Origin of the sequence: Mycobacterium sp. NBC_00419 (assembly GCF_036023875.1) — a bacterium.
GTDB lineage: Bacteria > Actinomycetota > Actinomycetes > Mycobacteriales > Mycobacteriaceae > Mycobacterium.
The window spans coordinates 915,613-1,030,955 of the sequence record NZ_CP107931.1 but is presented as its reverse complement, the minus strand read 5'-3'; the positions used below and the strand labels follow the sequence as shown (position 1 = coordinate 1,030,955).

The 115,343-nt window shown below is 66.9% G+C and carries 87 protein-coding genes and 2 tRNA genes (1 of these 89 running past the window's edge); 56 read left to right on the top strand and 33 right to left on the bottom strand.

The window, feature by feature from the left end; translation table 11 throughout:
• The first annotated feature begins 33 nt into the window (after positions 1 to 33).
• Positions 34 to 459, top strand: coding sequence for a hypothetical protein (locus tag OG976_RS04825; RefSeq protein WP_328358623.1), 426 nt, complete (start codon positions 34 to 36; stop codon positions 457 to 459).
• 42 nt (positions 460 to 501) lie between these two features.
• Positions 502 to 918 carry a hypothetical protein gene (locus OG976_RS04820; RefSeq protein ID WP_328358620.1) on the top strand — a complete coding sequence of 139 codons (417 nt, stop codon included), beginning with the start codon at positions 502 to 504 and terminating at the stop codon, positions 916 to 918.
• A gap of 20 nt (positions 919 to 938) precedes the next feature.
• Here the strand turns inward: OG976_RS04820 and OG976_RS04815 are convergent, their stop codons facing one another.
• Positions 939 to 1,547: a class I SAM-dependent methyltransferase gene (locus OG976_RS04815; protein ID WP_328358617.1), complete on the bottom strand. Its 609-nt coding sequence runs from the start codon at positions 1,545 to 1,547 to the stop codon at positions 939 to 941.
• 417 nt (positions 1,548 to 1,964) lie between these two features.
• On the opposite strand from OG976_RS04815, the gene OG976_RS04810 reads away from it, so the two are divergent.
• The gene (locus OG976_RS04810) at positions 1,965 to 3,104 is read left to right on the top strand and encodes a site-specific integrase (protein WP_328358614.1); all 1,140 of its coding nucleotides are present in this window, start codon (positions 1,965 to 1,967) and stop codon (positions 3,102 to 3,104) included.
• Here the strand turns inward: OG976_RS04810 and OG976_RS04805 are convergent.
• A complete protein-coding gene (locus tag OG976_RS04805; RefSeq protein WP_328358611.1) occupies positions 3,101 to 3,784 on the bottom strand; it encodes a DUF4352 domain-containing protein in 684 nt (227 codons plus the stop codon). The genes OG976_RS04810 and OG976_RS04805 overlap by 4 nt on opposite strands.
• 219 nt (positions 3,785 to 4,003) lie before the next feature.
• Between OG976_RS04805 and OG976_RS04800 the strand changes: the two genes are divergently transcribed.
• Positions 4,004 to 5,182, top strand: coding sequence for a type I restriction endonuclease (locus OG976_RS04800; protein WP_328358608.1), 1,179 nt, complete (start codon positions 4,004 to 4,006; stop codon positions 5,180 to 5,182).
• 16 nt (positions 5,183 to 5,198) lie between these two features.
• Here the strand turns inward: OG976_RS04800 and OG976_RS04795 are convergent, their stop codons facing one another.
• Positions 5,199 to 5,702 carry a hypothetical protein gene (locus tag OG976_RS04795; protein WP_328358605.1) on the bottom strand — a complete coding sequence of 168 codons (504 nt, stop codon included), beginning with the start codon at positions 5,700 to 5,702 and terminating at the stop codon, positions 5,199 to 5,201.
• Positions 5,703 to 6,013: 311 nt separating this feature from the next.
• Here OG976_RS04795 and OG976_RS04790 point away from each other — a divergent pair, with 311 nt between their 5' ends.
• The 7 genes from OG976_RS04790 (at position 6,014) to OG976_RS04760 (ending at position 10,838) form a co-directional block, all read left to right on the top strand.
• Complete coding sequence (locus OG976_RS04790) at positions 6,014 to 6,337, top strand: hypothetical protein (protein WP_328358602.1); 324 nt, start codon at positions 6,014 to 6,016, stop codon at positions 6,335 to 6,337.
• 372 nt (positions 6,338 to 6,709) lie between these two features.
• A complete protein-coding gene (locus OG976_RS04785) occupies positions 6,710 to 6,928 on the top strand; it encodes a hypothetical protein (protein WP_328358599.1) in 219 nt (72 codons plus the stop codon).
• The gene (locus tag OG976_RS04780; RefSeq protein ID WP_328358596.1) at positions 6,925 to 8,061 is read left to right on the top strand and encodes a hypothetical protein; all 1,137 of its coding nucleotides are present in this window, start codon (positions 6,925 to 6,927) and stop codon (positions 8,059 to 8,061) included. Before OG976_RS04785 ends, OG976_RS04780 begins: the two co-directional genes overlap by 4 nt.
• Positions 8,054 to 9,007 (top strand): hypothetical protein, encoded by a 954-nt coding sequence (locus tag OG976_RS04775; protein ID WP_328358593.1) that lies wholly within the window; start codon positions 8,054 to 8,056, stop codon positions 9,005 to 9,007. The genes OG976_RS04780 and OG976_RS04775 overlap by 8 nt, the downstream gene beginning before the upstream one ends.
• Before the next feature lie 212 nt (positions 9,008 to 9,219).
• Positions 9,220 to 9,468 carry a hypothetical protein gene (locus tag OG976_RS04770; RefSeq protein WP_328358588.1) on the top strand — a complete coding sequence of 83 codons (249 nt, stop codon included), beginning with the start codon at positions 9,220 to 9,222 and terminating at the stop codon, positions 9,466 to 9,468.
• A gap of 107 nt (positions 9,469 to 9,575) precedes the next feature.
• The gene (locus OG976_RS04765) at positions 9,576 to 10,340 is read left to right on the top strand and encodes a hypothetical protein (RefSeq protein ID WP_328358585.1); all 765 of its coding nucleotides are present in this window, start codon (positions 9,576 to 9,578) and stop codon (positions 10,338 to 10,340) included.
• 72 nt (positions 10,341 to 10,412) lie between these two features.
• The gene (locus OG976_RS04760; protein WP_328358582.1) at positions 10,413 to 10,838 is read left to right on the top strand and encodes a hypothetical protein; all 426 of its coding nucleotides are present in this window, start codon (positions 10,413 to 10,415) and stop codon (positions 10,836 to 10,838) included.
• A gap of 141 nt (positions 10,839 to 10,979) precedes the next feature.
• Here OG976_RS04760 and OG976_RS04755 read toward each other — a convergent pair whose 3' ends face one another.
• Both OG976_RS04755 and OG976_RS04750 read right to left on the bottom strand, forming a co-directional pair.
• Positions 10,980 to 11,477 carry a hypothetical protein gene (locus OG976_RS04755; protein ID WP_328358579.1) on the bottom strand — a complete coding sequence of 166 codons (498 nt, stop codon included), beginning with the start codon at positions 11,475 to 11,477 and terminating at the stop codon, positions 10,980 to 10,982.
• Positions 11,478 to 11,614: 137 nt separating this feature from the next.
• Complete coding sequence (locus OG976_RS04750) at positions 11,615 to 12,088, bottom strand: hypothetical protein (RefSeq protein ID WP_328358576.1); 474 nt, start codon at positions 12,086 to 12,088, stop codon at positions 11,615 to 11,617.
• A gap of 813 nt (positions 12,089 to 12,901) precedes the next feature.
• Between OG976_RS04750 and OG976_RS04745 the strand changes: the two genes are divergently transcribed.
• Both OG976_RS04745 and OG976_RS04740 read left to right on the top strand, forming a co-directional pair.
• Positions 12,902 to 13,381, top strand: coding sequence for a hypothetical protein (locus OG976_RS04745; protein WP_328358573.1), 480 nt, complete (start codon positions 12,902 to 12,904; stop codon positions 13,379 to 13,381).
• 209 nt (positions 13,382 to 13,590) lie between these two features.
• A complete protein-coding gene (locus OG976_RS04740; protein WP_328358570.1) occupies positions 13,591 to 14,406 on the top strand; it encodes a ParB/RepB/Spo0J family partition protein in 816 nt (271 codons plus the stop codon).
• Between the two features lie 242 nt (positions 14,407 to 14,648).
• Here OG976_RS04740 and OG976_RS04735 read toward each other — a convergent pair.
• Positions 14,649 to 14,721, bottom strand: a tRNA-His gene (locus OG976_RS04735).
• A 28-nt stretch (positions 14,722 to 14,749) separates the two neighbouring features.
• Positions 14,750 to 15,385: an oligoribonuclease gene (orn, locus tag OG976_RS04730; RefSeq protein ID WP_328358567.1), complete on the bottom strand. Its 636-nt coding sequence runs from the start codon at positions 15,383 to 15,385 to the stop codon at positions 14,750 to 14,752.
• A gap of 114 nt (positions 15,386 to 15,499) precedes the next feature.
• On the opposite strand from orn, the gene OG976_RS04725 reads away from it, so the two are divergent.
• The gene (locus tag OG976_RS04725; protein ID WP_328358564.1) at positions 15,500 to 17,080 is read left to right on the top strand and encodes a helicase HerA-like domain-containing protein; all 1,581 of its coding nucleotides are present in this window, start codon (positions 15,500 to 15,502) and stop codon (positions 17,078 to 17,080) included.
• Positions 17,081 to 17,157: 77 nt separating this feature from the next.
• Here OG976_RS04725 and cmrA read toward each other — a convergent pair whose 3' ends face one another.
• Positions 17,158 to 17,964: a mycolate reductase gene (gene cmrA / locus OG976_RS04720; protein ID WP_328358561.1), complete on the bottom strand. Its 807-nt coding sequence runs from the start codon at positions 17,962 to 17,964 to the stop codon at positions 17,158 to 17,160.
• A 35-nt stretch (positions 17,965 to 17,999) separates the two neighbouring features.
• Here cmrA and OG976_RS04715 point away from each other — a divergent pair, with 35 nt between their 5' ends.
• Entirely contained in the window at positions 18,000 to 19,304 is a 1,305-nt protein-coding gene (locus OG976_RS04715; RefSeq protein ID WP_328358558.1) for an MFS transporter, read from the top strand.
• Here OG976_RS04715 and OG976_RS04710 read toward each other — a convergent pair.
• A complete protein-coding gene (locus OG976_RS04710; RefSeq protein ID WP_328358553.1) occupies positions 19,301 to 20,044 on the bottom strand; it encodes an MmpS family transport accessory protein in 744 nt (247 codons plus the stop codon). The two genes, OG976_RS04715 and OG976_RS04710, sit on opposite strands and share 4 nt — an antisense overlap.
• Positions 20,045 to 20,181: 137 nt before the next feature.
• Between OG976_RS04710 and OG976_RS04705 the strand changes: the two genes are divergently transcribed.
• The 3 genes from OG976_RS04705 (at position 20,182) to OG976_RS04695 (ending at position 22,479) form a co-directional block, all read left to right on the top strand.
• Positions 20,182 to 22,008 (top strand): alpha/beta hydrolase family protein, encoded by a 1,827-nt coding sequence (locus OG976_RS04705; RefSeq protein WP_328358550.1) that lies wholly within the window; start codon positions 20,182 to 20,184, stop codon positions 22,006 to 22,008.
• Positions 22,009 to 22,071: 63 nt separating this feature from the next.
• Entirely contained in the window at positions 22,072 to 22,281 is a 210-nt protein-coding gene (locus tag OG976_RS04700) for a hypothetical protein (protein WP_328358547.1), read from the top strand.
• A 42-nt stretch (positions 22,282 to 22,323) separates the two neighbouring features.
• Positions 22,324 to 22,479: a hypothetical protein gene (locus OG976_RS04695; protein WP_328358544.1), complete on the top strand. Its 156-nt coding sequence runs from the start codon at positions 22,324 to 22,326 to the stop codon at positions 22,477 to 22,479.
• Here the strand turns inward: OG976_RS04695 and OG976_RS04690 are convergent.
• Positions 22,467 to 23,105, bottom strand: coding sequence for an SACE_7040 family transcriptional regulator (locus tag OG976_RS04690; RefSeq protein ID WP_328358542.1), 639 nt, complete (start codon positions 23,103 to 23,105; stop codon positions 22,467 to 22,469). The genes OG976_RS04695 and OG976_RS04690 overlap by 13 nt on opposite strands.
• Before the next feature lie 94 nt (positions 23,106 to 23,199).
• On the opposite strand from OG976_RS04690, the gene OG976_RS04685 reads away from it, so the two are divergent.
• From OG976_RS04685 to OG976_RS04650, 8 genes are all read left to right on the top strand, one after another.
• Positions 23,200 to 24,750, top strand: coding sequence for a carboxyl transferase domain-containing protein (locus OG976_RS04685; RefSeq protein WP_328358540.1), 1,551 nt, complete (start codon positions 23,200 to 23,202; stop codon positions 24,748 to 24,750).
• 2 nt (positions 24,751 to 24,752) lie between these two features.
• Positions 24,753 to 26,741, top strand: coding sequence for an acetyl/propionyl/methylcrotonyl-CoA carboxylase subunit alpha (locus tag OG976_RS04680; RefSeq protein ID WP_328358538.1), 1,989 nt, complete (start codon positions 24,753 to 24,755; stop codon positions 26,739 to 26,741).
• The gene (locus tag OG976_RS04675) at positions 26,734 to 27,897 is read left to right on the top strand and encodes an acyl-CoA dehydrogenase family protein (protein ID WP_328358536.1); all 1,164 of its coding nucleotides are present in this window, start codon (positions 26,734 to 26,736) and stop codon (positions 27,895 to 27,897) included. The genes OG976_RS04680 and OG976_RS04675 overlap by 8 nt, the downstream gene beginning before the upstream one ends.
• Positions 27,894 to 28,373: a MaoC family dehydratase gene (locus OG976_RS04670; protein ID WP_328358533.1), complete on the top strand. Its 480-nt coding sequence runs from the start codon at positions 27,894 to 27,896 to the stop codon at positions 28,371 to 28,373. Before OG976_RS04675 ends, OG976_RS04670 begins: the two co-directional genes overlap by 4 nt.
• Entirely contained in the window at positions 28,373 to 29,191 is an 819-nt protein-coding gene (locus OG976_RS04665; protein ID WP_328358530.1) for an HpcH/HpaI aldolase/citrate lyase family protein, read from the top strand. The genes OG976_RS04670 and OG976_RS04665 overlap by 1 nt, the downstream gene beginning before the upstream one ends.
• Before the next feature lie 104 nt (positions 29,192 to 29,295).
• Complete coding sequence (pdhA, locus tag OG976_RS04660) at positions 29,296 to 30,348, top strand: pyruvate dehydrogenase (acetyl-transferring) E1 component subunit alpha (protein ID WP_328358527.1); 1,053 nt, start codon at positions 29,296 to 29,298, stop codon at positions 30,346 to 30,348.
• A gap of 1 nt (position 30,349) precedes the next feature.
• A complete protein-coding gene (locus OG976_RS04655; protein WP_328358524.1) occupies positions 30,350 to 31,366 on the top strand; it encodes an alpha-ketoacid dehydrogenase subunit beta in 1,017 nt (338 codons plus the stop codon).
• Positions 31,363 to 32,463, top strand: a complete 1,101-nt coding sequence (locus OG976_RS04650) for a dihydrolipoamide acetyltransferase family protein (RefSeq protein ID WP_328358521.1) — start codon at positions 31,363 to 31,365, stop codon at positions 32,461 to 32,463. Before OG976_RS04655 ends, OG976_RS04650 begins: the two co-directional genes overlap by 4 nt.
• Here OG976_RS04650 and OG976_RS04645 read toward each other — a convergent pair.
• Complete coding sequence (locus OG976_RS04645) at positions 32,460 to 34,535, bottom strand: Ig-like domain-containing protein (protein ID WP_328358518.1); 2,076 nt, start codon at positions 34,533 to 34,535, stop codon at positions 32,460 to 32,462. The genes OG976_RS04650 and OG976_RS04645 overlap by 4 nt on opposite strands.
• A 44-nt stretch (positions 34,536 to 34,579) precedes the next feature.
• Between OG976_RS04645 and OG976_RS04640 the strand changes: the two genes are divergently transcribed.
• On the top strand, positions 34,580 to 35,863 hold the full coding sequence (locus OG976_RS04640) for an HNH endonuclease (RefSeq protein ID WP_328358515.1): 1,284 nt from the start codon (positions 34,580 to 34,582) through the stop codon (positions 35,861 to 35,863).
• A 3-nt stretch (positions 35,864 to 35,866) separates the two neighbouring features.
• Here the strand turns inward: OG976_RS04640 and OG976_RS04635 are convergent, their stop codons facing one another.
• Positions 35,867 to 36,613 (bottom strand): enoyl-CoA hydratase, encoded by a 747-nt coding sequence (locus OG976_RS04635; RefSeq protein ID WP_328358512.1) that lies wholly within the window; start codon positions 36,611 to 36,613, stop codon positions 35,867 to 35,869.
• 46 nt (positions 36,614 to 36,659) lie between these two features.
• Between OG976_RS04635 and OG976_RS04630 the strand changes: the two genes are divergently transcribed.
• A complete protein-coding gene (locus OG976_RS04630) occupies positions 36,660 to 39,998 on the top strand; it encodes a BTAD domain-containing putative transcriptional regulator (protein ID WP_328358509.1) in 3,339 nt (1,112 codons plus the stop codon).
• Here the strand turns inward: OG976_RS04630 and OG976_RS04625 are convergent.
• Together OG976_RS04625 and OG976_RS04620 are read right to left on the bottom strand one after the other, a co-directional pair.
• Positions 39,923 to 40,639, bottom strand: a complete 717-nt coding sequence (locus OG976_RS04625; protein WP_328358506.1) for a hemerythrin domain-containing protein — start codon at positions 40,637 to 40,639, stop codon at positions 39,923 to 39,925. The two genes, OG976_RS04630 and OG976_RS04625, sit on opposite strands and share 76 nt — an antisense overlap.
• A gap of 66 nt (positions 40,640 to 40,705) precedes the next feature.
• Positions 40,706 to 42,844: an acyltransferase family protein gene (locus OG976_RS04620; RefSeq protein ID WP_442930429.1), complete on the bottom strand. Its 2,139-nt coding sequence runs from the start codon at positions 42,842 to 42,844 to the stop codon at positions 40,706 to 40,708.
• Between the two features lie 109 nt (positions 42,845 to 42,953).
• On the opposite strand from OG976_RS04620, the gene OG976_RS04615 reads away from it, so the two are divergent.
• Genes OG976_RS04615 through OG976_RS04600 form a run of 4 tightly spaced genes read left to right on the top strand, consistent with a single transcriptional unit; the run spans position 42,954 to position 47,958 of the window.
• Positions 42,954 to 43,613 (top strand): cysteine hydrolase family protein, encoded by a 660-nt coding sequence (locus tag OG976_RS04615; RefSeq protein WP_328358503.1) that lies wholly within the window; start codon positions 42,954 to 42,956, stop codon positions 43,611 to 43,613.
• A 3-nt stretch (positions 43,614 to 43,616) separates the two neighbouring features.
• Positions 43,617 to 45,179 carry an acyl-CoA synthetase FdrA gene (gene fdrA, locus OG976_RS04610; RefSeq protein WP_328358500.1) on the top strand — a complete coding sequence of 521 codons (1,563 nt, stop codon included), beginning with the start codon at positions 43,617 to 43,619 and terminating at the stop codon, positions 45,177 to 45,179.
• Positions 45,176 to 46,585, top strand: coding sequence for a DUF1116 domain-containing protein (locus tag OG976_RS04605; protein WP_328358497.1), 1,410 nt, complete (start codon positions 45,176 to 45,178; stop codon positions 46,583 to 46,585). The genes fdrA and OG976_RS04605 overlap by 4 nt, the downstream gene beginning before the upstream one ends.
• A complete protein-coding gene (locus OG976_RS04600) occupies positions 46,582 to 47,958 on the top strand; it encodes a carbamate kinase (RefSeq protein ID WP_328358494.1) in 1,377 nt (458 codons plus the stop codon). Before OG976_RS04605 ends, OG976_RS04600 begins: the two co-directional genes overlap by 4 nt.
• A 22-nt stretch (positions 47,959 to 47,980) precedes the next feature.
• Here OG976_RS04600 and OG976_RS04595 read toward each other — a convergent pair whose 3' ends face one another.
• Entirely contained in the window at positions 47,981 to 48,334 is a 354-nt protein-coding gene (locus tag OG976_RS04595) for a VOC family protein (protein ID WP_167099913.1), read from the bottom strand.
• Positions 48,335 to 48,469: 135 nt separating this feature from the next.
• Between OG976_RS04595 and OG976_RS04590 the strand changes: the two genes are divergently transcribed.
• Positions 48,470 to 49,561: a GGDEF domain-containing protein gene (locus OG976_RS04590; protein WP_328358489.1), complete on the top strand. Its 1,092-nt coding sequence runs from the start codon at positions 48,470 to 48,472 to the stop codon at positions 49,559 to 49,561.
• 28 nt (positions 49,562 to 49,589) lie between these two features.
• Here the strand turns inward: OG976_RS04590 and OG976_RS04585 are convergent, their stop codons facing one another.
• The gene (locus OG976_RS04585; RefSeq protein WP_328358486.1) at positions 49,590 to 50,027 is read right to left on the bottom strand and encodes a nitroreductase/quinone reductase family protein; all 438 of its coding nucleotides are present in this window, start codon (positions 50,025 to 50,027) and stop codon (positions 49,590 to 49,592) included.
• A gap of 56 nt (positions 50,028 to 50,083) precedes the next feature.
• On the opposite strand from OG976_RS04585, the gene OG976_RS04580 reads away from it, so the two are divergent.
• Positions 50,084 to 51,502 carry an SDR family NAD(P)-dependent oxidoreductase gene (locus OG976_RS04580; RefSeq protein ID WP_328358483.1) on the top strand — a complete coding sequence of 473 codons (1,419 nt, stop codon included), beginning with the start codon at positions 50,084 to 50,086 and terminating at the stop codon, positions 51,500 to 51,502.
• Between the two features lie 55 nt (positions 51,503 to 51,557).
• Here the strand turns inward: OG976_RS04580 and OG976_RS04575 are convergent, their stop codons facing one another.
• The 4 genes from OG976_RS04575 to OG976_RS04560 all read right to left on the bottom strand — a co-directional run bounded on the left by OG976_RS04575 (position 51,558) and on the right by OG976_RS04560 (position 52,974).
• Complete coding sequence (locus tag OG976_RS04575; RefSeq protein ID WP_328358480.1) at positions 51,558 to 51,836, bottom strand: type II toxin-antitoxin system RelE family toxin; 279 nt, start codon at positions 51,834 to 51,836, stop codon at positions 51,558 to 51,560.
• Complete coding sequence (locus tag OG976_RS04570; protein ID WP_328358477.1) at positions 51,833 to 52,117, bottom strand: type II toxin-antitoxin system Phd/YefM family antitoxin; 285 nt, start codon at positions 52,115 to 52,117, stop codon at positions 51,833 to 51,835. Before OG976_RS04570 ends, OG976_RS04575 begins: the two co-directional genes overlap by 4 nt.
• 380 nt (positions 52,118 to 52,497) lie before the next feature.
• Positions 52,498 to 52,571 (bottom strand) — tRNA-Arg (locus OG976_RS04565).
• An 85-nt stretch (positions 52,572 to 52,656) separates the two neighbouring features.
• Entirely contained in the window at positions 52,657 to 52,974 is a 318-nt protein-coding gene (locus OG976_RS04560; RefSeq protein ID WP_328358474.1) for a hypothetical protein, read from the bottom strand.
• Between the two features lie 294 nt (positions 52,975 to 53,268).
• Here OG976_RS04560 and OG976_RS04555 point away from each other — a divergent pair, with 294 nt between their 5' ends.
• Positions 53,269 to 54,468 carry an alpha/beta hydrolase gene (locus OG976_RS04555; RefSeq protein WP_328358471.1) on the top strand — a complete coding sequence of 400 codons (1,200 nt, stop codon included), beginning with the start codon at positions 53,269 to 53,271 and terminating at the stop codon, positions 54,466 to 54,468.
• Here the strand turns inward: OG976_RS04555 and OG976_RS04550 are convergent.
• Entirely contained in the window at positions 54,465 to 56,051 is a 1,587-nt protein-coding gene (locus tag OG976_RS04550; protein WP_328358469.1) for a phospholipase C, read from the bottom strand. The two genes, OG976_RS04555 and OG976_RS04550, sit on opposite strands and share 4 nt — an antisense overlap.
• A gap of 196 nt (positions 56,052 to 56,247) precedes the next feature.
• Between OG976_RS04550 and OG976_RS04545 the strand changes: the two genes are divergently transcribed.
• From OG976_RS04545 to OG976_RS04500, 10 genes are all read left to right on the top strand, one after another.
• Positions 56,248 to 57,729: a wax ester/triacylglycerol synthase family O-acyltransferase gene (locus OG976_RS04545; protein ID WP_328358467.1), complete on the top strand. Its 1,482-nt coding sequence runs from the start codon at positions 56,248 to 56,250 to the stop codon at positions 57,727 to 57,729.
• Positions 57,729 to 59,369: an HAD-IB family hydrolase/lysophospholipid acyltransferase family protein gene (locus OG976_RS04540; protein WP_328358465.1), complete on the top strand. Its 1,641-nt coding sequence runs from the start codon at positions 57,729 to 57,731 to the stop codon at positions 59,367 to 59,369. The genes OG976_RS04545 and OG976_RS04540 overlap by 1 nt, the downstream gene beginning before the upstream one ends.
• Positions 59,366 to 61,702: a glycerol-3-phosphate 1-O-acyltransferase gene (locus OG976_RS04535; RefSeq protein ID WP_328358463.1), complete on the top strand. Its 2,337-nt coding sequence runs from the start codon at positions 59,366 to 59,368 to the stop codon at positions 61,700 to 61,702. The genes OG976_RS04540 and OG976_RS04535 overlap by 4 nt, the downstream gene beginning before the upstream one ends.
• A complete protein-coding gene (locus OG976_RS04530) occupies positions 61,665 to 63,689 on the top strand; it encodes a cytochrome c oxidase assembly protein (RefSeq protein WP_442930428.1) in 2,025 nt (674 codons plus the stop codon). The genes OG976_RS04535 and OG976_RS04530 overlap by 38 nt, the downstream gene beginning before the upstream one ends.
• 122 nt (positions 63,690 to 63,811) lie before the next feature.
• Positions 63,812 to 64,264 (top strand): single-stranded DNA-binding protein, encoded by a 453-nt coding sequence (locus OG976_RS04525; protein ID WP_328358457.1) that lies wholly within the window; start codon positions 63,812 to 63,814, stop codon positions 64,262 to 64,264.
• A 103-nt stretch (positions 64,265 to 64,367) separates the two neighbouring features.
• Entirely contained in the window at positions 64,368 to 66,041 is a 1,674-nt protein-coding gene (ettA, locus tag OG976_RS04520; RefSeq protein ID WP_328358454.1) for an energy-dependent translational throttle protein EttA, read from the top strand.
• 53 nt (positions 66,042 to 66,094) lie between these two features.
• Positions 66,095 to 70,966 (top strand): NAD-glutamate dehydrogenase, encoded by a 4,872-nt coding sequence (locus OG976_RS04515; protein WP_328358451.1) that lies wholly within the window; start codon positions 66,095 to 66,097, stop codon positions 70,964 to 70,966.
• Positions 70,959 to 71,372 (top strand): acyl-CoA thioesterase, encoded by a 414-nt coding sequence (locus tag OG976_RS04510; RefSeq protein WP_328358448.1) that lies wholly within the window; start codon positions 70,959 to 70,961, stop codon positions 71,370 to 71,372. Before OG976_RS04515 ends, OG976_RS04510 begins: the two co-directional genes overlap by 8 nt.
• Complete coding sequence (locus tag OG976_RS04505) at positions 71,369 to 72,004, top strand: hypothetical protein (protein ID WP_328358445.1); 636 nt, start codon at positions 71,369 to 71,371, stop codon at positions 72,002 to 72,004. Before OG976_RS04510 ends, OG976_RS04505 begins: the two co-directional genes overlap by 4 nt.
• The gene (locus tag OG976_RS04500) at positions 72,001 to 72,645 is read left to right on the top strand and encodes a DUF1345 domain-containing protein (RefSeq protein ID WP_328358442.1); all 645 of its coding nucleotides are present in this window, start codon (positions 72,001 to 72,003) and stop codon (positions 72,643 to 72,645) included. Before OG976_RS04505 ends, OG976_RS04500 begins: the two co-directional genes overlap by 4 nt.
• Here OG976_RS04500 and OG976_RS04495 read toward each other — a convergent pair.
• From OG976_RS04495 to OG976_RS04485, 3 genes are read right to left on the bottom strand one after another with little or no spacing between them, the layout of a single operon-like run.
• Positions 72,642 to 74,192 carry a glycoside hydrolase family 13 protein gene (locus OG976_RS04495; RefSeq protein ID WP_328358439.1) on the bottom strand — a complete coding sequence of 517 codons (1,551 nt, stop codon included), beginning with the start codon at positions 74,190 to 74,192 and terminating at the stop codon, positions 72,642 to 72,644. The genes OG976_RS04500 and OG976_RS04495 overlap by 4 nt on opposite strands.
• Before the next feature lie 6 nt (positions 74,193 to 74,198).
• Positions 74,199 to 74,855 carry a TetR/AcrR family transcriptional regulator gene (locus OG976_RS04490; RefSeq protein ID WP_328358436.1) on the bottom strand — a complete coding sequence of 219 codons (657 nt, stop codon included), beginning with the start codon at positions 74,853 to 74,855 and terminating at the stop codon, positions 74,199 to 74,201.
• 53 nt (positions 74,856 to 74,908) lie between these two features.
• Positions 74,909 to 75,304, bottom strand: coding sequence for a globin (locus tag OG976_RS04485; protein ID WP_328358433.1), 396 nt, complete (start codon positions 75,302 to 75,304; stop codon positions 74,909 to 74,911).
• Positions 75,305 to 75,433: 129 nt separating this feature from the next.
• On the opposite strand from OG976_RS04485, the gene OG976_RS04480 reads away from it, so the two are divergent.
• Genes OG976_RS04480 through OG976_RS04470 form a run of 3 tightly spaced genes read left to right on the top strand, consistent with a single transcriptional unit; the run spans position 75,434 to position 76,791 of the window.
• Positions 75,434 to 76,066 (top strand): HNH endonuclease, encoded by a 633-nt coding sequence (locus OG976_RS04480; RefSeq protein WP_328358430.1) that lies wholly within the window; start codon positions 75,434 to 75,436, stop codon positions 76,064 to 76,066.
• 46 nt (positions 76,067 to 76,112) lie between these two features.
• Positions 76,113 to 76,325, top strand: a complete 213-nt coding sequence (gene ctaJ / locus OG976_RS04475) for an aa3-type cytochrome oxidase subunit CtaJ (RefSeq protein ID WP_328363161.1) — start codon at positions 76,113 to 76,115, stop codon at positions 76,323 to 76,325.
• Complete coding sequence (locus OG976_RS04470) at positions 76,312 to 76,791, top strand: DUF5130 domain-containing protein (protein WP_328358427.1); 480 nt, start codon at positions 76,312 to 76,314, stop codon at positions 76,789 to 76,791. The genes ctaJ and OG976_RS04470 overlap by 14 nt, the downstream gene beginning before the upstream one ends.
• Here OG976_RS04470 and OG976_RS04465 read toward each other — a convergent pair.
• Positions 76,748 to 77,131, bottom strand: a complete 384-nt coding sequence (locus OG976_RS04465; RefSeq protein ID WP_328358423.1) for an HNH endonuclease — start codon at positions 77,129 to 77,131, stop codon at positions 76,748 to 76,750. The genes OG976_RS04470 and OG976_RS04465 overlap by 44 nt on opposite strands.
• A 23-nt stretch (positions 77,132 to 77,154) precedes the next feature.
• Positions 77,155 to 79,734, bottom strand: coding sequence for an aminopeptidase N (gene pepN / locus OG976_RS04460; protein ID WP_328358420.1), 2,580 nt, complete (start codon positions 79,732 to 79,734; stop codon positions 77,155 to 77,157).
• A gap of 85 nt (positions 79,735 to 79,819) precedes the next feature.
• Between pepN and OG976_RS04455 the strand changes: the two genes are divergently transcribed.
• From OG976_RS04455 to OG976_RS04440, 4 genes are read left to right on the top strand one after another with little or no spacing between them, the layout of a single operon-like run.
• Complete coding sequence (locus OG976_RS04455) at positions 79,820 to 80,428, top strand: mycothiol-dependent nitroreductase Rv2466c family protein (protein WP_328358417.1); 609 nt, start codon at positions 79,820 to 79,822, stop codon at positions 80,426 to 80,428.
• A 46-nt stretch (positions 80,429 to 80,474) separates the two neighbouring features.
• A complete protein-coding gene (locus OG976_RS04450; protein WP_328358414.1) occupies positions 80,475 to 81,875 on the top strand; it encodes a purine-cytosine permease family protein in 1,401 nt (466 codons plus the stop codon).
• Complete coding sequence (locus OG976_RS04445; RefSeq protein WP_328358411.1) at positions 81,872 to 82,318, top strand: nucleoside deaminase; 447 nt, start codon at positions 81,872 to 81,874, stop codon at positions 82,316 to 82,318. The genes OG976_RS04450 and OG976_RS04445 overlap by 4 nt, the downstream gene beginning before the upstream one ends.
• Positions 82,315 to 83,268, top strand: a complete 954-nt coding sequence (locus tag OG976_RS04440; RefSeq protein WP_328358408.1) for an isopenicillin N synthase family dioxygenase — start codon at positions 82,315 to 82,317, stop codon at positions 83,266 to 83,268. The genes OG976_RS04445 and OG976_RS04440 overlap by 4 nt, the downstream gene beginning before the upstream one ends.
• Here the strand turns inward: OG976_RS04440 and OG976_RS04435 are convergent.
• From OG976_RS04435 to OG976_RS04425, 3 genes are read right to left on the bottom strand one after another with little or no spacing between them, the layout of a single operon-like run.
• Positions 83,255 to 85,486, bottom strand: a complete 2,232-nt coding sequence (locus tag OG976_RS04435) for an MMPL family transporter (RefSeq protein WP_328358405.1) — start codon at positions 85,484 to 85,486, stop codon at positions 83,255 to 83,257. The genes OG976_RS04440 and OG976_RS04435 overlap by 14 nt on opposite strands.
• A complete protein-coding gene (locus tag OG976_RS04430) occupies positions 85,480 to 87,213 on the bottom strand; it encodes an ABC transporter ATP-binding protein (RefSeq protein WP_328358402.1) in 1,734 nt (577 codons plus the stop codon). Before OG976_RS04430 ends, OG976_RS04435 begins: the two co-directional genes overlap by 7 nt.
• Positions 87,213 to 107,234, bottom strand: a complete 20,022-nt coding sequence (locus OG976_RS04425; RefSeq protein WP_442930427.1) for an amino acid adenylation domain-containing protein — start codon at positions 107,232 to 107,234, stop codon at positions 87,213 to 87,215. Before OG976_RS04425 ends, OG976_RS04430 begins: the two co-directional genes overlap by 1 nt.
• A gap of 403 nt (positions 107,235 to 107,637) precedes the next feature.
• On the opposite strand from OG976_RS04425, the gene OG976_RS04420 reads away from it, so the two are divergent.
• On the top strand, positions 107,638 to 108,111 hold the full coding sequence (locus OG976_RS04420; RefSeq protein ID WP_328358399.1) for a ribose-5-phosphate isomerase: 474 nt from the start codon (positions 107,638 to 107,640) through the stop codon (positions 108,109 to 108,111).
• A gap of 33 nt (positions 108,112 to 108,144) precedes the next feature.
• Here OG976_RS04420 and OG976_RS04415 read toward each other — a convergent pair whose 3' ends face one another.
• Both OG976_RS04415 and OG976_RS04410 read right to left on the bottom strand, forming a co-directional pair.
• Positions 108,145 to 109,608, bottom strand: coding sequence for an ABC transporter substrate-binding protein (locus OG976_RS04415; protein ID WP_328358396.1), 1,464 nt, complete (start codon positions 109,606 to 109,608; stop codon positions 108,145 to 108,147).
• 113 nt (positions 109,609 to 109,721) lie between these two features.
• Positions 109,722 to 110,366, bottom strand: coding sequence for a cysteine hydrolase family protein (locus OG976_RS04410; RefSeq protein ID WP_328358393.1), 645 nt, complete (start codon positions 110,364 to 110,366; stop codon positions 109,722 to 109,724).
• A gap of 107 nt (positions 110,367 to 110,473) precedes the next feature.
• On the opposite strand from OG976_RS04410, the gene OG976_RS04405 reads away from it, so the two are divergent.
• From OG976_RS04405 to OG976_RS04395, 3 genes are read left to right on the top strand one after another with little or no spacing between them, the layout of a single operon-like run.
• Positions 110,474 to 111,283: a helix-turn-helix domain-containing protein gene (locus OG976_RS04405; RefSeq protein WP_328358390.1), complete on the top strand. Its 810-nt coding sequence runs from the start codon at positions 110,474 to 110,476 to the stop codon at positions 111,281 to 111,283.
• A gap of 32 nt (positions 111,284 to 111,315) precedes the next feature.
• The gene (locus OG976_RS04400; protein ID WP_328358387.1) at positions 111,316 to 112,107 is read left to right on the top strand and encodes an Fpg/Nei family DNA glycosylase; all 792 of its coding nucleotides are present in this window, start codon (positions 111,316 to 111,318) and stop codon (positions 112,105 to 112,107) included.
• Between the two features lie 22 nt (positions 112,108 to 112,129).
• Positions 112,130 to 113,821: a cation:proton antiporter gene (locus OG976_RS04395; protein ID WP_328358384.1), complete on the top strand. Its 1,692-nt coding sequence runs from the start codon at positions 112,130 to 112,132 to the stop codon at positions 113,819 to 113,821.
• Between the two features lie 34 nt (positions 113,822 to 113,855).
• Here OG976_RS04395 and OG976_RS04390 read toward each other — a convergent pair whose 3' ends face one another.
• Together OG976_RS04390 and OG976_RS04385 are read right to left on the bottom strand one after the other, a co-directional pair.
• Entirely contained in the window at positions 113,856 to 114,710 is an 855-nt protein-coding gene (locus OG976_RS04390) for a DUF1542 domain-containing protein (protein WP_328358381.1), read from the bottom strand.
• Positions 114,711 to 114,764: 54 nt separating this feature from the next.
• A protein-coding gene (locus OG976_RS04385; RefSeq protein WP_328363155.1) for a serine hydrolase domain-containing protein crosses the window boundary here: on the bottom strand, positions 114,765 to 115,343 show its 3' end. The gene runs 591 nt beyond the window's last position; the window shows 579 of its 1,170 coding nt (coding positions 592-1,170); its start codon lies off the right edge, out of view; it ends in the stop codon at positions 114,765 to 114,767.

Below are 115,343 nucleotides of genomic sequence, written 5' to 3'. Positions count from 1 at the left end.
CCCGTCGTGCACATCGGATGGAGAGGTTGACGATTGCCGTCTCACTTCTCTGAAGACGTTCAGACGATCGTCGGTCCATTGTTGGCTGACCTCGGCTTCACCTTGGATGAGATTGATGACAGTCCCGATGAAGGCGGACGGCCTCAGCACGTTGCGTACTACCGGTCAAGCGACTGCAAGATTCAGATTTACAACTCATGGCGGGAGGGCGAGGTGAACTGCATGATCGCCCCGGCGAGCGTTCCGAACGGATTCGGTCTGCGGGCAAAGAAGTGGCATTTCTTGGGGACGTTTTCCGAACGGCCCAACCTTCCTCTGGAGCAGTTGGTCGACCTCGCGCGGGCAGAGCTCGACGCGTACCCGAATCGTCTGGAATGGGTGAGAGATCGCATCGTCAAGTACTACGACGATGCCCATCGGGGCATTCTTGCCAAATATCCAGAGGACCATTCGTCGTGAGAGGTGCGACCCGTCGTGCACATCGGATGGAGAGGTTGTCGATTGACGTCTCACTTCTCTGAAGACGTTCAGGCGATCGTCGGTCCGGTGTTGGCTGACCTCGGCTTTGCCGTCGACGAGATCGACGACAGTCTCGATGAAGGCGGAAGACCTCAGCACGTCGTGTACTTCCGGTCGGATGACTGCAAGATTCAGGTCTATGACTCGCGGAGGGAGGGCGAGGTGAACTGCATGATCGCACCGGTTAGCGCGCCGAACGGGTTTGGCCTGCGGACAAAGACGTGGCACGTCTTCACCCGGTTTACCGAACTACCCGACCTTCCATTCGACGATTTGTTTAGGCTGGCGCGAGCGGAGTACGCGTCCTTCGCCAATCCTCTGGAATGGGTGACAGACCGCATCATCAAGTACTACGGCGCTGCGCACCAGGGCATCGTGCGGATGTACGGCGAGGGCTAATCACCCTCACACGCCGCCGCTCAGGGCAGGTAGTTGCCCAGGGCCCAGCTTCGCTTGCCGGGCGGCTCCATTGCGTCGACGCGCACGCCGTCCTTGAACATCTCCTCCTGGCGGATCATGCCCGCCGCAATGGCTTCGCTCCACGCCCGGTAGGGACCCTCACCCCAGCTGAGCCACGGAGTGAGGTCGTCTATGACCACTGCGGTCTTCTCGCCGCAGAACAGTCGCATGTTCGCGACATCGGCCTTGGCGACCTCGTAGTCGTGGCCGCCGTCGATGAACACCAGGTCGAATTTCAGACCGGGATGCTTGCGGTGGTAGTCGGGGACCGTCTTCGTCGAATCGCCATTGATCAACGTGTGGCGGCCCGGGAACTTCTTGTCGATCAGCTTCTTGGCGGTGCGGCTGTAGGCGTGCTCACCCAGATCGAAGGACACCACTGTGGTGTCCGGGTGCGCGCTGAGGAACGCGAAGCTCGAGAAGCCGGCGTTGAAGCCGATTTCTCCGATGAGCCGCGCGCCGGTGCGCTCCACGAGGTTGGCCAGATACAGCAGTTCCTCGGTGGACGTCGAGCCCTCGGTCGGGGGACGTCCCCGCAACCACAGGTGGCGCAGGATCTCGCGCCTCATTCTCGTGATGTCCGCGCTGGACAGCTGTGTACACGGTGCGCTTGTCATAAACAATCCCCCAAAAGACGAACTCAGCGGACAACTCTCGCTGCAGTCGGCGTCGAAACCCCCCCGAACGCAAGCTGACACCACATTACCGCCGGCCATCCATGGGGAGCTGATTTGTCGGGCGCGTCACAAAAATTTGCCGTGCGAGTCACAAAAAAAGTCAGGGGCCCTCGAAAGGACCCCTGACCTGCTGGGTGGCTGACGGGACTCGAACCCGCGACAGCCAGGATCACAACCTGACGGTATATATGCCATATATTGCCAGCTAGAGTGTCATTTACTGATGCTGTGAACGTGACCCTTGTGTGGACAGAAATGCCTGCTCGTAGACACAAAATTACTCCTGAGGGTCATGATAGGGTCACGGCCATGCCCCCAAAGAAGACTGCCAGTAGACGCAGTTGGGGAAAACTGCGTGTCATCGGCTCAGGCCGAATTCATGCCTCCTATGTGTGCCCGTTGGATGGGCAGCGATACAACGCGCCGCACACCTATGACAACCGGATGGACGCCGAAGCCTGGCTGGCCGGCGAGCGCCGGCTCATCGAGATGGGGGAGTGGACGACGCCTGGGAGCCGCACCAAGCTCCAGGCGCTCGCGGGCGTGACCATTCGGGAGTACGCCGAACAATGGATGGAACAGCGAGACCTGACCCCGAAGACCCGCGCGCTTTACACGCGGCTCCTGGCCAGCCGGATACTGCCCGACCTGGGCAATGAAATCCTGCGAGCAGTTACACCTGCAAGGGTGCGTTCATGGTGGGTTGAGTTGGGAAAGAAGCTCAAGACTCCGACGAGCAACACGCAGGCGTACCAGTTGCTCAATGCCATCTACAACACGGCACTAGAGGACAAGGCTGCGACGGAGAACCCTTGTCAGATCAAAGCGGCCGGCAAGCCGCCCAAGCCCCGCGACGTGAAGCCGCTGACACCGGCGGAATTGGTCACGGTGGCTGAGTCGGCACCGGAGCAATACAGGGTGGCGGTGCCCGTCGCGGCCTGGTGCGGGCTGCGGTTTGGTGAGCTTATCGAGCTTCGCCGCAAGGACGTGCATGACGATGGTGAGCGCATCACGCTCAGAATCCGCAGGGCTGCAACGAGAGTCGACAACAAATTGGTTGTCGGACCGCCGAAGACGGATGCCGGCATTCGTGATGTCACCGTCCCGCCCCACGTCGCGGAGCAGCTCCGCGAGCACATGCGGAAGCGCACAGGCCATGGGCCTGAGTCGTTTGTCTTCACGACGACACGCGGGCAGCGGCTGTCCACAACAGCCTTCACCAAGTCGGTTAAGGCAGGATTCGCCGCAGTTGGCAAGGGCGACATGCGAGTTCACGACCTCAGGCACGTCGGGGCGACTCTCGCGGCGCAGGCTGGTGCGACCACCAAAGAGCTGATGAGCCGGCTAGGGCATACGACGCCAGGAATGGCGATGCGGTATCAGATCGCCGCAGCCGATCGTGACGCCGCGATCGCGGCCGCTATGTCGCAGATGGTGGGGAAAGGTTAGAGGGCGAGCAACGCCCCGCCCGAGAACATCGAGTCATGGACCTCGATCTCGGTAGGAACCGCTCCCTTCGGGATGTCGAATACGACCCTGCCAGTCGTTCCCAGACCGGGGTTGATGTCATCGCTCCAGGAGCTGTCGTTCAGGAAACTGGTGGCCTTGTACTCGTTGCCGTTGATGATCAGCTTCTGGTTGGTGGCCGAGAAGCTCCGGGCGTCATCACCGATGTTGGTCACCTGGAGTTGGACTACGAAGAACTCGCCCTTGGCGTGTTCGGTGCCGAAGGTGTCCTCCATCGAGGTACCGCCCCTCGATGTGCCGATCACCCTGAACTCGAACTTGCCGTCACGGACTGAGCTGCCAGCCGGCGCTACCGAGGGGCCGGATGAGTCGGCAGCCTGGGTGCTGTACGCCCTGGCGGTGGAAGACGTGCTCGAGCCCGTCGCGGTGGACTTCTTGTCGTTGTCCCCGATGGCGCTGCCAACCGCCAGCAGTACTAACAGTCCGCCGCCAACAGCGACGGCCGTCTTTCCAGCGTTGGATTTGGGCTTGGCCACTGGGGCGGGGAGTGGTGCTGGTGGCCCGAACGGGGCGTAATTCTGCGTCCAAGCTGTGCCGTCGAAGTAGCGCTGGCGGCTCGGATCAGCGGGATCGGGAAACCAACCCGGTGCTGGCTGCGTCATGAAACCCCCAATCTCTGTTAGCTGTGCCGCTCACAGCTCGTCGACAGCATAACTACAGGGTCTCGAAAGGCGCGATGATGGCGAGGGGTTACCGGGGCGTTCTCGCTTCGGTCGACATTTTTCCGCTCCATCATCAAGTGGAATGTCACCCCGTTCATCTAGGGTTCTTTGCAACATGGATTAGCTGGTTCGTACGACATCGCGTTGGAGGCTTCGGGGATGGCTTTTTCAGACGGGCTCGCGGCACTAGCTAGGAAGATCCGTGACGCCAAGGATTCGGTGCAGACCGAAGAGGCGACCAAGAATGCGTTCATCATGCCGTTTATCTCGAACGTGCTCGGTTACGACGTGTTCGATCCCTCGGAGGTTGTGCCCGAGTTCATCGCGGATGTCGGCGTCAAGAGGGGCGAGAAGGTCGACTACGCGATCTTTAAGGACGGCAAGGTCCAGATTCTGATTGAGTGCAAGAGAATCGGCGACACACTCGATCTCCGCTACGCATCGCAGCTATTCCGCTACTTCGCGGTCACCTCAGCCCGGATCGCGATATTGACCAACGGACAGCAGTACCACGTCTATACGGATGGCGACCTACCGAATCGTATGGATGAAAAGCCATTCCTGATCTTCGATCTACTCGACATCGACAGGACGCTCGTCCCCGAGATTCAGAAGTTCTCGAAAGAATCTTTCGACATCGACTCCGTGGTCAGCGCCGCGGAGGAACTCAAGTACATCGGCGGTATCCGCCGAATCATCGCCGCGGAGGTTAAAGAACCCTCCGAGGAGTGGGTGCGGTTCTTTGTGAACCGCATCTACGAGGGGCGCACTACACAACGCATCCTTGACCAGTTCCGACCGCTGGTTGCAAAGGCGCTCAACCAGTATGTGGGGGACCAGGTCAACAGCAGGTTGAAGACGGCTTTGGGTGACGATGCGCCAGACCCCAATCGCTCGACTGAGCTCGTACCCTCTGCGCCGGCCCAGCCACCTACGGGGCAAGCGTCAATCGCGGAGCCCGTTGGCGTAGCCGAAGTGACAGACCCCGACGTGGTGACCACCGATGAGGAACTGGAAGGCTTCAACATCGTTCGCGCGATAGCGGTGTCAGAGGTAGGACCGGAACGTATCCATCACCGCGATGGGAAGACGTACTTCGCCGTTCTGTTGGACAACAACAACCGCAAGCCAATCATCCGTTTGCACCTGAACGGCAAGAGCGTCAAGTTCGTGACCACCTTCGAGGGCGGAAAAGACGGAACGCGCCGTGACATCGCTTCTGTAGTGGACATCTACACCGTGGCCGCTGAGCAGATCAGGCAAGTGATCCGCCAGTACGAAAGCGGAGGTGCTTTAGCTGCCCCCCCGCAGGAGGACGAAGTGGGCGAGTCGGTCTAGCCCCACTCGGTGGGTGTCAAGTCTCGGTGTTGCCTGCGGCCAGCTTCTCCAGCAGTGCTCGCGCCTGGTCAGTGGCCTGGCCACCGCCTTTGCCTTGCGTCGTCTGCGTCAGGAATCCCGCGTCTCTAGCGCGCTTGACGTGCGTGCGGACTGTTGGCCGAGGAAGCGTATTAGCCCCGCCAATTGCACTGGCCAGTATGGTCGTGGCACGGTTGTATCCGTTAGCCGACAGCTCCTCGTAGGCGACAGCTAGCCGCGCCAAGTATTCATCCGTAACACCAGCTTGGTACGCCTCGGCTAGTGAATCCAGCATGGCCGAACGCTCGTGCCGGGCATCTTTCACCGCGCTCAGTTGATCCCGCTTGAGGTGATCAAGAAGCGATCTAGTCGCCTCCCTGACCATGTCGTGATCCAGCTCCGCGCCGTCGCCGGCCCTGATGTTGACGCCGATAAGCCGGTCGTCCGCATCGTGCACGAGCTGGACACGAAATGGCTTCACGATGTCGGTAACTCTCTCCATGTCATCAAGTTTAGCCCGCCGAGGCGACTAATCATGATGCATAGCATCATCATGTTTATCTTGATGAACATGATGACATGATGCATACTTCATCAAGTCGGGCAGATGACGACGGAGGCGAGGAACCGCTGGGGCCACAAGTCTCAGCAGGCCGGACCACGAGGGACAGCAGCGGCCACACGCAACTACGGCGGATGTGCGACGGCGATAGCCCGCAGGAGCAACGGCATCTACGTAGTGCGCGACGAACGGTCAACAGGCCACCCCACGGCAGCGGGAGAGCTGCCACGAGTTACGCAGGAGGCAATGCAATGAGTGGACATAGGACAGTTCAGGTCGTCGGCGACGGCGGTCAGCTGATGGGTGAGATCAATCTCGATGACCTCGAGTCGAATGCCACATTGCTGATGTACGCGTTCGCGCAGTCGGCGGGTGACGACAACCGGACCGACGCAGTGGCAGCGCAGTGGTTGGACCTGATCGGCCCCGACAGCTTCGGGTACGTCGCGGCCAGCGCCTTGTCCATGATGACGCGCCACGTCCTGGCCCCAGTGCTCGATGTCGCAGAGCGGCAAGGGATCGATCTACGGGCAGGGCTGCGGGACGCCTACGAGAACGCGCTGGCGACGTTGTGACGGCGCGGCGACTAGGGGCAGCGCCACCCAAGAGTTCAACTGCCAAGGAAGGCAACAACATATGAGCAGGACGGTCATCAGTGTTCGGCATGTCGATGGTGAGCTAATGCTGGACACCGCAGCCTTGTCGCTGCTGCTTGGTGTAGCACCGGAGAGGATCAGCTACCACGCGCAAGGGCGTGGAACCGGCGTTGCTGCGCTTCCAGAAGCCTGGGTTCGCCAGGGGCGCAGGCGCGCCCGCGAAGCAGCTGCCCACACAGGTTCCGCCGCAATGCTCGATGGCCTCCGGTACTGGGCGCGGATGGACCACGGAGCCGACCTCGAAGTGGCGTACCAGTGACGGGGATCGGGGAGGCGGGTAACACCGCCTGCTTGCCCTTGGAGGTCGTGCAGCCGTGCTTCCTGATTGCCATCGGTGGTTCTGAGCGAGTCGAGGTGCTGCGGAGCCCGCTGGTGCGCGATGGGGACGACTGGATGTTCGGGCGGGTCGAGATGTCGGTGTACGTCCCGCCTGCGGTTCGAAACGGCGTGCTGGCCGGCACGGCGATCTCATCGCCCTGGCACGGTGCCCGGTTGGCAGCGGCCCAGTGACAGCACTGGCACTTGAATTCGAACCCGACGCGGCCACGCTGCGGCTGCTGGGGTCTGAACACCAGAACGGCACATGGGTGGGCAGGGAGTTGTTGCCGATCGCCAACCGGATTCGCAACCAGGGCGGCGACGAAGACGACTACTACCGTTGGGTGCAGGCGTCCACGCTGTGGACCTCGTACATCTGCTCCACGAGCGATTCGGCGACCGAGCAAGGCAAGCACTTGGAGAGTGCGTGGGATAAGTCAGCACAGTCCAAGCCGTTCGAGTTGGACGATGCCCTGGCTGATCTTGAGGATCGGATCAGTTCGGCCGCCTGGCCGGGCAGGGCGGGGCGGCGTAACCAGACGGTGGCGCTGGCGTTCGTCGGCTACTGCCGGGATCGCAACTGCTTCACCCGGACGCTGTCGCGGTACGAACTGGCGAAGCACACGCCGGGCCTTTCGCCCGACGTGGTCGGCAAGGGGCTGACCGCCCTCGTCCAGCTCGGGCTTCTCGACAAAGAAGACCGAACGGACCGGCGTCCTTCGAGCCGGTCCACGAGCAGGTACCGGATCAACCTGTACTGGCATGCCGGGAGTCCTGGGGACTCCCACCTGGGACAACCAAATGGCATAAACAAGTCAAGGAGTACCAGCAAATACTCATTGACGTCTTTCTGCCAATTGGCAGACAACGTCAGCGTGATCGACCTGTCTGTCCACGATCTCTGGTCGCGAAACGGGCTGGGCCAGAGCGCACGACAGGTCTGGTCGGCGCTTCCAGAGTATCCCGGCTGCGCCGTGTTCGCGGTGGACGATCCGGCCTCGGTGTTCGAGGACGACGCCGTCGACCGCATCGGCAAGTATGCCGACGAGCTGGCAGCGGAAACCGGATGGTCACGCCGCACAGTCGATAACGCCCTGACGAAGCTGTTCGACAACTGCATGGCCGTGGCCATCGCAGGCCGGCCACGGCGATGGTTTCGAGCAGCCCAGCCGCCTGTCGAACCGTTGGCGCAGGAGTTGGGTTGTGCCGGCGCATTGGCCGACCAGATCGACCGCATCGAACAACGACAGCAGGCGAACCGAGTCGCCTACCCGTCGAGCTATACCAATCACCAATCACAGGAAGGCATCACAGGACATGGATAAGGAGAGTCACGAACCGTGGCGCGAAGTCCTGGTGGACGAACTCAGCGATGAGAGCGAGGACGAACGGCGGGATTTCCAGGATGCTGACCGCAATCCGTTCGAATCTGAGCACGGCCCTGCGATGGGCACGGACGGCGATGACGATCCGGTATACGCGCGGCCGAAGGATACGCGCGTCGGTACCAGCGGCAGAACCGCCAGGGTGAAGCTCACGAACGGCAAGACCGCGACGTTCGAGATCTTCGAGCAGGGGGACATCGTTGACACGGTCAGGGTGAAGCCGAAGACGAATCCGGCGGGCGAGATTGTCGACGGTGGGCACGGATTCATCGTCAGCGATCCGCGCAGCCGGCCGTGGAAGACGGCGCGGCGGACGCATTGCGCGTATTGCGGCGACGAGCTGCCGACGCCGAAGGTCACCGCAACGAAGTACCGGTGCGAGTTCGATGTCGAGTTTGTCGATTGCCAATGTTCAGGGTGCACGCTGCGCCACCTGGTGGTGAGCGGATACGAGCGCAACAAGGGTCAGCCGAGAATGTGTTGCACTGCTGAATGCACTCGGTTGCGCGACAACGAGCGTGGCCGTTGGCAGCGTGCGGTCGCCCGTGCGATCAGAAGCGGTCACCAGCCGCCACCGGAACCAGCCGACCGAGGGGCTTCGGTCACTGCTGCCAAACGCCCCCACAGGCTTGCCAGCACTCAAGAGCGTTTCCCTGCGCGGCATGACATGCGGGAAGCCAAGAGCGCGGTGGTGCCGTGGACGGTGCCGTTCTGGGCAGCTGATCCCTGGCTGAAGTTCTTCCGTGCGGGTGCGGTACCGATAGGTGCAGGATCGACCACCAGTTACCCCGATCCGGTGGGCAGCATCGCCAGCGTGAACGCCGACGGCGGGCCGCTACCGGAATCGACCCACGACGGCAAGAAGGTGTTGTCCAACGCGGCCTAGGAGCCTGCCGCCGAAGTATTCCGTAATCAGTAGAGGGCGCAAGACCGCCTTCATCCGGTTGATTGCTGCACTCCGAGTCAGGCCCCGACCCTTGCGCCTCCTGGCAGGTCGGGGTCTGTCTTGTGCACGTCGACCAGTCGCCCGCCCCAGCCTCAATGTGCTGGGGCGGTTTCATTTTGCCCGATTCCCTGTTCGAACAGACCTGAGAGGAGGTGAACAACACGAACCCCGCACTCTGCCCAGCCGGCCACGAAATCCGCACGGCGCATGATCGCGACGCCGATGGTTGGTGCAAGCGATGCCGCCAGGCCAAGAACCTCGGCTACCGCAGTCGCCAGCGTGCCGCGCTGGAACTTGCGTTGGCGCTCGAAGCACACGGCGTCGTCGTGACCCGCTCCGAACCACCGGTGGATCTGCAGCAGCTCGCTGCCGATCTCGCCAGTAGTTACTCACCGGGGTAGCCCAACTACCCACGAGTGCAACGAAGTTCCGTCAGCGGCCCGTACAGGCCGCGTCACCATGCCCTGATTGGCAAGGCGCAATCAACCACGAAGGAAACCACCACCAAATGTTCGATCTGAGTTCTATCGCCGACACCGTCACCCGCTGGACCAGCCTGGGCGTCACGCTGCCCAACGACCTAGCGAAGGCAATCGATGTGTACGAGGCGTTGCGCTACACCGAAGTTGGCTACCAGCCGGTGTTCGACATCACCGCAGTCACACCAGCCAACGCCGAGGACAAGATCCGCCAGCTCGCCGAGGAGCTGGCACTCGCCCAGGCGCCAGCCGGCGGCTTGTCTGTGCTCGAAAGAGCCAAGACCTACGCCGTCGATACCGCAGCCCGCAGCGTCATCAGCCTCGGTCGCCAAGCGGTCGCCGATGTCATCGACCAGCTGACCCCCGAGTTCAACCGCCACGCCGAGGCCTACGCCGAAGCCGTCGCCGCCCTGCCTGAGGACATCAGCTCAGACACCCTCCTGTCCGCTGGCCCAGAGGCCGTGGGCAGCTACCAGGTGGCCCAGCGTGAGGCCCAGTACCTCAACGGCATCAGCGTGTGGGTCGCCGGCACCGGACCGCTGTCAGGTTCCTCCGCCGCTGAGAGGTATCCGGCGATCCGGATTCTTCGGCCCCAGACTCTGCTCGACCTCATCAAACTCGAAGAGGCCCAACAGAAACCGGCGAACCCGACACTGGCAGCGATTGATCCCGTCCTATTCACCGCTGCCCGACGCGGTATCGAGTTCGGCATCAACACCCTGGCCGAATGCGCCGAAACCAAGGCGCGCTTGGAAGTTCACCTCGCGCGCCAGGACACCGCAGTCTTTCGCTGACCCACCAACCCCGTAGAGCGGCCCTCAGCATCGCGCTGGGGGCCGTTCTCGTGCACTACCTAAGGAATACCAATGACGAACAACATCAACCGCAAGTCGAGCGCAGCCGAGCTGCTGAGCCGTCGCCTCGCAGCGACGGTGGGCGAGAAGCCCCAAGCGATCGCGGACAGCTTCAGCCAGGCCGTGGGACGCCGCCTCGAAAGCCGGCGCATCACACGAGTCCCAGGACTTCCAGAAGAACGACAGTCCGAGTGGTACGACCTCGCCATCGAGCACCTCCGCCGGAATCACGCGGTCGAAGCTGAACGCGAAGCCCACCGGCAGGCCGACGAGGAGGCTCGAAATGCACCGCAGACCGCTGCCGGCGTCGCAAGCGCCGCCATCGCAGGGCAACGAGATCCCAATACCCCGATCCCGCTCAACGGTGCGGCAGTGCTTCGCGCCGCACTCAGCGGCCTTGGCGACAACGGAACGATCAACGCGGACGGTGGGATGTAGCGGGAGCAGTGGAATGGTGTCGTGACAGGTGAAGTCAGGACTCATACGCCTGGCCCAGAGGTAGGGACCTAATGATCTGTGCGGTAGGCCCTTTCCTGGCGAGTGCCCACGGGACTCGGCGGCCCCGGCTACCAACTGTCCTTAGTTCCAACCCCGCTTCTCTTCACTTGCTGTTTGAGTCAGACGAATGTCTGACCCCGGTTCAATCTGGTAGAAGATCGCTCCGCTGCCGTCCGCATAGGCGGTTACCTCGACGGGTACGTCTGTCCCCTTCTGCGTCTTCGCTGTAACCAGACCCTTGTACTCGCTACCGCCCTTGACCAACTGGAAGAGCGCAAGGTCACCCTGAATTGTGATGTGGAAGTCCTTGGTTGATTCGTCCTTATCCACAATGCCCTGTAGGCCATTCGTTACTTGGGCGACCAATTGAGCCTTGTCTACCTCGGTCCGTTTCGCCTCGGCTGCCGCCTGATCGGCCTTGATGTGATCGGTCACTGTGTAGTAGGTAAGTACGCCGAGCAAGCCAACGGCACCGACGGCCGACACAGCGAGGATCGTCAATAACACTGTGCGATAGCGGCCAGTTGGTGCTTTGGAAAGCTTGGGCAGCTGCCCGTCGTCGGCACCGTCGGCGTTCATCGAACCCCCTGTTGATCGGAAACTTGAAATCAACACGATATGCGGTCGTTCCGACAATTCTTGTGACAATGGGCATCGTCAACTGTGCCGACAGAGGCCGTGTTTTGCAGAGCTAGCCAGCAGAGGCAGTCAACCGGCTACTCAGCGTTGCCCTTCGCGAGCAGTTGGTTGGCGACAGATTCGAGTCTGTACTCGGCCATCTGACTCTCGACCAGCGCACCGCTCGTCACGGTTTCGTCGACATACCAGTACAGCAGTCGGCTGTCATCGGTTCGGTGCTGTTGCGCCTTTTGGCGCGCTTCATCAATGCGTAGAAGCCAAACCAGGTCGCGAGACAGGTCAACGCATGCCAGCCATTGGGCAGGGCACTTGTGTGGGAAGGGAAACCCGACGCTGAGCTTGCCCTTTCCACCGGACGGCGCTGGCCCGAATCTTGCTTTAACTTGGACCGTTGCGGCTTCTTGGCTACCCGGGACGTACATCACGAGGTCGATACCGGAGTCAGTAGTCAGGCGGGCGCTGTCGATCCCGCGCTTAAGCAACTGGTACTGAACTAACAGCTCACCGGCTGCCCCTATCGCCTGGGTGCCGAGTTCGGCAGGTGTCGTCACCTGGTCTCCTATCTAAAGCTCACACTCGCGGCGAGACCCTACCGCTCGTGTGCGACAGAGCTGGATGCTTCGTGGCAATAGACCACCGACGGCAGATGACTGGGTGCGGGGGCGGCCCAGGCCGCGATGGGCACCGTCGGGTAGCGCGTGGCCTGGCCTGTGGCGCGTGCCTGCCCGCTGGCCTGGCCTGCTGCCCTGTCCCTGTCCCTGTCCCTGTCCCTGTCGGGTGGGTGTGGGTGCGGGCGTGGGTGGGTGGCCTGTGCCCTGTGCTGCGCCCCAGCCTGCCTGCCGCGTGCCCTGCCCCTGCCTGCTGGCAGGGCCTGCCCCTGGGCGTCGCTGGCGTCGCCTGCCCTCGGGTACCCCAGGGGGGTACCCCTCCAGGGGGGACTTTGACCGGTCGTTAATGCGGCCGCGCCATCGTGTACGGGTTTTCAAGTTTTAAGACTGACAGTCTCGAAAGTAAGAGGAATCTGGCGATGAGATGCCAATTCAGGAAGCGCGGCTGCACCGGCACCGCGACGGTCAACGCTATCGACACCGGCACCGGACGTGAATACGTCGTATGCCGGCCGTGCATGGCGCGGGCGCTGGTAGATCAGCAGCCCCTCGCCGATCGACCCGCACTGCCACGCCACCCCGGTGTGCGCTGATCTTTCACGAATCCACTAATCAAAAGGAGTCTGACCAATGGGGATGATCACCCGCGATGAACAACAACGCCGCATGGCGCTGTATGGGCACGGCCTAAAGCACTGCTCAGCATGTGAAGGCGTGCTGCCTATCGACCGGTTTAAGCCGAATCGGCGTGGCTGGATGGGAATACGCAGCCGGTGCCGCGACTGCGACAACGCCGGCACCCGCGACTACCAACGCCGCACGCCGGAGCGCCAGGCGTGCCGCCAGAAGCATTGGCGGGCCGCCAATCCCGATCGATGGCACGCCATCGCCAAGACCCACCGCGACACACACCCGTTAGAGGAGCGGCTGCGGCGAGGCCGGCTCCGCGCAGAGAGAGCCGGCGTGGTCGCCAAGCACATCACCGCTGACGAGCTAATCGCAGACTGGGAACGCCGAGGCATCGATCCGGCTCGGTGTGTCTACACCTGGGAGCCGCTGCAGGACGGCTGGCACATCGACCACGCCGTGCCGCTGAGCCAACCGAACACCCCCGGCCACGTTGTGAACAACCTCGTTCCGTGCAACCAGAGGGCGAACGTGGCCAAGTGGCGACGGCACTGGATCGACTACCTGGCTGACCGATCGGAGGCTGCCACCAGGTCGAGTCAAGGTTAGTGTTCGACCTCCTCAGCGCCGCTGCTGTCCACGATTGGCATGGCGAGTTCCAACTGCGGCATGAGTTGAGCACTAAGGCGCGCATCAACTACGACATCAGGTAACGCATTAAAGTTGCAGTCAACTCTGCGCATCAGCTACACTGAAAATGCGCCGCTTCCCCCGCCGATAGGCATTCCCCCAGGCGCACTGAAAAAATAGGAGTCGTCATGGCGACGAAGTACGAGTACAAGCTGCCGGAGCACAAAGTTGACTACGGCGAAGAAGTGAAGGTCGCGGACCTCAAGATCGATCCTCAGGCCCAGCGCACGCTTAACGAGAAGCGGGCGCAGAAACTGGCCGACGAGTTCATCGCCGAAGCTATCGGGACGATCATCGTTTCCGAGCGCGCCAACGGCGAGATGTACATCGTGGACGGGCAGCATCGCTGGCGCGCGAGCCAGCTTCTGGGCCGGGAATTGGTCATGTGCGAGATTCACCGCGGATTGACTCAGACCGAGGAAGCGATTCTGTTCCTCATCAAGAACCGTGAGAGCTCACGGCCCGCTGCGATTGATGAGTATGTCATTGGGCTCACCGGAGGTATCCCGCTCTTCGTCGACACCGAGAAGACGCTGAAGGCGCACGACCTCAAGATGGGCACCACCAGCGCCAATTCCATCGGCGCGGTAAACGGAGTGCTTCGTATCACCGACAAGTATGGGGCCGACACCCTCGGCCGCACGCTGAAGGTCGCTGAAAAGGCTTGGGGTCGCACGGCGGAAACGTGGGACGGAATGTTGCTCGGCGGCATCGGCGAGTTCCTGGGTCGCCACGGTGGCCTGGTTGAGAGCGACGACGAACTGGCCAAGAAGATCGCCAAGGCGGGGCACGCCGCTGGGTGGCGCGGGAAGGTCCACGCTCTCAGCTCGGCTGGCGGCACCCAGCACTCAGGTACCGGTGGCCGTGTTATGACGTGCTACAACCTGCTCGTACAGCAGTGGAATAAGGGTCGCCGGTCTGAGGCCACCAAGATCGTGCTCTAAAACGCCCCGCTCAATGAAGAGGGCCCCCGCTCCGGCGGGGGCCTTCTTCGTATGTTTCCCCGGCTGGAGGCTGAATCGGCTCGGCAGCGCCGCGAGTTTGAGCACGCTTGGCTGCCTGAGCCTTCATCCGCCCCAGCTCGGTGTCGAGGTTGGCCTCGCCGGGGCGTGAGAGTCACGCTAGGGTCACGCGAGCTGTGGCAAGAAAAAAGTCAGGCCCCCTCGAAAGGGGGCCTGACCTGCAGGGTGGCTGACGGGACTCGAACCCGCGACAGCCAGGATCACAACCTGGTGCTCTACCAACTGAACTACAGCCACCATTGCCGGAAAACCGGCGTCGTCGATACTAGCCGCTTTCGGGCCCGACAGCCGAATCGGTATTGCCGGACTTGTCGATCTCGGCCGCCGCTGCGGCGATCTCGCTGGTAGTCGGCCCCGGCAACGGCACGAAGGCGGTCCGGCGGTAGTACTTGAGCTCACGGATCGACTCGCGGATATCGGCCAGCGCGCGATGCGCGAGCCCCTTCTCCGGCTGGCCGTAGTAGATCCGCGGATACCAGCGCCGGCACAGCTCTTTGATGGAGCTGACGTCGATCATCCGGTAGTGCAGGTACTCGTCCAGCGCGGGCATGTCCCGGGCGATGAAGCCGCGGTCGGTGGCGATCGAATTCCCTGCCAGCGGCGCGGTTTTGGCCGTCTTCACGTGCGTGCGGATGTAGTCGAGCACCAGCTGTTCGGCGGCGGGCACGTCGATGGTCGAGGCGCGCACCTCTTCGGTGAGCCCGGAGCGGTGGTGCATCTTGGCGACGACTTCCACCATCCCGTTGAGCGCCTCGTCGCCCGCATGGATGACGACGTCGACGCCCTCGCCTAAGACGTTGAGCTCGGCGTCGGTCACCAGAGCAGCGATCTCGATGAGACGGTCCGTTCGCAGGTCCAGGCCCGTCATCTCACAGTCGATCCACACCAATTCTTCACGCACAGCGATCCACAGTAAGCCCATGGGGCATCCCGGCGCGGTTCCACCCGTCTCGGAGCGCTGTCGGCAAGTAGTGTCTTACCGGCCAACACGCAAGAAATGACGGAGGTTCGGGCCATGACGAGCGAATCGACAGCGACACCTGCCGAGCAGATCGCCGCCGGCTACGCCAGCACCGGGCAGACGCTCGACCTGGGATCCATCGTCGTCGACGGCGTCGTCGATCCCGCCGCCCAGGTCCGCATCCCGCTGTCGATGATGAACCGTCACGGCCTGGTCGCCGGGGCCACCGGCACCGGCAAGACCAAGACGCTGCAAGTGATCGCCGAGCAGCTTTCCGCCGCCGGGGTGCCGGTGGTGATGGCCGACATCAAGGGTGACCTCTCCGGGTTGTCCCGGCCTGGCGAAGCCAGCGAGCGCACCCTGCAGCGCGCCAAGGACACCGGCGACGACACCTGGGCCGGCACACCGTTCCCGGTGGAGTTCCTGTCGCTGGGCACCGAAGGCATCGGAGTTCCGGTGCGTGCGACGATCTCCGCGTTCGGTCCGATCTTGCTCTCAAAGGTGTTGGGGCTCAACGCAACCCAGGAGTCGACGCTCGGGCTGATCTTCCATTGGGCCGACCAGCAGGGCCTGCCCCTGCTGGACCTGAAGGACCTGCGTTCGGTGATCACCTATCTCACCAGCGACGAGGGCAAAGAACAGCTCAAGACCATCGGCGGGGTGTCCGCGCAGACCGCGGGTGTCATCCTGCGGGCACTGGTGAACCTGCAAGCCGACGGCGGCGACACCTTCTTCGGTGAGCCCGCCATCGATCCCGCCGACCTGTTGCGGGTCGACGGGCAGGGCCGCGGCGTGATCACGCTCTTCGAACTGGGCGACCAGGCGGCCCGGCCGGTGATGTTCTCCACCTTCCTGATGTGGGTGCTGGCCGACCTGTTCACCTACCTGCCCGAGGTCGGCGACGTCGACAAGCCCAAGCTGGTGTTCTTCTTCGACGAGGCCCACCTGCTGTTCAACGACGCCTCCAAGGCCTTCTTGCAGCAGATCGAACAGACCGTCAAGCTGATCCGCTCCAAGGGCGTCGGCGTCTTCTTCTGCACGCAGCTGCCGACCGACGTCCCCAACAACGTCCTCTCCCAGCTGGGTGCCCGCATCCAGCACGCGCTGCGGGCCTTCACCCCCGACGACCAGGCCGCGCTGACCAAGACCGTGCGCACCTACCCCAAGACCCAGTTCTACGATCTGGCGACCGACCTGACCGCGCTGGGCATCGGCGAGGCGATCGTCACCGTGCTCTCCGAGCGGGGTGCACCGACGCCGGTGGCGTGGACCCGGTTGCGCCCGCCCCAGTCGCTGATGGACACCATCGGCCCGGACTACATCAAGGCTGTCGCCCAGGCCAGCCCGCTGTTCCTCAAGTACGGCCAGACCATCGACCGCGAGTCGGCCTACGAGATGCTGGCGGCCAAGATGGCGCCGCCGCCCGAGGAGACCGTGGGCACCGACCTGCCGCCGATCCTGCCGACCGGCATCGACCTGCCGCCGATGCCCACGCCGGTCCAGAAGGCCGAGCCCGGTGTGCTCGACCAGGTGATGAACAGCCCGGCGTTCAAGAGCGCGATGCGTTCGGCGGGCACCGTCATCGGCCGCGAGATCACCCGAAGCATCTTCGGAACGGGCCGCCGGAGGCGCTAGTCGCCCGCCGAGTGGCCAGATGTGTCACGCAATCGCGGCGGAACCGTGGCGTAAGTGGCCACTCGCGCCAACGACCCTTAGTCGCCGCCCAGCTTCCTGTAGACCGCGCCGACGATCGGCGTAACGATCGACCGCGGCGCATAGCCCGACGCCACCGACATCGCCTTCGACGTCACTCCCGGTACCACGCGCATCTTGTTGCGCTCCAAGCCATCCAGTGAGATCCGCGCCGTGTACTCGGTGTCGATCCACAGGAAGTCGGGGATCAACCGCTCCACCAAGGACTGTTCGGCCGGGTCGGGCAGCTCGGTGCGCACCGGGCCCGGCGCCAGCACCGTGACGTGCACCCCGGCGCTCTTGACCTCCCCGCGCAACGACTCGCTGAACGTGTTGGCGAACGCCTTGGTCGCCGCGTAGGTCGCGTTGTTCGGGATGGGGGAGTTACCCGCCGCCGACCCGGAGATCAGGATGCCGCCGGACTTGCGGGCGACCATCCGCGGCAGCACCGCCAGCACCAGGTCGTGCACACCCAGCACGTTGAGCTGAACCTGGGCCTTCTCGCCCTCGGGGTCGAGGTTGGCGACCGGACCGAACGTCGCCGTACCCGCATTGGCGCACAGGATCGAGATGTCGCGGCCGGCCAGCTCGTCGGCCAGCGCGCCCCGTGCCGCCGGGTCGGCGAGGTCCACGGCGCGAACCTCGACCGTGACGCCGTAGCGATCCGTCAGCCGCGCGGCCAGCTCGGTGAGCACCTCGCCGCGGCGGGCCGTGACGATCAGGCTGTGGCCGCGGGCGGCGAGTTCGGTGGCCAGCGCCTCACCGATGCCCTGGGAGGCTCCGGTGACGACGGCGCGACTGTCCGGTGAGGGTGCGGGGACTGGCATGCGGCCATCGTAGGGGGCTGGCTACTCTGGCCCGCATGAGCAGCCCCGCGCTGGGTACACCGATCGCCGGGCGGTCCAAGATCGTGGCGTGGGCGCTGTGGGACTTCGGCGCCGTCGGCTTGATCGCCATCGTGGCCACGTTCGTCTTCCCGGTTTACCTGACCAGCACGGTCGGCGCGGACCTGCCGGGGGACACCTCGGCGGCCAGCTGGCTGGGCCGCTCACTGACCATCGCCGGCATCACCGTGGCGCTGCTGGCACCGCTGACCGGGGTACTGGTTCAGGCCCCACATCGACGACGCGCCGCCCTGACCCTGCTGACCACGCTGGTCGTGCTGTCGACCGCTGCGTTGAGTCTGATCCGGGCGCAGCCCGCGTACTTCGCCGCCGGCCTGCTGCTGCTGGCGTTCACCAGCGCCTGCGGGGACATCGCCAGCGTCCCCTACAACTCCATGCTCAAGCAGCTGACCACCCCGCAGAACGCCGGGCGCATCTCCGGCTTCGGCGCCGGGGCCGCCTATCTGGGCAGCGTGGCGCTGCTGGTGATCGTCTACATCGGTTTCGTCGGCGGCACCGGGCCCACCCGTGGACTGTTCGGCATCCCGGTCGCCGACGGCCAGAACATCCGCGCGGCCATGCTCGTGACGGCCGGCTGCTACGCGATCATGGCTCTGCCGCTACTGCGGACCGCGCACACACTCAACCCGGTCGGCGAGCCCGAGACCGCCCCCGTGAGCCTGCTGGGCGGCTACCGCCAGCTCTGGCGCGACCTCAATTCGGAGTGGCGCCGGGATCGCAACCTGGTCTACTACCTCGGCGTCAGCGCGATCTTTCGGGACGGGCTGGCCGGCGTCTTCGCCTTCGGCGCGGTGCTCGGTGTCGGCGTCTACGGAGTCTCGCAGTCCGACGTCCTGATCTTCGGCGTGGTGGCCTCGACGGTCGCGGCCACCGGCGCGGTGATCGGCGGCCTGCTCGACGACCGGATCGGCGGCAAGCGGGTGATCGTGGGCTCGCTGGCGGCCATGATCGTCGTCGGGCTGACTCTGCTGAGCCTGTCCGGTCCGGTGGCCTTCTGGGCGTGCGGGCTACTGCTGTGCCTGTTCATCGGGCCCATCCAGTCGGCGTCGCGCACCCTGCTGCTGCGGATGGCCAGTCACGGCAAGGAGGCGGTCGCCTTCGGCCTGTTCACCATGGCCGGGCGGGCGGCGGCCTTCCTGGCCCCGTGGCTGTTCTTCGTCTTCGTCGACGCCTTCAACGCCGACCGCGCCGGGCTGGGCGGTATCTGCGTGGTGCTGGCCGCCGGCCTGATCGGGATGCTGGCGGTGAAGGTTCCCCGTTAGGCCGCACCGGTGCAGATGGTCAGCCCCCGCCCGGAGCGCTGGCGCACCTGAACCCCGTTGACCGACACGCTGCACGTCACGTCACGACCGACGTTGACCACCGCGACGCTGGCCGACCCGCGCGCGGGTGAGGACAAGCTGACCTCTTTGCTCCACGGCAGCATCACGTTGAACTCGGTCTGCATGACGCCGCCGGTGTCGACGTAGGTGATGTTGATCGCCCGGCCGTCACCGTCGACGTTGTAGACGACGGTGTCGGTGCCGGTCGGGCTGGTGGTCTCGCCGGGCAGCGGTGCCGTCGGCGCGACACTCGGTGTCGGCAGCGTCGACTGCGACGTGGTGGGCAGCGGTATGCGGGGCGTGCTGGTCGCGTTCGGCGCGGTGCTCGTCCCGGTCACCGGGGGCACCGGCACCGCAACCGTGGACTCCCTCGACGAACTGGTGACGATCACCAGCGCGATGACCAATCCGACCACCAGCAGCACGGCCACCCCGGCAAGGATCCACAACCAGCGTGGCGAATTGGGCGGTGGCGGGGGAGGCGGCGGGTCCGCCGGCGGGTAGCCGGTACCCGGCTGCCAATAGGTTGGCAGCTGCTCGGTGGGTTGCGTGGCCGGCGGGACATATCCCGACCCGTAGCCGTAGTACTGACCCGCGTAGGCGGGGTCGCCGCTCGGCGGATATCCGTTACCCGCTTGCTGCGTCGGGTCGGACCACTCTGTTCGGCGCGGATCGTTCATTGCCACCTCATGATTGCAGGCTACCGAGTCTCGGCAGCCCCTCGTTTCCCCCGAAAGTCCAGCACCGTGTTTACCACTGGTGGGCTGCGTGGAACGTGGTACCGGGTAACTGCGTGGTCAGCGACGAGTGAGGTGGCGTGGAGCGAGACGTTCGGGCGACATACGGCGCGTCCGTGTCACCCGATGCCACCGCCTTCGCGCATCTGGTCGACGACGGCGGCTACCCGCGCGCGGTCCAGCGGTTCCTGCGCGGCAGGCATGCCAGTGCCTCGCGGGACGTCGATCTGCCCGTCGACGGGCCGGTGACCAAGGTGATCCATTCCGCCGACGGCCATTGGCTGGCCTGCCAGGTGGCCCCCGACGGGGGCACCCGTACTCAGATCTGGGTGGTCACCACCGACCCCGACGACCGGATGGCCCGCCGCATCGATCGGATGGATACCGGTACCGCCGAGTTGATCGCCTGGGACGGTACCCGGGTCTGCGCGATCCTCACCGGGGAGGACGGCGTGGGCCAGTCCACGCTGATCGACCCGGCGGACGGTGCGGTGACCGTCCTGGATCGCCGCTCGGGTGGCAGGTTGATCGACGCATGGGCCGGCTCGGCGCTGATCAGAGTCGGTCCACGCGGCTACCGTGAGTTCATCATGCTGCGCGGGACGACCGAAATTGCCTTACTCCCTTCAGATCCCGGATCCAGCACCGAGTCGGGTGTCATTCTCGACGACCATGTGCCGCGTCGCCTCCGCTCGGGTCCCGACGGGGAACTGACCACCCTGTACCAGCCGGGCGAGTACGTGCGTGCGCTGATCCGCAGCGACAACGGAGCCCGGCACGCCCGCCTCCTCGAGGTCACCGTCACCCCAGACGGCGTCGCCTACCACGTGGTGGCCGAACGGGCCGGGCACGATCTCGACGAGTTCGTCGTCAGCGACGACCTGTCCACGGTGGCGCTGTTGTGGAACATCAACGGCTGCAGCGAGTTACAGGTCCTCGAGTACGCCGACAACACGCTGACCGAACCGATCCCGTTACCCAATATGGTGGCCGGCGAACTGTCGATCAGCGCGGGCGGGTCGCTGGTCGCGATGACGGTCCAAGGGCCCGATCTGCCGCGCACCGTGGAAGTCGTCGACCCCCGGTCGCGCCAGTGGGAGCGCATCGACCGCAAACCCAGCAGCGGTCCGGTCTCGGCCACACCGACACTGCACACACTGACTGCTCGCGACGGCCGGCGGCTGTCCGGCTGGCTGTATTGTCCGGCGCCGCAAGTCAACCGGATCGGGGCGCTCGTCTACCTGCACGGTGGACCGGAGGGGCAGGCGCGGCCGGGCTACAGCGAGATCTTCCCGCATCTGCTCGACGAGGGCGTGACGGTGTTCGCTGTGAACGTGCGGGGCTCCGGTGGCTTCGGCCGGGAGTTCTGCCACGCCGACGACCGGGAGAAGCGCTTCGCCGCGATCGACGATGTCGCCGACTGCGCCCAGTACCTTGTCTCGCAACAACATGCCGAAGCCGTCGCCTGTGCCGGTTGGTCCTACGGCGGCTATCTGACGATGGCGGCATTGGCGTTTCATCCCGCGCTGTTCGTTGCGGGAGTCAGCATCTGCGGCATGAGTGACCTCAGCACGTTCTATCGCAATACCGAACCGTGGATCGCGGCGGCGTCCTACGCGGAATACGGGCACCCGGTCGCCGATCGCGCGCTTCTGGAAGCCCTGTCCCCGCTGCGCAGAGTGCAGTCATTGACGGCACCGTTGCTGGTCGTACACGGGGCCAATGACACCAACGTTCCGGTCACCGAGTCCGAGCAGATCGTCGAGGCGCTGCGCGGACTCGGCCGAAAGGTGCGGTATCTGCTGTTCGCCGACGACGGACACGAGATCACCCGGCGGGAAAACCACACCGTCCTGGCAGGTGCGGTGGCCGACTGGCTCAAGAGCGCTTTTCACTCAAATGTTTAGGGAACTGTCGGACGGGTAAACCCCTGTCCGCCAAGTGGTGCGGACTATCGAGGGAGGCTCACCATGCCAGGCCGCGGAATCCTGGGAGTGATCGTGATCGTGTGGCTGTTGATCGGAGTATTCGCTACCTGGCAGCGCGGCTACTTTTCGAACAGCGAAGCCAACTGCGCTACGGCAGGGTCCATCGCTTTGACTGTCGTCGCCGGACCGTTGAACTACGGCGGCGTCAATCCCAAAGTGTCGGACTGCAACCTGCCGCAACCCAGCCAGTAGTAGGGCGAAAGAAGTTCAGCAAGCAACGTTTTGGAGGAAACAATGATTGTGTTCGGAGCGATTCTGCTCATCCTGGGCTTCGTGCTGAAGATCCAGATTCTGTGGACCATCGGCATCATCCTGCTCGTCGTCGGAGCGGTGCTGTGGGTGTTGGGTGCCGTCGGCCGGCCGGTTGCGGGTCGCCGCTACTGGTATTGACCTACTGCGCGGCGCTGACGGTCGCCGGTCGTCGACAACGCGGCGACCGTCATCGCCCGCAGGACATCGCGTGAACGCCCCGGGTCGGCCGCCTTGGCCGCCAGGGGCTTCATGCTGTGTGGGGTCGAGTTGAGCAGGCCGAACACCGCATGCGCCATCAGGCGCGCCTCGGATTCGTCGAGCGCCGGGTCGAGTTCGTGCAGCACCGACACCCAGACTTCGACGTAGCTGCGCTGGGCCCGGCGCACCTGTCGCTGCGCCGCCGCAGGCAGGTTGGCCATATCGCGGTCCTGGATTCGGATCAGATCCGACTCGCCCAACGCGAAGTCGAGATGGAATTCGATCAGACCCTCCAACGCCCCCGCCGCGGTATCGGCGGCGGCCACCACGGCTTGCGCACCGGCCAGCAGCCGGGTGCTGATGCCCACCAGCAACTCGACCAGAAGCGCCTCCTTGTTGGGGAAGTGCCGGTAGATCGCGGGGCCACTGACCCCGGCGGCCGAGCCGATGTCCTCGAGCCGCACGGCCAGGAAGCCCTTCTCGGCCATCAGCCGTTCCGCGGCCGCCAGCAGGGCCGAGCGTCGATCCGACTTCTGCCTGCTGCGGCGGGTTGGCGCCTCGGGCATGGACCCTCCGGGACACGTCTGGACGTTTCGGTTAATCTTCACTAACCTAACACGAGTTAGTCGTCATTAACTCAATTGCGACGGGACTTCGACGATGACTTCACCGGCCGCCAACCGCGAGGCGCACACGCAACTCGTCGGGCAGCTGCGCGCCAAGCTGGCCGCTGCCGCGCTCGGTGGATCTGAGCGGGCTCGCGAACGCCATGTGTCCCGCGGAAAGCTGCTCCCGCGCGACCGGGTCGACGGCCTGCTCGACGCAGGTAGCTCGCTGCTGGAGATTGCGCCGCTGGCCGCCGACGGCATGTACGACGACGAATGTCCGGGCGCCGGGATCATCACCGGCATCGGCCGGGTCGCCGGGCGCGAATGCATGATCGTCGCCAACGACGCGACGGTCAAAGGCGGCACCTACTACCCGGTGACGGTCAAGAAGCACCTGCGCGCCCAGGAAATCGCATGGCAGAACCGGCTTCCCTGCATCTACCTGGTGGACTCCGGCGGAGCGTTCCTGCCGCGGCAGGACGAGGTGTTCCCCGACCGCGACCACTTCGGGCGCATCTTCTTCAACCAGGCCACCATGAGCGCCGCGGGCATCGCCCAGATCGCCGCGGTGCTGGGATCGTGCACGGCCGGCGGCGCCTACGTTCCGGCGATGAGCGACGAGGCCGTCATCGTGCGCAACCAAGGCACGATCTTCCTCGGCGGCCCACCGCTGGTGAAGGCCGCGACCGGCGAGGTGGTGACGGCCGAAGAGCTCGGCGGCGGCGACCTGCACTCCAAGACCTCCGGCGTCACCGACCATCTCGCCAACGATGACCGCGACGCACTGCGCATCGTGCGTCGCATCGTCGACACATTGGGCCCACGCGAGCAGCGACCGTGGGAGGTCCGTCCGACCGTTGAGCCCATCACCGACCAACACGAGCTCTACGACGTCGTGCCGGTCGATGCCCGGGTGCCCTACGACGTGCGTGAGGTCATCACTCGCATTGTCGACGGCGGCGAGTTCAGCGAGTTCAAGGCCGAGTACGGCACCACGCTGGTGACCGGTTTCGCCCGCATCCACGGCCACCCGGTGGGTATCGTCGCCAACAACGGCGTGCTGTTCGGTGAATCCGCCGTCAAGGGAGCACATTTCATCGAACTGTGCGACAAACGGATGGTCCCGCTGGTATTCCTGCAGAACATCACCGGCTTCATGGTCGGCCGCGACTACGAGGCCGGCGGCATCGCCAAGCACGGCGCCAAAATGGTCACCGCGGTCGCGTGCGCGCGGGTACCCAAGCTCACCGTAGTCATCGGCGGCTCCTATGGCGCCGGCAACTACTCGATGTGCGGGCGCGCGTATTCGCCACGGTTCCTGTGGATGTGGCCGAACGCCCGCATCTCGGTGATGGGCGGCGAGCAGGCAGCCTCGGTGCTGGCCACCGTCCGCGGTGAGATGACGCCTGAGGAGGAAGAGGCCTTCAAGGCTCCGATCCGCGACCAGTACGAGCACCAGGGCAATCCGTACTATTCGACCGCCCGATTGTGGGACGACGGTGTGATCGATCCGGCTGACACCAGAACTGTTCTGGGGCTGGCGCTTTCGGTCACCGCCAACGCTCCCGTCGAACCGGTGTCCTACGGCGTCTTCAGGATGTGACGATGTTTACCAGAGTCCTTGTCGCCAATAGGGGCGAGATCGCCGTGCGGGTCATGCGCACCCTGCGGGCCATCGGCATCGAATCGGTTGCGGTCTACAGCGACGCCGACGCGGGCGCGCGCCATGTCGCCGAGGCTGACATCGCCGTCCGCATCGGTCCGCCGCCGGCCCGGCAGAGCTATCTGGACATCGACGCGGTGATCGGTGCCGCGCTGCGAACCGGCGCCCAGGCCGTCCACCCCGGCTACGGCTTCCTCTCGGAGAATTCCGATTTCGCTGCCGCGCTGGAACGCGCGGGCCTCACGTTCATCGGGCCGCCCAGCGGCGCCATCGGCACCATGGGCGACAAGATCGCGTCCAAGGCGGCGGTGTCGGCGTTCGGGGTGCCGGTGGTGCCCGGGATCGCCCGGCCCGGACTCACCGATGCCGACCTCATCGCCGCTGCGCAGGACATCGGGTTTCCGATCCTGGTCAAACCGTCCGCGGGCGGCGGCGGCAAGGGGATGCGCCGCGTCGACGATCCCGCCGACCTGCCCGCCGCGCTGGTTGGCTCCCGCCGCGAGTCGGCCGCGGCATTCGGCGACGACACCCTGTTCCTCGAACGATTCGTGTTGCGGCCCAGGCACATCGAGGTTCAGGTGCTCGCCGACAACTTCGGCACCGTGCTGCACTTCGGTGAACGGGAGTGCAGCCTGCAGCGCCGCCACCAGAAGGTCATCGAGGAAGCCCCCTCGCCACTGCTGGACGAGGCCACCCGTGCACGCATCGGCGCCGCGGCCTGCGACACCGCCCGAAGCGTCGACTACCGCGGCGCCGGCACTGTCGAGTTCATTGTCTCCGCTGACCGGCCCGACGAGTTCTTCTTCCTGGAGATGAACACCCGGCTGCAGGTCGAGCATCCGGTGACTGAACTCGTCACCGGTTGGGATCTGGTCGAGTGGCAGGTCCGCATCGCAGCGGGGCAGAAGCTGCCCGCCCGCCAGGCCGACATCACCATGACCGGCCACGCCATCGAGGCCCGGGTGTACGCCGAGGATCCCGCTGCCGGCTTCCTGCCGACCGGCGGGCCGGTGCTGGGGTTGCGGGAAGCTTCCGGCGTACACGTGCGGGTGGATTCGGGCCTGGCGCCGGGCATGACGATCGGCAGCGACTACGACCCGATGCTGTCCAAAGTGATCGCGTACGGCGCTGACCGCTCGACCGCGCTGCACACCCTGGATCAGGCCCTATCGGAAACCGCGGTGCTGGGCGTGGGCACCAACGTCGAGTTTCTGCGATTCCTGCTGGCCGACGACGACGTGGCCGCGGGCCGGCTCGACACCGGGCTGATCGATCGGCTGACGTTCACCGTGCAACCGGCTGGCGACGAAATCCTCATCGCGGCGGCCGCGTATCGGTGGTTGCGGCTGTGGTCCGATGCCGGGGCTGACCTCTGGGACGTGCCGACCGGCTGGCGCCTGGGGGAGCCGGCACCCACCAGCATCCGGTTGCGCTGCGGCGCGCGCACCGAACACGTGCACATCACCGGCAGCCCCACGGCCGCCACCGCCCGCGTCGAGAGCGGCGAAAGCGTCACACTGGCAGCCGAACTGCACGGCGATGGGCTCACGGTGACCATCGACGGTCTGCGTGCCACCTACACCGTCGCCGTCGACGGCCAGCAGATCTGGCTTGCCGGTGCGGGCCGGACCGTCATGCTCGAGGAGATTCGCGAAGCGCCGGTTCGTGCCGACGATGCCCACAGCGGGGATGCCGAGCTGCTCAGCCCCATGCCCGGTTCCGTTGTCGCCGTGAACGTCTCCGATGGAGACACCGTGACCGCGGGGACGGTCGTGGTCGCCGTCGAAGCGATGAAGATGGAGCATTCGCTGACGGCCCCGGTCGACGGCGTCGTAGGACTTCTGGTCGCCGTCGGCGACCAGGTGAAGGTGGGTCAGCTGCTCGCCACGATCACAGCCACCACACAAGAGAAAGCCACGTCCGATGAGTGACTTCCTGTCCACGGGAACGCTTCCCGACGAGTATCAGCAACTGGCCAAGACGGTGCGTGACTTCGCGCGCAATGTCGTCGCCCCGGTGGCGGCCAAACACGACGCCGAACATTCCTTCCCCTACGAGGTCGTCGCCGGGATGGCCGACATGGGCCTGTTCGGCCTGCCGTTCCCCGAAGAGTACGGCGGCATGGGCGGCGACTACTTCGCCCTGTGCCTCGCCCTGGAGGAACTCGGCAAGGTCGATCAGAGCGTGGCCATCACCCTGGAGGCCGGGGTGTCGCTCGGCGCGATGCCGGTCTACCGGTTCGGCACCGAGGCGCAGAAGCGGGAATGGTTGCCGCAGTTGACCAGCGGGCAGTCGCTGGGTGCATTCGGGCTCACCGAGGCCGGTGGCGGCACCGATGCCGGTGCCACCAAGACCACCGCCCGGTTGGATGGGTCAACCTGGGTTATTAATGGCTCCAAGCAGTTCATCACCAACTCGGGCACCGACATCACCAAGCTGGTCACCGTCACCGCGGTCACCGGAACCGTCGGTGATCGCCGCGAGATCTCCTCGATCCTGGTTCCGGTTCCCACTGCGGGATTCACCGCCGAACCGGCCTACGACAAGGTCGGCTGGAATGCCTCGGACACCCATCCGCTGACCTTCCAGGACGTCCGGGTGCCCGAAGAGAACCTGCTCGGTGAACGCGGCCGCGGCTATGCCAACTTCCTGCGCATCCTCGACGAGGGCCGGATCGCGATCGCCGCGCTATCGACGGGTGCGGCGCAGGGATGCGTCGACGAAAGCGTCAAGTACGCCAAGGAACGCTCGGCCTTCGGCCAGCCGATTGGGCGCTACCAGGCCATCGAATTCAAGATCGCCCGGATGGAGGCGCGCGCCCACGTCGCCCGCACCGCCTACTACGACGCCGCCGCGCTGATGCTCGCGGGCAAGCCGTTCAAGAAGGAAGCCGCCATCGCCAAACTCGTCGCCAGTGAGGCCGCGATGGACAACGCGCGCGACGCCACCCAGATCCATGGCGGCTACGGCTTCATGAACGAGTATCCCGTCGCCCGCCACTACCGCGACAGCAAGATCCTCGAAATCGGCGAAGGCACAACCGAAGTCCAGCTCATGCTGATCGCCCGGGAACTGGGTGTGTCATGACCGAGGAGAGGATCGTCGAACAGCGCGGGCTGTGGTTCGAGGAATTCGAACTCGGCGTGCGCTACCTGCATCGCCCCGGTCGCACCATCACCGAGGCCGACAACGTGCTGTTCACCACGCTGACGATGAACACCCAGGCGTTGCATCTGGACGCCGCATTCTCCGATGCGCTGCCGCCGTTCCATCAGCGACTGGTCAATTCGATGTTCACGCTCTCGACCCTCGTCGGCCTGTCGGTGGCGCAGCTGACGCAGGGCACCATCGTCGGCAACCTCGGGTTCAGCGAGATCGCCTTTCCCAAGCCGCTGTTCCACGGCGACACCCTCTACGCGGAGACCATCATCACCGACAAGCGAGAGTCCAAAAGCCGCCCCGGCGAAGGCATCGTGACCTTCGCGCACACCGGGCGCAACCAGCACGGCGACGTTGTCGCGACGGCTGCCCGCAAGACGATGGTCCGTAAGAGGCCCGCCTGATGGCGCTCACCGAACCCGGGCCGGCCTGGCTGTTCTGTCCCGCCGATCGCCCCGAACGGTTCGAAAAAGCCTTGGCTGCAGCCGATGTCGTCATTCTTGATCTTGAGGACGGGGTCGCGGCCAAGGACCGTGAGGCCGCGCGTGAGGCGCTGGTGACCACCCTGCTGGACCCGGGTCGCACCGTCGTGCGCATCAACCCGTCGACGACAGCCGATCATGCGCGAGACCTCGAGGCCCTAGCCCGAACCCCGTACACCACCGTGATGCTGGCCAAAACCGAATCGGCCGAGCAGGTCGCCGCGCTGGCCCCGCTTGACGTGGTGATCCTCGTCGAGACGCCACTCGGTGCACTCGTAGTCACCGAGACCGCCCGGGTCGACAACGCTTACGCGGTGATGTGGGGCGCCGAGGACTTGTTCGCGGTCCTCGGCGGCACCGACAACCGCTACCCGGACGGCAGCTATCGCGAGGTGGCCCGCCACGTGCGCTCGCAGAGCCTGCTGGCCGCCAAGGCCTACGGAAAGCTCGCGCTGGACTCGGTGTTCCTCGACATCAAGAACCTCGACGGGCTGCGCGGCGAGGCCGATGACGCCGTCGCCGTCGGATTCGATGCGAAGGTGGCGATCCACCCTAGCCAGATTGCCGAGATACGGAAGGCCTACCATCCCACCGCCGAGCAAGTACGTTGGGCGCGACACGTATTGGAGGCGGCGCGCGATGAGCGCGGTGTGTTCCAGTACGAGGGCATAATGGTAGATGCCCCGGTGCTGCGGCGAGCAGAGCGTATCGTCCAGCTCTCGCCCGATCCCGGCCGTTAGCTGGCACTCCGCCACAACGGATTTTGCTCTGACCGCCTCCGCACTGAGCAGACCTGAGGTCGTGACGGCCGAACATGCCGTCCGCGTGGCCACAAGGAGGCGGCATGGGTCAGTTGGTGCAGTTCATCGCACCCGACGGAACCGCTACGGCGGACTCCGACTACCGGCTGCCGCCAGAAACCTTGGCCTGGCTTTACGAACACCTCGTCCTGACCCGCGACCTCGACGGCGAGTTCGTCAACCTGCAGCGTCAGGGCGAGCTGGCCCTCTACGCCTCGTGTCGCGGTCAGGAGGCCGCCCAGGTCGGTGCCGCAGCGTGCCTGCGCAAGACCGACTGGCTGTTCCCGCAATTTCGTGAACTCGGCGTCTTCCTGGTGCGCGGTATCGCACCGGGGCAGGTCGCGGCGGTGTGGCGAGGATCCTGGCACGGTGGCCTCGACTTCACGGCGAAATGCTGTGCGCCGATTACGATCCCCATCGCCACCCACGCCCCCCATGCCGTCGGTGCCGCGATGGCCGCGCAGCGACTCGGCGAGACGACCGTCACGGTGGCGTTCCTCGGTGACGGCGCCACCAGCGAAGGCGATACCCACGAGGCCATGAACCTGGCCGCCGTCGAGAACGCGCCGTGCGTGTTCTTCGTCCAGAACAACCAATGGGCGATCTCGGTTCCGGCCAGCAGGCAGTATGCCGGCCCGTCGATCGCCGACCGCGCCGCCGGATACGGGATGCCGGGCGTCATCGTCGACGGCAACGACGTCCTAGCCTGCTACCAGGTGATGAGCGAGGCGGCCGCCCGTGCCCGCACCGGCGGCGGGCCGACCCTGATCGAGGCCATCACCTATCGGATGAGTCCGCACACCACCTCCGATGACGCCGCGCGCTACCGCCCGGAAGAAGAACTCGCCCTGTGGGCGACCCGTGATCCGATCACCCGCTACCGCATCTACCTCGAGCGTCTCGGCCTGCTCGATGAGCGGCTGGAACATCGGGTGGCCGCCCGCTCGGCGCGGCTGCGGGCCGAGCTGCGCACCGCGGTGGTCGACGCGCCCGACCCGGACGTCGGGGAGCTCTTCGACGTCGTCTACGCCGAACCCACGCCGCTGATGGCCGCCCAGCGCGCGCAACTGCTGGCCGAGATGGCGAAGGAGAACTGAGATGACCCAGATCATCGAACCCCCGGCATTCTTCAGCACCTTGCCCGAGGTCACCACCCTGACCATGGCGCAGGCGATCAACCGTGCACTGCACGATGCGATGGCCGCCGACGATCGCGTCTTGGTCTTCGGCGAGGACGTGGCCCAGCTCGGCGGGGTCTTCCGCATCACCGAGGGCCTGACCGAAACCTTCGGAACACAAAGGTGTTTCGACACCCCGCTCGCCGAATCGGCGATCATCGGAATGGCAATCGGCCTGGCCATCCGCGGGTTCGTCCCGGTACCCGAGATCCAGTTCGACGGCTTCTCCTACCCGGCGTTCGACCAGATGGTCAGCCACCTCGCCAAGTACCGCACCCGCACCAGGGGCGCGGTGGACATGCCGGTCACGGTGCGCATCCCGTCGTTCGGCGGTATCGGCGCGGTGGAACACCACTCGGAGTCCACCGAGACGTATTGGACGCACACGGCGGGGCTGAAAGTGGTGGTGCCCTCCACGCCATCGGACGCCTACTGGCTGCTGCGCCATGCGATCGCGGCGCGTGACCCGGTCATCTACCTGGAACCCAAACGCCGCTACTGGGGCCGCGAAGCCGTCGACCTCCTCGAGCCGGCACCCCCGATCGGGCGCGCCGCGGTCCGCCGGGTGGGCGCCGATGTCACGGTGCTGACCTACGGCGGACTCGTCGCCACCGCACTCGGTGCCGCGGAGATCGCCGAGCCCGATCTCGAAGTGATCGACCTGCGTTCGTTGAACCCGTTGGACTTTGACACCGTGGCGGCCTCGGTGACCAAGACGGGTCGCGCCGTGATCATGCACGAGGGCCCGCGGACGTTGGGCTTCGGGGCCGAGCTGGCCGCCCGCATCTCCGAGGAACTGTTCTACGACCTGGAAGCTCCGGTGCTGCGGGCCACCGGATTCGACACCCCGTACCCGCCGGCCCGGATGGAGAAAGTGTGGCTGCCCGGCGTCGACCGGCTGCTGGACTGCGTCGAGAAAGTGATGCGACGGCCATGAGCGATTTCCTGGTACCCGACCTCGGCGAAGGCTTGCAGGACGCCACGATCACCGGGTGGGCCGTGTCGGTCGGGGATGTGGTCGAACTCAACCAGACCCTGTGCACCGTCGAGACCAACAAGGCTGAGGTGGAGATACCCAGCCCCTACTCGGGCCGCATCCTCGCCCTCGGCGGCGCTGAAGGCGAAACCCTGGCCGTGGGAACGCTGTTGGTCCGCATCGACACCGGCGCACCCGAGCCGCGCACGCCGGTCCTCGTTGGCTACGGCACCGACAACGGCATGGATCGCAGCAGGCGGGTGCGGGCAGCGCCCAAGGTGCGCAAGCTGGCGGCGGATCTGGCCGTCGACCTGACGAGCCTGGCGCCGGGATCGGGTGCCGACGGGATCGTCACCCGTGCCGACGTCGAAGCCGCCAGTGGCGCTGAAGATATTGCAGTGCAGGGTGTTCGGGCGCGGATGGCGACGCAGATGTCGTTGTCGCGCAGCCGGATTCCCGATGCACACGCCAGCGTGCAGGTGGACTGCGCGGCGCTGCTGCGGTTGCGCGACCGGCTGGAGGTGACGCCGTTCGTGCTGACCTTGCGGATGCTGCTCATCGCGTTGGGTAGACATCGGTTGCTCAACGCGACCTGGGTGGACAGTGATGGTGGCGCGCAGATTCGACTGCACCCCGATGTCCGGCTGGGGATCGCAGTGGCCTCCGAGCGTGGCTTGGTGGTCCCGGTGATCGCGGATGCGCACACCCTGACCACACGCCAGCTCGCGAGCGCTGTCGAACAGCTCATCGACAAGGCGCGAACGGGCCGTCTCACACCGGCGGAGTTGGGCAATTCGACGTTCACGGTGTCGAATTTCGGCGCCCTGGGCCTCGACGAAGGAGTGCCGGTCATCAACTATCCCGAGGCCGCGATAGTGGGTGTCGGCTCATTGCGGCCACGTGCGGTGGTGGTCGACGACGAGGTAGTGGCCCGCCCCACGATGACGTTGACGTGCGCCTTCGACCATCGGGTTGCCGACGGCGCGCAGGTCGCGGCGTTCCTGACCGACCTGCGTGCTCTGATCGAAGCGCCGGAGACGGCGCTATTGGATTGTTAGGCCTGCGGATACGGCCAATAGCGCTTGCTGTAGCCGAGCTGGCGCGCCGCGATCTGAGCCTGCCGGTCGTACGGGATCGCCGGCAGGTTGAGCTGGCTGATCGGCACCACGGTTGAGCTCACCGTCGGGTCGGTGGTGTTGTTGGGATCGAAGTCCTGGAAACGGATCGCGATCGTCCCCTGATTCAGCCCGCCGGTGGACACCCAGTTGGCGAAGCCGGGATCGGTCGGCGAGACCACGATCGTGTAGGTCCCGTCGCCGTTGGCGACGGCCTGGCTCACGTTCATGCTGGTCTGATCGTCCCAATAGTTGTTGGTGATGGTCCAGTCATTGGTGATGGGAACGCTGAAGTAGCGCGCCCGACCCGGATCAATCGTCAGGACGAGGGTCTCGTCGTCGGTGAGTTGGAAGTACCCGGTGCTCTGCAATTGCGTTGCGAGGAAGGAGGCTTGGCGGGAGGGGTCGGTGAAGACGTTCGGCTGCTTGGGCTGACCAGTGACCGCATCGGTCGTCGCCAGCGACATGTAGGTGTTCTCGCCGCTGATACCGAGCAGGAGCATGATCGTGGCCGCCTCCACCGACTGCAGGAGACGCGGTGCAGGAAGTGGGGGAATCAGCGAGACCAACTGTGTCAGAAGCGGGTTAGACGAGACCAATGGTCCGATGCCCGGGATGGCGAAGCCGCCGATCTGGCTGAACAGACTGTCCGGTGGTCCGCTGACACGCAGGATCGACAGACTCATCGGTTCCTCGGTGTTCCAGTCCGCCAACGTGTTTCGGGTAGTGATGAGTGTGGTGCCGGGCGGCAGGTACAGATGGTTGGTCTGGCCCGGTGCGGTGGGCGTGGAATCGACGGTGATGCTGAACGAACCATCCGGCTCGAGGACAAGATCTCTGCCGTTGAGGTTGTCCGCGGTCGCCCCGCTCAATCCGGTGAGCACGCTGAAGTTGGTGTCGGCCGGTAGCGATCCGTCGAAGCGCCCGGTGATGACGTACTTCGAGGCGGTGTTCACCCCGACGAAGCGGTAGATCGTGTCGGGGTTGTCGTACCAGATCCGCGCACCCGAGAAACTCTGCAGATACCAATCGTGCGGCGGATTGACCTGCTGCAGGACCTTCGGACTGTTCGAGTTCAGCAGGAGCACTTCGATGGCCGCCTGATTGGCGTACTCGTTGACGGCCTGGTCCAGCTGGTCCAAGTTGGCTTGATCCGGGCCGCCCACAGCGGCGAAGTTCTTCTGGGCGGCCAGCCACCACCCCGCTTTGAGGATGACCTTGGCCAACTGCATGATCGGCGAGTTCGCGATCTGGGCGACGAGCTGCTCAGCCTGCAGCTGATCGGTGGTGGCGAGCACAGTGGTCGGAAGTGTGCTTCCCGGGTTCTGCAGAACGGTCACCTGCTGGGTGGCGGTGGCCCCGCCGTTGGGCGCGAAAAGCGTTGCCAGCCCATGCCAATGCAGTGCGTTGCCGGGTCTGTCGTCGGCGACGACGGTGAACGTGTCGGTTCCACCGAGTGTCGTGAAGTCCGGGTCGGGGGAGTAGGTGAACGTCCCGTCGGGATGGATATCGACGGCGCCCTTCTGGGCGCCGGACACGGTGTAGGTGAGTGCGTAGCCGTTGGCCTGAGAGGCGTTGAGTGTTCCGGTGATCGTCCCGTCGGCGGCCTGGACGTTCTGCGCGGCGTTGTAGGCGAGCACAGGGGTCTGGGCGAAGAAGGTGTTGCCGATACTTGGGCTGGGTTGGGTCGTGGTCTGGGCCTGTTCGACTTCTCTCCTCGCATAGCCAACGAGATCGGTCAGCGATGTCGCACTCTTTGGGACGACGGGGCGGCGTGGGCTGGCGACGGCGGCGCTCGGGCGGGCGGTCACCTGCATGACGCGCGTGCGCTTGGATGAGGTCTGGTTGTCGGACGCCTTGGTGGATTGCCGCGCGGAGTGTCCCGTCGAACTCCCGGTGTCGGCGGCCGCGATTCCGGTGTTGGTGGCGATCGCCACTCCGACTCCGAGTGCGAAGGCGAGCGCCCCGACCCGTCCGATATAGCGGCTAGAACGGGTTGGTGTGGTCTGCGTCACAAGCGGACTCTAAGTTGTCACCCGGGTCATTTACTATCGAACACATGTGCGAATCATTGTTGGAGATCGACACCGGTGCCGGGGAGTCGGCGCTCGTGGAGCGTATTGCTGAGTTGGAGCGGTTGAAGGCGGCCGCGGCGGCGGGTCAGGCGCGGTTGGCGGTCGCGTTGGATGTCTCGCGTCGTGCGGCGGAGGCGGCGGCGGGGGTGCCGGCGGCGAAGCGCGGTCGGGGTGTGGCGAGCGAGGTGGCGTTGGCGCGGCGGGATTCCCCGGCGCGGGGTGGGCGGCATCTGGGGTTGGCCAAGGCCCTGGTGTTGGAGATGCCGCACACGTTGGCGGCGTTGGAGACCGGGGTGCTCTCGGAGTGGCGGGCCACGCTGGTGGTGCGCGAGTCCGCCTGCCTGGACCTCGAGGATCGTCGCCGCCTGGATGTCGAGTTGTGTTCCGATCCGGCCACGCTCGAGGGGCTCGGAGATGCAGCGTTGGTGGCCGCGGCCAAGGCGATTGCCTATCGACTGGATCCCCACGCGGTGGTCGATCGGGCGGCCAAGGCCCCCGGCGAACGCACCGTGACGATCCGGCCGGCACCGGACACCATGACGTATCTGACGGCGTTGTTGCCGGTGGCCCAGGGCGTCTCGGTGTTCGCGGCCCTCAAACGCCAGGCCGATGTCTGTTGTGATGGGCGTTCGCGGGGTCAGGTGATGGCTGATGCGTTGGTGGAGAGGGTGACCGGTCGGCCTGCTGATCAACCGGTTCCGGTGGCGGTCAGTGTGGTGATCTCCGATCAGGCCCTGCTCGGAGTGGCGCAGGGGGCGGCGGTGATCGCCGGCTACGGGCCGGTGCCCTCGGCGGTGGCGCAGAAGATGGTCCTGGATGCGGTCGGTGATCCGAAGTCGCGGGCGACGCTGCGCCGGCTGTATGCCCGCCCCGGCAGTGGGGCGTTGGTGGCGATGGAGTCGCGGGCCCGGCGCTTCCCTAAAGCCCTGGCCACCTTCATCGCGCTGCGTGATCAACGGTGTCGCACCCCGTATTGCGATGCCCCGATCCGCCACACCGATCACGTGCAGCCTCATCGGGCTGGTGGTGTCACCAGTGGCGGCAATGGGGCTGGGTTGTGCGAGGCCTGCAACTACACCAAAGAAGCCCAAGGCTGGCGAGTCATTGCCGGACCCGATGAGAACGGCAGACACACAGTGGAGATCATCACCCCGACCGGCACGCACTACCACTGCGTGGCACCACCGGTACCCGGCACACCGAAGATCCCGCGCAGCTCCGCCGAGATCTACCTCAACGGCGAGCTCCTCAAAGTCATCGCCGCTTGACGGTCAACGCCGCTGAGCGGCGGCCAGCCGGGCCTTGAACTCGGGGGCCTCGATCGAGGTTGCCTGCGGTCCGAGTTCGATGTTCTTGGCGGCCTCGTGGTGCTCGGTGTCGAGGAATCCGGGAATCGCCGTGGCACGCATCGACGCCTTGGTGGACAGCACCACATCGCGCGGCGCCGACGCCGGGCCGGCGGCCAGTTCGAGTGCGGCCGCAACAGGATCGTCGGCGACCTCCAGGGCCAGCCCGTGTCGCACGGCGGCTTCGGCGTCGAATCGCATCCCGAACAGCAGCGCGGCGCGTGCCACCTGAGGGCCGACAGCGCGCTGCAGCATCCAGGTCGCCCCGCCGCCGGGATGGATGCCCAGTTTCTGGAACCGCGGATCGAACAAGGCATGCGGTCCGGCGATGCGGATGTCGGCGGCCAGGGCGAGGTTCAGGCCTGCCCCCACGGCGGCGCCGTTCACCGCGGCGATGGTCGGCAGCGTGCACCGTCCGACCGCCATGAAGCCGGCGTAGATCCGCTCCAGGCCCTCGCGGGCGGCCGCCCCGAGAGCCGACAGGTCCGCTCCGGCGCAGAACGCCTTGCCGGCGCCGGTGACCACGACGGCGTGGGCCTCGGCTTCGGCGGCCTCGACCGCGGCCCGCAGCTGCTCGGACATCGCATCGGTGACCGCGTTGCGGCGATCCGGATCGTTGACGGTGATCAGCGCGACGCGGTCGCGCACCTCGTAAAGCACCAGGTCAGACATTGCGAACCTCCACGAAGGGCAGGCTAGCAGTTAGGGTCGATTCACTATGACGGCACCGCACGGACACTCGGTTCGCATCGCGGTGCTGGGTCCGGTTCGGGCCTGGATTGGTTCGGTCCCAGTCGAACTCGGCGGCCCTCGGCAGCGATCATTGCTGGCCCGCCTGGTGCTGGCCCAAGGGCATGTCGTCTCGGTGGACCGGCTCATCGAGGACCTCTGGCAAGGTGAGCCCCCACCGAAAGCGCTCTCGGCGCTGCAGGCATATATCTCACATCTGCGAAGGGTGCTCGAGCCGGACCGGCAACGGCGGGCTCCGGCAACAGTGATCCTCAGCGAGGCGCCCGGGTACCGCCTGCGACTGCCCGCCGCCGCCGTCGACGCCTGGCACTTCGACGAACAGGTCCGGAGGGCACAGGCTGACGACGACGCACCACGGCGCGTCTCTGCGCTGACATCAGCGCTCGAGCACTGGGCCGGTGATCCCTACGCCGAGGTGTCAGACGCCCGGTGGGCAGTCGCCGAGGCGGCACGGTTGACCGAATTGCGCTTCACCGCAATCGAGTTGCGTGCGCAAGCCCATTTGTCCCTCGATCACGACGCACTGGTCGTTGGCGAGTTGGAGGGGCACGTCCGCGAGCATCCCACCAGGGAGGGCGCCGCGGTGATCCTGGCTACAGCCCTGTACCGCGCCAACCGACAGGCTGACGCGCTGGATGTCTTGCGCCGCACCCGTAGCCACCTCGCCGATGAGCTGGGACTCGAGCCGGGCCGTGCCATTCGCGACCTCGAAGATGCCATCCTCGGCCAAGCCCCTCATCTCGACTCCGGCCGGCCAACGATCCCGCCTGCCGCCCCCCAGCAGGCGTCACAGGTGATCGCCACGGAACCTCAATCGCTACACGGCCGTTCGCGAGAGCTCGCCGCCATTGACCGGGCCGCCGAGGAGGCGCGCCGCCTCGGTAGCCGGCTGGTCTGGTTAGGCGGCGAAGCCGGTTGGGGAAAGACGACGATCGCCGCAGCGGCGGCGGCACGATTGCGGGCCGCCGGCTGGACAGTCGCAGAGGGGCGCTGTCCGGAAGTTGACGGCGCGCCACCCGGGTGGGCCTGGACCGAGGTGCTGCGCCATTTCGGCGACGCGTACGTGCCCACCGAATCGCGTGATCGCCACGCTCTCGCACCGCTGCTTCATGACCACGGCCCCCCGGAGGCGGACGGGCACAGCACGTTCTGGACCGCCCATGCCGTGGCCGCGCTGGTGGGACGGGCAGCCAACGACGGTCCGGTCGCCGTTCTGCTCGACGACCTGCACCGCACCGACGGTTTGACCCTCGAGCTTCTTCGCCTCGTGACACACGAACTGCGGGACAGTCCACTGCTGGTTGTCGCCACCTATCGACCGTCGGAGTCGGGCAGCGAATTGGCCTCCGCCCGAGCTGCATTGGCGGCCCAGACTGCAGCTCATGTTGCCGTCGGGGGCCTCGACGACGCCGCGACGGCGGCCCTCGCCGCAGACTGTGGTCTGCCTCATCTGACCGGGGAAGCCCTGCGGTCGCTGCGTGACCGAACAGGGGGCAATCCATTGTTCGTTCGCGAACTGGCGCGCCTGACGACGGCCGAGGGACTTGATGCGTCCACGGTGGCCGTGCCTGCGGGCGTGGGCGACGTGCTGCGCCGCCGTCTCGGCCGACTGCCCGGTGCCACCGTGACCGCCCTGCGCCAGGCCGCCGTGCTGGGCCGTGAGGTCGACGTCGATCTGCTGGCCGGGTTGGCGCATCGCGAGCCCGATGATCTGCTCGACGCATTGGAGCCTGCTGTCCTGGTCGGCCTGCTCGAAGAGCCCGCCCCGGGTCGGGTCCGGTTCGCCCACTCGCTGGTCCGCGACACCCTCTATGAGGACACTTCGCTGCTGCGGCGCTCGCGCCTGCACGCCAACGCGCTCGGTCAGCTTCTGCAGCAGCGCGACACCGCCGACCCGGCAGCGTTGGCCTATCACGCGGTGGCGGCTGCGACCCCGGCCAGTGCAGTCGCGGCCGCAGATTTCGCCATGGCGGCCGCCCGCGACGCCGATCGGGTGGGCGCACCGGTTGAAGCAGCACGACAGTGGCGGGCCGCGGTGCGCATGCTGCAGCTGGCCAACTGGGCCGAGTCCGGCGAGGACGAAGCCGAGCGCACCGTTGAGGCCTACTGCGGAGTGGTGTCCGCCTCCGCGCGCATCGGCGACGTCGTGGCCGCCCGCGACGCGCTCAAGCAGGCATTGCCGGTGGCGGCGCCATCCCCTCAGCGCACCGCGCGTCTTCTGACGGCCTGGGACGCGCCCCTGGTGTGGCGGACCCGCGTAGGTGACAACCCCGACATCGAGATCCTCGGCGCGCTCCGACGGGCACTGGCGGGTGAGCCGACCCCGGGGCAACGGGTTCGGCTGCTCGCCGCAGTGTTCGCAGAGTTGGAAGGCGCTGACCCACCGGCCGCCATCGCAGCCAGTGTCGAAGGCCTGACCCTGGCGCGTGGGTTGTACGAACACGATCCAGCCGCCCATGGCCGCACCTTGTGTACGGCTCTCAACATCGCGGCGTACGGGGCTCTAGGCCCCGACGAGGCCCACAACCGTGAGCAGCTCACCGACGAGTTCCTGGCCGCCGCCGACGCCGCCGCCGCGGTCGACTATCAGGCCGTCGCCCACTGGCTGGCATTCCTGACCGCCGCCGGGCGCTCGGATCTGCCTGCCGCTCAACAGCATGTCGAACTTGCGGTGGCGCGAGCAGGCACCGGACAGCTCGCGCAGTTGCTCACTGTGCTGGAGGTGTTCAAGGCCCAGCTCACCGTGCTCGGCGGCGATATCGACGAGGGCGAGCGACGTTACGATGCCGCGGCAGCCCAGTTGGCACAACAGGGTGCGGCCAACGGGGGTGTGATCTCGGTGGTCGGCCGGTTGACCGCGGGGCTGGCGCGCGGCGATCTCGCTGTGATGGCCGACGAACTCGTGGCCGTGCACGCCTACGTCTCGACCTCGATCGCCGACGCCGCGGTCCTGGCGCTGTTGGACGCGGGCCGCCCCGACGAAGCGCGCCAGATCTGGGCGACCCGCCAGCCGGTGGAGCGTTCCTACTACTGGCTGGCTATCACCACGCTGCGCGCTCACGCCGCTGTAGCCCTCGAAGATGCTGACGCCGCTGCGAAATGCGCTGAGGAACTCCGACCGTACTCCGGGCGGATGGCCGGACTCGACAACGGCAGCCTGCTGACCGGGCCGGTCGATGAAGCCTTGGCCGCCGTCGCCGAGTTGCTCGGCAACACCGAGGATGCTCGGCGCTACCGCGCCGCCGCCGCCGCGCTGCGCCCCAAGCTGGCGTCCGAGGCGAACACCGTCCGCTCGAACTTGCGGTGACGCCGCCACACCAGACCCATCACCGCCCGCATCGGTGGGCTGAGCTGTGTGAGCATGGTGCGGCGTTCTTCGTCGGTCATCAAAGCCAGTGTGCGCGGTGCATCGAACGACAGCCGCCCGGTGCGTTGTGCGGTCTCCTCGACGGCCTGCCAGCTTGCCACCGACAGGTGCTTGCGGATCACCGGGAAGATGTCGCGCTCCTCCTCGGTGATGTGCTCGGTCAGCAATGTCAGCAGATCAGACAGCTCCGCGGCCAACAGTTTGGCGGTGCGAACGTCGCCTCCCGCGACGCGAAAACCGTTGGCGCGCCTGCGGATGACGTCCAGTCTCGGGTCCAGCGCCGCGTGGTCTTCCGTCAGCTCAGTCAGGTCGATCATGTCACCGGCGCTGGCATCGATCACCGGCCACAGCACCTCGTCTTCGACGGTGTGATGGTGGTGGATCGAATCGCACATCAGCTCGGTGTAGCGGGCGATCGCCCGGGCCCGCCCGGGGCTGCAGGGCTGCCCGTCGCGGATGGCGGCGACCGCATCGGTCAGGCGGCCGACATCGTTGAGTATCGCCCGGTGAGCCAATGCGAGGCCGCGGACATCTGGATCGGGTTCGCCGGGTTGGCGGGGGACGACTGTGACGGGTTTCATCGGTTTCATGCGGTAACCATGCGTAACCGCACTTGCGATGCACTTGTGGTCGACTTGCGGCCCAGCTCAGCTGCGCGGCGAGATCGCCTCGTCGGCGAGCATCGCCAGCACCGGCCCCAGCGTGCGCGCATACGGCACCGTGACGTGGTTGTCGTCGCGGAACACCAGGTCGTTGCCGATGATCACCGGACAGACGGCGTCGGTGCAGAACAACGACGACAGGTCGGCATACCGCCCGCCCGCCGAGCGCACCGCCGTCGCCTCGGCCGCAATGCCCTTGGCGTTCATGGCTATTGACCGGTCAGGCGTGCAGTCACGGGTGTCGGTCAGATGATCGGACAGACACACCGGGACAGTCGAATGCGGATCGGGCACCGGCCCCAGCACCAGAACACGGCCACCCGTCGCTGATCGCAGTTGCATGACCAACGTCTTGAGGCTGTCCAGCCACCCCCGGTCGTAGGCGGTGAACCCGAAATCGGCGCCGTAGCGCCGCGACATGTCCACGACGACGAGCTTCGGACGCTCGGTGCGCAGTCGGGCCATAACCTGCGTCCGCCAGGTCTGACATTCGGTGTACTCGCGGCCCAGGTACGGGCTGGTGATGCCCACGTCCTGCAGCGGGCAGGTGATCTTGGCCATCGTCTCGAGTCGCCAATGTCGTTGCTGTGCAGCTTGTTCCAAGCCAGGCTGCCACATCGCAGCATGCGAGTCGCCGACGAGCGCCACGGTGGTCTTGCTTGACACGTCGCCGGACGCGCACTCTGGGACCCCGGCCTCGCGCCAGGACCGCACACACCCGTTGACGAACACCGCTGGTTTGTCGGTGGCGGCATCAGCGAGCGGGGGAGCGAGATTGGACGGAACGTCGTGGCGCTGTGCGGAGGCGGCCACCGCGGCGGCGATCCGCGCGATCGTATCGGTCAGCGGGTCGGCGGCGGTGACACCGCGCATTTCGGTCATCGCCGCGGGTGCGGGTCTGCCATGCCCGACCGAGGTCGGCACGAACATCGGCAACAGCAGGGCCGCGCTGACCGCGACCGCGGTTACCGCGCTGCCGAGCACCAGGCTGCGGCCCGCAGACCGGCGCAGCGGAATCGAGTAACGCACCGGCCGCTCGACGTAGCGCAAGGTCAGCACCGCCAGCGCCAACGATGCCGCCACTGCCAGCACGCGCCCGACAAGCCCCAGGTCGTGGCCCACCAGCAGCGGCGCGAACACCAGCACCGGCCAGTGCCACAGGTACCACGAATATGACAGCCGACCGAGGTCCCGTAGCCACGGCGAGGCAAGCCACCGGCCCACGCCGCGCACGGGGGTCGCGCACCCCGCGGCGATCACCAGCGCGGTGCCGAGCACCGGCAGCAGCGCCGCGGTACCCGGATAGGGCGTGCGTTCGTCGAACTGCACGCACGCGATGACCACCAGCGCCAGCCCGCCGAACCCCGCCAACGCGGCTGACCCCGGCGCAAGGCGCCGCCAGAACCGCACGGACAGCGCGACCAGGCCGCCCGCGGCCAGTTCCCACGCCCGAGACGGCAGCGCGAAGAACGCCCACGGCGGCGCAGCCGTCGTCCAGATCAGCGCCAGGGCGAGCGACAAACCCGCCACCGCGAGCAGTGCCACGAAAAACGGCGACCGCGAACCGATCCGGCGCCGGCGAACCAGCCACGCGGTGGCCAGGATGAGCACCGGCCACACCAGATAGAACTGCTCTTCGACGCCCAGCGACCAGTAGTGCTGGAACGGCGACGGCAGATTGTCCGCGAGGTAGTCGGTGCCGTGGATCGCGAACCGGTAGTTGCCCACATACAGCGCGCTGGCCAGCGCGTCGGCCAACGCCGAGCGGGCCTGCAGCGGAGGCAACAGGGTGGCCGCCGCCACCGCCGTGATCACCAGGACCGTGCCCGCCGCCGGCAGCAGCCGTCTGGCCCGCGCCGCGTAGAAGCGAGACAGCCCCACCCCGCCGGTGGCCGACACCTCCGACATCAACAGGCGGGTGATGAGGAATCCGGAGATGACGAAGAACACGTCGACGCCGACGAACCCGCCGCCCAGCCCCAGGTGGGCGTGAAATGCCACCACGGCGACCACGGCGACAGCCCGCAGACCCTCGATATCAGGGCGAAAGTCAGTGCGCGACGAGCGTCGTCGCGTTCTGGTCGAAGCGGGGGGCAGGATGCGCCCATTGTCGCCGCCAACCACCCCGTGGCCGTGGTGCCACGCCCAGGCAAAAGTCGACGAGAGGCGCAGATTTGATTGTTGCGATTGAATTGAGCGGCCCCGCCCCCGTGCCCGTCAGAAGGGACGTTCGATGCCCACGATCGATGCAGAACCTTTCCCCCTCGAATTCGATGTGGACAGCACCGCGCTGGTCATCATCGACATGCAACGGGATTTCGTCTTGCCCGGCGGATTCGGTGAGGCGCTCGGCAACGACACCTCACTGCTGCTCGCCGCCGTCGAGCCGATTCAGCGGGTGTTGACCCGGGCACGCGAGATCGGAATGCTCGTCGTCCACACCCGCGAGGGACACCGTCCCGACCTGTCCGACTGTCCCTCGGCCAAGCTGCACCGCGGCGGGCAAACCTTCATCGGTGAGCCCGGCCCGATGGGCCGCATCCTGATCCGCGGCGAACAGGGCCACGACATCATCGACGAGCTGTATCCGATCGACGGCGAGCCGGTGATCGACAAGCCCGGCAAGGGCACCTTCCACGCCACCGACTTCGGCCAGATCCTGTCCGACCGCGGCATCAAAACCCTCGTCGTCTGCGGGGTGACCACCGAGGTGTGCGTGCACACCACCGTCCGCGAGGCCAACGATCGCGGCTACGAATGTCTGGTGCTGTCCGACGGCGTGGCCTCCTACTTCCCGGAGTTCCAGCGTGTGGCCCTGGAGATGATCAAGGCCCAGGGCGGCATCTTCGGCTGGGTCTCGGACTCCGAGCGCTTCCTGGCCGCGGTGTCCTGACCGATGAGCACCGGATCCCGGTTCTACCCCAACCTCTACAAGGATTCGGTGTCCTTGATGACGGTCTCGGCGCAGGTGACCTCGGTACCGGGGATCGACGCCGCCTCGGTGGTGATGGCCTCGGCCACCAATGTCGACAACCTCGCCCAGGCCGGCCTCGGTACCTTCGAGGTTCGGCCCAACGACCTCGTCGTCGCGGTCTCGGGCACCGAGGACGCCTGCGCAGAAGCGCTCGCCCTGGCCGACTCACTGCTGTCTGCCGCCCCCGGGGGCGGCGGTGACGACACCGCTGCGGCCGCTCCGGTCACCAGCATCCAGATGGCCGTGGCCAAGGACCCGGCGCTGAACCTGGCGTTGATCTCGGTGCCCGGCGACTACGCCGCCGCCGAGGCGATGAAGGCCTTGCGGCTGGGGCTGGACGTGATGGTGTTCAGCGACAACGTCAGCCCGGAAGCCGAGCTGGCGCTCAAGCAGTACGCCCGCGACGTCGACCTGATGGTCATGGGCCCCGACTGCGGCACCTCGATCGTCAACGGCATCCCGCTCGGCTTCGCCAATGTGGTGCGCCGCGGCCCGATCGGTGTCGTCGGCGCCTCGGGGACAGGCACCCAGGAGGTCACCGTCCGGGTGCACCAGAACGGTTCGGGGATTTCCCAGGCGCTGGGCACCGGCGGGCATGACCTGGCCGACGCCATCGGTGGTATCTCCATGCTGCACGGCCTGGCCGCTCTGGATGCGGATCCAGGGACGTCGGTGATCGTGCTGGTCTCCAAACCGCCATCGCCCGATGTCGCGGCCAAGGTGCTCGCCGCCGCCGAAGCCAGCGACAAACCCGTCGTCGTCATCTTCCTCGGCGCGGACCCGGCCTCGATCACCGGCAACGGGGTGTACGGGGCCGCCTACCTCGCGCAGGCCGCGGACATGGCGGTGGAGCTGGCTCGCGGCGAAGAGCCGCACACCGGGGAGATCACCATCTCCAACGAGATGCGCCGCTTGCTGGGCGATCTGGCGCGATCGATGGCGCCGAGCCAACGCTATGTACGCGGCATCTTCTCCGGCGGAACCTTCTGCTACGAAGCCCAACTGGTGCACCGTGCCCGCGGCATCTCCGCATACTCCAACACCCCGGTCAAGGGCAACAGCGCCCTGGCCGACATCCGGACCAGCCTGGAGAACACCATCGTCGACATGGGTGACGACGAATTCACCCAGGGCAGACCGCATCCCATGATCGACCCGTCGCAGAAGGACGCCCGCATCCGCGACGAGGTCGCCGACCCGACGACAGCGGTCGTGCTGTTCGACGTGGTGCTCGGGTACGGATCCGCCGACGATCCGACCGCCGGACTGATGTCGATCATCGGCACGTCGAAGGCGAAGGCCCGCGCCGAAGGGCGCACCGTCGCGTTCATCGGCTATGTGTGCGGCACCGATCTGGATCCCCAGGACCGCGCGAAAGCCGTTGCCGGCCTGAAGGCGGCCGGTGTCCTCGTCGCGTCGAGCAATGCCGAGGCAGCGGTCTGGTCGGCGGCGCTGATCGCCGAGCGCGAAGGAGTCGCCACGTGAAGAAGCTCTTCGACGAAGACCTCAAGGTCGTCAACATCGGCCTGCAGGGTTTCGCCAACAACGTCACCGCGGCGGGTGGGCAGGTCACCAATCTGACGTGGGCACCTCCGGCGAGTGCTGATACGGCACTGGGCTGGACGCTGGCCACCCTGGTGGGTGATCCGCGGATCGAGGACGCCAACCACACGGCCTACGGCCGTTACCTGGCTGCCCAACCTCGGCTGATCGACCTCGTCCGTGCCAGTGCGGCGATTCCCGGTCTGGGGCCGGACGAGCGGCGAATCCTGCACTCGGGGCCGCCGATCGCCTGGCCCGACATGTGCGGCCCGCAGCGCGGCGCCATCGCCGGGGCCATCCTCTACGAAGGCTGGGCCGACGATCTCGACGCCGCCGAGAAGTTGGCCGAGAGCGGGGCAGTCGCGCTGGAACCGTGCCACGAGCACGGTGCGGTCGGGCCGATGGCCGGCATCATCAGCCCGTCGATGCCGGTGTGGGTGGTGGAGAACACCGCGGCCGGAAACGTGGCGTTCTGCAACCTCAACGAAGGCCTCGGCAAGGTGCTGCGCTTCGGTGCCAACTCCCCGGAGGTGCTCGACCGGCTGCGCTGGCTGGGCACCGACTTCTTCGACACCATGCAGGTCGCGGTGCGGGGGCTGGCCGACCCGGACCTCAAACCCCTGATGGCGCAAGCGCTGCACATGGGTGACGAGTTGCACAACCGCAATGCCGCCGCCTCGGCGCTGCTGTTCAAACGCCTGACGCTGTCGCTGCTGGGCTCTGATCTGCCCTCGGATGCGGTGCGCCGGGCTTTGGAATTCGTGGCCGGCAACGACCATTTCTTCCTCAATATCTCGATGGCGGCCTGCAAATCGATGACCGACGCCGCCGCGGGGGTGCCGGGCAGCAGCATGGTCACCGTGATGGCGCGCAACGGCGTGAACTTCGGCATCAAGCTCAGCGGAACTGGCGATCAGTGGTTCCAGGCGCCCGCCAATCCTGTTGATGGACTGTATTTTCCGGGCTATACCGTCGACGACGCGGCCGCCGACCTGGGTGACTCGGCGATCACCGAGACCAACGGCCTAGGTGGATTCGCGATGGCGGCCTCGCCCGCGATCGTTCAGTTCGTCGGCGGCACACCCGCGGATGCGACGGCCAACAGCCGCCGCATGCTGTCCATCACGCTGGGCGCCAACCCCGCATTCACGTTGCCGCCGTTGAACTTCGGTGGCACACCGGCGGGAATCGATGCCCGGCTGGTGGTCGACTCCGGCGTCCTGCCGATCATCAACACCGGTATCGCCCACCGGCAGGCGGGCGTGGGTCAGATCGGAGCGGGCATCACCACCGCGCCGATGGAATGTTTCAACGACGCGCTGGCCGCGCTGGCGGCGGAACTGGAGTGAGTGTGGGAACCGCAATCGTCGCCTTCGGTGGAAATGCTCTTGTCACCGACGCCGAGCACGACTCCATCCCGCAGCAGTACGACACCGTCAGCCGGACCGTCCCACCCCTGATCGACATGGTCGAACAGGGCTGGAAACTCGTTGTCTCCCACGGCAACGGGCCGCAGGTCGGATTCATCCTGCGCCGCTCGGAGTTGGCCTCCGACGAGGTCGACCCGGTGCCCGTCGACTATGCCGTCGCCGATACCCAGGGCGCGATCGGCTACATGTTCGTCAAGGCGCTGCGCAACGAACTGGCACGCAGAGGGCTGTCGCACCCGGTGGTGGCGGTGGTCACCCATTCGGTGGTCAGTCTCGACGATCCGGCCTTCGGCAACCCGACCAAGCCGGTCGGTTCGTTCCTCGACGAGACCAAAGCCACGCAGATGGCCGCGGCGCTGGGCTGGACGATCGCCGAGGACGCCGGGCGGGGCTGGCGACGCACCGTCGCCTCGCCACGACCGACGGCGATCCTGGAGACGGAACTGATTCGCAAGCTCCTCGACGACGGAGCGATCGTGGTCGCGGTGGGTGGTGGCGGCATCCCGGTGACCGTCTCGCCCGAGGGGACGATCGCCGGCGTGGAAGCGGTGGTGGACAAGGACATTGCCTCGGGTCTGCTTGCCCACGACTTGGGCGCGGACCTGTTGATGATCCCGACCGGGGTGCCGCGCGTGGCGATCGGTTTCGGCACGCCGGAGGAGAGGTGGCTCGACACCATCACCGTCGAGCAGGCCCGGCAGTACATCGCCTCCGGCCAGTTCGGCAAGGGGTCGATGGAACCCAAGGTCGAAGCCGTCGCCGATTTCGTCGCCACCACCCCCGGTGGTACCGGAATCATCGGTGCCGCTGAGGAGATCCCCGCGATCCTGGCCGGCACATCGGGTACTCGGATCGTCGGTGCGAACACTGTGGCGCCACAGGCGGCGCCCCCCGACTCGGGGGCAGTGCTGCTTGCGGTCAACGGCACCCTGATGCGCGGGCTCAAGCTCTCGCCCAACATGGCCGCCGCCGGTGCCACGTTCGTCCAGGAGACCGCCACCGAACCGGTGTACCGAATCTGGACCATCAACGACGACCACCCCGCCATGATCCGAGTGACCGACGGCTCGGGAGTGGCTGTGGCAGTGGAGGTGTGGTCGGTGCCCGCCGCCGGGTTGGCGGGGATTCTGTTGAACGAGCCACCCGGGTTGTCGATCGGCAAGGTCAATCTTGCCGACGGCTCAACGGTTCTCGGCGTGCTCGGTGAGCCGGCTCTGGTCGAGGGTCAGCGTGAGATCAGCCGGCACGGAGGCTGGCGAGCCTATACCGCGGCGGAGGGTGTTTCGTCATGACCGTGGTGGGCGGCGGCTCCACTCAGCGCTTGAGCGGGCTGTAGAACACCAGGCCGTTGCCCTTGTTGTCGTAGACGACGGCGCGGCGCTCGTGGGCGTCGTCGTACGGGCCCTTGACGATGCCGCCGCCACTTTCCTCGACGGCCTTGGCCGCGGCGTCCACGTCGGCGGTCTTGATACCGACGACGACCTGGCCGGGAATGGGATGGTCGATCTCGGTGGCCAGCGCCAGCGTGACCGCGCCACCGTCGAGCGCGGCGAAATGGGTGCCGTCGCGAAACTTCACCGCCATCCCCAAGGTGTCGCTGTAGAAGGCGATCGATTCATCCAGGTCGTCGGTCGACAGGATGATCATCTTGACTTCGTGGTCGCTCACTTCGTTGCCTCCGGTGTGATGGGTCGGTTCATCGTAGGCGGGTCGCACTCGTGCATCGATGACTTCGGCTACTGCGAGGATGGTTGCGACCGGTAACATCCACACTCTCACCGTCCAGGATCCGAGGGCAATCGCATGGGGGAGCGCGAGTTCGCCATCGCCACTGCGGTGCTGCGCGCCACCGGCTTCCTGGGTGCGATCAGAATTTTCACCGGTGTGGCCTGCATCTGTCTGGGACTGCTCAGCGCCATCGAACAGTTCCACACCGTCCAGCCGCTGGGGCCGCACGGTGTGGCAGCCCGGTCCATCCACTTGGCGCTGCTGGTTTCGGCGCTGGTGATCGGTGTCTGGTGGCTGGCGACCCCGTGGCCGGGTCACCGGCGGGCGCTCGGGTTCGCCGTGTGGGGCGATGTCGCGCTGGCGGCCTCTGCCGCCACACTCACTGCGCCCGAGCCGCGCTTGTCGGCCACTGTCTACATGTGCCTGATCGGCGTCTTCGCGGCGGTGCTGCTGGGGTATCGGGCGTTGTTTCTGCATTGCGCCTTCGCGACGGTGACGATCGTGGTGTTCACGTGGGTCGGTGTCCGCTATGACGGTGAATCGCTGGCGAACCTGTCGCTGTACTTCCTGCCCGCGCTGACGACGGTGGTCATCATGCCGGCGATCGCGGCCATGGTCATCGAAGGCACCCGCCGCGGGCTGAGCGCCACCGCGCAGGCGGCCAATCGCGATCCGCTGACCGGGTTGCTGAACCGGCGCGGGCTCTACGCCGACACGGCACTGCTGCTGGCCCGGTGTCCGCGCGGTGCGGTCGTCGCGGTCGTCGTCATCGACCTGGACGGGTTCAAACAGCTCAACGACGACCACGGGCATGGCGTGGGAGACGCCACGTTGTGCGCGGTCGCCAACCAGCTGACCGAGGCGATTCGCCCCCAGGACCTGGCCGGCCGCCTCGGCGGTGACGAATTCGTCCTTGTCGCAACAGTTTTGGATGAGGACGATCTCGACAGCTTTGTCATGCGGGTCCGCGAGTTGAGGCTCCGGGACCCTGCGGGGGTGGCGCTGGGGTCCAGCGTGGGTATCACCTGGGAGCCCGCCGTCGACTTCGATGTCGACGCGATCCTGCACCGTGCGGATGAGGCGATGTACCGGGCTAAGCGGGTCGGCGGCGGGACGGCAGTGGTGGTGGCGCCGCCGCATGCCGGGGATGCTCAGCCCGCGGTGTAGCGGGCAATCTCGATCGCGTGATCTGTCGTTATTGCTCCAGAATCAACAACGGAATCTCCCGCGGCGTATTGAGCTGATATCCCGCATATCCCTTGTAGGTCTTCACTACCTTTGGCCACAGCTCGGCCCGCTCCTCGGGGGTGGCCGTGCGCGCTCGCATCGGTGTCGTCGTGTTGTTCACCGTCACGTTCACGTCCGGGTTGGCGATGGCGTTCTTGTACCAGTCGGGATGGTCCTGATGCCCGCCCTTGGAGGCGACGACGACGATGCGCTTGTCGTCGTAGATCGGGCTGGTCAACAAGTTCGCGTACGGCTTGCCCGATTTGCGGCCCACGGTGTGCAACTCGACGGGAAGCATTCCCATCACCGTGCGAGGGAACCGTCCGCCGGTCAGGGCCAGCACCAGGCGGTGACCGTTTTCGAGGAGCCAGGCGCCGGTCTCGGCGACCCGATCGGATTTCTGCATGGGACCACCTTGCGCTGCGGTGCGGAACAGGGGCAAGGGGCCCGTACCCTTTGACGGTGACTGAGATCGACCCGGACAAGCTCGCCACCTGTCTGCAGGTGCTCCAAGAGGTCCGGTCCCTACCACCCGAGCACCCCGACGCGGTGCGGGTCCGCCGCGCCACCGCGGGCATCTTCAAGTCGGTCAAGCAGGCCCGCCGGCACGCCAGACGGGACGCCGTGGCCGCCGCCGACCGAACTGTCGTCGCCGCCACCGCCACCGGGGCGCCCGGGCGGATCGACGACGAAACCCAGGGTCTGCCGCTGGTGTCCACGGTCGCCGGCGCCAGTGCCGGCACCCTGATCCGATCCCGGCCCTGCTATATCTGCAAGAACCACTACACCGTCGTCGACGCCTTCTACCACCAGCTCTGCCCGGACTGCGCGGCGCTGAACCGGGCCAAGCGTGACGCCCGCACCGACCTGACCGGCCGCACCGCCTTGCTGACCGGCGGCCGCGCCAAGATCGGCATGTACATCGCGCTGCGGCTGCTGCGCGACGGCGCGCACACCACGATCACCACACGATTCCCCAACGACGCGGTCCGCCGGTTCGCAGCGATGGACGACAGCGCCGACTGGCTACACCGGCTGAGCGTCGTTGGCATCGATCTGCGCGACCCCGCCCAGGTGGTCGCGCTGGCCGACGAGGTCGCCGGCCGGGGACCGCTGGACATCCTGATCAACAACGCCGCGCAGACGGTCCGCCGGCCGCCGGGCTCGTACAGCGCCCTGGTCGAAGCCGAGCGCACGGCACCGCCGGAACTGGTGGACGTCATCACGTTCGACCACGTCAGCGACGCGCATCCACATGCGTTGGCCGGCAGCCTCGGCGAGCATCCGGACGCGCACGCCGTCACCGAGCTGGCGCTGCAGGCCCGCAGTGCCTCACCGGAGCGGATCGCCGCCGGGACGGCCATCGACGCCGGGGGGCTGCTGCCCGACACCAGCGCGGTGAACAGCTGGACGCAGCGGGTCCACGAAGTCGATGCGATGGAGTTGCTCGAGGTACAGCTGTGCAATCAGACCGCGCCGTTCATTCTGGTGAGCCGGCTCCGCCCGGCCATGGCGGCCTCGCCGGCGCGGCGCAAGTATGTGGTGAACGTGTCGGCGATGGAAGGGCAGTTCAGCCGGCGCTACAAGGGGCCAGGGCATCCACACACCAACATGGCCAAGGCCGCGCTGAACATGTTGACCCGCACCAGTTCTGGCGAAATGCTGGAGAGCGATGGCATCCTGATGACCGCCGTGGACACCGGCTGGATCACCGATGAGCGGCCGCATCCCACCAAGCTGCGGTTGGCCGACGAGGGCTTCCACGCCCCGCTGGATCTGGTCGACGGCGCCGCGCGGGTGTACGACCCGATCGTGCGCGGCGAGGCCGGCGAGGATCTGCACGGCTGCTTCCTGAAGGACTACGCGCCGAGTAACTGGTAGCGATTGTGGCTGTCCTGCATGGATTTCGGTTCCTCCGGCCGCGGCCGGCCGATCGTCACTGCTTGCGGTAGGCGTCGGCGCGACTAAAGACACCCACAACCGTGATGCGCCGGCGCTCGTCGTCAATGCGGTAGACCACGCGGTACGTGCCCCGGCGGGCACTGTGGCGGTCTTCCAGCGGCGGCCGCAATCGCTTGCCGACTCGGTGTGGGTTGTCCAGCAGCGGTCCGGAGATGAACTCATAGGCCGCGAACGCCACCGCTTCCGGCAGGGTTTCGGCCAACTGCCGTCGCACGGTCGGGGCGACGACCAGCTCGTAGCGCTGGTCGGTCACTTCCCAGCTCGACGAGCCTGCATCGCCGCGGCAAGATCGTCCGCACTCTCGGCCTCGCCGCCGGCCAGCTCGGCGTCAGCCTCACTCAGTGCGCGCAGTGCAGCGGAGTCGGACAACACCGCAATGGTCTCTTCGAGTGACTCCAGATCATCGACGGCGATAAGGACCGCGGCAGGACGCCCGTGGACCGTGACCGTCACCCGTTCGTGTTGCTCTCCGACCCGCGCCACCAACTCCGACAGGTGGGCTTTCGTCTCAGCCAGTGAACTGATTTCCGTCATAGTCATAAGTATGACCATAAATCCGCATCGCGTCCAAGCTCCTGAGGCCGGGAGGTCATCGGGTCTCATTTCGCGAAGGGGAGAAGCGTGCAGACCAGCGCTAGGTGAAGTCAATCTGGTTCCTTAACTTCATTTAGCTGAATAACTGAAGTTAAACGTGCCTGGTGAGTTCACTTCGCCCCATCACCTACGACGAGGTTCGGTGGGAGCCGCAAGTCGGGCGGCCTGCAGCGAAACCAACGGACCTCGGCAACCGCGTGTGGCGTTCTCCGGAAGTTCTCGCCGTGCTGGACGCTTTCGCTGAACGTGCGGGCGGCGAGCGTGGCCGCGTCGCCCCAACGGCAGTGTCGTGAGTATGGCTAAATACCACCTCTGACCAGCGCCCCCGGCAGGAATCGAACCTGCGACCTAGGGATTAGAAGGCCCTCGCTCTATCCGACTGAGCTACGGAGGCAGCGCTGAGAAGGATTCTAGTCGGGACGGTTTGCCACGAAGGGGCACCCACGGCTGTTGCGCCTTCAAATCCGAATGAGCCGAACTCAGTCAGCGGCGAACCGGGCCTGCAATCGGTCTAGGAATCCCTGGACCTCGGCCCGCTTGGTCCTCAGTCGCAGTACGGGCTCCGGGGTCCGGGCATTTCCCCAACCGGCATCGACCCGGTCGGCCCAGCGCGTCTGCGCGATGTCGATGAGGTGATCCAACTCGGCAATCTCCACGCGCATGAGCTCGGCAAACACCCTCGCCTGGGCGGCATCGTTGGGGTGTGACGGCGGCGCCACCGCGACCAACCTGCGCGGGCCCGGCCCTGCGGATGCAGCGCGGCCTGCCGCGGCCGGACTCCAATCGTGAAGAAGCATCCACATAGCCTGGCCCCGTCCACTCCGTGTTTCCTGCCAATCGAGCCGCCCGACATCAGTCGTCTACGAACAATTCACTTTGCTGGACGGTCGAGCTACTTCCGGTCGTGTCGAATCTGCAGGCTTGTGGCCTGCGGCGACGCGGCGAGGCCCCCTGTGCATGGATGAAATGTCGTTGAGTGCGCTGACAATTCGCTATGGTGTGACGGGCGGCACAGGCAATTCCCGCCTGAAAGACGCCCGAACTGGGCAAACGCCTTAGGTTGGCTAAGTGTCAAGGGAGTCCGACCCCGGATGAGCAATCCGATCGAGCAGGTGGCAGCGCAGTGCACGCGTGCCTTCCACACGGGCTCGTTGCTGCTGCGCGGCTCACCAGCCGCTGCCGGCTGGGTGCTGGGCTGGATGGCCGCCGAGTTCGCCCCGCAGGTGCTGACCGGGCATGCCCTGTCGGTGATTCCCTCGCCGCTGGAGAAGGTGGCCGCGGCACTGGCCGTCCAGCACGCCGACACCGTGCTGGAGACCGCGTTGCGGGAGACCTTCGGCGAGGGCTACGCCGACGCGGTGCACCACCCGCTCGAGCCGTACTCCGCGCGCCGGCCCAACTTGGCCGCCGTTCTCGAAGCGATGCGGCATCGACGCCTATACGCAGAGAAGACCCTCAACATCTCCTACGGCCCAGGCGGGCGTAACCACGTGCTCGACGTGTGGCGTCGGCCCGACCTTCCCGAGGGTGGCCGGGCCCCGGTCCTCATTCACGTTCCCGGCGGGGGATGGTCCATCAACGACAAGCGTGGCCAGGGCTACCCGTTGATGACCCGGATGGCCCAACTCGGTTGGATCTGCGTGTCGATCAATTACAGCCGAAGCCCCCGCAACGCCTGGCCCGCCCACATCGTCGACGTCAAGCGCGCCATCGCCTGGGTGCGGGCCAACATCGCCGACTACGGCGGCGATCCCGACTTCATCGCCATCACCGGCGGGTCAGCCGGCGGCCACTTGAGCTCGCTGGCGGCGCTGAGCGCGGGCGACACCCGGCTGCAGCCCGGCTTCGAAGACGCCGACACCAGCGTCCAGGCCGCCGCGCCGTACTACGGCGTCTACGACCTGACCAATGTCGAGAACATGCACGGCTTGATGATGCCGCTGCTCGAACACGTGGTCATGCAGCAGCGGCTCGCCGACGATCCGCAGCTGTTTCGCGACGCCTCCCCGATGTACCGCGCCCACCGCGACGCGCCACCGTTCTTCGTCCTGCACGGCGAGAACGACGCCGTCGTCCCCAACTCGCAAGCCAGAGCCTTCTGCACCGCCCTGCGCGATGCCGGTGCCGGGTCGGTGGCCTACGCCGAACTGCCCAACGCCCACCACGCGTTCGACACCATCGCCACCCTGCGCTGCCAGCTCGCCAGCGAGGCCGTCGCCGCATTCCTCGGCATCGTCTACGGCCGACATCTCAACGCCCGCAAGCGCACTCGGCGGGCGGCTGTCAGTTAGCCGACAGCTCCGTTGCGCGGGACAAGGAGCAGCGGTGGCCGAACCGGCCCACTGAAGTCGAACAAGGCCGTCAACGACCCGGCCCTGGCGTCCAACGAATCGTCACCGATCCGGCCCGTCGACCAGTTGTCCTCGATGAACCGCAGGATCGAGGTCTGGTCGGTCACGGTGTGATCGACGAAGTTCGCCTTCGTGAAGGGCGAGACCACCAGCAGTGGCAGGCGTGGGCCGTAACCGCAGCGTCCCTGGTAGACGATCGGCGGTGCGCTCGCGGAACTGCAGGATCCGGGCCCGGTGAGCGCGTCGGCCTTAGTGGTCGACGCCGATACGACGGGGGAGGGCTTGTGGTCGTACCAGCCGTCGGAGTCGTCGTAGGCCAGGACGATCGCCGTGTCCTTCCAGTCCGGAAGGCGTTCGAGACGATTGACCGTCTCGACGACGAACTGTTGCTCGTCGAGCGGATCTGAATACTGGGCGTGGCCATCCTGGTAACCCGGCGCCTTCAGAAAACTCACTGAAGGCAGGTGGCCGGCGTCGGCCGCTGTCCAGAAGTCCGAGAGGTCGTACTGGTGGTTGGCCTGGTCGCTGCGCCCGATCTCGTCGGCCGACCCCGGCGGCAGATGGTGCGGGTTGGCCGTCGACGGGTAGTACTGAAACGGTTCGTGGTGGGGGATGTAGTCGCTCTTGGTGCCGAACGGCTTCGGGCCGGATGTGCCCGTGCCTCCCAGCGCCGTCCCGACGTTGTGCTGGGCACCGCACACCGCGGTGCCGTCCGGCTTGGTCGCCGTCGGCCGGAAGCCGCCCTGGAAGTAGCCCCACGTGATGTTCTTGGCGTTGAGCAGGTCACCGATGTTCTTGTTCGCGCTGCTCAACTGGACCTGGTCACGGCTCGAGCAGTCGTCGCCGAACGGCTGGGAGTCGCCGATGAGGGCGTTCTCGATCACCTGGTCGGCGGGGAACGGCTTGCCGCCGGGAACGAATTCCTTTGTGACGCCATGAGTTTGGCCTGACACCAGATTGATGTGGCCGGGAGTCGACGGGCCGAACGTGGAGTTGTAGGAGTTGTCACTCATGGCGAAGTGCTGGGCGTAGTTCCACAACGCGGTCACGGTGTTGCCGTCGTAGTAGTCCATCACCATGCCCGGGGCCGAGTAGATCGGCGGCTTGCAGTTGGCGATCTCGGTGTGTTCGACGAACTTGTCCATCGCGCCGCCGTTGAAGGCCAGCTGTTCGGGGGTGTAGTCATGGTCCTGATCGCAGGTGACGATCTGATCCGGTCCGCCCAGTCGCACCGGCTGGTGGGTGTTCGGGTTCCGGGTCAGCAGCTCTGGTGTCAGCCCGTCGACGGCTGGAGTGTCCGGCTGGGCGCTGAACGGCTGCCCATCGGTGTTCGCGGCATGCGGGTAGGTGCCGAAGTAGTGGTCGAACGAGACGTTCTCGCCGAAGATCACCACGAGGTGGTGGATCGGTGTGGTCGTGCTGGCGACGCTGATGTCTGTCGGCGCCGCCGAGCACGACGCGACGATCAGTGCAAGGGCCGACGCGACGACAGTTGCGGTCCGACGGGAATTGGGCTGGCACACACCACGAAGCTTGGTCCTTCCCGGTGTCCATACGGTGAATATCGCTTTTCCGGCAGTGAAACCGGGCCGTGGCGCGGATTGGGACCGTCGTCACGGCGATCCGCCCAATTGGGCGGCCTGTGCCGACTAGCGTGGTGCTGTCGGATTGTTGAAGATTGCGGAACAGGAGGGCGCTGGTGTCCGTGAGGAGGGATCGATGAGCCGATCCGTCGATGCGAACGGAATGCCCACCGAACTGGGCGCCCTCGACATGCTGCTGCATCGTGGCGAAGCCAACCCGCGGACCCGCTCCGGGATCATGGCGCTGGAGATCCTCGACACCACGCCCGACTGGGACCGATTCCGCTCAGCGTTCGACAACGCCTCCCGCAAGGTGCTGCGGCTGCGTCAGCGTGTGGTCGTCCCGACGTTGCCGACCGCCCCAGCCCGCTGGGTCGTCGACCCCGACTTCAACCTTGACTTCCATGTCCGCCGGGTCCGGGTTCCCGAACCGGGCACACTACGTCAGGTTCTCGACCTGGCCGAGGTGAGTCTGCAATCGCCGCTGGACATCTCCCGGCCGCTGTGGACCGCCACCCTCGTCGAAGGCCTGGAAGGCGGTAAGGCCGCCACCCTGCTGCACCTGAGTCACGCCGTCACCGACGGCGTGGGTGCGACGGCGATGTTCGCCGAGATCTACGACCTCGAACGTGAACCACCGCCGCGGCCGGCCCCGCCCATGCCGGTGCCGCAGGACCTCACTCCCAACGACCTCATGCGGGAGGGCATCAACCAGATCCCGGGTGCGGTGGTCGGCGGTGTCCTCGGCGCGGTGGCCGGCGGGCTGTCGGTGATCAGCCGGGTGGTGCGCAATCCCGGCACCGCGGTGTTCGACGCGGTCGACTACGCCCGCTCGGGGCGACGGGTGATGGGCCGTGCCGCCGAACCGTCGCCGCTGCTGCGCAGGCGCAGCCTGTCCTCGCGCAGCGAGGCCATCGAGATGCGACTGGCCGACCTGCGCGCGGGTGCCCATGCGGCGGGCGGGTCGATCAATGACGCGTACCTGGCCGGGTTGTGCGGTGCGTTGCGGCTCTACCACGAAGCACTCGGTGTTCCCGTCAACAGCCTGCCGATGGCGGTGCCGGTGAGTCTGCGCGCCGAGGCCGACCCGGCGGGCGGCAACCGCTTCGCGGGCGTCAACCTGGCGGCGCCGATCGGTGTGGCCGACGCCGCGCTGCGAATTCAGAAGATCCGCAAGCAGATGACCTCGCGCCGGGAGGAGGCGGCCATCGACCTGATCGGCTCGGTGGCGCCGGTGCTGGGCCTGCTACCCGACGCCGTACTCGAGGCCATGACCGGTTCGGTGGTCGCATCGGATGTGCAGGCCAGCAACGTCCCGGTGTATTCCGGTGACACCTATATCGCCGGCGCAAAAGTGTTGCGGCAGTATGGCCTTGGACCGCTTCCCGGCGTCGCGATGATGGTGGTGCTGGTATCTCGAGGTGGCTACGCCACCGTCACCACCCGCTACGACCGTGCGTCGATCACCAACGAGAGCCTGTTCGCGGAATGCCTGCGACGCGGCTTCGACGAGGTGCTCGCGCTGGCCGGTGATCCGCCGCCGCGCGTGGTGCCCTCCTCGTTCCCCGATGCCGCCGACTCAGCGGCAACCCCTGCGAGCGGATCGGTTTCCCACTGATGAGCGAGAAGAACATGCGGCTGCCCGGTTCGGTCGCCGAGGTTATGGCCAGCCCGCCGGGGCCGAAGATCGGCGCGTTCTTCGACCTCGACGGCACCCTGGTGGCCGGGTTCACCGCGGTGATCCTCACCAGGGAGCGGTTCCGCAGCCGCGACATGGGCATCGGCGAGCTGATCACGATGATCGCGGCCGGGCTCAACCACCAGCTCGGGCGACTCGAGTTCGAGGAGCTGATCACCAAAGCCTCGCAGGCATTGCGCGGCCGTGCGCTCAGTGACCTGCATGAGATCGGTGAGCGACTCTTCGTCCAGAAGATCGAGAAGCGGATCTATCCGGAGATGCGCGAGCTGGTCCACGCACACATGGAACGCGGCCACACCGTGGTGCTCAGCTCGTCGGCGCTGACCCTGCAGGTCGAGCCGGTGGCGCGTTTCCTCGGTATCGACAACACCCTGACCAACCGGTTCGAGGTCGACGAGGACGACGTGCTCACCGGTGAGGTCGTCCGGCCGATCCTGTGGGGGCCCGGCAAGGCCAACGCTGTGCAGAAGTTCGCCGCGGACAACGACATCGACCTGAAGAAGTCCTACTTCTATGCCGACGGCGACGAAGACGTCGCGCTGATGTACCTGGTCGGCAACCCGCGTCCGACGAACCCAGAGGGCAAGATGGCCGCGGTGGCCCGCCGGCGCGGCTGGCCGATCCTGGAGTTCAGCAGTCGCGGCAGCGGGGGGCTGATGGGCCAGGTGCGGACCCTGCTCGGCGTCGGATCGCTGGTGCCCGCCGCTTACGGCGCGATCAGCTGGGGCCTGCTGACCCGAAGCAGGCGTCGCGGCGTGAACTTCTTCACCACCGCGTTCCCCAATATGCTGTTGGCGGCCAACGGTGTTCGGCTCAACGTTCTCGGCGAGGAGAACCTCACCAAGCAGCGGCCCGCGGTGTTCATCTTCAACCACCGCAACAACTTCGACCCGGTGATCTCGGCGGCGCTGCTCAAGGACAACTGGACCGGGGTGGGCAAGAAGGAACTCGAAAGCGACCCTGTCATCGGCACATTGGGCAAGCTGGTCGACACCGTGTTCATCGACCGCGACGATCCCAAGGCCGCCGTCGAGTCGCTGCAGCACGTCGAGGACCTCGTGAGCAAGGGCCTGTCGATCATGATCGCCCCCGAAGGCACCCGCTTGGACACCCGCACCGTCGGTCCGTTCAAGAAGGGCCCGTTCCGGCTCGCGATGGCCGCAGGTGTGCCGATCGTCCCGATCGTGATCCGCAACGCCGAGGTGATCGCACCGCGTGATTCCTCCACGATGAGTCCGGGCACCGTCGATGTGGTTGTCTACCCGCCGATTTCGGTCCAGGACTGGTCGCTGGACGACCTTCCGGACAGAATCGCCGAGGTCCGCCAGCTCTATCTCGATACGTTGAAGGACTGGCCCGAGGGCAAGGTTCCGGTGCACCCGGTGTACCAGAAGGCGCCCGCGAAGAAGGCTCCCACCAAGACGGCTCCCGCGAAGAAGGCGCCGGCCAAGAAGGCTCCGGTGAAGAAAGCGGCGGCCAAGACTCCGGTGAAGAAGGCGGTGGCCAAGAAGACCCCCGCGAAGAAGACCCAACCGCCTACCGTCAGGGGCCGGCGATGACCGCGAGCGATCACCTGGCCGACTTCAGCACCACCGACGACGCTCTGGTGCTGGCCTCGGTGTCCTCGAAGGCCGAGTTTGACCTGCTGCACGACTGGTTGCATGCCCAGCGACTGGCGCACCCCGACACCAAGGTCGAGGTGCTGCAGCTGCCTGCCGGAGATCCGCCTGCCGGAGTGGTGGCTCAACTCGTCGAGGAACTCGCCACCGGCGAGGACAGGCTGGTCGTCCCGGTCCGGGTGTTCTGGGTACCCGGCGGCCTGCCGACCCGGGTCAAAGTCGTCGGCCTGATCTCCGGCCGTGACACCTACCGGCCACCGGAGATGTTGCAGCGCAGCATTCTTCGCAAGGACCCCTCGCGTGCACGCATTGTCGCCGGCGAGCCGGCCAAGGTCTCCGAGCTGCGCCAGCAGTGGCAGGACAACACCGTCGCCGAAAGCCCCCGCGACTTCGCCCGCTTCGTCCTGCGCCGGGCCGTGTTGGCCATCGAGCGCATGGAGTTGCGGCTGCTGGGTCCGGAGTACAAGTCGCCGCGGCTGATCACCGACGAACTGATGGCATCCTCCCGCTTCGTCGACGGCCTGGAGAAGATCCCCGGAGCCAGCCCGGCCAAGGCCGAGGAGATGCTCAACGAGCTGGCCACCGGCTGGAGCAGGTTCTCCGTCGACCTGATCCCGAACCTCGGCCGCGCCATCTTCAGTAGGGGATTCGACCCCCGAATCGATTACGACGACGTCGAAATCGAGACCATGCGACGCGCCCTGGAGGACCACCCGGCGGTACTGCTGTGGTCGCACCGGTCCTACCTCGACGGCGTGATCGTGCCGGTGGCGATGCAGGAGAACAAGCTGCCGCCCGCGCACACCTTCGCCGGGATCAACCTGTCCTTCGGATTCATGGGCCCGCTGATGCGCCGCTCGGGCGTGATCTTCCTGCGTCGCAAGCTCGACGATCCGCTCTACAAGTACGTCCTGCGTCAGTTCGTCGGGTTCATCGTGCAGAAGCGGTTCAACCTCAGCTGGTCGATCGAGGGCACCCGCTCACGCACCGGAAAGATGTTGCCGCCCAAGCTGGGTCTGCTCGCCTACGTCGCCGACGCGTATCTGGACGGCCGCAGCGAGGACATTCTGCTGCAGCCGGTGTCGATCAGTTTCGACCAGCTGCACGAGACGGCCGAATACGCGGCGTACGCCCGCGGCGGGGAGAAGACGCCCGAAGGTGCGGAGTGGCTGTACAAGTTCATCAAGGCCCAGGGTGAACGCAATTACGGCAAGATCTACGTCCGGTTCCCCGGCGCGGTGTCGATGCGCCAATACCTCGGCGAACCGGGCGGGCCGACCGGATCGGACCCGGCCACCAAACGTCTTGCGCTGCAGAAGATGGCCTTCGAGGTGGCCTGGCGAATTCTGCAGGCGACTCCGATCAACGCCACCGGCCTGGTCTCGGCATTGCTGCTCACCACCCGCGGGCGCGCGCTGACACTGCAGCAGCTGCATCACACCCTGCAGGACTCGCTGGACTACCTGGAGCGCAAGCAGAGCCCGATCACCAACTCCGCCTTGCGACTTCGCACACCCGAAGGGGTACGTGCGGCCGCCGACGCGCTGTCCAACGGCCATCCCGTGACCCGGGTCGACGGCGGCCACGAACCGGTGTGGCGGATCGCGCCCGAGCACGAGCACGAGGCGGCGTTCTATCGCAACACGATCATCCACGCGTTCCTGGAGACCGCGATCGCCGAACTCGCGATGGCCCATGCGGGACGCGCCCCCGACGGCGACCGGGTCGCGGTGTTCTGGGACCAGGCCATGCGGTTGCGCGACCTGTTGAAGTTCGACTTCTATTTCGCCGATTCCGCAGCTTTCCGCGCGCACCTTGCCGAGGAGATGGCCTGGCAAGGGGATTGGGAGATCCAGGTCGCGGGCGGCGGCGACGCGGTGGACAACCTGTTGCGCGCCAAGAAGCCGCTCATGGCGCACGCCATGTTGCGCCCCTTCTTCGAGGCGTACGAGATCGTCGCCGACGTGCTGTGCGGCGCCCCGGCCGACATCGCCGAGAAGGAGCTGTCCACCATCGCGCTCGGCGTCGGCTCCCAGTACGCGGCCCAGGGCCGGATCCGCAGCAACGAGTCCGTGTCGGCGCTGCTGTTCGCGACGGCTCGGCAGGTGGCTGCCGACCAGAAGCTGCTCGAGGCAGCCCCGGACCTGCGCGAGCGCCGGCAGGCCTTCCTGCACGAGTTGCGTGCGATCCTGGCCGATATGGACCGAATCCACGAACTGTCCTCCGAACAGTTCTATGCCCGTGAGTTGGCGGTGCGTGACCAGGCAGGCTGACCGCACCCCGGTATGGCCCCTGCTCTCGGTGGTGGCATTACTCGCCGGCACCACCGCGGCCGGCATCGGCGCGCTGTCGCTTGCCGAAGCACTGGCGGCGACGGGGCTTCCCGACCCGGGTTCGGTCACCTCGCTGGGGCTGCCGTTCGCCCGCGCCGCCGGTGAGATCGCCGCCGTCATCGCCGTGGGTTCGTTTCTGCTGGCGACGTTCTTCGTCCCGCCGCAGGACAGCGGGGTGCTCGACGTCGCCGGCTACCGCGCGGTGCGGCTGGGTACCGTCGCCTCGGGCATCTGGACGGTGTGCGCCGCGCTGCTGGTACCGCTGACCATCTCCGACGTATCGGGGCAGCCACTCGTCGACCACCTCAACCCGGTGCAACTGTGGTCGGTCACCAGCCTCGTCGACACCGCGGGTGCCTGGCGCTGGACGGCGTTCCTGGCACTGGCCGTCACCCTGGCCGGGACGGCCGTGCTGCGGTGGGGCTGGACGCCGTTCCTGCTCGCCGGCTCACTGCTCACGCTGGTGCCGCTCGGGCTCACCGGGCACTCGTCGGCCGGCGGCGCACACGACCTGGCCACCAACAGCCTGATGATCCATCTGATCGCCGGGGCCCTGTGGGCCGGCGGGTTGCTGGCTGTGCTGGCGCACGCGATCCGCGGCGGTGAGCATGCCGACCTTGCGGCGCGGCGCTTTTCGGCGGTGGCGCTATGGTGCTTCGTCGCGATGGCGTGCTCCGGTGTGATCAACGCGTTCATCAGAATTCGGTTCGCCGACCTGTTCACCACCGAGTACGGCTGGCTCATCGTCGCCAAGATCGTCGCGCTGAGCGCGCTGGCCGTCCTCGGTTGGCGGCAGCGACGCAGCGCGGTGGCCGCCCTTCAGGCCGACCCCGACAACCGGCGGCCATTGATTCGGCTGGCGAGCATCGAGGCCCTGGTGTTCGGGCTGACGTTCGGGATCGCGGTCGGGCTGGGGCGCACCCCGCCACCGCCGCCGCTGAATGCCAACCCCTCGCCCGCCGAGGTGGCCATCGGATACGACTTCGCCGGCCCGCCGACGGTGGCGCGCATCCTGTTCGACTGGCGTTTCGACCTGGTCTACGGAACGGCGGCGATCGTGCTCGCCGCGCTCTACATCGGCGGCGTGATCCGCCTGCGCCGCCGCGGCGACGCGTGGCCGGTGGGCCGGACGGTGGCATGGCTGCTGGGCTGTGCGCTGCTGTTGTTCACCACGTCCTCGGGCCTGGGGCGCTACATGCCCGCGATGTTCAGCATGCACATGGCCGCCCACATGCTGCTGTCGATGCTGATTCCGGTCCTGTTGGTGCTGGGTGCCCCGATGACGCTGGCGCTGCGCGCGTTGCCCGCCGCGGGCAAGGACAACCCGCCCGGGCCCCGGGAGTGGCTGCTCATCGGGCTGCACAGCCGGTGGTCCCGGTTCTTCACCCACCCGGTGGTCGCGACGGTCATGTTCGTCGCGGGCTTCTACGCGCTGTACTTCGGTGGGATCTTCGACTCGGCGGTGAGCAACCACGGGGCGCATGTCCTGATGAACCTGCACTTCCTGATGAGCGGCTACCTGTTCTATTGGGTGGTCATCGGTATCGATCCCGCGCCGCGCCAATTGCTGCCGGTAGCCAAGATCGCGATGGTCTTCGCCACCCTGCCGCTGCACGCGTTCTTCGGTGTGGTGTTGATGGGCATGAAGCGCGTTCTCGGTGAAAGCTTTTACCGCTCACTGCAATTGAGCTGGCATACCGACCTGGCCGGCGATCAGCACCTGGGCGGGTCGATCGCGTGGGCGGCCGGCGAGATTCCACTGGTGCTGGTGATGATCGCGCTTCTGGTGCAGTGGAGCAGAAGCGACCGGCGCATCGCCACCCGGATGGATCGGGCGGCTGATCGTGACCACGAGGCGGATCTGGCGGCCTACAACGCGATGCTGACCGAACTGGCGCGGCGCGACACCGACGGCGTCAACCGCTGATTCATCCACAGTCCGTGGTTCATCCACAGCCGCCCGCTGCTGCATCGCCGGGTGGGCCGCGATGTCGGTGCGCGGGGGCTGACTGGGGTCACAGATCGCAACGGATTGAAAGGACCACAGCCATGTTCGAAACCCATCTCACCGTCGTCGGCCGCATCGTCACCGACCTTCGCCGCCGGATCGTCAACAACCAGGAGGTGATCAGCTTCCGTGTCGCGAGTAACTCCCGTCGCCGCAACGGCGAAGGCACCTGGGAGCCCGGCAACTCGTTGTTCATCACGGTCAACTGCTGGGGAAAGCTGGTCACCGGCGTCGGCGCCGCCCTCTACAAGGGTGCCCCGGTGATCGTCGTCGGTGACGTCTTCACCAGTGAGTACGAGGACAAGGACGGCCTCAAGCGGTCGTCGCTGGAAATGCGCGCCACCACGGTGGGCCCGGATCTGTCGCGGTCCATCGTGCGCATCGAGCAGCCCGCGCCCAAGCCCGCGGAGGCCCCCGCCGACGACCAGGCGCCCGAGATCCCCGACGAGGTCGAGGAGCCTCAGCAGACACCGGATCTGGCGCTGTCGGCGTGACAGGGTGGGCGGCCGCCCGGGGGAGACCCGGCGCGGCCGCCCAGCCCGCCTAGGATGGTCTGCGAGCAATACAGGCAAAAAGACGGAAGGCGACACCGCGGCAATGGCCGAATACATCTACACGATGCGGAAGGTCCGCAAGGCACACGGCGACAAGGTCATCCTCGATGACGTCACCCTTGCGTTCCTGCCCGGAGCCAAGATCGGCGTCGTCGGCCCCAACGGCGCAGGCAAGTCCAGCGTGCTGCGGATCATGGCCGGCCTCGACCAGGCCAACAACGGTGACGCCCTGCTGGCGCCGGGCGCCTCGGTCGGCATCCTCATGCAGGAACCGGTGCTCGACGAGACCAAGACGGTCCGGGAGAACGTCGAAGAGGGCGTGGCGATCAAAGCCAAGCTCAACCGGTACAACGAGGTCGCCGAACTGATGGCGACCGACTACACCGACGAGCTCATGGACGAGATGGGCAAGCTCCAGGAGGAGCTCGACGCCGCCGACGCCTGGGATATCGACTCCCAGCTCGAGCAGGCGATGGACGCCCTGCGCTGCCCGCCGCCCGACGAGCCGGTGACTCACCTCTCCGGCGGCGAGAAGCGCCGCGTGGCCCTGTGCAAACTGCTACTGAGCAAGCCCGACCTGCTGCTGCTCGACGAGCCCACCAACCACCTCGACGCCGAGAGCGTGCTGTGGCTCGAGCAGCATCTGGCCGCCTACAAGGGCGCCATCCTGGCCGTCACCCACGACCGGTACTTCCTGGACAACGTCGCCGAGTGGATCCTCGAACTCGACCGCGGCCGGGCCTACCCCTACGAGGGCAACTACTCGACCTACCTCGAGAAGAAGGCAGACCGCCTCGAGGTGCAGGGCAAGAAGGACCAGAAGCTGCAGAAGCGGCTCAAGGAAGAGCTGGCCTGGGTGCGCTCGGGCGCCAAGGCGCGCCAGGCCAAGAACAAGGCCCGCCTCGGCCGCTATGAGGAGATGGCCGCCGAGGCCGAGAAGACCCGCAAGCTCGACTTCGAGGAGATCCAGATCCCGGCTCCGCCGCGGCTGGGCAATGTGGTGGTGGAGGTCGAACACCTCGACAAGGGCTTCGAGGGCCGGACGCTGATCAAGGACCTGTCGTTCACCCTGCCCCGCAACGGCATCGTCGGGGTCATCGGCCCCAACGGCGTCGGCAAGACGACCCTGTTCAAGACGATCGTCGGCCTCGAACAAGCCGACAGCGGCACCGTGCGGGTCGGCGACACCGTCAAGCTCAGCTACGTCGACCAGAACCGCGGCGGCATCGACCCGAAGAAGAACGTCTGGCAGGTGGTCTCCGACGGTCTGGACTACATCGAAGTCGGCCACAACGAGATCCCGTCGCGTGCCTACGTCTCGGCCTTCGGGTTCAAGGGGCCCGATCAGCAGAAGCCCGCCGGGGTGCTCTCCGGTGGTGAGCGCAACCGGCTCAACCTGGCGCTGACGCTCAAAGAGGGCGGCAACCTGATCCTGCTCGACGAACCCACCAACGACCTCGACGTCGAGACGCTGTCGTCGCTGGAGAACGCGCTGGAGAACTTCCCCGGCTGCGCGGTGGTGATCTCGCACGACCGCTGGTTCCTCGACCGCACCTGCACGCACATTTTGGCGTGGGAGGGCGACGACACCAACGAGGCGAAGTGGTTCTGGTTCGAGGGCAACTTCGGCGCCTACGAGGAGAACAAGATCGAGCGCATGGGTGCCGACGCGGCTCGTCCGCACAGGGTCACCCACCGCAGGCTCACACGCGACTAATGTGATCGGCTGCGGACCAGCGTGGGTTCGCAAGCTGATCAGGAGTTCCAGGTATGACGGTTGACCCCAGAACTACCAGCCTCGACTTGCCGGTCGAGTGGACCCATCTCAGCCAGGCGGCCGTCGACGAGATGACGAAAGCGATGGGGGCGGCCTACCTCGCCACCTATCGCGGCCCGCACGGCGGAGCGCCCGACGGCGATGCTTCCGACACCGGCCCGCTCATCCAGGTCAGCCCCGATGAGCTGGTGCCGCCGGCGCTGATCGCCGCTCAGGAGCGGCTGGCGCACGGCCGGGCCCCCGCGGAAACGCTCGTCGCCGTCTACGGCAGTGACGACCCGGGCGGCTTCGGGCCCGCCCTGCAGATCGTCACCGAGCAGGCCACGATGCTGCTGGACTCGGTGACGGTGCTGCTGCACCGCCTCGGGGTGGCCTACGTCGCCCTGATGAACCCGGTCTTCCAGGTCCGTCGCAGCCCGAGCGGTGAACTGCTCGACGTGCGGCCGCAGTCCGCGGCCACCGCCGCCGACGGGTTCCCCGAGTCGTGGATCCACGTTCAGCTGGCGCCCTCGGTCAACCGCAAGGCCCTCGCCGAGGCGCAGCGGCTGCTGCCGATGGTCGTCGCCGACGCCCGGCAGGTGGCGCTGGATTCGGTGGCCCTGAGCGAGGTGCTGCAGAACCTGGCCCGCGAACTCGACGCCGACACCGGAGTCCGGTTCGCCAGCCCCGATCGCCGCGACGTCGCCGACCTGCTGCGCTGGCTCGCGGACGGCCACTTCGTGCTGCTGGGTTCGCAGCTGTGCGCGGTGGCCGACGGGCAGGCCACCGTCGACGAGACCAGCCGGCTCGGCGTCGCCCGGCTGCGCACCGAAGTGCTGCCCGAGCTGACCGAACCGGGTGATCTACTGGTGCTGGCCCAGGCGACCATGCCGAGCTTCCTGCGTTACGGGGCGTACCCGTACATCGTGGTGGTGCGGGAGAGCAGACCGTCCGGGGACGTCGAGCACCGGTTCGTCGGGCTGTTCACGGTGGCGGCCACGAGCGCCAACGTGCTCGACATCCCGTTGATCTCAGGGCGCGCCCGTGAGGTGCTGGCCATGACGCAAAGCGACCCCAGCCACCCCGGCCAGCTGATGCTGGACATCATCCAGACCATCCCGCGCTCGGAGCTGTTCTCGCTGACCGCCGAGCAGATGCTCGCCATGGCCACCGCCGTCATCGAGCTGGGATCGCGCCGGCGTGCGTTGCTGTTCCTGCGGGCCGATCAGCTCGGCCACTTCGTGTCCTGTCTGGTGTATCTGCCGCGCGACCGCTACACCACCGTCGTGCGGCTGGCCATGCAGGACATCCTGGTCCGCGAGTTCGGTGGTGAATCCATCGACTACACCGCACGGGTCAGCGAATCACCTTGGGCGGTGGTGCATTTCACGGTGCGGCTGCCGGACACCTCGACCCGCCAGGCCATCGACACCTCGGCTGGCAACCGAAGCCGGGTGCAGGCGCTGCTCACCGACGCCCTGCGCACCTGGGGCGATCGGCTGATCGGTGCCGCGCGCACCGGCTCGATCGATCAGACGATGGCCGAGCACTACGCCGACGCGCTGCCTGAGGAGTTCAAGCAGGCCGTCACCCCGATCGAGGCGATCACCGACATCGGCTTCATCGAAGCGCTGCAAGAGAACTCGGTCAAACTGCAGTTCGAGCGGGGTGATGTGGGCGACGAGGCGTTCCTCACCTGGTACCTCGGCGGCTCGACGGCCTCGCTGAGCCACCTGCTGCCGATGCTGCAGTGCATGGGCGTGGTGGTCCTCGAGGAGCGCCCGTTCACCGTCGTGCGCCCCGACGGGCTCAAGGTCTGGATCTACCAGTTCAAGATCCGGCCGGATGCCTCGATGCCGGAGGCAGGCACCGCCGAAGAGTGGAACGCCACCGCGCAACGCTTCGCCGACGCGGTCACCGCGATCTGGCAGGGCCGCGCCGAGATCGACCGGTTCAACGAACTCGTGTTGCGTGCGGGATTGACCTGGCAGCAGGTCGCTGTTCTGCGCGCCTACGCAAAGTATCTGCGGCAGTCGGCGTTTCCCTACAGCCAGAGCCACATCGAAACCGTCCTTAACGACAATGCCGGCACCGCGGCATCGTTGGTCGCACTATTCGAGGCGATGTTCGACCCGGAGTCGGCCGCCAAGGGTCTCGACGCTCAGGCCGCCGCGACCGCGGTGACCGCCGATATCGACGCGCTGGTGAGCCTGGACACCGACCGCGTGCTGCGGGCCTTCGCCGCCATGATCCAGGCCACCCTGCGCACCAATTTCTTCGTCGAGGATCCGAGTTCGGCGCGCGCCCAGAATGTGTTGTCGCTCAAGCTCAATCCGCAGCTCATCGACGAACTGCCGCTGCCGAGGCCTAAGTTCGAGATCTTCGTCTACTCACCGCGGGTCGAGGGTGTGCACCTGCGCTTCGGTCACGTCGCGCGTGGCGGCCTGCGCTGGTCGGACCGTCGCGAAGACTTCCGCACCGAGGTCCTGGGCCTGGTCAAGGCGCAGGCCGTGAAGAACGCCGTCATCGTGCCGGTGGGCGCGAAGGGCGGCTTCGTCGTCAAACAACCGGTGCCGCCCACGGGAGATGCCGCCGCCGACCGCGACAACTTCCGCAACGAGGGCGTGGCCTGCTACCGGCTGTTCATCGCCGGGCTGCTCGACCTCACCGACAACGTCGACCGGACCACCGGGCAGGTCATCACCCCGCCCGGTGTGGTCCGTCGCGACGGTGACGACGCCTACCTGGTGGTGGCCGCCGACAAAGGCACCGCCACCTTCTCCGACATCGCCAACGAGGTTGCCAAGTCCTACGGCTTCTGGCTGGGCGACGCTTTCGCCTCCGGCGGCTCGGTGGGCTATGACCACAAGGCCATGGGCATCACCGCCAAGGGCGCCTGGGAGGCGGTCAAACGCCACTTCCGGGAGATGGGTGTGGACACCCAGAGCGAGGACTTCACCGTCGTCGGCGTCGGCGACATGAGCGGCGACGTCTTCGGCAACGGCATGCTGCTCTCGCACCACATCCGGCTCATCGCGGCCTTCGACCACCGGCACATCTTCGTCGACCCCGACCCGGATGCGGCCAGGTCATGGGAGGAACGCCGCAGGCTCTTCGAGCTGCCGCGCTCGAGCTGGGAGGACTACGACCCCAGCCTGATCAGCGAGGGCGGCGGCGTGTTCAGCCGCCAGCAGAAGTCGATCCCGGTCAGCCCGCAGGTGCGCGCCGCCCTGGGCATCGAGGACGGCGTCACCGAGGTGACCCCGCCGACCCTGATGCGGGCGATCCTGCAGGCCCCCGTCGACCTGTTGTTCAACGGTGGCATCGGCACCTACATCAAGGCCGAGTCAGAGTCCGATGCCGACGTGGGCGACCGCGCCAACGACACCATCCGGGTCAACGGAAACCAGGTGCGCGCCAAGGTCGTCGGAGAAGGCGGCAACCTGGGAGTCACCTCGCTGGGCCGAGTGGAGTTCGACCTGTGCGGCGGGCGCATCAACACCGACGCCATGGACAACTCCGCCGGCGTGGACTGCTCCGACCACGAGGTCAACATCAAGATCCTGGTCGACTCGCTGGTGACGGCGGGCAAGGTCAGCGCCGAGGAGCGCACCGAACTGCTCACCTCGATGACCGACGAGGTCGGCCAGTTGGTGCTCACCGACAACATCGACCAGAACGATCTGATGGGCACCAGCCGGGCCAACGCGGCGGGGTTGCTCAACGTCCACGCCCGCCAGATCCGTGAACTCGAGGAGCGCCGGGCGCTCAACCGTGAGCTCGAGGCGCTGCCGTCCAACAAGGAGATCCGCCGACGCCAGGAAGTCGGGCTCGGACTGACCTCCCCGGAACTGGCGACGCTGATGGCGCACGTCAAGCTCGCCCTCAAGGACGAGGTGCTGGCCAGCGACCTGCCCGACCAGGACGTGTTCGCCTCCCGGCTGCCGGGGTACTTCCCGAGTCAGCTGCGCGACACCTTCGCCCCGGAGATCCGCAGTCACCAGCTGCGCCGGGAGATCGTCACAACCATGCTGGTGAACAACGTCGTCGACATCGGCGGCATCACCTTCGCCTACCGGGTCACCGAGGACGTCGGTGTCGGCTATGTCGACGCCGTGCGCACTTTCGGTGCCACCGATGCGATCTTCGGGATCGGGGAGACGTGGCGACGCATCCGCGACGCCGGCGAGAACGGGGCGCTGCCGGTCAATGTCTCCGACCGGATGACGCTAGATCTGCGCCGCCTGCTCGACCGGGCGTCGCGGTGGCTGTTGAACTATCGCCCGCAGCCGCTGGCCGTCGGCGCGGAGATCAACCGGTTCGCCGCCACCGTGGCCGCCCTGACACCGCGGATGTCGGAGTGGCTGCGCGGTGACGACAAGGCCATCGTGACCAAGGAGGCTGCGGATTTCGCCGCCCACGGCGCTCCGCAGGATCTGGCCTACACCGTGGCTGCCGGGCTCTATCAGTACAGCCTGCTCGACGTGATCGACATTGCCGACATCGTCGAGCGTGACCCGGCCGAGGTCGCCGACACCTACTTCGCCCTCATGGATCATCTCGGCACTGACGGCCTGCTTACCGCGGTGTCCGGACTGCCCCGCGATGATCGCTGGCATGCGTTGGCGCGCTTGGCGATTCGGGACGACATCTACGGCTCGCTGCGGTCGCTGTGTTTCGACGTGCTGGCGGTGGGGGAGCCGGAGGAGACCGGCGAGCAGAAGATCGCCGAGTGGGAGCACACCAACGGATCGCGGGTGGAGCGGGCCCGGCGCACCCTGGCCGAGATCTACGAGGACGACGAGCGCGACCTGGCGACGCTGTCGGTGGCGGCACGGCAGATCCGCAGCATGACCAGGACGACTGGAACAGGAACAAGTGGTTAACGGATTCACCACCGGCGTGCACGTTCGCTGGTCGGACATCGACATGTACCAGCACATCAACCACGCCACGATGGTGACGATCCTGGAGGAAGCGCGGGTCGACTTCCTGCGGGAGCCCTTCGCCGACGACATCACCACGATCGGACTGCTCATCCACGAGGTTCGGGTGCTCTACAAAGGCCAACTGCGGCTTGTGGATTCACCGCTGCAGGTGACGATGTGGACCAAGCGGCTGCGCGCGGTCGACTTCACCCTGGGCTACGAGGTCCGTTCGGTGGGCGCCGAGCCCCACTCGCGACCGTCGGTGATCGCCGAGACACAGCTGGCGGCGGTGCACATCGAGGAGCAGCGACTGGTCCGGCTCTCGCCGACGCACCGGGAGTACCTGCAGCGCTACCTGCGATGAGCCTCACCATTGCCGACGCTGTGCAGCGCAATGACCTGGCCGCCTTCGTCGAACGGGCCCTGCGGCTCGACGAGGCGGCGGTAGTCCGGCTGCGCCGGCGCGGCGACGGCTACCTCGCGTCCTGGGTCGGCACCGGCCTGGACGTGCTGGCCGTGCGAGTGGTCGCCGGTGAGCTGAGCCCCGCCGACCTGTCCTGCGGTGCCGACGCGTTGGCCCGCGGGCTGCGGGGCGCCGACACCTCCGGGCACATCGACACCGGCTTCCCGATGGACTCGGCATGGCGCGGTGTACTGCCGCCGGAGACCGGCTTCGCCCATCTCGATGACGTGCCGGCCGCGGTGCTGATCGAACTCGCCCGCCGCGGCGCCGAACTGGCCAGAGACCAGGGCAGTGCGCACGGCCCGCCGGCCTCACTGCTCGATCAGGACGTGTTGCAGGTCAGCTCGGGCGACGTGGTGGCGGGTGTGCCGATGCGGTGCGTATTCGCGTTGACCGCAATGGGTTTCGTGCCGGAGTCACCGTCGAGCGAGGAGATCGTTCGGGTTCGGGTGCTGCCGGCGTGGCTGCGCATCGACGCCCGATTCGGCTCGGTGTTCCGCCGCCGCGGCGACCCTGCGCTGGTGCTGCGGTGAGCGCGGGCAACGCCGACCGCCTGCCGTTCTGGCGCAGCCCGGCAGCGCGCGTCGCGGTCGGAGTCGTGGTCGGCGCCGTGGTCACCGCAATACTGTGGCCGCGCACCGGATCGCTGGCGCTGCTGGGCGGCTGGACCGGGGTGGCCGGCGTCTTCACCGGGTGGACGTGGCTGGCGCTGTGGCACTTCGACGCCCGCCGGACCGCCAGCCATGCCGGCCGTGAGCAACCCGGCCACGCGGCAGTCGTCAGCCTGATCCTCGGCGGCGCGTTGTCCAGCCTGGTCGGTGTCGGCGTGCTGTTGAACCGGGCCCACGACGACCCCGCACGGTGGATGGCCGTCGGCAGCATCGTGCTGTCCTGGCTCACCATCCACACGCTGTTCGCACTGATCTACGCCAAGCACTATTTCGCGTCGGGCCGGGGCGGGGGCATCGATTTCAACGACCCGAATCGCAAGGATCAGCCCAGCTATTCCGACTTCTTCTACATCGCGTTCGCGGTCGGCATGAGCTTCGCGATCTCCGACACCAACCTCACCTCGACGCGGATGCGCCGGACTGCCCTGGGGCATGCCCTGTTGTCGTTCGTGTTCGGGACGATGATCATCGCCTCGGTGGTCAACGTGCTCTCGTCGGGCTAGTCCGTCACCAGCCACGCGGCCGCGTCAGCGGGGAGCATGCCGTCTTTCACCGGCGCGCTGGCGGCGAGGACAGTGCCGTCAGGCAGGGCGACCGCCGAGGCGGCGGTGTTGAGCACGCACAGCACGCCGCCGGAGAAGAACGCCAGCACGCCGGGGCCAAGCTGCACCCACTCGATGTCGTTCTCGGTGAAGTGAAAAGCGTTGCGCCGCAGCCGCAGGATGGTCCCGAAGAACGTCAGCGTCGAGTCCGGGTCGCCGGCCTGGCGCTCCACGGTCAACGTTCGCCACTGCTCCGGGATGGGCAGCCAGGTGTCGGGATTCGACGAGAAGCCGAACGGTGCGGTGCTGCCCGACCACGGCAGCGGCACGCGGCAGCCGTCGCGCCCGCGTTCGGTGTGTCCTGAGCGTTCCCACACCGGGTCCTGCAGCACCTCGTCGGGCAGATCGACATTGGGCAGCCCGAGTTCCTCGCCGTTGTAGAGGAACACCGCCCCCGGCAGCGCCAGCATCACCATCGCCATGGCCTTGGCGCGGGACAGGCCGAGCGCACCGCCGCCGTAACGGCTGACCTCCCGTTCGACGTCGTGATTCGACAGCGTCCAGGTCGGGCTCGCATCGGCCAGCGCGGCGGCCGCCAACGCGTTCTCGATCGCGTCGTGAACACTGACCGCATCGAAATCGGCTCGCACCAAACGGAAATTGAAGCCCATATGCAGTTCGTCGGGCCGCAGATACTTCGCGAAGTCCTCGTTGTCGAACACCCAGATCTCACCGATCGACACCGCGTCGGGATAGTCGTCGAGCACCGAGCGGATGCCGCGATGGATGTCGTGAACCCCTTCGTGGTTGAACCGCGGATCGTCGTCCTGCGACGTCAGCATCTCGACGTCGGGATTGCTCATGTCCGGCAGTCCGGGCGGCTTGGCCATCCCGTGCGCGACGTCGATGCGGAACCCGTCGACCCCGCGGTCCAGCCAGAACCGCAGCGTCTTCTCCAGGTCGTCGAACACCTCGGGGTTGTCCCAATTGAGGTCGGGCTGCTCAGCGTCGAACAGGTGCAGATACCACTGACCGTCGGCAACCCGCGTCCACGCCGGGCCGCCGAAGACCGACACCCAGTTATTGGGCGGCTCTTCGCCGTTGGCGCCGTCGCGGAAGATGTAGCGCTGACGTTCGGTGCTTCCTGGCGCGGCGGCCAGGGCGGCCTGGAACCACGCATGCTGGGAGCTGGTGTGGTTGGGCACCAGATCCATCGTGATGCGGATCCCGCGGGCGTGCGCCTCGGTGATCAGCCGCTCGAGTGCCGCCAGCCCGCCGAACAACGGATCGACATCGCGCGGGTCGGCGACGTCGTAGCCGTGATCAGCCATCGGCGAGACCATCACCGGGTTCAGCCAGATCGCGTCGATCCCCAGGGTGCTGAGGTGGTCGAGGTGCGCCACCACGCCGCCGAGGTCGCCGACGCCGTCACCGTCGCTGTCGGCAAACGATCGGGGATAGATCTGATAGAAGATCGCGTTCGCCCACCAACTCGGTTCAGAAGTCACGCTCTCTCATTGTGCCGTGAGCGGCGCGTGCGCGTAGGCCTGGTAGGTCCGGGCCACGAAATCGCGGAAGTACGGCAGCGACTCCGCTCGCACGATCCCGCCGAGCAACACCCGCCACGACCGGGCCAGCCGGGCGAACACGTCGTCACCCACCGCGTCGGACACCACGTGCGTCCCCAGCACGGTGGCCCACACGGTCTCGCCGACGTCCTCGGGGTCGAGATCGTCGCAGAGGTCGCCCTGGCTGACCGCCTGGCGGACCTGCCCGACGAACAGTGCGGTCCAGTCGAGAAACGCCTTCGGCCCGCGATCGCTGACCTGGGTCAATGACTGGGCAAGCATCTTGCCGGCCTGCACGGTCCGGTCGGAGGCCATCAGGTCGGCGACGACGAAGGTGGCCCGCACGATGTTCTCCACGGCCGGCGCGGACGACTCGATGATGGTCGTCGCCGCGCCCGCGATCTTGACGTACGTCTCGTCGATGATGGCCGCCGCGACGGCTTCCTTGGACTCGAAGTGGTAGTAGAACGCGCCTTTGGTGACATCGGCGCGCGCCAAGATCTCGGCTAGCCCCGCCTCGCCGTAGCCGAGATCGATGAACAACTCGACGGCGGCGTCCATGATCCGTCGTCTGGTGGCCTCAGCCCTGGCTTGACGTCCCATCGCCGGACCCCTTTCCCCGCACCCTTGGTGCTCAGAGTATCCAGGTGACGGGCTCAGAACGGGGAGTTGACCATCGAATTGGCCGCCATTTCCAGATACGTAATAAGTTGGCGGCGATGGTCGTCGTCCAGTGTCTGGGCGTCGATGGAGGCGACCGCGGTATGCATGCAGCGCAGCCAGGCGTCGCGCTCGATGAACCCGATCTTGAACGGAACGTGACGCATCCTCAGGCGGGGGTGTCCGCGCAGGTCGGAATAGGTGCGCGGGCCGCCCCAGTATTGCTCGAGGAACATCCGCAGCCGGTCTTCGGCGGCGTCGAGCTCGTCTTCGGGATACAGCGGCAGGAGCACCTCGTCCTCCCGAACCAGCTCGTAGAACCGGGACACGATGGCGCGGAACGTTGCGGCACCACCCACCGCGTCGTAGAAGGCCTGCGGATCTTGGGACACACCACCATTGTGTACGTCGCTCCCGGAGCAGCCGACGTCACCCGAAGTTCACGGACTCGACCAGCGAACACAGCCGAAATAACCGTGCGCTCGCGGCCGATCCGTGGTGCACTGGAGCGCGGAGGATGCATGTCGCAGCGCAAACGGAACCGCGGTCACCGCGCCGCGGCGGGGACCGTCGGGTCCCTCCCGGGCTCAGGGCTGCACGAAGACCCTCACATACCCAGCCCGGCTGACGGGTCAGTGTGGGGGCGTCGCCGGGTATTGCTGCTGAATTCGACCTACGAACCGTTGACCGCGTTGCCGATGCGCCGCGCGGTCATCATGCTTTTGTGCGGCAAGGCCGACGTGGTTCACGACGACCCGTCCGGGCCGGTGATCCACTCGGCGACGCGGGTGATCGTGGTGCCCTCGGTGATCCGGCTGCGCAGTTATGTGCGGGTGCCCTACCGGGCACGCATTCCGATGACCAGGGCCGCCCTGATGCACCGGGACCGGTTCCGCTGCGCCTACTGCGGGTCCAAGGCCGACACCGTCGACCATGTGATCCCGCGCAGCCGCGGCGGCGAGCACTCGTGGGAGAACTGCGTGGCCGCGTGCGCAGGGTGCAATCACCGCAAGGCCGACAAGCTGCTGGCGGAGCTGGGCTGGACATTGCGGCTGGTGCCGTCGCCGCCGAAGGGCCAGCACTGGCGGCTGTTGTGCACGGTCAAGGAGCTCGACCCCGCGTGGGTGCGTTACCTCGACGAGGGTGCGGCCTGACGCTGATACCGTTTGCATCGTGAGCACTGCAGTCATTCACTCGTTGATGGGCGGGATACCGCTGCTGGTGGTGGCGATCCTCGCCGCGATGATCTTCTCCCGCAAGGGCAACCATCCAGCCACCTACACACTGTCCGAGCCCTGGACGCACGCGCCGATCCTATGGGCGGCCGTCGACGAGGTCGTTCCCGGCGACGGGCATCACGGTCACGGTTCCAACGAGACGATTGTGGGAGGTGGCGCAAGTGGCAAGTGGTGACCACGCGAGCGCACTGGCGACGACCGACCCGGCGAACCTGCCGGTGGGCTGGGCCGTCACCACCAGCGGCCGACTGTCCGGCGTCACCGAGCCCGGCCATCTGTCAGTCAACTACCCGTTCCCGACCAAGGACCTCGTCGCCCTCGACGACGCCCTGAAGTTCGGCAGCAGGCAGGCCAAGGCCCGCTTCGCGGTGTACATCGGTGACCTCGGCGCCGACACCGCGGCCCGGGCCCGCGAGCTCCTCGAGGACGTCCCGACCCCGAGCAACGCTGTGCTGCTGGCGGTTTCGCCGGACCAGCGGGCCATCGAGGTGGTCTACGGCGCTGACGTTCGCGGCCGTGGCATCGAGTCGTCCGCACCGCTGGGGGTGGCTGCGGCCGCGTCAGCGTTCAAGGAGGGCAACCTGATCGACGGGTTGGTCAGTGCGGTGCGGGTGCTGTCGGCGGGGACTTCTCGGCCGTAACCGCTGCGCCGGTGTTCCTGAGGGCGACGTAGCGCTCCAGGAACGCGCGTTCATCGAGGCGTTTGCGCCGCATCCAACTGGTGACCTCGTCGTTGCACTTGCTGGCATTGCAGGCCGCGCAGGCTGGCACCACGTTGTCCACGGTGTAGCGGCCTCCGCGGGATATCGCCATCACGCAATCACGCTGCAGCGGTGTGCCGGTGGCCCCGCAATAGGCGCAGCCGTTCCAGGCCTGCTTGAGCGCCAGCCACTGCTCCTCGGTCAGGTCGTTGACCACCGCCTTGACGCGTCGAGTGCGTCTGCGCGCGGCGCGGGCTCGCCGGCTGTTGGGGGCCACCATGGCCCGATCCTCTCAGCGCGAGGTCATCCAGCGTCGAAGGCGCGCGCTGTGAGCGAGCGCTCCACGCCGGCGCGCCCCTCGAGCACCAATCGGCGCAGCGCCGAGGGCAGCTCACCGCCCAGGAACTCGTCGGCGGCGGCCAGTGCGTCGGTGCTGATGTCCCACGACGGGTACAGCCCGACGACCACCGTCTGGGCGACCTCGCTGGATCGGCGATCCCACACCCCGGGAATCGCCGCGAAGTAGCGCGTGGCGAACGGCGCCAGCAGCGCGCCCTGCCCGGGCTGACCGAAGCCGCCGATGATCGAGCGGGCGGTGATGTTGGGCAATGTGTCGTCCTCGACGACCTGCTGCCAGGCCTGCTCTTTGACCGCTGCCTGCGGACGGGCCGCCGCCGCCGCGGCCGCCTGCCGCTTACCCGCCGCGGTCGGGTCACGCTGGGCCTCGGCGTCGATGAACGGCGTCTCAGGACCGTCGGCGTCCAGATCGCCGCTGGCGGCCAGCGCGGTGACGATGCGCCAGCGCAGGTCGGTGTCGATCACCAGGCCGGCCAGGTTCACCGCGGCCGGCTCGTTGTCCAGCAGCGTCGCCAGCACGGCGACGTGGTTGCGCGACAGCACCGAGGTGCACAGTGCGTTGACGAACGCCAGCTGATGGTCTGACCCGGGCGCCGACTCGCGGGCCAGGTCCAGCAGCCGGTCGGCGAAGGCCGGCCACCCGTTGGCGGCCGCCCAGCCCGGCTCGGCGTAGGAGTTCAGTGCGGTCTGGGCTTGCAGCAACAGCCGCTGGGCCACCCCGACCTCGGTTTCGGCCTGCACACCGCTCATCACCAGCGCCACGAAGTCGCGCGCCTTGAGCTCCGCGTCGCGGGTCATCTCCCAGGCCGCCGACCACACCAGGGTGCGCGGCAGCGGTTCGGCGATGTCGGCGATGCGGCTCAGCGCGGTCTGCAAAGAGTCGTCGTCGAGACGCAGCGAGCAGTACGTCAGGTCGTCGTCATTGACCAGGATCAGCTTGCCGCGTGAGACACCTTGCAGCGCAGGCACTTCGGTGACCTCGCCGGCGACGTCGAGTTCCTCGCGATGCACCCGCACCAGCTTGCCGGTCACCGGATCGTCGTCGTAGATGCCGACGGCCAGTCGGTGCACCCGGGTCTCACCGGCACCCGGTGCGGCGCCGCCCTGGGTGATCGCGAACCGGGTGAACCGCCCGGCGTCGTCGACGTCGAAGTCGGCGCGCAGCGTGTTCAGGCCGGTGGTCTTGAGCCATTGGCGGCCCCAGTCGCTCAGGTCGCGTCCGGAGGCCTTCTCGAGAGCACCCAGCAGGTCGCTGAAGGTGGCGTTGCCGAACGCGTGGGCGGCGAAGTAGTCGCGCAGACCGGCCAGGAAGTGCTCCAGCCCGACGTAGGCGACCAGCTGCTTGAGCACGCTGGCGCCCTTGGCGTAGGTGATGCCGTCGAAGTTCACCTCGACCGCGTGCAGATCCGGGATGTCGGCGGCCACCGGGTGGGTGGACGGCAGCTGGTCCTGGCGATACGCCCAGGACTTCTCCACATTGGCGAACGTGGTCCAGGCCTGGTCGTACTCGGTGGCCTCGGCCTGGCACAGCACCGAGGCGAACGTCGCGAACGACTCGTTGAGCCACAGGTCGTCCCACCAGGTCATCGTGACCAGGTCGCCGAACCACATGTGCGCCATCTCGTGCAGCACCGTCTCGGCGCGGCGCTCGTAGCTGTAGCGGGTCACCTTGGACCGGAAGACGTAGTCCTCCAGGAAGGTCACCGCGCCGGCGTTCTCCATCGCGCCCGCGTTGAACTCCGGCACGAACAGCTGGTCGTACTTGCCGAAGGCGTAGGGCACCCCGAAGTTGCGGTGGTAGAAGCCGAAACCCTGCTTGGTCTCGGTGAACAACCGCTCGGCGTCCATGAACTCGGCCAGCGAGGACCGGCAGAACAGCCCGAGTGGGATCTCGCCGTGCTCGTCGGTGTAGACGTCGTCCCAGCGCGCGTACGGCCCGGCGATTAGCGCCACCAGGTAGGTGCTCATCCGCGGGGTGGTGACGAACGTGTGCACCCGAGAAGATTGCCCGGCCTCGCCGGTGTCCTCGACGGAGGCGGTGGCCCCGTTGGAGATCACCTGCCAGTGCGCGGGTGCGGTGACCGTCACGTCGTAGGTCGCCTTGATGTCGGGCTGGTCGAAGCAGGCGAACATCCGCTTGGCGTCGGCGGTCTCGAATTGCGAGTACAGGTACACCTCGCCGTCGACGGGGTCGACGAAGCGGTGCAGACCCTCACCGGTGTTCGAGTAACGGCAGTCGGCCTCCACCACGAGGGTGTTCTGCTTGGCCAGCCCGCGCAGCGCGATACCGGTGGACTCGTCATAACCCGACACGTCGATCGCGTGTCCGTTGAGGACCGCACTGTGCACGGCGTCGGCCGCCAGGTCGATGTAGGTGTCCGCACCGGGCAGGGCCTCGAACTCGACGGTGGTGGTCGACCTGAAGGTCGTGTCGGAGACCGTCAGGTCGAGAACGATCCGGTAGTTGTCGACGGTGACCAGCGCGGCGCGCTCGACGGCCTCATTGCGGGTGAGATTGGGAAGCACGTGTTCCAACCTATCGCGAGAGGGAACACTCGACTGCGTTGACGAGTTGTGCTCGACGTCATATCCGAACACCCGAGGAGCCCGCATGTCCGAGAAGTCCCGCGCCGATTTCTGGTTCGACCCCCTGTGCCCGTGGTGCTGGATCACCTCCCGCTGGATCCTCGAGGCCGAGAAGGTCCGCGACATCGACGTCAACTTCCACGTGATGAGCCTCGCCGTGCTCAACGAGGGCCGCGACCTTTCCGAGCAGTACCAGGAATTGATGAAGAAGGCGTGGGGACCGGTGCGGGTGGCCATCGCCGCCGAGCAGGCCCACGGCAATGAGGTGCTCGCCCCCCTGTACGCCGCGATGGGGACCATGATCCACAACGAGGACAACAAGAACCTCGACGAGGTGATCACCACGTCGCTCGAACAGGCCGGGCTGCCCGCCGAACTGGCCAAGGCCGCCACCGACACCAGCTATGACGACGCGCTGCGCAAAAGCCACCACGCCGGCATGGACGCCGTCGGCGACGATGTCGGCACCCCGACGATCCACGTCAACGGGGTGGCGTTCTTCGGCCCGGTGCTCTCCCGCATCCCGCGCGGCGAAGAGGCCGGCAAGCTCTGGGACGCCTCGGTGACGTTCGCGTCCTACCCGCACTTCTACGAGCTGAAGCGCACCCGCACCGAGCCGCCGCAGTTCGACTGACTCTGTTCGGGTTGCAGCCGGGGGCTGTCGGCACCACAGTCTTCCCATGACAGTTGCCGAGCCGACCACCGACGGCACCTACCGCGATCGGATCATCGCGGTCGAACCGGGCGGAAACGAATTCATCGCCGAGGAAGACCGGCACGGCAAGCCCCACCAGCTGTTCTGGACGTGGACCTCGCCCAACCTCGAGTTCGCCACGATCTTCGTCGGCGTGCTGTCGGTGGCCGTCTACGGCATGAGCTTCTGGCAGGCCGTCGCCGGCATCGTCCTCGGAACCGGACTCGGGGCGATCGCGCACTACCTGCTGTCGGCCCGCGGCCCCCTGCACGGCGTGCCGCAGATGGTCCTCGGGCGGCTGGCGTTCGGCTTCAAGGGCAATGCCGTGCCCGCGGTCCTCATGTCGGTGACCGCCGGGGTGGGCTGGTTCGCCACCAACAGCGTCAGCGGCGCGTATGCGCTGGCGGCGTTGTTCGGCATCGGTCCGTTGGTCGGGCTGGTCATCATCGTGCTGGTGCAGACGGCGTTCGCGTTTTTCGGCCACAACCTGGTGCAGGCCTTCGAGCGCTGGTCGTTCCCGGTGCTCGCGGTCATCTTCGCCGTCGCCTCGGTGGCCATCCTGATGAAGTCGAATGTCGGCGCGCCGGCCCTGGATCCAATCGTCGGCGACGGCTCGCTGGGCGGTTTCCTGCTGACCGTCGGCACCGCGTTCGGCTACGCGGCCGGCTGGACACCGTATGCCGCGGACTACACCCGCTACCTGCCGTCCACCGTCTCGACCGCGCTCACCGGCCTCTACGCCTCGGCGGGGTTGTTCCTGTCGTGTGTACTGCTCGAGGTCGTCGGCGCCGCGTCGGTCACCATCGGACCCGCCTTGTCGGACAACCCGACCCAGGCGTTCACCGGTGAGCTGGCCACGCCGCTGGCCAAGGCCACCCTGCTGGCCATCGCCATCGGGGCCATCGCCGCGAACTCCATCAACATCTATTCCGGCGCAATGGCATTCGTGACGATCGGGGTCAAGCTTCCCCAGCACATCGCCCGCGCACTGGTCACGGTGTTCTTCGGCGTCGCCGGATTCGGAGTGGCGTGGTGGGCCCTGCCCGACGCCGCCGCCAGCTACGAGGCCTTCCTGCTGATCATCGCCTACTGGATCGGCCCGTGGCTTGGCGTGGTGTTCGCCGACCAGTACCTGCGGCGCGGGCAGTCCATCGCGGGCTTCCTGTACGACCGCAGCTACGCCAACTGGGGCGGCTTCGCATCGTTCGCCGCCGGCCTGGTGATCTCGGTGCTGCTGTTCTCCAATCAGGAGAAGTTCGTCGGCTACATCGCCCGCGGTGTCCCGCAACTGGGTGACATCACCTTCTTCGTCGGCTTCCTGATCGCCGGTGCCAGTTATCTTGTGTTGTGCCGTTCGAAGATCGCCGGGGAGCGCGCCGGGGTATGACACCGCAGGAGATGCTCGACGTCGCCTACGAGGAGGCCCGAAAAGGCCTCGCGGAGGGCGGAATTCCGATCGGCGCGGCGCTGTTCAGCGCCGACGGGGTATTGCTGGGCAGCGGACACAACCGTCGCGTCCAGGACGACGACCCGTCGGTGCACGCTGAGACGGCGGCCTTCCGGGCCGCGGGCCGCCAGCGCGACTACCGCTCGACGATCATGGTCACCACGCTCTCGCCGTGCTGGTATTGCAGCGGGCTGGTGCGTCAGTTCAACATCGGCGCTGTGGTCATCGGGGAGAGCCGCACCTTCAGTGGCGGCCACGGCTGGCTGGCCGAGCACGGTGTCGAGGTGACGCTGCTCGATGATGAACGCTGCGCGGCGATGATGGCCGATTTCATCGCCGCAAAACCGGACCTGTGGAACGAGGACATCGGGGTGGCCGAATGATCGCCGCAATCGACATCTCCCGCTGGCACGCCGGGGGAGCAGAAGCCGACGCGGTTGCCGCCGAACTCGACGCCGGCCTGCAGCAGGCGGGTTTCATCCTGGTCACCGGCCACGGCATCGACCCGGAGCTGACCGCAGGCGTTCGCGGGGCGGCGCGGGAGTTCTTCGCGCTGTCCGACGAGGTCAAGGGACGCTACTCGGTGAGCGTCGGCGGCCACGGCTGGATCGCCCCCGGGGCCGAGGCCAACGCCTATGCCGAGGGCACCGAGACCCCGCCGGATCTCAAGGAGAGCTACAGCCTGGGCGCCGAGACCGCCACCGGTGACCCCGAGGTGGACCGGATCTGGTTCGCCCCCAACGTCTGGCCCGGCGAAGTGCCCGAACTGCACAGCCTGGTCACCCGGTACACCGCGGCGATGCGCCGCCTGGCCGACGACCTGCTGGCGTTGATGGCCCACGCCCTGCGGTTGACGGCGAACCCGTTCGTCGCCCTGGCCGACCGGCCGACCTGGACGATGAACATCAACCACTACCCGCCGATCAGCGTGGTGGGGGAGCCCGAACCCGGCCAGTTCCGGATCGGTCCGCACACCGACTTCGGCACCGTCACCATCCTCGACCGCGAGCCGGGAGCCGGTGGGCTGCAAGTCTTTTCCGAAGCGGAAGGTTGGGCCGACGCGCCCTATGATCCGGCGGCGCTGACCGTCAACATCGGCGACCTGCTCGAGTACTGGAGCGGATATCGGTGGCCCTCGGGACGGCACCGGGTGCTGCCACCGCAGCCACACGCCCCCGAAGAGGACCTGGTCTCGCTGATCTACTTCTACGAGGCCAACCACGACGCGCTCGTCACACCACTGGACCCGCCGATCGGCACGGTGGCGGGTCTGGCGCCGGTGACGTGCTCGGCCTTCATCAAGGAACGCCTCGACGCGATCACCGTCGGCTGACGCTGCCGTCGTCGCTGAGTCCGAACCGCTCATGCAGGCGGGCCAGCGGTGGTGGTGCCCACCAGTTGAGGCGCCCCATCACCTGCATCAGCGCCGGGACCAGCAGCATCCGCACCAGGGTGGCGTCGACCAACACCGCCAGCGTGAGGCCGACCCCGAACAACCGCATCACCGACACCTGCGCGGCCATCAATGCCGAAAACGAGATCGCCATGATCAGCGCGGCAGCGGTGATCACCCGACCGGTGTGGGCGACACCGAGAGCGACACTCTCGGCGTTGGCCTCCGGCCCGCGGTCGGATGCCAGCCAGTACTCCCGGATCCGCGAGATCAGGAACACCTCGTAGTCCATCGAGAGACCGAAAGCGATGCAGAACAACAGAATCGGCAGCTGAACACCCAGCGTCCCGGTCACGGCCGTGCCCAGTGCGCCCAGATGCCCCTGCTGGAAGATCCACACCAGTGCGCCGAACGCCGCGGTGAGCGACAACGCGCTCATCACCACCGCCTTGACGGGCAACACCGCGCTGCCGGTCAGCAGGAACACCAGCACCAGGGTGACGACGGCGATCAACGCCAGCACCAGCGGCAGGCGCGCGGCGATCGCGTGCATGCTGTCGCGGCTGCTCTGCGCGGCACCGGTGAACTGCACCGGTTTTCCCGCCGGGGCAGCGACCGCGTGTAGCCGGTCGAGCTGAACCGAGGATGCGGGCGAGTACAGCGGCGCTGTGCTGCCCACTGTCAGGAATGCGCTGCCGTCGCTGAATCCGGTTGGCGCCGTGGGTGGTCCGGTGGGTCGCCCGGCGACGAAGGTGCCGCCCGGTGACGACACCGACGAGACGTCCGGCACCCGGGAGAGGGCTGCGGCGTACCTGTCCACCTCAGCGGCTCGCAGGCCGGTCACGTCCGGCAGAACCACGGTGATGGGCGGGATGCCGCCGCCGGCAAAGTCGTTGCGCAACTGATCGCCCACCTGGCGGGCAGAAGCCGAGGCGGGCAGCACCCGGTCATCGGCGAAGCCCCATCGCGCATCTCGAAACGGCGCGCCGAGCAGCAGCAGGAACACGATCACGGCGATTGCGATCGGCACCGCATGCCGCATGACCAGCTTCGTCCATCGGTACCAGGACCACTGCTCGAACAATGCCGATCGCTGCTGCTGCCCCCAGAGCAGCCGGCGCATCAACGGACGCATCCTCGTCGAATCGAGCCGCTCACCCAGCAGTGTGATCGCCGCAGGCGTGACGATGATCGCCGCCGCGGCGGCGAACACGACCACCGCAACCCCGGCGTAGGCGAACGATCTGAGGAAGTAACCCGGGAACAACATCAGCGTCGCCATCGACAGCCCGACGGTCATCGCCGAAAAGCACACCGTGCGGCCGGCCGTGGCCATCGCGCGGTCGAGTGCCACAGCGCGGGACCGGCCCTGCGTCAACTCATCTCGGAAGCGGCTCAGGATCAACAATGTGTAGTCGACGGCCAGCGCCAATCCCATAGCGACGGTGAGGTTCAGCGCGAAGACCGACACAGTGGTCACCAGCGAGATGGCATGCAGCGCGGCCAGTGCGCCGAGAATCGCGAAGACGCCCACAGCGACCGGCAGCGCGGCGGCGACCAGGCCACCGAACACCCAGACCAGGACCAGAAAGCTCAGCGGCAGCGCCACGGACTCCATCACGAAGAGGTCCTTCTGGGTCTGGCTGTTCACCTGCCAGTAGACGGTGGCCTCCCCGCCGGCGCGCACCGAGACCCCGTCGCGGTCGTGGGCGAGTTCGTCGGCCAGGGCCTTGGCGGTGATCTGCGCGTTGGTCTCGCCACCGGAGATCGCCGCCACGATCAGGCCCGTCCTGCCGTCCCTGCTGACGAAACCGGGGACGGCGGCAGGGGGCACGGTCCACGCCGAGCGCACCTGCTTGACCTGGGTCGAGTTCTGCAGCCGCGCAACGATATCGGCGCCGACCTTCCTGGCGTGCGGTCCTGTCACGCCGCCGGCGGAGGTGACGGTGAAGACCACGCCGAGGTCGCCCTGGTCGAACTTCTGGGAGAGCAGTGCCGACGCCTGTGCCGACTCGGCGCGGGGATCCAGGGCCCCGCCCGCTGACAGCGTGGTGATCCCCGGAATGCCGACGATCGCGACGCCGATCAGCATCAGCACGGCCAGGGCGATGGTCCGGCGCGGGGCGGCGACGGCGTGCCGAACAACGCGGTTCAGCACGTGAGTTCGTGCTCGATGAGTTCGCGGTAGACCGGGAGTCGCAACAGTTCGGTGTGGGTGCCGGTGGCCTGGATCCGGCCCTGCGCCAGCACCAGGATCTGGTCGGCGGTGGTGACGGTGGACAACCGGTGGGCCACCACCAGCAGACTGCGCCGGCCGCGTGCCTGCCGCAGATTGCTCATCACGTCGTACTCGTTGGCGCGATCGAGGTGTGCGGTCGGTTCGTCCATCAGGATGAGCTCTGAACGGGACAGGAACGCGCGGGCCAGTGCCAGCCGCTGACGTTGGCCGCCGGACAGACTGCGCCCGCGCTCGAGTACCGGGGTGTCGAGTTGCTGCGGCAGGGCCAGGATTTCGTCGGCGATATTCGCCTGTCCCAGAACGACCCACAGCTCGTCGTCGGTTGCCTCCGGATCGGCGATGAGCAGATTGTCGCGGATCGTGCCGTGCAGGACGGGCGCGTCCTGTTCCAGAAGTCCCAGGCGGCGACGAAGATCACCCAACCCGATGGTGCGGAAATCCGCACCGCCCCAGCGCAGCGTTCCGGCATCGGGCTCGTGGAAGCGGCACAACAGCGCCAGGATGGTGGACTTGCCGGCCCCCGACGGTCCGATCAGCGCGGTGACCTGATCATGGCCCAGGGTGAAGGAGACGTCGTCGAGTACGGGGTTGGTGCCGTAGGAGAACGACACCCCGTCGAACTCCACCAACGGCGCTGCGCTGGCAGCAGGACGTGGCGCGCGCAGGACGCCGTCGGCGGCGGCGTCCGCCAACGGCTCGGGGAGATCGCGAAGGGTCGTGACGAGGTGCTCATACGCACCGGCCGAGGTGCGCAGCACGGTGAGTGCGGTGATTCCGGCGACGACGGGGAAGACCGCGTACATGGCGAAGGCGAACAGGCTGACGAACTGGCCCACGGCCAGCTCGCCGGCCGCCACGCGCCGCCCGTCGATGACCATGATCGCCAGGAATGCGCCGAAGACACCGAACCGGACCAGGCCGACGTTGGTCGCCGCGAACGATGCGATGCGCACGCCCGACCGGTAGGCGCCGTGGGCGCTGACGTTGATGGACTCCGCTTCGCGGGCTTCGGCGCCGAACAGCTTGACGGTGCGGGCGGCACCCAGGGCGCGGTCCAATCCGGACGTGTAATCACCCAGCGCCGCTTGGCGATTCAACGATGCCTGCTGAATCCGGGCGAGAAAGGGGCTGCCGGCGGCGAACCCCGCGGCCATGGCGGCGACCACCACGCCCACGGTGACCGGATCGATGGTGAGCATGAAGATACTTGCGCCGGTCAGTGCCAGCGTCCCGAAGGTGATGTCGGCGACCGCCCGGGGCATCTGCTGCACCAGTCCCGCGTCGCTGGTCGCGCGGGCCAGTAGCTCTCCGGTGCGGCCCTGATCCAGCACTCCGACCGGCAGGTGCACCACGTGATCGGTGAACATGGTGCGCAACCGCAGCACGATCTGCTCGCCGGTGCGGTCCAGCCGGAAGCGGGCCACTGCATCCAGCGCCAGCTGTCCGACGAGCATGGTCACCAGCACGACGGCGGGGATCAGAGTCGGCGCACCCGTGTAGGCCCGGTCGACGAGATGGCCCGCCAGCAGCGGCTGCAACAGGGTGAGGGTGGTTGCGACGCACAGCAGGCCCAGGCTCGCCGCCATCGAAACCCGATGAGCGCGAAGCAGTGTGAGCATCCCGGCCTGGCCGGTGGGTGGCGCCATCAGAGCAGCCCGAGCAGTTGCAGGTCGGTGACGTACTTGACGATCATCGACGCCGAGACGTGCGGAATATCGGGCACCGCCGCACGGAACTTCTCCGTCGTCGAGCGGGAGCCGCGGATCGGCTCGGCGGGCTGCAACGTCTCGGCGCCGCGCGAGAGCACCAGCTGCAGCGCCGAGTGCTGGCGCTGTCGGTCGGGCAGGTCGCGCAGGGCGGCCTCGAACCGCGCCAACCACTCCCCGAAGTCGCTGATGCGCGTGATCGGGTAGCCGGCCTCCACCAGCCAGTCGACGAACTCGTCGACCCCGATGCCGTCGTCGTGCGGATTCATCACGTGGTAGGTCTCGAACCCGCCCTGCGGGGCGCCCAGCGTGGCAATCGATTCGGCGACGAACGTCACCGGTAGCCCGTCATAGTGGGCGCGCTGGCGATTGCCGTCGGCATCGAGTGCGTAGAAGGAGGCCGGTGCGATACCGGTGGCCACCACGCTCAGCACGCCCCGGGTGAATCCGTCGGTCACGTTGAGCTGGCCGGTGTAGGCCGGGTCGGCCAGGATCATGCCGCAGCGGAAGACGGCCACGGGAAGCCGGCACAGGTCGTGTGCCTCGCGCAGCAGCACCTCGCCCGCCCACTTGCTGTTGCCGTATCCGTTGGCCGCGGTGTCGTCGAGGGTCCGGGTGGGGCTGATGACACGGATGTCGGCGTCCTCGGTGAACTGCGACGGTTCGATCTGATCGCCGACGTTGGCTGTCGAGACGTAGCTGACGTACTTGAGCTTGGTGGTCAGGGCGAGCCGGATCAGCTCGGCGGTGCCGACGACGTTGGGGCCGAAGAATTCGCTGTACGGCAGCACCCCGTTGACCAGGGCCGCGCAGTCGACGATCAGGTCCACGGTGTCGGCCAGCCGCTGCCAGGTCTGCTGGTCCAGTCCGAGACCGGCGTCGCCCTTGTCTCCGGCGAGCACCTCGAGATGGTCGGCGGCCATCGTCTGGAAGTGCCGCAGCAGGTCTGGGTCACCGCTGTCGAAAACGGAGGCGAGGCGGTGGTGCGCATCGTCGTCGGACTTGCCGCGCACCAGGCAGATCAGTGTCCCGCCGACCGACTGCATGCGCTGCAGCCAGTCCAGGGCAAGGTAGCGCCCGAGGAACCCGGTCGCCCCGGTCAGCAGCACTGTGCGCACCTCACCGCTCGGGCCGGACAGCTCCGGCGCACCGGCCAGGGTGGGGGCGTCGATGAACTTGTCCAGCGTGAGGTCCGCTGCGTGCAGCCGGGCGGTGTCCCGGCCGTGCACCGAGGTGAAGAGCGTCTCGCCGCAATCGGATTGGCTGCTCAGCTGACGGCTCAGGGCTCGGACCGACGGTGCGTCGAACAGGGTGCGGACGGCTAGCCGGGTGTTGAGCGTGGTGTTGATGGCCGCGATGACGCGCATCGCGGACAGGGAGTCGCCACCGAGGTCGAAGAAGGAGTCGTCGGTGCCGACGCGGTCGAGTGCCAGGGTGTGGGCGTAGACGTCGGCGAGGACTTCCTCGACGGGAGTGGCGGGGGCGCGGTAGGTGTCGACGGGCTGATACGCCGGTGCCGGTAGCGCACGCCGGTCGAGTTTGCCGTTGGGCGTCAACGGGATTGCCGGTACCGCCACGACGGCCGACGGGACCATGTAGGCGGGCAGTCGCTGGGCCAGTCGGGTGCGTATCTGTGCGGGATCAGCCGTGCCGGTGACGTAGGCGACCAGTCGGGGGTGCCCGGGGTGGTCCTCGCGGGTGAGGACGACGGCCTGGTCGACGCCGTCGATGTCGGTGAGTGCGGTGTGGACTTCGCCGAGTTCGATGCGGTAGCCGCGGATCTTGACCTGGTCATCGGCGCGGCCGTGGTAGTCGAGTTGCCCGTCGGGGCGCCAGGAGACCAGATCTCCGGTGCGGTACATCCGGGTGCCGGGCGCTGCGAAGGGGCAGGCGACGAACCGTGTTGCGGTCAGGCCGCTGCGCTGCCAGTACCCGAGTCCGACGCCATGGCCCGCGATATAGAGTTCGCCGACCACCCCGGCGGGAACCGGTTGCAGGAACCTGTCCAGTACGAAGAACCCGAGATGGGTCATGGGGACCCCGATCGGGCTGGCAGGGGACCGGGTGTCCGCGATGGTGATCGGCCGCAGCGACGCGTGCACGGTCGTCTCGGTGGTGCCGTACATGTTGATTAGGCGCGGTGGCCGCTGCCGGTCCTGGAGCCAGGTCCGAAACCGCTGCGGTTCAAGTGCTTCGCCGCCGAACACCACCGTGTGTAGCGACAGCTGATCGTCGAGTTCGGTGTGCAAGGCGTCGAAAGCCGACGGGGTCTGGCTGAGCACCTCGACGTGCTCGGCGCCCAGCAGTGCGTGCAGGTCCACCGGTGAGGCCGTCACCGCCTCCGGCACCACGACCAGTCGTCCGCCGGACAGCAGTGCGCCCCAGATCTCCCACACCGAGAAATCGAAGGCGTAGGAATGGCATTGCGCCCACACCTGTCCCGGTGCCACCTCGGCACGTAGTGAGTCCAGCAAGGTTGTGACGTTGCGGTGCGTGATGGCAACGCCCTTGGGTGTCCCGGTGGTCCCCGAGGTGTAGATCAGATAGGCGACGGCGTCGGGGTGTGGTGTCGGCAGCGCCGTGGCGGTGTGGCCGGCGATGTGCGGGTCGTCGACGTTGATGACCGCGATGTCGCGGTGCTGAAGATGGTGGGCCAGGGTCGTGGTGGTGACGGCGGCGATCGGGGCGGCGTCGGTCAGCATGAAGTCGATGCGGGCGGCGGGCAGCACGGGATCGACGGGTAGGTAGGCCGCCCCGGTCTTGAGCACCGCCGTCATCGCCACGATGGCATCGCTGCCGCGGCCGAACAGCAGCGCCACGGTCGTACCCGGACCGGCGCCCTGCCCGGACAGCAGGTGTGCCAACCGGTTTGAGGCCTCGTCGAGTTCGCGGTAGGTCCACGAGCGTCCGTCCTCGGTCAGCGCTACGGCATCGGGTGTGCGGGCGGCCTGCGCGGCGAGCACGGCCGGGATCGAATCCGCCGCGGGCGCAGGCCGGCTCAGCTCCTCGGCGTTGGTCCAGTGGGTCAGCCGCGCGCGTTCGTCGGTATCGAGCAGCTCCAGTGACGACAGCCGGGCGCCGGGGTCGGCAGTGATGGCCGCCAGCACGCTCTGGAGCCGCGCGGTGAGTGTCTCGATGCTGGCGGCGTCGTAGACGTCGGTGCGGAACTCCACCGTGCCGCGGATCCCGGCCGGCTCCCCGGTTTCGGTGAGGTGCTCGGCCAACGAGAACGACAGATCCATGCGTGCGGTGGTGGTCTGCAACGGCATGGCGGTGATGTGCAGATCACTCGATTCCACCGTGGGCGCTGCGGTGTTCTGCCAGGCCAGCATGACCTGGATGAGGGGGTGATGGGTGAGCGATCGGGGCGGGTTGAGTCGTTCCACGAGGACCTCGAAGGGCACGTCCTGGTGGTCGTAGGCGGCCAGGCTGCGTGCCCGTACCTGGGCCAGGATCTCGGCAACGGTGGGGTCGCCGGCCAGGTCCACCCGCAGCACCAGGGTGTTGACGAAGAACCCCACCAGATCATCGAGTGCGGGGTCGCCGCGCCCGGAGATCGGGAAGCCCACCGCCACATCGGAACTGGCACTCAGCCGCGACAACAGCATCGCCAGTGCGGCCTGGATGACCATGAAGCTGGTGGCGTTGTGCTCGCGGGCCACTGCACGCACCCGCCGCTGCAGGTCGGCCGGCCAGTCCACCGGCACACTGGCCCCGCGGTGATCGGCAACGGCCGGATAGGGCCGATCGGTGGGCAGCTGCACCCGTTCGGGCATCCCGGCCAACGCCTGTTCCCAGAACCCGAACTGGGCGGCCCGCCGACTGCCGGGGTCGGCAGGATCGCCGAGAACGTGCCGCTGCCACAGCGCGTAATCGGCGTACTGCACGGGCAACGGGTTCCAGTCCGGGGCCCGGCCGGTGCACCGGCGTGAGTATGCGGTGACCAGGTCGGTGGCCAGCACACCGACCGACCAGCCGTCTGCGGCGATGTGGTGCACCGTGATCACCAGAACGTGCTCATCCTCGGCGAGCCGGAACAGCGTTGTCCGAATGGGGATTTCCGCCGCGAGGTCGAAACTGTAGCGGGCCGCGTCGTTGATGGCCTGCTCCAGGCGGGTTACCGGCCATCCGGCGGCATCGATGATCTCCCAGCCGGCGTCAGCCTGCTCGGCCGGAACCACCACCTGTCGCGGAACTCCCTGCACCATCGTGAATATCGTGCGCAACACTTCGTGCCTGGCCACCACATCAGCCAGTGACGCGTGCACCGCCTGAGTGTCGAGCGGACCACCCAACCGCAACGCCACCGCCAGGTTGTAGACCGGCGACGGGCCCTGCAACTGGTCGATGAACCACAACCGACTCTGCGCGAACGACAACGGGACCACCGCAGGGCGCTCGCCGGCCACCAGGGGTTCGAGCCGATCGCCATCGGCACCGATCCGCAAGGCGAGCTCGGCAACCGTGGGGGCCTCCAACACCGTGCGGACCGAAAGGCCGCTACCCAAGGCAGTATTGGCCGCCGCGATCACCCGCATCGCCGATAGCGAATCGCCACCCAGATCGAAGAACGAGTCGGCGGTTCCGACCAGATCGAGCCCGAGGACGTGGGCATAGATGGCGGCCAGGATCTCCTCGACCGGAGTCACCGGTGCCCGGTAGTGGCTGTGTGGCTGGTATCCGGGTGCCGGCAGCGCAGCCCGGTCGAGCTTGCCGTTGATGGTGCGGGGGAGCGCGTCGAGTATGACGACGGCGGCGGGGACCAGGTAGGACGGGAGCTGGGCGGACAGGGCGTCGCGGATGGCGGTGGAGTCGGCTGGTCCCGTGATGTAGGCGACGAGGCGCTTGTCGCCGGGCTGGTCCTCGCGGGCGATGACGACGGCATCGGTGACTCCGTCGATGTGGCAGAGGGCGGCCTGGATTTCGCCGACCTCGATGCGGTACCCGCGGATCTTGACCTGGTCGTCGGCGCGGCCGTGGTAGTCCAATTGTCCGTCGGGGCGCCAGGTCACGAGGTCGCCGGTGCGGTACATCCGGGATCCGGGCGGTCCGAAGGGGCAGGCGACGAAGCGGGTGGCGGTCAGGCCGGTGCGCCGCCAGTAACCAACTCCGACCCCGCCGCCGGCGATGTACAGCTCACCCACCACACCGGGGGACACCGGCCGCAGGAAGCGGTCGAGAACGAAGAGCCCGAGGTGAGACAGCGGCACGCCAACCGGGCTGGCGGTGCCCTCGGCGTCGCGCTCCACGATCTCGCGCAGCGAGGCGTGAACGGTGGTCTCGGTGGCGCCGTACATGTTGAGCAGCCGCGGCGCGCGCCCGTGTTCACCCAGCACGGTGCGCAGCCGCGCCGGGTCAAGTGCCTCACCGCCGAACACCACCGTCTCCAGCGCGAGCTGATCATCCAGGTGTGGTTGCAGCGCATAGAACGCCGAGGGTGTCTGGCTGAGAACGGTGACGTGTTCGGCCGCCAGCAGGGCATGCAGATCCGGTGGTGAGGTGATCACCGATTCGGGGACGATCACGAGCCGCCCGCCGGACAGCAGGGCGCCCCAGATCTCCCAGACGGAGTAGTCGAAGGCATACGAATGGCATTGCGACCACACCTGTGCCGGCGCCACCTCGGCTCGCAGTGAGTCCAGCAGGGCGATGACGTTGCGGTGCGTGATGGCAACGCCTTTGGGTGTCCCGGTGGTTCCCGAGGTGTAGATCAGGTAGGCGATGTCGTCGGGCGCCGGACTCGGCAGGGGGGTGGTGGGGCAGTTGCCGGCCGGGGCGGTGTCGATGTCGATGATCGGCAGGGGGTGGCCGCTGAGCTGCGGGTGTAGGTCGGTGGTGGTGACGACGGCGACGGGGCTGGCGTCGGTGAGCATGAAGGTGACGCGCGCCGGGGGGAGGGCAGGGTCGATGGGGAGGTAGGCGGCGCCGGTCTTGAGGACTGCGGTCATGGCCACGACGGCCCGGGTGCCGCGCGGCAGGAGCAGGGCCACGTAGGTTCCGGGGCCGGCACCGAGGTCGATCAGCCGGTGGGCCAGTTGATCTGATGCGTGGTCGAGTTCCGCGTAGGTCAGTGATCCGTCGGGGTGAACCAGCGCTACCACGTCGGCGTTGGCGGCGGTCTGGGCGGCCAGTGCAGTGGGTATCGAGGCGGCGGTGGGTGCGGGGTCGGTCAGTGCTGTGCGGTTGGTCCACTGGTCGATGCGGGGGTGTTCGGTGTCGTCGAGCAGATCCACCGATGAGAGTCGTTGGTTGGCATCGGCGGTGATGGCGCGCAGGATCCGGTGTAGCCGCGCGATGAGCGTTTCGACGGTGGCAGCGTCGTAGACGTCGGTGCGGAACTCGACGGTGCCGCCGATGCCGGCCGGCCAGCCGGTATCGGTGAACTGTTCGGCCAGGGTGAACGCCAGATCCATCCGGGCGGTGTGGCTTTGCAGGGGCAGGGTGCTCACCTGGAGATCGCCGAGGGCCGGTCCGGTGTGCGGATCGTTGTCGTGACGGGTGAAGTTCTGCCAGGCCAGCATCACCTGGATGAGCGGATGGTGGGTCAGACTGCGCGGCGGGTTGAGCCGCTCGACGAGCGTTTCGAAGGGCACGTCCTGGTGGTCGTAGGCTGCGAGGCTGCGTGCCCGTACCTGGGCCAGGATCTCGGCGACGGTCGGATCGCCGGCCAGGTCCACCCGCAACACCAGGGTGTTGACGAAGAAGCCGACCAACGCGTCGAGCGCGGGGTCCCTGCGACCGGCGATCGGAAAGCCCACTGCCACATCGGAACTGGAGCTCACTGCGGACAGCAGAATCGCCAGGGCGGTCTGGATGAGCATGAAGCTGGTGGCGTTGTGCTCGCGGGCCACCTCTGCGATCCGCTGCTGCAACGGTGCCGGCCATTGCACCGTCACACTGGCGCCGCGGTAATCCGCCACTGGCGGATAGGGCCGATCGGTAGGCAGCGCCAGGCGCTCGGGCATTCCGGCCAGGGTCTGCTCCCAGAAGCCGAGCTGCCTGGCAATCAGGCTGTCCGGATCGTGCAGATCGCCCAATTGGGTTCGCTGCCATAGCGTGTAGTCGGCGTACTGGACGGGCAGTGCGGCCCAGTCTGGGGCGCGTCCGGCGCTCCGGTTGGTGTACGCGACCGCCAGATCACCGGCCAGCACACCGACCGACCAGCCGTCGGCGGCAATGTGGTGTACCACGATGATTAGCACGGACTCCTTGGCGCTGATCCGTATGAGCCTCGCCCGCAGCGGAATATCGTTCGCAAGGTCGAAGCTGCAGTGCGTGATCTCGTCGATTTCCCGTTGCAGCCTGGCCGCCGGCCAGCCGCCGGCATCGATGACCAGCCAACCGAGATCGGCCTGTTCGGTGGGGACCACCACCTGCTGGGGCACCCCACCGACTGCCGAGAACACCGTGCGCAGACTCTCGTGACGGCCCACCACATCACGCAGCGCCGACCCCAACGCCTCGGCATCGAGTTCCCCGCACAGCCGCAACGCCACCGCCATGTTGTAGACCGGCAGATGGCCGTGCAATTGGTCGAGGAACCACAACCGGTTCTGCGCGAACGACAATGGAACCACCGCCGGGCGCGGGCCGGCCACCAACGGCTCGTGCCGATCCCCATCGGCACCGACCCGCAACGCCAGCTCAGCGACCGTGGGGGACTCCAATACCGTGCGCACCGAAAGACCGCTACCCACAGCGGCATTGACGGCAGCGATCACCCGCATCGCCGACAACGAATCGCCACCCAGATCGAAGAACGAGTCGTCGACCCCCACCCGGTCCACACCCAGCACCCGGGCGTAGATACCGGCCAGCATCTCCTCAACCACGTCCCCAGGGGCCCGATACCGCCCCGAACCCTCGAAATCGGGCGCCGGCAACGCACCTCGATCAAGCTTGCCCGAAGAGGTCAACGGAAACGCGTCGAGCGCGATGATCTGCCTGGGCACCATGTAATCCGGCAACCGCGCACGCAACTGCTCACGTACCGCGCCGATCTCGGCGTCGGTGTGCGGCCTGTTGGCGTGGGCGCCTCGCCGGCGAGTCCCGGCGTGTGCCAGATAGACGTCGGTCAGCGGTGGCCGTTGCCCGGAACCGGTTCGATCCAGGAAAACGGCATCGAGGGTGCCGGGTGCAGCACCCCAGGTGACGGCGACGTGGTAGCCGGTGTCGTCGCCGAGTTGATAGAGGTCTTCGGGGGTGGTGGCATCCGGGGGTGCAGCGCCCCGGGCCAGTGCATCGGTCAGCGGCAGGCCGGCGGCGAGCGCGTGTTCGATCCGGACGTCGGTGATCAGTCCGGCGCGGGGGATTCCGGTGACGCGCACGGTGTCGGGACGCCAGTTTGTCAGCTCGGTGTGCAGTCCGGCCAGATCCCCGCATCGGGTCCACTGCCAGGCCGGTGCGGTCGCCATCGTCCGCACCGGTGTGGGCGACGTGTGGACGACGACGTCATAGCGGTAGCGGTTGAGTTCGTTGTCTGCCGATCCGCGCTTGACTTGGATGTCGAGCCCGGCCGCCGCGGGGTGGTCGGCTGCCCACTGCGTGAAGAACTCTGGTGCCAGCAACAGTTCGGATTCGGAGACCTGTGCGCGGCGGGCACGGTGCCGGAGCTCTGCGGTGTCGGAGGCGGTGTGCGCGAGGGCGACAGCGGTGTGGAACGCGCCCTGCAGGGTGTGGTTGCGGATATCCCCGATGAACACCCTGCCCCCGGGCGCCACCAGGTCCATCGCAGTGCTGATGACGTCGGCCAGGTAGTCCGCACTCGGGAAGTACTGGACGACCGAGTTGAGAATGACCGTGTCGAAGTAACCCTGTGGCAGACCAGTGCTCACGTGCGCCGGTTGGGTCAGCAGATCGACGCGGTCCCGCCAGGGGATCGCCAAGCGCTCCAGGGAGTAGGCCAGGTTGGCGACCGCAACCGCTGAAACATCGGTGGCGACATAGTGTTCGCAGTGGGGGGCGATCTGCGACAGCAGCAGTCCCGAGCCCGCGCCGATCTCCAGCACCCGCCGTGGCTGCAGGGCCAGGATGCGATCCACCGTGGCTGCGCGCCACTGGATCATCTCCTCGAGTGGAATCGGATCGCCGCTCAGGCTGCTGTTCCAGCCCCGGAAGTCCATCCCGAATTCGGGCAATCCCGTTTCGGCGCTGTAGAGCTCGTCGTAGACGTGTTGCCATTGTTCGACGGTGTCGGCGTCCTGCTCGGTGTCTCGGATGCCGGCTGCGCCGTGGTCGAGCGTGACATAGGCGATCAGGTGGGCGTCCCCGACCTCGTTGCGATAGACGGTGGCGGCGGCCTGACTGACTTGTGGGCATGTCAGCAAGGCGTTGTCGATCTCACCCAACTCGACGCGGTAGCCGCGGATCTTGACCTGCTCATCGGCGCGGCCGACGTACTGGAGTTGGCCGTCGGCGCCCCACCGCACGAGGTCCCCGGTGCGGTACATACGGGATCCGTGGCCCGCGAACGGGCATGCCACGAATCGCGACGCAGTCAATCCAGCTCGGCGTACATACCCGTACCCGGCCCCGGCGCCGGCGACATACAACTCTCCGACCACCCCGGCGGGTACCGGGCGTAGCCACCCATCGAGAACGAAGAACGACAGGTGCGCCAACGGAACCCCGATCGGGCTGCCGCGGCGGTCGAGGTCGTCGGCGGCGATCTCCCGCAACGATGCGTGCACCGTGGTTTCGGTGGTGCCGTACATGTTCAGCAGAATGGGTGAGTCCGGATGGCGGTGTAGCCAGTTCCGAAGGCGCTGTGGCTCAAGGGCTTCACCGCCGAATACCACCGCGTCGAGGGCCAGCTGTCGACCCGGCTCGGGCGCCAGCGCGTCGACGGCTTGCAGTGCGTAGAACGCCGAGGGTGTCTGACTCAACACGCTGACCTGTTCGGCGATCAGTAATGCGTGCAGGTCATCAGGGGATCGGGTGACGGACTCCGGGACCACCACCAGCCGTCCGCCGCCGAGCAGGGCACCCCAGATCTCCCACACCGAGAAGTCGAAGGCATTCGAGTGGCACTGGGTCCACACCCCAGCCGGTGGCACCGCGGTGCGCAGTGAGTCCAGCATCCGGGTGACGTTGCGATGGGGGACCGACACCCCCTTCGGGGTGCCCGTGGTGCCGGATGTGTAGATGACGTAGGCGATCTCATCGGCAGCCACCGCGGCACGGGCGATGCCCGGGTGGGTCTGGATATGCGGGGCTTCGAGATCACTGACGTCGATGACCGGCAGACCGGACCCATCGAGCGGGTCGACCAGCGCAGCGGTGGTGATCACCGCGACCGGTGCGGCATCGGACAGCATGAATTCGACTCGGGCCGTGGGCCATTCCGGGTCGATCGGCAGATACGCCGCGCCCGCCTTGAGCACGGCGGTCATGGCCACAATCGCCTGTGTGCAGCGGGGAAGCAGTAGCGCCACATTCGCGCCGGGCCCGGCGCCGTGGTCAGCCAGCAGGTGTGCCAGCCGATTCGACGTGTCATCGAGCTGCCGGTAGGTCATCGACGTGCCCGCGCAGGTCACGGCTTCCGCGTCGGGCGTGCGGGCCACCTGCGCGGCCAATGCCTGGGGAATCGACACCGCGGCGGTGTCGGTCGCCGTTGCCGCGACGCGGTTACCCCAGTCGCCCAGGCGATGACGCTCATCGGCGTCGAGTAGGTCGATCGAGGAGAGCGGCCGCGCCGGATCGACCGTCATGGCCGTCAGTACCCGGGTGAACCGGTCGATGATGGCCCGGATGGCGTCGGTGTCGAAGACATCGGTATCGAACTCGACGCCGAAGCCCAGCTCCGTGCCTGGCATGGCCTGCACCGTCAACGGGTAGTGGGTGTAGTCGCGAGTGGTGATCTCGCTGATGGCCAGATCGCCTGCAGTGCGCAGCAGGTCGGTGTCGAGCGGGTAGTTCTCGTAGACGAAGAGGGTGTCGAAGAGGCGTTCGTGGCCGGTGATGCGGTGAATGTCGCTGAGGGCCAGGTGCTGATGCTCGAGGGTCTGGTTGTGTGACCTGTGCAGCTGGTCGAGCAGGTCAGCGGTGGACGTCTGCGCAGAGATGTTCGCCCGCACGGGAACGGTATTGATGAGCAGACCCACCATGGCGGCAGCGCCGGGGAGTTCGGTCGGTCGCCCGGACACCGGCACGCCGAACGCGACGTCGTGCCGGCCGGTCAACGTGGTCAACAGGACCGCCCACGCGGCCTGCAGCACGGTGCTGACGGTGGTGTGGTGCGTGCGAGCGAGCTCGGTGACGGCGCGGGTGGCGGCGGCGGACAGCCGCGCGGATTCCACGCCAGGGCGCCCCGGCCTCAGCAGTTCCGGTGGACCGACCAGGGTCGGGGTGTCGAAGCCGGCCAGCGTCTCGCGCCACGCGGTGCGGGCCGCGTCGAGGTCCCGGTCGGCCAGCCAGGTCACGAACCTGCGGTAGGGGACGGGGGCGGGTAGCCGCTGCCCGTGGTAGGCGGCGAACACCTCCTGCAGCAGGATCGGGGTCGACCAGCCGTCGAGCACAATGTGGTGGTTGGTGAAGACCAGCCGGTGGCGATCCCGGCCGAGACCGATCAGGGCGACCCGGAACGCCGGCGGCCGGGCCAGGTCACACACCGCGAGCCGTTCGGCGGCGCACACCCGCTGGATCTGCTCGTCGACATCGAGGCTGGGCTCCGGCGTGACGTAATTCCATGCCGCCACCGGATCGGCCGGGATGATCTGCAGGGGCTGGTCGAACCGTTCGCAGAACCGTGCCGCCAGATTGGGGTGGCGGGCGATCACCGTGTCGAGCGCCGCACGCAGCCGCTCGGCATCCAGGGGACCTGTCACCGTGATGCTCACCTGCACCGCGTAGACGTCGTCGCCGCTGTGCGCGATCCCGGAATGGAAGAGCAGCCCCTGCTGCATCGGGGTCAGCGGCACGATGTCGGCGACGTCGCCCTCGGCGACGAGTTCGTCGATCTGGAGTTGGGTCAGCCGTGCCGGTGCGACATCCGACGGCGTGAAGCCGCCTCCGCCGGATCGCACGTGGGCACACAGGCCGGCCAACGCCTCGAACCACAGCCTGCTGACGTGGCTGATCTGGGTCTCATCCAGCACCGAGGGCGCCCAGGTCCAATTGGCTTGCAGCCGTGGGCCGTCGCCCGAGTCGACCGTCACGGCATTGAGGTCGACAGTGTGCATCAACGCCATCGGGATCGCCGACGTCACGGCGGTCACCGACGCCTCTGGCGCGCTGGTATGCCAGGCGTCCCCGCCAGCTGCGGCCGAGTCCAACCGGCCGAGGTAGTTGAACCCGATCGACGGCCCGGCCTCGGGCAATCCGACATCGGGGTTGAGGTAGCGCAACAGTCCGTAGGTCAGGCCGTCCGGCACGGCCCGCAGCTGTTCCTTGGCGTCCTTGACCACCGCGCCCAGTTGGGCGTCGCCGGAGGAGATGTGGGCCCAGGACAATCCGCCCAGGGACAGCGACACCGGATGCTGTGCGGTGAACCAGCCCACCGTCCGCGAGAGGTCGAGTCCGTCGGCCAGATCATCGCGGCGCCCATGGCTTTCGACGTCGATGCCGATCGGGGAATCGGTGTCGCCCAGGTAGTGCGCCCACGCCAACCCGAAGGCGATCAACAGAATCTCGTGCACCCCGGCATGAAACGCCGTGGGCACCTCACCCAGCAGTGCGCGCGTCGTCTCGCTGTCCAGCGATACCGACAGCCGCCCGGCGTTCAGATAGGTATCCCTGGCGGGATCCATCGCGGGCAACGCGGCCGGGACCGCGCAGACGCGTTGCCAGGACCGCGCTTGCGCCAGCACCTGCTCGGTGTGCGCGTAGTCATTCAGGACCGCAGCCCAACTCGCGAATGATGTTCCACCCGGTGGCAATTCCACCGATCGTCCGCTGCTGTACTGAGACCAGGCGAGATTCACGTCCGCCAGCAGAATTCGCCACGACACCCCGTCGACGGCCAGGTGGTGAATCATCACCACCAGCTGCCGGGTGGTGGTGATCCACAGTGCGCTGAGCATTACGCCGGCCGGCGGATCCAACTGCGACCGCATCGACGCGAGCGTGGCATCGGAGCTGACCTCGACCACCCGCAGGCACCGGGTGGCGGGCATCGATCCCGGCTCGGGCACCGTCATCGACCAGCCTCCGGCGCCGTCATCGGCGACGCGCAGCCTCAGCATCGGGTGGCGATCGAGCAAGGCCTGCAACAGGATTGCCACGTCGGCCTCGCCGACGCCGTCCGGCGCCTGCACGACCACCGTTTGGTTGAACTGATCGACCGCGCCGGGCACCGCGTGCAGCCAGCGCATGATCGGGGTGGGCGACACCGGCCCGAGGCCCTCGTCGACGGGACCATCCGAACTGAGAGTCGTGGCGACCCTGGCTAATCCGGCCACGGTCTGCTCGCTGAACAGATCACGCGGCCGGCATAGCACGCCGGCCGCCCGCGCCCTGGTCACCACCTGCATCGACATGATGCTGTCGCCGCCCAGCTCGAAGAACGAGTCGTCGACGCCCACCCGCTCCAGTCCCAGCACCTCGGCATAGATCCCCGCCAGTACCTCCTCGACCGGTGAGAGCGGGGCGCGGTAGTGGCTGAGGTCGGTGTACTCGGGCGCAGGCAGGGCCGCGATGTCGAGTTTGCCGTTCACCGTCCGCGGCAGCGCCTCGAGCACGACGATCGCAGCGGGCACCAGATACGAGGGCAGGCGCCCGCCGAGGGCCGCCCGGATCGCGGCCGGATTGATTGTCCCGGTGCGTGATTGGGTGACATACCCCACCAGGCGTTTGTCACCGGGGCGATCTTCCCGGGCGAGCACCACCGCCTGATCCACGTCGTCGAGGTCGGCCAGTGCGGCCTGGACTTCGCCGAGTTCGATGCGGTAGCCGCGGATCTTGACCTGCCCGTCGGACCGCCCGACGTAGCGCAACTGCCCGTCGGCTGCCCAGCACACCAGGTCCCCGGTGCGATACATCCGTGTTCCAGGGGCGCCGAACGGGCATGCGACGAAACGTGATGACGTCAGGGCGGATCGTCGCCAGTATCCGACGCCCACGCCCCGACCCGCGATATACAACTCGCCGACGACCCCCATCGGCACCGGCCGCAACCAGCGATCCAGCACGAACAGCGCCGCGCCGGGCATCGGTGAGCCGATCGGAGCCGGCCCTGAGCCGGGTGCCAACGGTGCACTCATCGACGCGTAGATCGTGGTTTCGGTGGGGCCGTAGGCGTTGATCATTACCCGCCCTGGCGCCCACCGGTCGACCACCGCGGCCGAGCACGCCTCGCCGGCGACCACCACTGCCGCTGATTCGAGGCCCTGCGGATTGAGCACCCCGACGGCCGACGGTGTCTGGCTGAGCAGGGTGACGTGGTGTGCGGTCAGTAGGGCATGGAAATCGTCCGGTGCCGCTGCGACCGACTCGGGAACCACGACCAGTCGTCCGCCGGACAACAGCGTGCCCCAGATCTCCCACACCGAGACGTCGAAGCTGTGGGAATGCCACTGGGTCGCCGTGAACTGGGCTGTGCCGCTACCGAGGTCGGGCCGGGTGTGGAAGTAGTCGTTGATTCGCAACAGCTGGGTGACGTTGCGGTGAGTGATGGCAACACCTTTGGGTGTTCCGGTGGTGCCGGAGGTGTAGATCACGTAGGCCAGATCGTCGGCGGCCGGTGTCGGCAACGCCGCTGTCGGCTGGCTACTGACTCGCGGGTCGTCGATGTCGATGACCAGAAGGTCGTGCCTGTCGAGTCGATCGGCCAGCGTGGTCGTGGAGATGGCGGCGACCGGGGCGGCATCGGAGAGCATGAAGCTGATCCGGGGCGGCGGCAACGCCGGGTCGACCGGCAGGTAGGCGGCCCCGGTCTTGAGGACGGCCGTCATGGCCACGATAGCTTCCGCGCAACGGGGAAAGAGCAGGGCGACGCAGGTTCCGGGGCCGACCCCGTGGGCGATCAGCAGGTGGGCGAGGCGGTTGGTGGCGTCATCGAACTGGCGATAGGTCATCGACACATGGGTATCGTTGAGTGCCAACGACTCTGGTGTCCGCGCGACCTGGGCCGCCAGGGCGGCCGGTATCGAGATCGCCGCGGGGGCGGGCTGCGTGAGTGCCGCGCGATGGCCCCAGGCGTCCAGCTGTGCCCGTTCGTCGGTGTCGAGCAGATCGATCGAGGACAGCCGCGCGGTGGGGTCGGTGGTGATCGCGTGCAGGATTCGGTGGAGCCGTTCAACGAACGTCTCGATGGTGGCGGCATCGTAGACATCGGTGCGGAATTCGACGGTGCCGCCGATGCCGGCGTCGTCACCGGCCTCGGTGAACTGCTCGGTCAGGGAGATGGTGAGGTCCATCCGGGCGGTGTGGGTCTCCAGCGGTACCGGTGTTGCCCGCAGATCGCCCAGGCGCAGGCTGGTCGACGGGTCGGTGGCGTGTCCGGGCAGGTTCTGCCAGGCCAGCAGCACCTGGATGAGGGGGTGATGGGTCAGGCTGCGGGGCGGGTTGAGGCGCTCGACGAGAACCTCGAAGGGCACGTCTTGATGTTCGTAGGCGGCCAGGCTGCGTTGCCGGACCTGGGTCAGCAGCTCGCCGACGGTCGGATCGCCGGTCACGTCTACCCGCAGCACCAGGGTGTTGACGAAGAAGCCGACCAGATCATCGAGTGCGGGGTCACCCCGCCCGGAGATCGAGAAGCCCACGGCCACATCGGTACTGGAGCTCAGTTGAGACAGCAATAACGCGAGGGCGGTGTGGACCAGCATGAAGCTGGTGGCGTGGTGTTCACGGGCGACGTCACGAATGCGCCGCTGTAGCTGCGCCGGCCACTGCACCGCCACAGTGGCCCCGCGGTAGTCGGCCACCGGCGGGTAGGGGCGATCGGTCGGAAGTTCCAGGCGCTGCGGCATCTCGTCCAGCTCGGCTTCCCAGAATTGCAGCTGAGCTCCGATGGGGCTGTCGCGGTTGGACACCTCTCCCAGTTGTGCACGTTGCCACAGCGCGTAATCGGCGTACTGGATCGGCAATTCGGTCCAACCGGGTGGCCGTCCCGCGCTCCGGCAGCCGTAGGCCGTGCCCAGATCGGTGGCCAGTACGCCGACCGACCAGCCGTCGGCGGCGATGTGATGGATCACGACGACCAGTCGGTGTTCGTCTGCTCCGGTGCGGAAGAGAACCGCCCGGATGGGTATCTCGGCGGTGAGGTCGAACGGGCGTTGCGCCGCGGCCTGGACGGCTTCGTCCAGTGCGGCGGTCGGCCAGGTGCTGGCATCGATGCAGTCCCAGCCGATGTCGGCCTGCTGGGCAGACAGGACCTGTTGATGCGGGATGCCGTCGGGCGCGGCGACGACCGTGCGCAGGCTTTCATGGCGGGCCACCACGTCGGCCAGTGCGGCACCGAGGGCTGCGGTGTCGAGGCTGCCATGCAGCTCGAGGGCAACGGCCATGTTGTACATGGCCGATCCGCTGTGCAACTGGTCGATGAACCAGAGCCGGCTCTGGGCGAAGGACAACGGAACCAGGTCGGGGCGCTCGCCGGCCACCAGTGGCTCGACGTGTTCGTCGACCCCGCTGATGCGTGCGGCCAGCCCGGCGATGGTGGGAGCGTCGAACAGGGTGCGCACCGTCAGCCGGGCGTCCAGCGCGGCGTTGATGGCCGCGACCACCCGCATCGCCGACAGCGAGTCCCCACCCAGATCGAAGAACGCGTCGTCGACCCCGACCCGCTCGACGCCCAGCACCCGGCTGTAGATGCCGGCAATGATCTCTTCGACAACGGTGACCGGGCCGCGATAGGAGTCGGCGTCGCGGTAGTCGGGTGGGGGAAGGGCGCCGGCGTCGAGCTTTCCGTTGATCGTCAGCGGCAGTGTCTCGACGGCGACCAGGGCGGCGGGAACCATGAAGGCGGGCAATCGTTCGGCGAGCGCTGTCCGCGCCTCGGCCACATCTGCTGTTCCGGTGAGGTAACCGACCAGGCGGGTGTCGCCAGGGTGATCCTCGCGTGCGATCACCACTGCCTCGTCGACACCGTCCAGTTGCGCCAGGGCGGCTTGGATCTCACCGAGTTCGATGCGGTAGCCACGGACCTTGACCTGGTCATCTGAGCGGCCCAGGTAGTCCAGTTGGCCGTCCGCGCGCCAGCGGACCAGATCCCCGGTTCGATACATCCGCGCACCGACACCACCGAATGGGCATGCCACGAACCGGGAGGCCGTCAACCCCGCTCGGCGCCAATACCCCGTTCCGACCCCGCCGCCGGCTACGTACAGCTCGCCCATCACCCCGGGCGGCACCGGCCGCAAGTGCGCATCCAAGACGAACAGGGCGGTCCCCGGCCTCGGCGAACCGATCGGCGCCGGCCCCGATCCCGCCGTCAACGGGGCGCTCGAGGAGGTGTAGATCGTCGTCTCGGTGGGGCCGTAGGCGTTGATCATGACGCGGCCCGGGGCCCACCGGTCAACCACTGGCGTCGGGCAGGCCTCACCACCCATCAGCAGCGCGACGCCGTCAAGGGCATCCGGCGCCACAATGCTTACTGCAGAGGGTGTCTGGGTGAGAACGGTGACACCCTCATCGATCAGCGACGCCTGGAAGTCCTCCGGTGAACGGGTCAGCGATTCCGGGATCACCGCCAGCCGGCCGCCGGCGAGCAACGCCCCCCAGATCTCCCACGCCGAGAAGTCGAACGCGTAGGAATGCCAATGCGACCACACCTGTTCCGCACCCGGAGACAGGGATGTCCCGGGGGATCCGATGAGCTGGGTGAGGTTCCCGTGAGTGATGGCAACGCCTTTGGGCACTCCCGTTGTGCCCGAGGTGTAGATGAGGTACGCGATGTCCGCGGCGCTCGGGGCCGGCAACGGCGTGGCGGGTGCAGTGTCAGCCATCGCGTCGTCGATATCGAACACCGGCACGCCGAGGCCGGTGAGGTGATCGGCAAGAGTGGCCGTGGTGATCACGGCGATCGGTGCGGCATCGGTGAGCATGAACTCGATCCGGGTTGCCGGCAGCGCCGGGTCGATCGGCAGATAGGCCGCACCGGTTTTCGAGATCGCCAGCATCGCCATGACGGCGTGCGGTGAACGCTCCATCATCAGCGCCACGCACGAACCCGGACCCGCACCGCGTCCGACAAGAGCGCTCGCCAGACGATTCGCGGCGCCGTCCAATTCGCGGTACTTCCAGGACAATTCACCGCAGCTGATTGCAATCGCGTCGGGTGAGCGGGTGGCTACGGCGCCGAACGCCGCGGGAATGGATATCCCGGCCGGTCCGGCCTCCGCCAACACCGCGCGGTTGCCCCACGTGTCCAGCCGGGCACGTTCATCGGGGTCGAGCACGTCGATCGACGACAACCGGGCAGTGGGATCGGCGGCCATGCCGTCGATTACCCGCTCGAGCCGGTCGACGAGCTTCTCGATACTGGCACCGTCGAACACATCGGTGCGGAAATCCACTGTCCCGCCAATCCCGGCCGGGTAGCCGGTGGCGTCGAACTGCTCGCCCAGCGCGAAAGCCAAGTCGACGATGGCAGTGTGTGTGCTCACCGGGATCTCGGTGATCTGAAGATCGCCCAACGCCAGGTCGAGTGGCGCATTGTTCTGCCAGGACAGCATCACCTGGACCAGCGGATGATGGGTCATCGACCGGGTCGGATTGAGCCTTTCGACCAGTACCTCGAAGGGCACGTCCTGATGCTCGTAGGCGGCGACGCTGCGCTCGCGCACCTGCGCCAGCACGTCGGCGGCGGTGGGATCGCCGCTGAGATCCACCCTCAGTATCAGGGTGTTGACGAAGAATCCCACCAGGTGATCCAGCGCCGGATCGCTGCGGCCGGCGATCGGAAAGCCAACCGCCACATCAGAGCTGGAGCTGAGCCCGGACAGCAGGACCGCGAGGGCTGCTTGGATCACCATGAAACTGGTCGCATCATGAGCGCGGGCCAGATCGCGCACTTTCCGGTGTGTTTCGGCCGACCACTTCACCGGAACGCTGGCCCCGCAATGGTCGGCGACGAGGGGATACGGCCGATCGGTGGGCAGCTCCACCCGCTCGGGCATCCCGGCCAGGGTCCGCTCCCAGAACGCGACCTGGGCGCCCAGCCGACTATCGCGGTCGGCTGGGTCGCCGAGGTTCTGCCGTTGCCAGAGCGCGTAATCTGAGTACTGGACTGGCAATTCAGGCCAGTCGGGGGCCTGCGGGACGCACCGGTTGGTATACGCCGCAGCCAGATCGCTCGCCAATACGCCGACCGACCAGCCGTCGCCGGCGATGTGGTGCACGACGATGACAAGCACGTGGTGTTGATCGGAGAGGGTGAAAAGTGTTGCCCTAATCGGGATCTCAGTAGCGAGGTCGAAGCTGTAGCGAACCGCCTGCTCGATGGCCTCGTCCAGCAGGTCAGCCGGAACACCGCTGGAATCGTTGATCTCCCAGCCGAAATCGATGTCGTCGGTCGGGTGAACCACTTGGCGCGGAATGCCCTCGGTTGCCGCGAAGGTCGTCCGTAGGATCTCGTGGCGGGCCACCACGTCGGTCAGCGCGGCGTTCAACGCCTGCACATCGAGAGGCCCCTGCAGCCGCAAGGCAACCGCCCTGTTGTAGACCGGTGACGGACCCTGCAACTGGTCGATGAACCACAAGCGGCTCTGAGCGAAGGACAGCGGCACCACCGGGGGCCGCTCACCGGCCATCAGCGGCGTGGACCGGCCCGAATGTTCGGCGATACGCGCCGCCAGCTGGGCGGCCGAGGGCGCTGTGAAGATCGTGCCGACCGCGATGTCGGTCCCCACAGCGGCGTTGATCGCCGCGACCACGCGCATCGCCGACAGGGAATCCCCGCCGAGGTCGAAGAACGAGTCGTCGACGCCGACGCCCTCTAGACCGAGGATGTGGGCAAAGATCCCGGCCACGGTGTGTTCGATCGCGTTACCAGGCGCGCGACGACGATCCTCCTGCCGGGTCATCGGACTGCCGACCCGAAGTGCTGACGAATCAAAAAGCCGCGCCCCAGTTCGGTGGGGCGGCGAGGAGAGTGTTGCTCACTCGTTCCCCCAATCCCGGAGCACGGCGAAGCCGATTGGAGACGCCAACATAGCACCACCGCCCTTGACTTCGCGCGCGAATTCGGTACCCTCCGCGGCTCCTGATATGCCGGCCGTTGCGGCTTTCGTCTGCTGCTGCGCCTTTGACTGTCGGGCAAGGGCTTTGACTACTTCGGTGTACATCCTGCTGAGTTCACAACGGTCAGCTGACTACCGATCCCAAACAACCGGGGCGAATGTTGAGGAGACAAATAAAGCAGCAGTAAGTGCGGCGAGGTTCCGTCAACCGGCGGGCTCCGGAAGCGGAGGCGTTAGGGTTACCGGCATGCGTGTCTACCTCGGCGGCGATCATGCCGGATACGAACTCAAGCAGGCCATCATCGAGCATCTGAAGAAGACCGGCCACGAGCCGATCGACTGCGGTGCATTCGACTATGACGCCGACGACGACTACCCGGCCTTCTGCATCGCCACGGCGCTGCGCACGGTCGCGGACCCCGGCAGCTTGGGCATCGTGCTCGGCGGCTCCGGCAACGGCGAGCAGATCGCGGCCAACAAGGTGCCCGGCGCCCGGTGCGCCCTGGCGTGGAGCACCGAGACCGCGTCACTGGCCCGCGAGCACAACAACGCCCAGCTGATCGGTATCGGCGGCCGGATGCACACCGAGGCCGAGGCGCTGGCCATCATCGACGCGTTCGTCAGCACCCCATGGTCGGAGGCGCCGCGCCACCAGCGTCGTATCGACATCCTCGCCGAGTACGAAGCCGACCACGTACCACCGCCGGTGCCCGGCGCCTAGCCATCGTCGGTGCGGCCGGCGCGGGTGCGCCGATCACCCGGCACTCAAAGCCGACAGCCGCAACGTCTGCGGGCTGGTGACCACGTGAGCCTGTTCGACTCCGTGCAACCATGGTTGGGCAACCATGAAGTCGTTGACATCGGCCATGTTGAGCCAGCAGCCGGTGTCGGCGGCGCCGGCGGCGGCTTGGGAGAAGGCTTGTAAATCCTCGGTTTCCAGGCCTTTCGACAATGCCGACGTGATCGGTGGAGCCGAGCAGCCGAAGTAGTTGAGCGCGCCGTCGGCGTCCCAGGAAATATGTCCCCACATGTACGGCGAGGCCGCATCGGGCCAGCCGGTGTAGGTGAGGATGTCAGGCGCATCCGGGGCGTCGGTTCCGATCCAACCGAAGATCTGCGATGTCGGGTAGCTCTGTACCTTCACGTCGAGACCCGTTGCGGCAAGCTCGGTCTGAAGCAGGTTCGAGATCAGCTGATTGTCCGGCATGCTCGAGTCGTACCCGATGACAATTGACTTCTGATTGGCAGGCAGTCCAGCGGTGATGGCGGTCAGCGCCGCCGGGTCATGGGTGATGCTTTGCTTGCCCAACTCCGGAGCGATGACGTTCGGCGGATACATCTGTGACGCGACACGGCCGCGGCCCGCGTAGGTCTGTGTGACCAGGGTGTCGAGGTCGATTGCCTGGAGAAGCGCCTTGCGGTGGGCGGCATCGGTCAGCGTGGCCCTGCGCGGGTTGACGTACAGGTAGTTCGACACCATCGTCGGTAGCGAATAGTGGGAGAACTTGGTGTCGCCGAGATAGGACTGGACCGCAGAGGAGGGCAGGTCGTGCAGGACGGCCGCAAGCTGGCCGCTGTTGAACTGCAGCTGCTGAGCTGAAGTGTCGGTGACCACCGGAATGTCGACCTTCTGGAAATAGGGCTTGGCGCCCCAGTACCCGTCGAAGGCCTCGAGCGCGTACTTAGACCCGACATTTGCTTCGGTCAGCGTAAAGGGTCCTGTCCCCAGATCGTGGGCGGTGAGGTAGTTCTCGGCATTGTCGGTGCCGGAGTTGCTCTTGAGGCCCTCGGGGCTGAGCATGCGCGGTCCGTAGGCCGACGCCAGGTAATCCAGGAAGGCAGAGTTGGGCGACCTCAGGGTGATTGTGACGTGGTGGTCGTCCTCGGCTGAGACAGTTTCGACGTCTTTAACCATGTATGCCGGTCCCTGGTTTACGGCGAGCCGCCGGTCGAATGACGCTTTGACCGCCGCAGCCGTGAAGGGCGTGCCGTCGTGAAACTTCACGCCGTCTCTGAGGGTGAACGTGAAAACCTTGTTGTCGGAAGATTTCGTCCACTCGGTGGCCAGGAGTGGTTCCAGTACAGGGGTGGCGGTACCGCCTTTGTATTGCAACAAACCTTCATACACGTTGGTGGTCAGCAGCAGGCCTTGTCCGGCGTAGAAGATGTCGGGGTCGGGTGGCTGGCCCGGGTCCTGAAGGAATGACAGGTGCAGCACCTTGTCAGTGGGTGCCGCGCTGGCGGGTCGGTCTGCGGAATTCGTTGCGCTGCAACCTGATAGTGCGACTAGTGCGGCAAGACCGACTGCGGTGAGCGCACAGGACCGACGGTTCATCTTTCGGCTCCTTGGAGTGCGAGGTTGCCGGCTTCGGACAGCTGCTTGAAGGCGCCGAGAATTTCTTCAGAGGTGCGCAACGCGCCCGTCTGCAGATACTCCATGGCATCGAGTGCCGCATCATGGCGGTACATCGACGATCCACCGACGCAGTCGGTGACCACTCGCACATAGAAGTCGCGTTGATGAGCATCGGCGAACGTGTAGTGCACACACACGTCGGTCAGTCCGCCAACCAATATCAGGGTCGAGGCCTTGAGTCCGCGCAGCACGATCTCGAAGTCGGTCCCGATGAAACCCGAGTATCGACGCTTGACGATGTGGAACTCGTCGTAGCCGGGTAGGGGCTGCAGGCTTGGTTCCAGATCGGTGCCCGGGCGGCCCTCGACGCAATGGACCCCTTCGGTGCCGTCGAGTTCACGCCCGAAGTCCACGCCGCTGGGGCGATGTACCTCTTGAAAGAACACCACGGGCACCCTCGCGGCGCGCGCCGCGGCGACTAACCGCTCCGCAATCGCCACGCGGTCGGCATGACCAGGCATGTGAACGATGCCGACCTCGTCGGCTGGCATGGCCCCACTTCGCTGAATGTCGACGACGACTAGGACGGGATTGCCCACGAGGAGCGGTTGCTTCGGCATGTTGCCTTTCCTGAAGTTGATCGTGGTGCGAGCCGCTGTCCGGTGAGCTGACGGCGACTCCCAGTTTTCCTATCAATCAATAGTTTATGGAGCTTTTTGGCCTATCAATGACCGTCGTGTTACGGATGCTGATCTGCGGATTAACGACTGATTGCGAATGTTCCAATCGCTCGATCGGATACGTCGTGCTAGCTCGCAGCTCCAGCATCGGGCACGATGAGACGATGGGGGCGAACGCCGGTCAGCCGGAGGCGGCCATTCAACGGCGATTGGGAGCGCAGGCACGCACCCTCATCCTCGATGCTGCCGCGGAGCTCTTCACCGTTCTGGGCTATGCGGGGACGTCAACCAGAGCGATCGCTGACGCGGTCGGGATCCGCCAACCGTCGCTGTATCACCACTTCAAGACAAAGGAGGAGATCGCCTGCGCGTTGTTGAACCAGACAGTCACACCGACCCTGGCTCTCATTCCCCATCTATTGGGGACTGTGCCGGCGTTGTCGCCAGCCGGTCATCTGCATGCGTTAGCCGTCTTCGACGGGGGTCGCCTACTCAACCGGCGATGGAACCTCGGAACTTTGTACCTCCAGCCGGAACTACGCAGTCCCGGTCTGGAGCCGTTCTGGCAGGGACACGACCGCCTTCGGTGGCACTACCTCAATCTGAGTCAGAGTGTCGTGGCTGAGACCGGCATCAGTAGGGCGGCGGCGGAATTGCCGTTTCGGATGGTGGAGTCGCTTGTCTTCCTATGGCATACCGAGTCGGGTCCGTACCGAGATGACTTGCCGACGCAAATCGCCGATGCGTGCCTGCGCGCCCTTGGCGTGGTGGAGTCCGATATAGAACGGATAAGCGAGGCGAGCCGGGGGCTGCTCGAGCGTTACACCGCCTCGCACGCAGTTGGCTGGGAGAGTTAGCCTGAGGTCTTTCCGACGTTCAAGGAGTAGCCGTGCCCGAGGGGCATACGCTGCACCGGCTGGCCCGGCTGCACCACCGCCGGTTCGCCGGCGCCCCGGTCGCGGTGTCCAGCCCGCAGGGCCGGTTCAGCGATGCAGCGGTGGTCAACGGCCGGGTGTTCACCCGCGCCTCGGTGTGGGGCAAGCATCTGTTCCACCACTACGACGGCGGGCCGATCGTGCATGTGCACCTAGGTCTGTATGGCACCTTCACCGAAGCCGCGGTGCCGATGGCGTTGCCGGTCGGGCAGGTGCGGATGCGCATCGTCGGCGGCGAGTACGGCACCGACCTGCGCGGCCCGACGGCCTGTGAACTCCTCGACGAGGCCCAGGTGTCGGCCATCGTGGCCCGGCTGGGCCCCGACCCGCTGCGCCGCGACGCCGATCCCGATCTGGCCTGGGCGCGAATCACCAAGTCGCGCAAGCCGATCGGTGCGCTTCTGATGGACCAGAGCGTGATGGCCGGGGTTGGCAACGTGTACCGCTGCGAGTTGCTGTTCCGCCAGCACATCGACCCGTACCGACCCGGCCGCGATGTCACCGCCGAGGAGTTCGGCGGCGCCTGGGAGGACCTGGTCGAGCTGATGAAGGTCGGGGTGCGGCGCGGCACGATCGTGGTGGTGCGTCCCGAACACGACCACGGCGCGCCGTCGTATCGGCCCAACCGTCCGCGCACCTACGTCTACCGCCGTGCGGGGGAGGAGTGCCGGGTCTGCGGCACGCCGGTCCGGACCGCCGCACTGGAGGCCCGCAACCTGTTCTGGTGTCCGACCTGCCAGGTGTGAGCATTGCCGCGAGAATGCCTCCATGGAACTGATTCTCGTGGTCGTTGGTGCGATCGTGGTCACTGCGATTGCCCATCAACGGGGTCTTGAACCCGCGCTGATCATCGTCATCGTCGGAATCGCGGCGTCATTCCTGCCCGGATTCGAAGCGCCCGAACTCGATTCGCACATCCTGCTGACCGTGGTGCTGCCGCCGTTGCTCTACTCCGCGGCGCTGGACTTCTCGTTCCCGACCTTCGTCCGCAACATCAAACCCATCCTCGGTCTGGGGGTGGGTCTGGTGCTCGTGACGGCCTTCACCGTCGCGGCGGTCTCGGCCTGGCTGGTGGTGGTGCCGTTGACCTTCGCCACCGCGTTGGTGCTGGGCGCCATCGTGGCGCCTCCCGACGCGGTCACCGCCGTGGCGGTGGGCCGCAAACTGGGCCTGCCCAAACGGGTGATGGCCATCCTGACCGGTGAAAGCCTGATCAACGATGCCGCCGCCCTGGCGCTGTTCTTGGTCGCCGTCGCCCAGGTGGCAGGTACGCACACGTTCATCGAGAATCCGCTGCTGCTGTTCGGCTACAGCGCGCTGGTCGGGCCCGTCGTCGGCGCGGCACTGGGCTACGTGACGTTGTGGATCCGCAAGCGGCTGAACAATCCCGGTCTGGAAACCATCCAGGGCCTCGTGGTGCCCTTCGCCGCGTTCATCGCCGCCGAGGAACTGCACGCCTCGGGGGTGCTGGCCGTGGTGGTCGCGGGGTTCGTGGTCGGCAGCGGAACGCTGGGCGCCGGCTACCAGACCCGCCTGCAGGAACGCTACGTGTGGCATGCGCTCGATGTTCTGCTGGAAGCGTTCGTGTTCGCCTACATCGGGCTGCATCTGCGCTTCGTCCTCGAGGATCTGCGGGAACAGCGCGAATCGCTCGCCGAGGTGGCGGTCGCGTCGGCGATCGTGCTGTTCATCGTCCTGGCGATCCGGCCGCTGTCGGTGTTCTTGATGTTCGGCCGCGGCGTACTGCTGCGCCACGTTGATCGCACCCTGTCGGTGCCGGTCCCGGCCGGCGGCGGCCGCGGTGCCCTGGGCACGAAGAAGCGGGGCAGGCCGCAAGGCAAATGGCGCTCGATGGTCGACAACCGGTCACTGAGCTGGCGCGAGAGCGTCGTGGTGTCCTGGACGGGTATGCGTGGGGTGGTGACGCTGGCCGCCGCGGCCGGCATTCCGCTGACCATGGCTAACGGCGAACCGTTCCCCGAGCGGGCCACGATCCAGGCGATCGCGTTCGTCGTCGCGGTCGGAACGCTGCTCTTGCAGGGCGCGACGCTGCCGCCGTTGATCCGCTGGCTGGAACTGTCCGGCCAGCAGGACGACCAGAACTACGAGCGGGACGAGACGCTGAAGGCCGAGCGAGCAGTTCATGACGCGGCCGACGAGGTACTCGCCGATTTCCGGGCCAACCCGCCCAAAGGACTCGACCCCCGGGTGCTGGTCGAGATCCGCAACACCATCGCCCGCCATTCCCAGGATGCCGACGAGATGCCCGACCCGGAGGCGCACACCCTGCGCGCCGAAGTGTTCTCCGGGCTCTATCGCGACGTGCTGGCCGCCCAGCGGGCCGCACTGATCAGTGAACGCGACGCCGGAAACATCGACGACGAGGCGGTACGGGCGATGTTGGAGCGCCTCGACCTGCAGGAGGCCGGCGTGACCTCGCGGCTGGAGAGCAGACTCTAATTCCCGGGTCGCTTCGCTCCAGCCCGCCGGATCTCTAGAAGTCGCCGAACCCGCCGAAGTCGCCGCCGCCGAAGTCGCCGAGTCCACCGCCGTCGCCGCCCCAGCCGCCACCGCTGTCGGCCCAGCCGCCGCTGTCACCGCCACCCCAGCCGCCGCCGTCGCCGCCCCAGCCACCGTCCTGGCCGCCCGCGTCGAGACCTTGGTCGTACCCCTGATCGAAGCCCTGGTCGAAGCCCGACCCGAAGCCGTTCTCGAAGCCGGAGGCGTCGTAGCCGACACCGCCCATCCCGGAGAACAGGGCGTCGAACAACAGCACCGAACCCACACCCCAGGCACCGGCGACCAGCGCGGTCTTCCACCACGGCTCGGAATACCAGCCGGCCGGCACCGGCCGTCCGGCCACCCGGCCGCCGGGGTAATAGTTCGGCGTGCGGGACGTGGGCATCGGCGAGGCTTCGATCTGGCGTCCCTCGAACTCGACCTTGCGATCCTCGGTCACCGCGCCCGCCGACTTCTGACCGGAGATCAGCTCCAGCTCCGGTCCGGGATCCATTCCCATCGCGGTGCGCGCGGCGCGCACGTAGTACAGCCCTTCCAGCGCGCTCTCCTTGGCCAACAGCGCCTGCTTGGCGGTGGTGGCCTGGTCGATCTGGGATGACGCCGCGGTGAACCGCTCCGAGGCGTCGGCCAGCGCCTGGCTGGAGGCGTCATTGGTGCCGCTGAGGTTGAGCACCTGACCGCCGAGACGTTCGATGATCCGCCGGGCATCAGCCTTCGCGTCGGCGAGGCTGGCCGCATTGCGATTGCCCGAGGCGCGCGACGAACTCCACACCGCCAGCGCGATCGCGGCGACTACCACCAGGATGAGCACTACCAGCACACCATTCATGGCACCCACAGTACCGAGCCGCCGCGAGTGCACCCGCGGATGAGAGTTTGCCTGTCAGAGAACGCCGATGGTGCGGTAGACCTCGTCGGACAGTGCGGTGCTGCGCGGATCGGCGTTGCACTTGGTGGCGTCGAAATAGTTCATCACGTAGGCGTAGCCGATCCGGTTCTCCAGGTCGACGAAACCGAACGAGCCACCGGATCCGCCGTGGCCGAAGCTGCGCAGATTCGGCCCGGCCACCCCGCGCTGGTTGAGCATGTAGCCCAGCCCCCAACCGTGGTCAGCGACCCGCGGGCCGAGCACCACGTCGGTGTCGAACCCGCCCTGCGACACGCGGGCCACCTCCATCTGCTCACGGCTGAGCAGCTTCTCCTGGGCCAGGCCGTTGTAGAAGGTGGCCAGCCCCAGTGCCGAGACATGGCCGTTGGTGCCGGGGAATTCGGCTGCGCGCCAACGGCTCAGCTCGTTGGAGCCGAGTTCGTCGTCGGGGACGAATCCCATCGCGACGGACAGCCCCGCCATCGGATGTTCGTCCAACGATGACGGGTCTCCGGGTGCCTGGCCGCGGCTCAGCACGTCACGGATGTGTGGCTTGTTCACCATTTCCGCGCAGCGGGAGTGCTCGACGGCGGG

Coding starts and splice junctions, on each gene's coding strand:
- OG976_RS04815 (WP_328358617.1), bottom strand. CDS start 1,547: ATGAGGCGCGAGATCCTGCGCCACCTGTGGTTGCGGGGACGTCCCCCG.
- OG976_RS04810 (WP_328358614.1), top strand. CDS start 1,965: ATGCCCCCAAAGAAGACTGCCAGTAGACGCAGTTGGGGAAAACTGCGT.
- OG976_RS04805 (WP_328358611.1), bottom strand. CDS start 3,784: ATGACGCAGCCAGCACCGGGTTGGTTTCCCGATCCCGCTGATCCGAGC.
- OG976_RS04800 (WP_328358608.1), top strand. CDS start 4,004: ATGGCTTTTTCAGACGGGCTCGCGGCACTAGCTAGGAAGATCCGTGAC.
- OG976_RS04795 (WP_328358605.1), bottom strand. CDS start 5,702: ATGGAGAGAGTTACCGACATCGTGAAGCCATTTCGTGTCCAGCTCGTG.
- OG976_RS04790 (WP_328358602.1), top strand. CDS start 6,014: ATGAGTGGACATAGGACAGTTCAGGTCGTCGGCGACGGCGGTCAGCTG.
- OG976_RS04775 (WP_328358593.1), top strand. CDS start 8,054: ATGGATAAGGAGAGTCACGAACCGTGGCGCGAAGTCCTGGTGGACGAA.
- OG976_RS04765 (WP_328358585.1), top strand. CDS start 9,576: ATGTTCGATCTGAGTTCTATCGCCGACACCGTCACCCGCTGGACCAGC.
- OG976_RS04760 (WP_328358582.1), top strand. CDS start 10,413: ATGACGAACAACATCAACCGCAAGTCGAGCGCAGCCGAGCTGCTGAGC.
- OG976_RS04755 (WP_328358579.1), bottom strand. CDS start 11,477: ATGAACGCCGACGGTGCCGACGACGGGCAGCTGCCCAAGCTTTCCAAA.
- OG976_RS04745 (WP_328358573.1), top strand. CDS start 12,902: ATGGGAATACGCAGCCGGTGCCGCGACTGCGACAACGCCGGCACCCGC.
- OG976_RS04740 (WP_328358570.1), top strand. CDS start 13,591: ATGGCGACGAAGTACGAGTACAAGCTGCCGGAGCACAAAGTTGACTAC.
- OG976_RS04725 (WP_328358564.1), top strand. CDS start 15,500: ATGACGAGCGAATCGACAGCGACACCTGCCGAGCAGATCGCCGCCGGC.
- cmrA (WP_328358561.1), bottom strand. CDS start 17,964: ATGCCAGTCCCCGCACCCTCACCGGACAGTCGCGCCGTCGTCACCGGA.
- OG976_RS04715 (WP_328358558.1), top strand. CDS start 18,000: ATGAGCAGCCCCGCGCTGGGTACACCGATCGCCGGGCGGTCCAAGATC.
- OG976_RS04710 (WP_328358553.1), bottom strand. CDS start 20,044: ATGAACGATCCGCGCCGAACAGAGTGGTCCGACCCGACGCAGCAAGCG.
- OG976_RS04700 (WP_328358547.1), top strand. CDS start 22,072: ATGCCAGGCCGCGGAATCCTGGGAGTGATCGTGATCGTGTGGCTGTTG.
- OG976_RS04695 (WP_328358544.1), top strand. CDS start 22,324: ATGATTGTGTTCGGAGCGATTCTGCTCATCCTGGGCTTCGTGCTGAAG.
- OG976_RS04690 (WP_328358542.1), bottom strand. CDS start 23,105: ATGCCCGAGGCGCCAACCCGCCGCAGCAGGCAGAAGTCGGATCGACGC.
- OG976_RS04685 (WP_328358540.1), top strand. CDS start 23,200: ATGACTTCACCGGCCGCCAACCGCGAGGCGCACACGCAACTCGTCGGG.
- OG976_RS04680 (WP_328358538.1), top strand. CDS start 24,753: ATGTTTACCAGAGTCCTTGTCGCCAATAGGGGCGAGATCGCCGTGCGG.
- OG976_RS04675 (WP_328358536.1), top strand. CDS start 26,734: ATGAGTGACTTCCTGTCCACGGGAACGCTTCCCGACGAGTATCAGCAA.
- OG976_RS04670 (WP_328358533.1), top strand. CDS start 27,894: ATGACCGAGGAGAGGATCGTCGAACAGCGCGGGCTGTGGTTCGAGGAA.
- OG976_RS04665 (WP_328358530.1), top strand. CDS start 28,373: ATGGCGCTCACCGAACCCGGGCCGGCCTGGCTGTTCTGTCCCGCCGAT.
- pdhA (WP_328358527.1), top strand. CDS start 29,296: ATGGGTCAGTTGGTGCAGTTCATCGCACCCGACGGAACCGCTACGGCG.
- OG976_RS04655 (WP_328358524.1), top strand. CDS start 30,350: ATGACCCAGATCATCGAACCCCCGGCATTCTTCAGCACCTTGCCCGAG.
- OG976_RS04650 (WP_328358521.1), top strand. CDS start 31,363: ATGAGCGATTTCCTGGTACCCGACCTCGGCGAAGGCTTGCAGGACGCC.
- OG976_RS04640 (WP_328358515.1), top strand. CDS start 34,580: ATGTGCGAATCATTGTTGGAGATCGACACCGGTGCCGGGGAGTCGGCG.
- OG976_RS04635 (WP_328358512.1), bottom strand. CDS start 36,613: ATGTCTGACCTGGTGCTTTACGAGGTGCGCGACCGCGTCGCGCTGATC.
- OG976_RS04630 (WP_328358509.1), top strand. CDS start 36,660: ATGACGGCACCGCACGGACACTCGGTTCGCATCGCGGTGCTGGGTCCG.
- OG976_RS04625 (WP_328358506.1), bottom strand. CDS start 40,639: ATGAAACCCGTCACAGTCGTCCCCCGCCAACCCGGCGAACCCGATCCA.
- OG976_RS04615 (WP_328358503.1), top strand. CDS start 42,954: ATGCCCACGATCGATGCAGAACCTTTCCCCCTCGAATTCGATGTGGAC.
- fdrA (WP_328358500.1), top strand. CDS start 43,617: ATGAGCACCGGATCCCGGTTCTACCCCAACCTCTACAAGGATTCGGTG.
- OG976_RS04590 (WP_328358489.1), top strand. CDS start 48,470: ATGGGGGAGCGCGAGTTCGCCATCGCCACTGCGGTGCTGCGCGCCACC.
- OG976_RS04585 (WP_328358486.1), bottom strand. CDS start 50,027: ATGCAGAAATCCGATCGGGTCGCCGAGACCGGCGCCTGGCTCCTCGAA.
- OG976_RS04570 (WP_328358477.1), bottom strand. CDS start 52,117: ATGACGGAAATCAGTTCACTGGCTGAGACGAAAGCCCACCTGTCGGAG.
- OG976_RS04560 (WP_328358474.1), bottom strand. CDS start 52,974: ATGCTTCTTCACGATTGGAGTCCGGCCGCGGCAGGCCGCGCTGCATCC.
- OG976_RS04555 (WP_328358471.1), top strand. CDS start 53,269: ATGAGCAATCCGATCGAGCAGGTGGCAGCGCAGTGCACGCGTGCCTTC.
- OG976_RS04545 (WP_328358467.1), top strand. CDS start 56,248: ATGAGCCGATCCGTCGATGCGAACGGAATGCCCACCGAACTGGGCGCC.
- OG976_RS04540 (WP_328358465.1), top strand. CDS start 57,729: ATGAGCGAGAAGAACATGCGGCTGCCCGGTTCGGTCGCCGAGGTTATG.
- OG976_RS04535 (WP_328358463.1), top strand. CDS start 59,366: ATGACCGCGAGCGATCACCTGGCCGACTTCAGCACCACCGACGACGCT.
- OG976_RS04530 (WP_442930428.1), top strand. CDS start 61,665: ATGCCCGTGAGTTGGCGGTGCGTGACCAGGCAGGCTGACCGCACCCCG.
- OG976_RS04525 (WP_328358457.1), top strand. CDS start 63,812: ATGTTCGAAACCCATCTCACCGTCGTCGGCCGCATCGTCACCGACCTT.
- ettA (WP_328358454.1), top strand. CDS start 64,368: ATGGCCGAATACATCTACACGATGCGGAAGGTCCGCAAGGCACACGGC.
- OG976_RS04515 (WP_328358451.1), top strand. CDS start 66,095: ATGACGGTTGACCCCAGAACTACCAGCCTCGACTTGCCGGTCGAGTGG.
- OG976_RS04505 (WP_328358445.1), top strand. CDS start 71,369: ATGAGCCTCACCATTGCCGACGCTGTGCAGCGCAATGACCTGGCCGCC.
- OG976_RS04490 (WP_328358436.1), bottom strand. CDS start 74,855: ATGGGACGTCAAGCCAGGGCTGAGGCCACCAGACGACGGATCATGGAC.
- OG976_RS04480 (WP_328358430.1), top strand. CDS start 75,434: ATGTCGCAGCGCAAACGGAACCGCGGTCACCGCGCCGCGGCGGGGACC.
- ctaJ (WP_328363161.1), top strand. CDS start 76,113: ATGGGCGGGATACCGCTGCTGGTGGTGGCGATCCTCGCCGCGATGATC.
- OG976_RS04465 (WP_328358423.1), bottom strand. CDS start 77,131: ATGGTGGCCCCCAACAGCCGGCGAGCCCGCGCCGCGCGCAGACGCACT.
- OG976_RS04455 (WP_328358417.1), top strand. CDS start 79,820: ATGTCCGAGAAGTCCCGCGCCGATTTCTGGTTCGACCCCCTGTGCCCG.
- OG976_RS04450 (WP_328358414.1), top strand. CDS start 80,475: ATGACAGTTGCCGAGCCGACCACCGACGGCACCTACCGCGATCGGATC.
- OG976_RS04445 (WP_328358411.1), top strand. CDS start 81,872: ATGACACCGCAGGAGATGCTCGACGTCGCCTACGAGGAGGCCCGAAAA.
- OG976_RS04440 (WP_328358408.1), top strand. CDS start 82,315: ATGATCGCCGCAATCGACATCTCCCGCTGGCACGCCGGGGGAGCAGAA.
- OG976_RS04430 (WP_328358402.1), bottom strand. CDS start 87,213: ATGGCGCCACCCACCGGCCAGGCCGGGATGCTCACACTGCTTCGCGCT.
- OG976_RS04425 (WP_442930427.1), bottom strand. CDS start 107,234: ATGACCCGGCAGGAGGATCGTCGTCGCGCGCCTGGTAACGCGATCGAA.
- OG976_RS04420 (WP_328358399.1), top strand. CDS start 107,638: ATGCGTGTCTACCTCGGCGGCGATCATGCCGGATACGAACTCAAGCAG.
- OG976_RS04410 (WP_328358393.1), bottom strand. CDS start 110,366: ATGCCGAAGCAACCGCTCCTCGTGGGCAATCCCGTCCTAGTCGTCGTC.
- OG976_RS04405 (WP_328358390.1), top strand. CDS start 110,474: ATGACCGTCGTGTTACGGATGCTGATCTGCGGATTAACGACTGATTGC.
- OG976_RS04395 (WP_328358384.1), top strand. CDS start 112,130: ATGGAACTGATTCTCGTGGTCGTTGGTGCGATCGTGGTCACTGCGATT.
- OG976_RS04390 (WP_328358381.1), bottom strand. CDS start 114,710: ATGAATGGTGTGCTGGTAGTGCTCATCCTGGTGGTAGTCGCCGCGATC.